Source organism: Pseudarthrobacter sp. Y6 (assembly GCF_050156205.1).
In the GTDB taxonomy this organism is placed as follows: Bacteria; Actinomycetota; Actinomycetes; order Actinomycetales; family Micrococcaceae; genus Arthrobacter.
This window is the reverse complement of the sequence record NZ_CP189574.1, coordinates 2,379,984-2,494,668: the sequence shown is the minus strand read 5'-3', so window position 1 is coordinate 2,494,668 and position 114,685 is coordinate 2,379,984. Positions and strand designations below refer to the sequence as shown.

Sequence of the window (114,685 nt, the reverse complement as noted above, 5' to 3'; positions counted from 1 at the left end):
TGACGATTCCAAGATCCAATACGATTGCAACGGAGCCGACAGCAGTCCTTTCCGTCAGCCTGCAGGAGAAGTAGTCCTGACCGCTGGATACGGCATTGGCGCAATGCGGTTGCCCACGCAAGGGGCGGAAACCAATACGAACGGTCCAGGACGTGGACTGGACATCCAAACCATGAAGGGACAGTGACCCGCTGTCGTCATTGCGGCCTCGTCGCGCTAACGCCTGGCTGCGCGCGGACTCGCCCAGAGATTCTGGGATATCCACGACGGCAAAGGCGAATCAGATTTGACAGTCAGGGTGGTTTTGGCAAACGAGCAAGGCAGCGCTCGGTCGGCGCCGGCGCTCATGGAGTGCAGTGTCTGGCCTCCTCGTGTTTGGTCATGCGTGGTCCGACTCCTTAAGGCATGACATGTTCGGAGGGAGGAGCAAGCCGCCATGCCGCTTATTCATTCCCAGCCTGCGAGTGCCCCGTATTCGGGGTGCTCGATCGCGGGCGTCGGCGGGGTATCAGCCGCGGCGATGGAACAGCGTATTCAGGACGGTATAAGCGCACCCGCACGACAGAACTGCCGCGGCCGGAGGGTCGAGGCAGTCGCCTGGAAGAGCAGCAAAGTGGGCAAAAAGGAAGTGTGGACGTTGTCCACACTTTGGGCTTCGGATCGGGTCGTACTGGGGTCGGATCGGGCCGGATTCCGCATGTTTCAGGGGGAGTCAAATGATTGCAGGGGTTGGAACGAAGTTCGAGTCCCACCTCGGGCACAGTGTTTTCGCAGCTCAGAGGCTTTTGGGCCTCTGAGTGTGCACAAATCTTCTTTTTTATGGGTCCTTCGGGGGCCATTTTTTGTTGGCCGGGTGGCTCTCCTCAGGTTCGACGAAGGGTCTGGGCTTGTTAGTTCTTCATGATCGTTCAGGGTCTGGTCAACATGACCTGATCGGGTCGGGTAGAAGGACTATTGCCTGCCCATTGCGTGAGGTTTACTCGTGGCCTTCATGACGTGGTCCGGAGGTTCCATGTTCCTTCTCCTTCTGTGACTGGCGGGCACCGGTGCCTTTCAGTTATCGGCGTCGTTCTGATAGAGGAGTCACCGCTGGGTATGAGGGGCAGGAGTGCAACTTGGGGAACCGGAAACGATGCAAAATTTCGAGAGGAAATAAGCGACGGAAGAGCGCCGAACAAAATTTTGGATCGTGAGCGTCGCGTCGCGCCCTGGTTGCGCGGAGGACCTGCGCAGCGATGACGGGGATCAGAATGACAAACAGCGAAGATACTTCTGATCATTCACGGAGCCACCGCCGGTCGGCAGCGTGACAGTGTCTTCGTAACCCTGCCCGATCATCTGGACGACGGTCTTGTTCTTCGAACCCGGGCGGCGCAGTTCGGCGAGGACTTCGACCGCGCTGAGCGGGTTGCCGAGGTTGAGGGCGGTTTCCTGGATGGAATCGGGCAGGGCCTCGTCCACCAAGCCATCGACAGAGAGGTAGCCGATGGCCTTGAGCATGGTGTCAACGTCGGCCGGGAGTCGTGCACCGATGTGCCGGTCCGCAAACGCAGTAGGGGTTGATCGAACGGTCGAGAGGAACTCCATGATTCAGGCGCCGCATGGACGGCATGATGATATGGGTTCCTGCCCGCCCTATTTTGGACCTGAGAGATTCCTGGGGAGGATTTGCTACTACGGCGCCTGACTGGATGTACCCGCAGGACTCTCCCGCCGCAGATCAAAAGCGTGTGCGCCGCTCAAGGGGTGACACGGCTCAGACCCTAGCGGGTTCCAGGACGGCGCGCAAGGCGATCAGCGCCTAATTGTGCATAGCCTCGTGGATCTGCAGCGCAAACCAAAGTTGGGCCAGTGTGGACGTTTCAGTCATATCCAGCCCCGTCAGTTCGCTGATTTTCCGGATGCGATAGATGACGGTTTGCCGGTGGGCGAAGAGCGCCGCAGCGGTCTTTTGCCACGACCTCTGCGCGTCCAAGAAGGTCCGCAGAGTCACGATGAGATCGCCCTGCTGGCTCTGCTCGTACGCGAAGATCGGGCCCAGCAAACGCTGGACCAAGGCCGTCCCTTCCTCGAAGCTCGTGAGTCCCAGCCATGAAGGACCCTCGGCATAGCGGGCCACGTTCAGGCCGTTGCCTCTGGCCGAGCCGAGCGCCCACAGCGATTCCTGGAGGGCACGCTGGATGCCGGTGGCCGACGTCGGTGAACTGATGCCTATCCGCACCTCGGGCCCGGCACAGTGGAGCAGGATGTCGTCGGCCACGTCGGCGGCGACCGCCACGTGGAAGGTGTTGAAACGCCGGAGGCAAACCGCCGAAAGGCCGTGGCGCCAGAGGTCGACGTGGACGTTAGCCAGCCGCTCGCCGTCGTCCGCAGCGATGGAAACCACCACGAAATGCTGCGCCGGAACACCAAAGGACAGCAGCCGGCTCTCCAACTCCGCGACCCCCACGCGCCCATCGACAGCCTGCAGCAAGACCTCGGCACCCAGCCGGCGCTGGCTTTCCAAAGCGAGCACCGTCCGCGATAGTTCGAGCCCCAGCACGGTTGCCGCGTGAAGAAGCACGACGGCGTCAGGGTGCGGTTCGCTTTTGGGCAACACCACCAGGAGCGCATTGGCGTGCGTGGGGATATCCATCATCAACACGTGCCGCCCCCTCGGGCGATGCCACTGGAAGTTCTTCCCGGTCAGGGACACCTGCCCGGAGAGGGGGTCCCATTCCGCCTGCAGGAAATCCGGCAGCGGGGCGCCGTCAGGATGCCACGGATGAAGGCAACGCCTGTCCACCACGAACAATTCCGCGTCGAGCTCAGCCGCGAGGCCCTGAAGAAGGCCCTGCCAGTGGTCTTCGGATGTTCCCGCTGTCCGGAGCAGATCGTAGACGCGGGCGGTCTGGCGGAGTCGCCGGGATTCCTCCAGCAAGGAAGCCTCAGCCACCGAACGGGCGATGGCGATGAAGGGCAGCGGATACGGGATGTTGATCAGCGGAAGCGGCAACTGCTCGCAAGCCGCCAGGAACTCCGGCATCAACTCCGGGGCGTGCATCTTCTCGCCGATAGCCAGCGCACTGGCGCCGGCATCCACCAGGGCCTCGGCGAGCGCAACCTGTCCGGCAGGGTCCGAGGGGATGGACAACCCGTTGGTCATCATGAGCTCACCGCCGGTGACCCATTCCCACAGCCTCGGTAAATCGGACGTGTGGGCCCACGTGATGCGGTTGCCAGTGCCTGCCACTCCGGCCAGGAGAGTGAGTCCCAGCTGGGGCTCGGCAACGAGCTCCGCCACGGTAATCGCCATGGAACCTGCTCCCGTAATGTTTGGTTCGGCCGCCATCGCGGCTATTTAGACGAATGTATAGGCGCATCGGCCATTTGTAGTCAATCTACCGCTATACGCCGTGACGCGCGTCACCAAGAATTGGATTACTTACTTCCCGCTCAACGGCGAGCACCCCTTAGCAACCGAAGGATCCCGGCATGACAACGCACAAGCCCATCGGCCCCGTCGACGCAACAAAAGTCCCCCGGTATGCGGGCCTCGGCACCTTCGCCAGGCTGCCCCAAATCGACCGCGTGCCGGACTACGACATCGCCATTGTCGGCGTACCGTTCGACGGCGGAACCTCATTCCGGCCCGGCGCCCGTTTCGGTCCTGCCGCAGTCCGCGAGGCCTCCCGGCTCCTCCGCCCCGGATACCACCCCGAACTGGACGTTGAGCCTGTCTACGAAGCCCAGGTTGTGGACGCCGGCGACATCGCCTGCACGCCCTACGACATCACCCGGGCAGTCCGCGAGATCGAAGAGCAGGCACTGCCCCTGATCAGCGAGGACAAGAAGCTCATCTCCATCGGCGGCGACCACACCATCGCCCTCCCGATGCTCAGGGCATTGAACAAGGTTCACGGACCGGTGGCGTTGCTGCACTTCGACGCCCACCTGGACACCTGGGACACATACTTCGACCAGCCGGTCACGCACGGAACCATCTTCCGGCGGGCGTTCGAGGAAGGCCTCCTGGTGGAAGACAAGTCCATGCACGTGGGCATCCGCGGGCCGGTCTATGACCGCAACGACTTCCTCCGCGACCACGAGTTTGGTTTTCAGATCATCCGCTGCTCAGACTTGGACGTCATCGGCATTCCGGCAGCCATCCAGCAGGTCAAGGACAGGCTTGGCGACACCCCTGTCTACGTGTCCATCGACATCGACGTCCTGGACCCGTCCTACGCTCCCGGCACGGGCACCCCCGAGATGGGTGGGCTCCACTCCCGCGAGCTCCTGGCGCTGCTCCGCGGACTGAACGGCATCAACATCGTGGGCGCCGACGTCGTGGAAGTCGCTCCGGCGTACGACCATGCAGACATCACCGCAGTTGCCGCGGCCACCCTCGTCTTCGACCTTCTCGCGCTGATGGTGAACCGCTGCAAGGCCGAGACCGTCCGCGAACTGCAAGCAGCTTCTTCGAGCGCATCATGAGTACCCGAACCAAGGCCGAAGTGCCTCGGCTCGAGGACAAGACCATCCAGCCCATCCCGGCAAACGAACGCCACGGAAAAGCCCGGGACCTGTTCACCATCTGGTTCGGCTCCAACATCATGATCATGACCATCGTGACCGGCGGTCTCGCCAGCACGGTGTTCGGCCTCGGCTTTGTCCCCGCGATCGTGGGAATCATCATTGGGAACGTCGTTGGCGGCATCTTCATGGCCCTGCACTCCGCCCAAGGCCCGCAACTGGGCGTGGCGCAGATGATCCAGACCCGCGGCCAGTTCGGCTCTTTCGGGGCACTGTTGATTGTGGTGATCGTAGTGATCATGTACGTCGGGTTCTTCGCGGCAAACCTCGTCTTTGGCGGCGAAGCAATGGCCGCAGTCAACCCCGGCATCAGTGTTGACGCAGGCATCATCATCATCGGCGTCGTCAGCGTCATTGCCACGATTTTCGGCTACCGGCTCATTCACGCTTACGCCCGGATCTTGAGCGTCGTGGCCGGAATGGCGTTGCTGCTGGCCTTCGCCTGGATCCTGTTGGTCCAGGGCCTGCCGGCCAGTTTCCTGGACCAGGGAAACTTCAACTGGGTAGGCTTCATGGGGACCATTTCCGTCTCCGCCCTGTGGCAGCTCGCCTACGCACCTTACGTGTCCGACTACTCCCGCTACATGCCCCAAGGCACGGGCTCTGCCCCGGCGTTCTGGGCCTCCTACTCAGGCTGTGTCCTGGGAACGCTGTTCCCGATGATCCTTGGTGCTTTGGTGGGAACGCTCGCTGTGGCCATGAGCAGCGAAGCCGGGGACGTCGAGATCGTCGGCAGCCTCGGTGCGTTGCTTCAGCCCTGGACCCTGGTGGTGGTCGGGATCTTTTGCCTGGGCGTCGCGGCCTCGAACGCCATGAACCTTTACTGCGGTGTCCTGTGCAGCCTCACCATCGGGCAGACGTTCCGGCCGAACTGGTTGCCGCACGCCAAGACCCGAAGCATCGCGGCGGTAGTCCTCTTCGCAGTCGCGCTGCTGATCGCCCTGTTCGCCCGCGACAATTTCATCGTCTTCTACACGAACTTCCTCTCCTTCCTGATGTACGTGCTGGTTCCCTGGACGGCCATCAACCTGGTGGACTACTACCTTCTCCGGCACGGCGACTACAAGGTTGAAGACTTCTTCAAGCGCGACGGCGGAGTGTACGGGCGGTTCAACTGGGTCGCCATCGGATCCTACGTAGCCGGCGCCCTGATCCAGGTTCCCTTCTCGGCAACCGCGGTCTACACCGGCCCGCTGGCAGCAGCCATGGGTGGTGTGGACATCTCCTGGATCGTCGGGCTGGTACTTGTTGCTCCCCTCTACTACTTCGCGGCCCGCGTCTTCCGAAAGTCGTCAGACGCCGAACGCCTTCCCTCTCCCGCACTCGCGAGTGACCTCAACTGAAAGCGGAAACACCATGGCTATCACCAACACTGAACAGTTCACCGTCCGGCGCTCCTCCGTGGAACAGCACCGCGGTCCCGCGGATCACAGCCTTGCAGGCGTCCTGCCGCCCACCGGACACTTCATCGGAGGATCATTCGTCCCGGGATCTTCAGCCCAGCTCATCGACGTCGTAGACCCCACCACTGAGCGGGTCATCGCGTCCGTGCAGGCCGGCACAGCCGCCGATGTCGATGTTGCAGTTGAGGCCGCCGTGGCAGCCCAGAAGTCCTGGGGCGCCACCACCCCGAAAGAACGCTCCGAGGTGCTGAACCTGATCGCCAACATCATCGAAGCCAACCGCGAGGCCTTCGAACTCATCGAGTCAGCCAACACCGGCAAGCCGCGAACCGTGGCAGAGGACGATGTCTCCAGCACCATCGACACTTTCCGATTCATGGCCGGAGCTTCCCGCACGTTGACATCCATGGCCGGCGGCGACTACGCAACCGGGCACACCTCGGTCATCCTCAGGGAACCCGTGGGCGTCGTCGGCGTCATCACCCCGTGGAACTACCCGCTGCTGATGGCCGCTTGGAAGATCGCGCCCATCCTGGCTGCAGGAAACAGCATCGTCCTCAAGCCTTCCGAGCAGACGCCGCTGTCCACACTGAAGCTCGCAGAACTCCTGGCCGGACGCATTCCCGATGGAATTCTCAACGTCGTGACGGGACAAGGCCGAACCGTCGGACAGCGGCTTTCCGAACACCCTGATATTGCCCTCGTCGCCCTGACAGGCAGCGTCCTCAGTGGACAGGCCGTGGCGGAAACCGCTGCAAAGTCGGTCAAACGCGTCCACCTGGAACTCGGCGGCAAGGCTCCCGTTGTTGTCTTTCCCGACGCCGATCTCCGCGCGGCTGCCGCTGGGGTACGGAACGCCGGGTTCTGGAATGCCGGCCAGGATTGTGGTGCTGCCTGCCGCGTGCTGGTACACGAATCCGTGGCTGAGGAGTTCACCGAGCACCTGGTGCGCGAGGTCAGCACCCTGGTGGTCGGTTCGCCAGAAGCAGGCGAGGACGTGGAAATCGGTCCCATGATTTCGCGCCCGCACTTTGAACGCGTCAAGGAATCACTCGCCGAGGCCAAGGCTGCTGGCCTTAAGGTCGCAATCGGCGGTTCGGCCCTGGAAGGCCCGGGCTACTTCATCGAGCCCACGGTGATCAGCAACGTTCCGGCCGGAGCGCACATCGCAACCCACGAAATCTTTGGCCCCGTGGTTACTGTCGAGACTTTCAGTTCCACCGACGAGGCCATCACCAGGGCAAACGAGAGCCCGTATGGCCTGTCCGCCTCCGTCTGGACCCGGGACTCGAGCCTCTCACTCCGGGTACCCAAGCAGCTTGATTTCGGCACCGTCTGGGTCAATTCCCACTTGGTGTTGGCCTGCGAGGTACCGTGGGGCGGGTTCAAGGGGTCCGGCTACGGCCGCGACCTTTCGCTCTACGCCTTGGACGATTACTCCCGCACCAAGCACGTCATGATCAACCACGGCGCATGAGCCTTCTGACCAGCAACGGAGCTGAGAAATGACCACCACCAACGTTCCCCGCGCCGCCACCGCGGCACATGCCGCTACACCGTCCGCTCCCTTCGGGACGGACGTCACGTGGACCAACTGGGGTGGAAACCAGAGCGCGACGCCGGCCTTCACCGTCCAGCCGCGGACTGAACAAGAAGCGCTCGACGCCGTTCGTTTCGCCATCCGCGATGGCCTGCCTGTGCGGGCGGTCGGTTCAGGGCACTCGTCGTCGCCGTTAGTCCAGACGGGCGGTGTCCTGATGGATATGTCCGCACTCACGGCAATCACCGGAACTGACCGCGTCCGGCGTCGCGTTCGGGCGCTGGCGGGGACCACCATCAATGCCTTTGGCGATCCGTTATGGGAGCAAGGACTTGCTCTCGGCAACCAGGGGGACATCGACAGACAACAAATCGCAGGTGCGCTTTCAACCAGCACACACGGCTCAGGGAAGGAGCTGGGTAGTTTCTCGTCAAGCCTCCGTTGGGTGAAGTTGATCAACGGCTACGGCGAAATCGTCGAAGTCGGCGAGGGGGAGCTCCGCGAGCTCAGGGCCGCCCAGGTGGCTCTGGGTACCCTCGGGATTTTCCTGGAGGTGGAGCTGGCCGTAGAGGACCGCTACTACCTTCAAGAGCAAATCACTTACCCCACGTGGGCGGAGACCCGCGCAACGTGGCAGTCTGACATCGACGCGAACAGGCATTACTCCTTCCTCTGGTGCCCGGACGACGATTCATGCGAACTTCTGGACCTCCCGGGCTCGCCCGGCCAGAGCATGGCCAACCGCAGCTATACCAAGCGGTACAACATCGCGCAGGTCCAGGATGAAAGCCAGATTTCCGGGACGGAAGGTGCCCGGCTGGACCGCTCCTACCGTATCTATCCCGGCGGATTCACCACACCGTTCCATGAACTCGAGTACTTTGTGCCTACCGAGCACGGGCTGGCAGCCACTGAGGCCGTCCAGGAGCTGATCCGCGCCAAGCACCCGGACCAGAAGTACCCAGTGGAGGTCCGCTGGGTGAAAGCCGATGAAGGGTACATGTCCCAGTTCCAGGGACGCGACACCACAGTGATCACGCTGACCACCGAACCCGGAACCGACTACTGGCAGTTCTTCCGCGACGCCGACGCGGTGCTTCAGGAGTTCGCGCCGCGCGCCCACTGGGGGAAGATCCATTTCATGACCAGGAGTCGCCTGGAACGGCTCTACCCGGAGCTGGACACTTTCATCCAGGTGCGCCGCGAGTTCGATCCCCATGGAATGTTCCTCAATGACCATACGCGTGCCCTGTTGGGCTGACCGGAAGTTACGCCCAATTCGCGCGACGAAACCTTCAAGTGGTAACTGGTTCTCTGCCTGAGCCAGACACCAATACCCAGTCGGAGAACATCCCATGCCTCACGGTTTCAAGGACCTAATACTTCGCGGCAACGTGATCGAACTGGCCGTTGCCCATTCCCAGCCGCTCCTGTCCACGGCTCCGGCGGGAACTAATACGACACGCACTGGTAACGCCTTAGCCGTGGCTAGTTGTTCCCATCCCACGCTCTAGCCCGCCGCAGCGAGACCCCGGGCCGCGGCAATGACCAGCTTTGCGGCGTAGTCTACTTCGCCTTCGTGCAGCAGACGTGACCGCTGTGGGTTATCGGGGTGGGCGTTCATGCCCTGGAAGCAGGCCTGGATCACGGACCTGGTGTGCCCTCGGCCAGCCGGGCCGACGCATAGCGAGGATTCGGAAGCTTGGGGAGTGGCGCGTGCCGTCACTCCAGGGGGACCGAGGAGGGCAGCGCATACGCTGCGCAGAGAAGAGTGTGCACATTGTCCACACCCTTGGCTCCAGACTCGGCCGTATCGGTGCCGGGCCGGGCCGGATTGGCCATGTTTTCGGGGGGAGTGGCGGATTCGCAAGGGTTGGAGTCCGGTTCGAGTCCCACCTCGGTCACAGAATGACCGCTCGTCAGATGGGCTTTTGCTTTATCGTGTGAACGTTGACCCTCCGCGGGTCCCTCTGATGCTGGCCGCGGTCGGTGCCTGGCGCCGCGGTGGCCTATGACGTTGTGCGGGTGGCGGGTTCAGGGCCCTGGCTGGTGGGCCCTCCGCCTGCTGGGATCTGGGGTCATCCGGATCTCCTTTCTAACCTTCTGGCGGCCGTGGTTGGCCTTCACCTATTCGTGTCCCGGCGTTGTGGTGATGACATGACCAGGGGAAGTTTCTTGAGGATTTTTCTCCTCGGTTCGCGTCTTTCGGTCGACGCGAAGGGAGGGCCTGCGGCCGAATGTCCGTCCAACGGGGTGTGGACTGTGCGCTCACCTGTGTCCACAGGCGGCTGTTCGCCTTACATCTCGGCTCCTTCCTGCAATTTCTGTCGACACCACTTCATGAAGTGATCTGTTTCAAACGACATGACTTCGCGGGCAGTTCTTCGACTTTGCTGGCGGATCATGGCACTGTCTGGCGATCCGACTGACGGCGTTAAGACCGCATCAAGATTCCTGGGCACCACGTTAAGGATCCGTCAGGAACGGCTTTGGGTAGCCGTCCAGGGGGTTGACTGGCATTTGTCCCCGCTAACGGGGAGCGGATGAAAGGAACGTGAAATGGCCGATTTGGCTGTCATCGGGAATCCTCGTGGTGTCCATGGGATTCGTGATGTGGGTTGGTCACCTCCTGACCGGTTTGGTCAGCGGTAACGGCGACGGAACAGGGAGCGGTCAATGAGCGCCGACGCCGTAATGTGGCTGATCCTGGTGTTAGCGGGTCTGGGTCTGCTGGGCTATCTGCTCGCTGCCCTGATCCGGCTACGGTGCCGATTCTGCCGGTGAACATCAGCGCCATCAGTACCCATTCGGCCGACGGAGGGAGGTTGTATGTGATGCCGGTGCTGACGCCGACTGTGGCGAAGGCGGAGAGGGCATCGAACAGTACTTTTCCCGGCTGTTGTCCGTGAGCATTAGCAGCAGCAGGGTGCCGCCCACCACTGCGGCGACTCCCAGCAGGGCCACCCCCACGATGATCACTGCCGGGAAGGCCAGCGGGACGGACCGGACAGGGCGCGCGAGGGCCTTCCGGATGGCGCTTTCGTTCCGCTGCTTGGGCAGCCTGCCGTTGCGGGGGACCCGGCCGTTCCGCGTCTGGGTGGCACCGCGGACCTGAACCAGGGCCTTAGCCCACGTGGATGCCGGGCCGGCGGTCCGGTTCGGGCTCGTTTTCCCTGATGATCTCGCGGACCACGGGGGCAGTGTCGCCGCGGCCCAGCAGCAGGTAACGCATGAGGTGGGCCAGCGGATTGCCTTCGGCCCATTCGAAGTAGGCGTGGGGCCGGACGCCGGTGGCGTCGCGGAGGGCCAGCAGGATGGCGGCGATGGCGTTGGGGGCGGCCGGGCTTTCCGCGCGGAGGACGCGGTGTCCATCCACTTCGATGCCGTGCACCTCGAGGACGTCGCTGAAGCCCGAGGGGTCGGTGACGTCGATTTCGAGGAAGATGACGTCGGCGGTTCCGGGCACAGGATTGTTCTCCCGTTGCACGGCTTCTTTCTCGCGGTACTCCTCGGCGTCGCGGGCCTGCGGGCGGTTGGCGATCAGGTTTATCCGCCCGTCAAAGTCGATCGTGTCGGTGATGAAGCGGCGGGCGGCGTCGTCGAATTCGATCCGGTGCACGCGCAGTTCGGTGGTGCGGCTCACCCGGGAGACCAGGGAGACGGCGATGATGCCTAGGATGAAGAAACCGGAGATGGCCAGACCGTCCGGCTTTTCGATCACGTTGGCGCCCAGTGCGTACAGCAGAATCAGGGTCAGGATGGAAAATCCGACGGCGGCGCGCCGCCTCTTGCTGCGTGCTGCGGAGATGCTGACCGCCACGGCGCCGGAGACCATCATGGCCAGGATGCCGGTGGCGTAGGCGCCTGCCTGGGCGTTGACGTCTGCCTTGAAGCCGATGGTGATCAAGACGCTGATGGCCGTGTATACGAGCACCACCGGCCGCACGGCGCGGGACCAGTCGGGGGCCATCCCGTAGGACGGCAGGTAGCGGGGCACGATATTGATGAGGCCTGCCATGGCGGAGGCCCCGGCGAACCACAGGATCAGGATGCTGCTGACGTCGTAGACCGAGCCGAAGCCGTTGCCCAGCAGTTCGTGGGCCAGGTAGGCCAGGGCGCGGCCGTTGGCCTGGCCGCCTTCCTGGAAGGCTTCGGCGGGGATCAGTACCGTGGTCACGAAGCTGCTGCCCAGCAGGTAGACGCTCATGATCAGGGCTGCTGCGGTGAGGAGCTTGCGGGTGTTGCGGACGCGGGCGGCGAGTCGTTCCTCGGCGGAGGCGCCGTTGGCCGCGACCAGGGGCATCATGCTGACTCCGGTCTCGAAGCCGGACAGGCCCAGGACCAGCAGCGGGAAGGCCAGCAGGGCCGGTCCGGCGATGTCGCCGAACCCGGTCCCGGACGAGGTGAGCGCCGCGGTCCAGTCGGTCAGGGCACCCGGCCGGGTGACGGCGTCGTAAATTCCGGCGCCGATGATCACGGCGTTCAGCACCAGGAAGATGCCCACCAGCGGGATGGCGACGGCCACGGCCTCGGAGAAGCCGAGGAGGAACACCCCGCCCAGGATCAGGAGGAGCACCACGGTGATGGCGACTGCCTGGCCTTCCAGGAACGGTGGCAGGTAGGGGTTCTCCAGCATGTGCACCGTGGCGTCGGCGGCGGAGAGGGTGATGGTGATGATCCAGGACGTGGCCACGAACCCGAGGAGGATGAGCACGAAGAACTTCCCCCGCCAGAACGGCAGGAGCTTTTCCAACATCGCCACCGATCCCTGGCCGTGCGGGCTCTCTTGGGCAACCCGGCGGTACATCGGCAGCATGCCCAGCAGCGTCAGGGCCACGATCAGCAAGGTGGCCAGGGGGGACAGTGCCCCCGCCGCGAGGGCGGCGATGCCGGGCAGGTAGGACAAGGTGGAGAAGTAGTCCACCCCGGTGAGGCACATGACTTTCCACCAGCTCTGGGCGGGTGCGTGGTCCTCGGCGGTTTCCGGGCCTACTGGCTGGTGGACCTTGTTTTCCAGCAGCCACCTGGTCAGCCTGTTTCCGGGATCGCCGTCGCGCTCCGGGTTGGGAACGCTGGCGGGAATGGAGAAGCGGGTGGGTGCAGTCAACGGGGTTACTTTCTGTGCCGCCTACAAGCCCTGGCGTGCGGGATCGGTTGGAATAACCAAAGGAGCCTAGCACCGCGCCAGATCCCGGAGTCCCGGGATTCCGGGATCTTAACGGATCCTTAACGCCTGACGGAGCCTGAGAACGAGAACTTTAGTCAGCGCACTTTTGACCTGAGCCGGGAGACCGGATTCGCGTAGTGCCGACGATATGGCCAGAAGGTTCAGCGAGTACTGCGACGAGCTCGGACTCGGGCAGGTGCTTTCCCCGCACGCGTTGAGGCGCAGCTCCGTGACGCACCTGACAGAGGACGGGTGGACCCGCTCTCATCCAACGTCAGGTTTGGCGTGGATTTCAAGCTACGAAGCCAATTCCGTCCCTGAAGGAGCGTGGAGTCCACCTGTCGTCCAGCCACATCTATCGGCCGGCTGCCGAGAAGCCGGAGCGGCTGAACCTGCAGGTGCTCGTGAGGCAGATGGGTGCTTTGGACTGCTCGGCCGCTGACCTGATCGGCAAGGTGCATGTGCACGCGACCCGGGACCGCGCCGCAGCACCGAAGACGCTCGAGGCACTGGCAAGGGATTGCCCGTCCTGCGGGAAAGGGCCTCGGCCCATGCGCACGGAAATACTTTCCGCAGAAAAGAGCTAATGCCGGCGAAGCGGCAACGCCTGGAATACGGCGGGCATCCGGTGCCGGGCGAAGCCGTCGTCTGTGGACCCGTTTGTCCAGCCTGCTGGCGGCTGCTGCCACGGCCACCCCGAGGCTTCGCTCCCCTCCCTCTCCCTGGGAGAGTGGTGGAAGGGAGCTTGTCCGATACGCCCTTAGGTGATCTTGCGCCGGTAGGCGACCATGGCGAACACGTAGGCGAGAACGAGGATGCCGACGCACCATCCGAGGGCGATCCAGATGTCGCTGCCGCTTGCCGCTGGCAACCCGAAGATTGATCTGAAGGCAATCACCACCGTTGGAGGGAACGGATATCTGAAGTACACAACACTGAACGCGCGGATCGCGGCTACGGTGGCCGGAATTGAGGGAGTTCCGATCGCCGCTGGCGCGGACAAGCCGCTAGTGCGTGAACTGCAGCCCGCGGCGCATACGCACGATTCCGTTCCACTGCTACTCAGACCCCCAACAAGCGCGGGACGTGTTTTGCCCGTCAGCGCGGGGAGATGACGTCGAGCCCGGCGAGGTATTCCTCGGCGTCGAAGCCCGGTATTAGCGCGGATTGGACGATGAAGCCCTGGCACGCCCCCAGCAGGACCGCAGCGTACTTGCCCGCCCGGGCCGAAGCCTCCGTGGGCGTGAGCCCCCGGGACTGCGTGTACCAGGTGGTGAGGTAGCCGGCGAAGAATTTCTTGAGCCCGGTGACCGTTCCGGCCGTTAAACGGCCCAGGCCGGGATCGGTCATCGCCTCGGCCCAGACCTGGATGAGAAAACCGAGGTCGACGATGTCCTCACGAATGCCCCGCAGGAATGTCCTCAGCACCTCGTGGGGTTCCGGCAACGGATCGGAGGAGCGGACCGCGTCGATCTCGCCCAGAAGGCGGTCCAGGATTTCACGGACAGACGCCTCGATGAGTTCGTCCTTGCTCTTGAAATGACCGTAGATGGCACCGGCCGACAGCCCGGACTCGGCAATGATGTCCGCCATCGAGGTTCCCTGGAACCCCTTCCTGCCAAAGCACCGCCGTGCCGCCCCGGCGATCTCCAGGCGGCGGGCCTGGCGGTAAGCGTCGGTCACTCTCGGCATGCGTCCACCTCAAAAAGAATGGTTGTTCTTGACAGGATCCCCTGCAACCATCCACTATAAAGAACAATCATTCGTTTTACTAGCAGGGAGACACCCATGTCGATCGTTCCCGCGGCCGTGCCGCACACCAAATGGTCGCGCGTCGTCCTCGTCGCGATCGCGGCCGCGTCCATTGTCGGGGTGGTGCTGCTGGCCTTCACCTGGGCGGGCATCACGTCCTCGGCGAAGAACATTCCCCTGGCCGTCACCGGTCCTCCCGCGCAGGTCCAGGCACTGGAAAAGGCGTTGGAGGACAAGGCCGGCGGAACCTTCACGATCACCACGGTGGACAGCAGGGACGCGGCGACGGCGCTCATCCGCTCCCGGGACGCCTACGGTGCGGTGGTGCTGGGACAGGCCCCCGAGGTGCTCACCGCCTCCGCGAACGGCACCGTGGTGAGCCAGATCCTCACCGGCGTCGCCCAGCAGCTCCAGCTCCAGATCAACCAGGCCACGGCGGCCGCGGCCGGGCCTGCGGCCGCCGCCGGGCACCCGGCGCCGGTTGCCCCGAAGGTCACCTTGACCGACGTCGTCCCGCTGGCCGCGGCGGACTCGAAGGGGACCGGCCTGGCGCTGGCGGCCTTCCCGCTGGCCTTTGGCGGCATGATCGGCGGCATCCTCGTCTCCCTCGTGGTGGTGGGTAACCGGCGCCGGCTGGGCACCCTGGCGCTCTACTCGATCCTGGCCGGCGGCCTCATCGTGCTGGTGATGCAGGGGCTCTACGGCGTGCTGCAGGGCAACGCCATGCTCAACGGGCTGGGCGCCGGGCTGGCGCTGCTGGGGACCAGTTCGTTCATCGTCGGCCTCAACGCCCTGATCGGCACGGCAGGAATCCCGGTCGGGGCCGTGACGACCATGCTGATCGCGAACCCGATTTCTGCCGCCACCGCACCCATGCAGTTCCTGCCCGAACCGTGGGGCGCCATCGGCCAATGGTTCGTCCCGGGCGCCTCGACCACTCTGCTGCGGGACCTGTCCTATTTTCCTGACGCGAACGCGCTGTTCCCCTGGCTGGTCCTGGCAGGATGGACCCTCATCGGGGTTATGTTCACCATGATCGGACACTTCCGCAACCAGGAAGTCGTCCACATCGGCGGTTCCCTCGACGCCGAACACACGCCGGCCCCACCGGCTTGAACTGCTGCCGGGGGTCACGACGTTACGGGACGAGGTGGCCAGCGTCCGCAAGAAGGCAGAGACCAGGCTGTACGCCGCCTTGGCGGGGGCGGTGACCGGCGAGCGGGCCCGTGAGCTGGAGAAACTGCTGCCAATGCCTGAGCGTACTGCTCCCGCGTCGGTGAGTTATCCGGTGCTGCCCGGAGGAAGACCCGGTGCTTGCGCACCGTTCTCCTCCGTCCACCAATTTCCCTCAATCGGCTCTGCTTGGAAGACGGGCCGGGGGCAACGATCTCTTTCACGGGCCACGTCGCCCAGCCGGAAACCGGCACCACCCCGGCCCCCAAGGACCCTAAACGACGACCACCCTATCCCAACAGGGGGTACTTAAGAGATACGCGCCATTAACGCGCCGCGAGATTCTCAACCCCATCGTCGGATCGAGGCTAAAACATTGCAGTTCGAATTTGCGGCTTTCTCAGGGATGTCTTGGATGACGTCCCAGTGTTCGACTACTTTCCCATTTTCTAGGCGAAAGAAGTCCGCTAGCGCCCTTCCTGGTTCCCCCGGATTCAATATTAAGTGAGAGTGGGTCGCGACTCCGCTCCAGCATCTTGCCTTGCGTGTCCATATTCTCCAGACTCCATGAGGGCTACCGATTAACCCAGCGTTCGCGGTTCAGTTCATGTATGGCATCAGCGGATGAGGTCAAACGCAGGATCAACCGCCTGACTTTTATTTGTATGGCCGGTGCCGCTGTCCTGGTATCCGTCAACTATTTGCCGACTGATCCCGAGCCCTTGCTTTGGATCAAGGTTGTTCTGATGGCTGCTGTGCTCATCTGGTGATCACCTGCTGACGCGGTTCGGCGAGCATATTTGAGGGGATCCCCTCCTCTGAGCCGGCCTGCAGCTCTCGGAAATAGCGGCGGTCCCCGAAGACGATGTCGCGGAGGACGAACAGGCTCCAGCGATCGCCGTACATCTCGATGGTGGCGTCGATCGGGCACCCCGACCGCGGCTCATACGCTTCGCCCATACTGCTAGGAATCTACTACCGCCAGGTACTACAGTCTCGACAAGCGGTTGCAAACCACAAGCGGAAGGATCCCCGTGCTGAGGCAGGTCGCGGAGGGTGTGCTGATCCACGAGAGCGAGTTCTGCCAGAGCAACGCCGTTGTGGTGCAGGGCGGGGCTGGCGTGTTGCTCATCGACGCCGGGGTGCACGGCTACGAAATGGCCTGCCTCGCGAACGACCTGTCCGATTCGGGCCATACCGTTGTGGCAGGCTTCTCGACGCATCCTCATTGGGATCACCTGCTCTGGCACGCCGGGCTCGGCGCGGCGCCCCGTTACGGCACGGCGCGCTGCGCGGCTACTGCCCGAGATCGGCTGTCGGGCGGGATCGATTCACGCCGGCTCGGCATCCCCGAGGAGGTATCCCTGGACCTGCTTGGCCTCATCACAGGCCTGCCCGCCGAGATGGCGCAGATTCCTTGGGATGGCCCTCATGTCCGGATTGTCGAGCATCAAGCGCATGCCCCGGGTCATGCGGCGCTGTTGATTGAGGAACGTGGGGTTCTCGTCGCCGGCGACATGCTTTCTGATGTCTTGATTCCGATGCTCGACTTGAACGACACCGCTGACCCGATCGAGGACTACCTCGCTGCGCTGCGGCTGCTCGAGGGCGTGGCGGGCGACGTCGATGTCCTCGTCCCCGGCCACGGGTCCATCGGCGGAGCTGATCAGGTACGCGCACGGATCGACCAGGATCGGGCGTACGTGCACGCCTTGCGTGACGCCCATGTTCCCAGCGACCCGCGGGTCGGCCCGTCGGCCATGCCCGGCTGGGACTGGGTGGGCGGCGTGCACGCACGGCAACTCCAGCTCCTCGCCCGAAGAAACGAGCGCGACGGAACGCCCGGCTAGCGATCGCATACCGGACACTGCGGGCTGTCCCGTAGAAGGTTCCCCAGACGGGACATGCCCTTAGCGCCCCGATCTCTCATGCTTGGTGTCAATTGACGGAGGCCCGTCGAGAGACAGGGTCCAACCTGGTGCTCGTTAGGCTGCAGGCATGGATCAGACCAATAGCGCGCCAACAGTTGCGAGCCACAACGCTGCCCTGCATGATGATGTTCGCCCTGCCTGGTCGGCGGACGTGGTTTCGTGGCTGTTAGGGTCACCCTCGTGCGGCCATCGGCTGGCAGTTCTGGATCTTGGAGCCGGCGCCGGACTGGGAACCCGGACCATCGCAACCCTCGGACACGTCGTCACCGCCGTCGATACAGCTGACGACATGCTGTCCGTCCTTAGAAAGGTACGTAAGGGGCTCCCGCACCGGGTCGCGGAACGCATCCCTTTAGGAAATTGGAGTGTCGACGCCATCACCTGTCTCCAGGCCTGGCACTGGGTAGACCCCGCACGGGCAATGGCTGAATGTGATCGTGTACTGAGGCCAAACGGCATGGTGGGTCTGGCCGGGCACACCTGGGACCGTGCCAGCGAGTGGTTGAAGGCACTGGCCGCCAACATGGAGCCGGGCGGAACCCCGCTGACCAAACCCGAAGCGTACCTGCAGAGTTTGGCGGACGGGGCACCTTTGAACGAAGGATTTTCCCCTTCAACTACGAACTGCAGGTCGACCAACTGCAACTTGCCAGCTCATGGACTTTCGTCTCGCGGAGATCCGACCAACGCACGGTCTTGGCGAAAATCCGTCGCCTGGGTGAACAAGCAGCGTCACCTGACACAGGCCTTGTTGGATTTCCTCACGTCACGGCCGCCTTCCGCCTGCAACGGCCGGGCGGAGTTGTCGTGGCGTAGGTTGCGACTTTTCACCGCGATGGAGGGGCTTGAGGACCAATGCTCGGGAAAGTCACGCTATGCCGATCCCGCGTGGTAACGATGGGTGCCTCGGTTCGTTGTGCCTTTATGGCTAAACATAAATATCTGACTGCGGCCGAGGAGGCCTCGTACGGGCGATTCGAGGCGCAGACGTCGACCACCGTCTAAGACGGGGAGGGAGGACCTGAATTTGGGCTGGGCGTAGGGTGGGATTTAGACGATAGGAGCACTTCATGAAGAAAATCCTCATGGTACTGACCAGCGTTTCCGAGATCGGCGATACGGGTGAGAAGACCGGCTACAACGTGGCCGAAGCTGCACATCCCTGGAAGGTCTTCAAGGATTCCGGGCATTTCGTCGACTTTGCGTCCATCCAGGGCGGCCAGCCCCCGCGCGACGGGGTGGACTCAGAAGATCCCATCCAGGTTGCCTTCACGGAGGACGAGACCACGCGCGCCGGTCTCTACAACACTGCCCGCGTCGACGTCGTTGATCCCGACCAGTACGACGGAGTCTTCCTCGTGGGCGGCCACGGCGCCATGTGGGACTTCCCGGACAGCGAAGGCTTGCAGCATCTGGTGGCCAGCGTCTACAACGCCGGCGGCTTGGTGGGCGCGGTCTGCCACGGACCGGCCGGCCTGCTGAACGTAGAACTGGCCAACGGGCTTCGCCTCGTCGAGGGCCGGAAGGTGGCCGCCTTCAGCAACGACGAGGAGGTTGCCGCAGGGAAGGACAAGGTCATCCCGTTCTTTTTGGCAGACCGACTTGAGGAACAGGGCGCGACCCACGTCTCCGCTGATGTCTTTGAGGTGAAGGTCGTGGTTGACGACCGGCTGGTGACCGGCCAGAACCCGGCTTCAGCCGCCGGCGTGGCCAAGGAGATGGAGAAGCTCTTCGCAGAGGTCATCCACCAGGAAAAAGCCGAGGAGCAGCACGAGACGGAGGCTCTGCGCGCCGAGAAGGACGCCGAGAAAAACGCCAAGAAGAAGGCTGCCGCAGAAGCGGAGCACTAACACCAACAGCGCACTGAAACTGGCGGCCACCCCGACAACGGGGTGGCCGCCAGTCGGCGTACGTGCGCCGGCAACCACACTGTCCAACGCATCGCCGACCTGCTTTCAGGTTGCGCGCTCCACGATCTACGGCCACCTCAGCAAATCAAGCATCGGACGACGGCCCACCGCCGGCGCCGGCCCGGCGTAACAGCAGCTGCGGCCCAGAATCCCTGACATCTGGCCGCCACCGGCTTAACGTGACTTTCCCGAGCATTGGTCCTCAAGCCCCATGGAATCCGCCCTCAACTAACGCCGGAAAGTGTCTCGTAGAGGGTTCCGCAAATGGAACTCGGAGAAGCCGATCATCAGCTCCAGCTTTCCGAGATCAAAGCAAAAAAATTGATCGGATGGAAACTAGAGTTCAGACTGGACCCCCTATTTTTGTGTCCCGCGTATCGGGACAATCAGGGCATGGGACGTTCGATAGAGATCCGCGGGTCCACTGCTGCATGCGTCCTGATTTTCTCCGTCACCGCCTGCGGAAGCGTTGGCAATGACGTGCAGGGAGAATGGCGCCAGGAGCCCCCACTGCCCTCTGCAGAGCCTTCCCCCGAAGTTAGTGGGGGTACTGAAATAGCCGACCCAAGCGAGTGCCGGGAGACAGTCCGGCTTCCGACCAGCTCAACGGAATCAATCGCTCCTTCCGCTGATTCTGCGACTGCATTCAGCTGCGGCACAAGATTCGTCCAGCTGACCGAGGAACAGATGTGCAACGCCACTCCTGCACCGATGCCCCTTCAACCAACCGCCAACTCCGAAGGGAACTCGGCAGATTCGCAGGTCACGACGCCGAAAGAGGGAGAGCAGCGAGAGTGGACCCCCGAGCGTATGAGAAGTGCCTCTCCGGAACCAATGCCCGGGGTCCAATAACACCTGACCCGCCGTCGTGAGGCGAGAGCGTCCCGTACAGGGATCCTCAACGGGACACCTCTGGGGCGCCGCTAACGGGGGAAGCTGCGCTCGTTAACCCGTGCCGCCGCCGGAGTTCGTCCCACGGAGGAATCTGTACGCACGACTTCGTCGGTGCAATACTGCGTTGATGATGAACATCCTCGAGTGGTGGCCTCTGGTTGATGCGGAAACACGCGACTGGCTCATTGAGCACAACGGCGAGCCGCTGCCGCCGAATGTAATCGCCGACATCATGGCGGTTGCGGGAGGCACGACCGATTCTGAGTGGTGGGCTAGCGAATCAGCAGACGGTCCCCAGCTTTCCGACGCGGCTGTGGATTGGATCGAGGCTGTCGCCAACGACGAGGAGCCGACTGCCGGCTGAAATCTTCTGCCCATGCGGGCGGGCGACTCCTTCTACTAATCCGACTTCGTGTCTCGAAACCTCTGGGCCTCGTATCCCATGGGATACGAAACCGTGGTGCGGCTCTAGATTCTCGTTCATTCGGCTCGATGCGCCATCTAGGGATCACAGAATGCCGCCAAAGAACGCCAAAAGTCACACCGCCGTTCAGCCCAATTGTCCCGATGTCGTCTGGACAATTGGAGGTGGAACGTCGGAGCGTCCAACCAGGGTGGAATCATGACCCAGCTCGAACCTGCCGGGCCATTACGGCTGGGGAGGCGCCGAGGCTTCGACTTTGTTGTCCATGGATGCCCCGGAAGGGCAGGCCGCGGCTGGGACGGAGTTCACCTCGACGGCGGAGGACGCCATATGCCGGATGCGGGACTCTTCCGTGGTCACGGAAGCGGTTCGACCTACGAGGTTGGAGCGGGTCACTGAGTCCGCAGTGGCGTCGAAGAAGAATAGGACGCCGGCGGACTGGCTCCTGGTGCACCGCTACGAAATTGAGCCGGATGGAAACCAGAGCAACGTCACCTACACATGCCGGTTGGTCCGTGCGACCGCGCTGCCCGGCCATCGTGGTGGGTGCGGTGCGCGCCCTCGGTGCCCGGGACGGGGCAGAGCCGCTGCTCTTCTTTAAGGGCGGGTACTTCGAAGGAGTGCCCTCGCGGCCCGGGCGCTGGAGAGCGTCGCATGACGGCGGTCAAGTCAGGCTCCCGAAGGCGGGGCCGTCGCCCGCTCCAGCGGGAGGCTGACACCGGGCCGGGTGTGGATCGTCACCACGACGCCGGTCCGGACCATCATGCCCAGGACGGGTCCGTCATTGCCGTGGGGGCAACTGTCAACGTCACCTCTCCGGCAGGGCTGTCGTACCTTGGCCGCGTTGATGCCAAGACGCCGGACTCCGGAATTGTCTGGGTGGTCAGCCTGGCTGGATCCGGACGCCAGATGCATGGCAACCGCGACTGCGTCAGCCTGCGCCCTTGGCCGCGACGAAGGCGAAACGGGCCGCGCCGTCGTCGGCATTGGCTTCACTAGCTATTCCTGACGGAAGTACCAGCATGATCGCGACACGCACCCGCAGGATTCAAATGATCTGTGGTGACGAGCTCTCTTGCTTCGCTGGCAGATGTACGCCGTTGCTTGGCAGGACATCCACGAAGGCGACGAAGAGTGTGCTGCCACTGCCATGGCCCGAAAGCCTTCCCGTGTTAATCACGGCGTGAGCGTGGACGTGGTGCGCTTCGCCCTGCGCCCCACCCCTGACGTCGTGACCTTCATGATTTCGGTGGCGATGCAGGTGCAGACCGACTGCCGTCCGGAGGCGGGCTTGAAAATCCCGGTGGCAGGGTAGTTTGGGCTGCGTTTCGGACACGGCAGCTTGAGTGCTGCCGCTCACTGCACCAGCACCACCGGTAACAGCACAGCGGCCAGAGTACGGCGGCGGGGATCCTCGGACGTCGTACTCTGCTGTCAGGCGCCGATGCAGCCCGGCCGCAACCTCCGGATCAGTAGCATCGGGCCAGGACGAAGACGTCCACATAGGCAGCGAGGGGTATTGAATGATGAGAATGCTGATTATTGGTCCGCCCGGATCCGGCAAGGGAACGCAGGCGGAACGGATTTCGGATCGCCTCGGCGTTGTGGCGATCTCAACCGGCGATATCTTCCGCGCCAACGTCAAAGGCGGGACGCCACTGGGTGTCGAGGCCCGGAAGTACATGGATAGCGGAGACTTCGTGCCGGACAGCGTCACGAATGAGATGGTGCGGAACCGCCTCAGCCAGGACGATGCCAAAGAGGGATTTCTGCTGGATGGCTACCCTCGCACGGTGGCGCAGGTGGACTATCTTGACGGAATCCTCGCTGCCGGCGAACAGAAACTCGGTGTGGTCCTGCAGCTGACAGCGGACGACGAGGAACTCGTCTCGCGCCTCCTGGGCCGGGCCAGGGAAACCGGCCGGAGCGACGATAACGAAAGCGTCATCCGTCACAGGCTGGACCTGTATCACCAGCAGACGGAGGCGGTGGTGGCCAAATATGCCGGCCGCGGGATCCTGACCGAGGTGGACGGGATCGGCGGGATCGAGGTCGTCACGGACAGGGTCCTGGGCAGCATAGGCGACCTGCTGGGGGTGCCCGTACGCGGACGGTAGGGCGCAACGGCAGGAGGCCGACGGCGGTTCCTCCCGCCGTCGTCCTCCCGTGGGCGACTCCGGCTGATACGTTCCGGGGTCGTCTGGACCTGACCACGGCAGATCCAGGGTGTAAACCACAAGTTGCACCAGCGTGGTGGGCTGGTGCTTTTCGCGCTCCGGCCGGCGGACGAACCCGAACCGCCGGTAGAGCACCTGGCACCGTTCGTTCTCCAGTGCCGTATCAAGCATCACCCGGCGCGCGCCGCGCTCGATGGAGAGTGTGACCGACTACGCTCGACGGCGCAGCTGTCTGCTGGACGCCCTCGCCTCCGATGGGCTGACGGCACGGGCATCGTCCGGGGGCCTGATTGCCTGGGTGGAGGTCGAAGATGAGACCCGTGCCTTGCTGGATCTGGCCGCCCACGGCATGGTGCTAGGGGAGGGGCGGCGCCCAGGTTCCGGTTGGTCGTCTTCCCGGTGATCATGGGCAGCACCGGGAGGGAACGGATCTACGACGGCTATTCGGACATCTCGCTGCTGATGGTGAGCAGCAGGACGTTCGACGGTCGGCTCCAGCTGCTCGAGTACATCCCCACCGTGCTCAGCGGCCCGCCGGGCAGCGGCCCGACCTGACTCAATCAGTGGGGAATCCCTCGTCAGTAGCTGGGGGGGGTTTGGGCAGGCTTAGCCGCCGGGCCACGGGTGATGAAATCGGCGGCTAGTGCCTCGGAGCCGCGGGCCAGGATGGCAACGTCGGCGCCTACCAGGACAAAGGCGGCGCCGGCCGCCAGGTAGCTGCGGGCGGTGGCTGGGTTGAAGGCGTTCACGCCGGCCGGTTTCCCGGCTGCCTTTGCGGCGCCAAGGCAGTGTTCGACGGCGGCACGCACCTGGGCGTGTTCCTGCTGTCCCAGCACTCCCATGGAGGCGGCCAGGTCGGAGGGTCCCAGGAAGATGGCGTCCACACCCTCCACGGCCACGATCTCCTCGACGGCCTCAACAGCCGCCGTCGATTCGATCTGCACCGTGACACTGACGGTTTCGCCGGCCCGGGCGAGATAGTCCGGGACACGGTTCCAGCGCGAAGCCCGGGCAAGGGCGGAACCCACGCCGCGGACGCCGTGCGGCGGGTATCGGGTGGCGGCGACGGCGGACTGGGCCTCGGCGGACGAGTTCACCATGGGAATCAGCAGGTTCTGCACGCCCAGGTCCAGGTATTGCTTGATCAGCACGGTGTCGTTGACCGGCGGCCGGACCAGGACCTGGACCGGGTAGCCGTTGACCGCCTGGAGCTGGGCCAGGATGGATTCGAGGCCGTTGGGGCTGTGTTCGGCGTCGATCAGGAGCCAGTCCAGCCCGGATCCGGCGCAGAGCTCGGCGATCAGCGGGCTGCCGGAGCAGACCCACATCCCCGCCAGGGGGCGGTCAGCCGTGGCGAGGGCGTCCCGGAACGTCGTCTCCGGTTCTACTCGAAGCGGCATGTGATGGCCCCCAATGGTCCGTAGTCGGCGTGGACGGTGTCGCCCTTGTACACCCACAGTGGGCGGGTGAAGGAGCCGGCGAGGATGATGTCCCCGGCTTTCATCCCGTCGCCGTGGGCGGCGATCTTGTTGGCGAGCCAGTGCACCCCGTTGGCGGGGTGATCCAGGACGCCGGCGGCCACACCGGTTTCCTCCACGGTCTGGTTCTTGTAGAGGATTGCCGCGACCCAGCGGAGGTCCACGGCGTCGGGCTTGACGGGGTTGCCGCCGATCACCATGGCGCCCATCGCGGCGTTGTCCGCGATGGTGTCCACGATGGTCCGGCCCTCCATTTCGATCCTGGAGTCCAGGATTTCGAGGGCGGGCACCACGTAGTCCGTGGCGTCCAGGACGTCGAAGATGGTGCAGCCGGGGCCGGCCAGCTCTTTCTTCAGCACGAACGCCAGCTCCACCTCCACCCGCGGATGGGTGTACTGGTCCCACTGCACCGTGCAGCCGGTTTCGAGCACCATGTCATCGAAGATGGCGCCGTAGTCCGGCTCGGTGATGCCGGTGGCGGCCTGCATGGCCTTGGACGTGAGGCCGATCTTGCGGCCCACCAGCGTGCGGCCGGCGTCCTCGTTGCGCCGCCGCCACAGCTGCTGCACGGCATAGGAGTCCTCCACTGTCATCTCCGGGTAGCGTGCCGTGAGGCGGGGGACAGGGGTTCGGGTCCGGGCGGCCTCCAGGAGTTCGTCAGCGATGGCCTCAATCGTCTTCGCGTCCAGCATGGCTACAGCTGCGCGCCGAGCTTGAAGCCCGTGCGGTCTCCATCGGGGGTCCCGTCTTTGCGGGTGTAGGAGAAGCCGTCGGCACCCACGGTGACCGCCATTTCGCTCTTTTCCTCCCGGATGATGACGGGCTGCGGGTTGCCGTCGAGGTCCAGGACCAGGGAGGCCTCGGTGTACCAGGACGGGACGACGGCGTTGCCCCACCAGTCGCGGCGCTGGTTGTCGTGCACGTCCCACGTGACCACCGGGTTGTCGGGGTCGCCGGTGTAGTAGTCCTGAGTGTAGATCTCGATGCGGTGGCCGTCGGGGTCCAGGATGTAGAGGTAGAAGGCGTTGGAGACGCCGTGCCGGCCGGGGCCGCGTTCGATCCGGTCGCTGATGCGCAGGGCGCCCATCTTGTCGCAGATCTGGATGATGTTGTGCTTCTCGTGCGTGGCGAACGCGACGTGGTGCATGCGCGGGCCGTTGCCGCCGGTCAGTGCGGTGTCGTGGACGGTCTGCTTGCGGTGCATCCAGACGGCGTACGTGACGCCGTCGGAGTCCTGGATGTCCTCGGAGACGCGGAAGCCGAGGTCCTCGAGGTATTTGCGGCCGCGGGGCACGTCGGGGGTGACCTGGTTGAAGTGGTCCAGGCGGACCAGTTCACCGGCGGAGTAGAGGTCGTAGCGCTGGGTGAGGCGTTCCACGTGCTCCACGTCGTAGAAGAATTCGTAGGGGAAGCCCAGCGGATCCTCGACGCGGACGGAATCGCCGATGCCCTTGGTGAAGCCGTCCTTGCGGCGTTCCACCCGGCACCCGAGTTCCTTGTAATAGGCCTCTGCGGCGTCCACTTCGGCGGGAGACTTCACCCGGTAGGCAAAGGCGGCGACGGCGGCGATGGGTCCCTTGCGGAGCACCAGGTTGTGGTGGATGAACTCCTCGAGGGAACGCAGGTAGATGTTGTTCTCGTCTTCCTCGGTGACATGCAGGCCCAGGACGTCCACGTAGAACTCACGCGATTTGGCGAGGTCGGTGACCACGATCTCCATGTAGGCGCAGCGGACGATGTCCGGAGCCGGGACGGAGGGGGTGCGTACAAAGTCAGTCATGGGGTTCTCTCTTCTTTGAGGAGGGTTGGGTGGGGCTTACGCGCCGAATTTGGGGGTGTGGACGGTGCCGAGGGTGATGTGCACGGCTTGCTGGTCCGTGTAGAAATCGATGGAGCGGTAGCCGCCTTCGTGGCCCAGGCCTGAGGCTTTGACGCCGCCGAACGGGGTGCGGAGGTCGCGGACGTTGTGGCTGTTCAGCCAGACCATGCCGGCTTCGACGTTCTGGGAGAAGTTGTGGGCGCGGGTCAGGTTCTGGGTCCAGATGTAGGCCGCGAGCCCGTAGCGGGTGTTGTTCGCCAGAGCCAGCGCCTCGTCGTCGTTCTCGAACGGGGTGATGGCGACGACTGGACCGAAGATCTCCTCCTGGAAGATCCGCGCGTCGGGCGCGACGTCGGCGAACACGGTGGGTGCGATGTAGTTGCCTTCGGGGAGGTGGTCGGGGCGGCCGCCGCCGGCGAGGAGCCGGCCTTCGGACTTGCCGATCTCCACGTAGGAGGCCACCTTCGCGTAGTGCTCGGGGTGGACCAGGGCACCCACTTCGGTCTTGGGATCGTGCGGGTCTCCGACGACGATCTTCTTAGCGCGGGCGGCGTATTTTTCGCAGAATTCGTCGTAGATGGCGCGTTCGACGAGGATGCGGGACCCGGCGGTGCAGCGTTCGCCATTGAGGGAAAAGACCCCGAACAGGGCGGAATCGATCGCGGCATCCAGGTCGGCGTCGGCGAACACCACGCACGGCGACTTGCCGCCGAGTTCCATGGACAGGCCCTTGAGATTGGTGGCGGCATTGCGGAAGATCGTCTGCCCGGTGGTGGTCTCGCCGGTGAACGAGATCAGCGGGACGTCCGGGTGCTTGACCAGGGCGTCGCCGGCTTCCTCGCCGAGGCCGTTGACCAGGTTGAAGACACCGTCGGGCAGCCCGGCGTCCTTGAAGATCTGCGCCCACAGCGAGGCGGAGAGCGGGGTGAATTCGGCGGGCTTCAGGACCACGGTGTTCCCCGTGGCCAGTGCCGGGGCCAGCTTCGAGACTCCAGCATGAACGGGGTGTTCCACGGTGTGATGAGGCCGGCGACCCCGATCGGCTTGCGGTTCACGTAGTTGATCTGGGCGCCGGGGACCTTCATGGCGTCGTCGAACTGGGCCACGATCAGGTCCGCGAAGAAGCGGAAGTTCTCGGCGGCGCGGAGCGCTTGGCCCTTGGCCTGGGTGATGGGCAGGCCGGTGTCGAAGGTTTCGAGTTCGGCGAGGCGCTCCTCCTGGGCCACGACAGCGTCGGCAATCCTGTTCAGGATGCGGGCACGTTCGCGCGGCTTCATCCTGGGCCACGGACCGTTGACGAAGGCTTCGCGGGCGGCGGCCACGGCGAGATCAATGTCTTCCGTCTGGCCAGCCGCAGCGGTGGCGTAATTCTGGTTGGAGACAGGATCGAGGACATCGAAGGTCTTGCCGCCCGCGGAGTCAACGAACTGACCGTTGATGTAGTGCTGGATGTGGGTGGGAAGGTCCTGCGGCACGTAATGGTTCTTGGCCCGTTCGGCGGTGAACGTCATTGTTGTCTTCCTAACTAACTGATATTGCAACGCGGGGTCACTTACGGTCCATGCGGGACGCGTTAATGGGCGCTAAGTGACCCCGCGTTGCGTGTGGGAGTGGCGGGTGCCTGGGCGAGGTAGGCGTCCAGGGTGGCGGAGCGGTGCTCGCGGGCGGACTTTTCAATCTCTTCCGCGCCGGCGCCGGCCTCGATGAGCCGGAGCAGCGCTTCGTGCTCGTCCACCGATTCGTGGGCACGCCCGGGAACGAAGCGGAACGTCGAAGACCGCAGCGAGGCGAGCCGGTTCCAGCCCCGGTGGACCAGGTCCAGGATGTGTGGGTTGGGGCAGTGCTCAAAGAGGATGCTGTGGAAGTCCTGGTTCAGATTCGTGAAGCGGACGGGGTCGAAGTGCTGGAGGCATTCCCGCATGTCCTCGTTCACGGCCCGGGCGCGGGCCACGTCCGCGGCCCCGATCAGCGGTGCCGAGAGGGCTGTCGCGGCGCCTTCGACGATGCTGAGGGTCTGCATTGTGTAGAGGTACTCCGTGGGGTCGATCCCAGAGACCGTAGCGCCGACGTTCCGCTCGAACTTCACCAGGCCTTCGGCCTCGAGGCGCCGGATCGCCTCACGGACCGGCACTACGCTGACGCCCAGATCCTTGGCGATGGCGGCCAGGACCAGCCGGTAGCCGGGGGAGTAGGTCCCGTCCACGATCCGGGCTTTGACGGCCGCGTAGGCCTGTTCGGACTTGCTGGCCGGTGCCTTAGTTCCTGGCTGAGTGCCTGCGGCGGTTGCCGTTTCAGTCATTTGCTGTGCCTGCTTCCCATGCCTCGTACTTGGTGCGCCACTGGGCGTTCAGCGGGTAGAGGCCGTCCACGCTGTGGCCCTGTGCCACCATTTCGGCGATAAACGTTTCCTCGCGTTCCTGGATGATGGAGTCGTCCGCGAGCTCTTCGGCGAGCGCCGGCGGGATCACCAGGATGCCGTCAGAGTCCGCCACGATGATGTCCCCGGGCTGCACTGTGGTGCCGCCGCAGGCGATGGTGACGTCCGTGTCCCACGGGATGTGCCGCCGCCCCAAGACGGCGGGGTGCGGGTTGGAATAGTAGGTAGGCATGTCCATCGCGCCCACCGCGGAGAAGTCCCGGACGCCGCCGTCGGTGATGATGGCCGCAGCACCCCTGACCTGCGCGCGGAGGGCCAGGATGTCGCCGATTGTGCCGGTACCCTTCTCGCCGCGGGCTTCCATGACGAGGATTTCGCCCTCGTTCACGGAATCGATGGCCCTCTTCTGGGCGTTAAAACCGCCGCCGTGGGTTTTGAAGAGGTCCTCGCGGTTGGGCACATACCGCAGGGTCCGGGCCAGGCCTACGATCCGTTTCTCCGGACGGGTGGAGGTGAGGCCGTCGATGCTGACGTTGTTCAGGCCGCGTTTCCGCAGCTGGGAGGAGAGCGTGGCGGTGCAGACACTTTCCAGCTTCGCCTTCAGAGCGGCGGTCAGCACATGCCCGACGGCGGGGCCCGCCACTGCGCCAAGCCCGGCGGCTTCGCGGGAACCGTACGCCTCTTCCCGCTGCAGGTCATCGGTCTTGGGCCGCGCACCAAAGTGCGCGAACGGCGTCGAACCTTCCTCCACCCGCGTGACCAGCCGCCCGCTGGAGATGCCGGACGAGGCGCCGCCCGCCGTCGTACTTTCAGCGCTGACTTCAACCTCGACGACGTCGCCCGGCTTGGCCACGGAGGCGCCGGCCGGGGTGCCGGTCAGGATGATGTCGCCCGCTTCGAGGGTGACGAGTTGGGAGAGGTCGGCGACGAGGCGGGCGAACGGGAAGAGCAGTTCCTCGGTGGTGTCGTCCTGGACGAGCTCGCCGTTATGCCAGGTACGGATACGCAGTCCGGCGGGGTCCACCGCGGCTGCCGGGATCAGTACGGGGCCGATCGGGGTGAAGCCGTCGCCACCCTTGGACCGCAGGTTGGAGCCCTTGTCCGCGTGTCGGAGATCGTAGACGCCAAGGTCGTTGGTGGCGGTGACCCACTCGACGTGGCTCCAGGCGTCCTCCAGCCCGACGCGTCGGGCAGGCTTGCCGATGATCAGGGCGATCTCACCCTCGTACCCCAGCAGCTCGCAGCCGTCCGGACGCTCCACAACTGAAGGGGCGCCTGCCGAGCCGAGCGTCAGCGAGGACGGCGGTTTCAGGAAGTAGGAGGGCTGTTCCGGCGTGCGGCCCCGCTGGGCTGCCCGGCTGGGGTAATTGATGTGCACCGCGATGACCTTGCGGGCCGCGGCCAGAATGTGGTCGGTGACCTGTTCCAAGAACTACTCCTCATCGAGTACGAAATCATATACGAAGTAATATTGCAGATAACTCTTGCGGCGTCAATGGGCATGTTTGCTGCAGAGGCTGTGCCGGACTGTGCCGGTGGCCCTTGACGGTGCGGGCTTGGGATGAGTCCGTGACGAGTCCGTTTCCGGCACAAGTACTTCGTCCGTGGAAACGCTCGGTTGGATCCCAGGGACGATATCAGTGTTTTGGGCGCTCACGGCGAGCCATCGATCGTTCTCTTGACGGGCGGCCGTGAAACTGATGACTCCGCGCCTTATCCCTGTAGGTTCGCCATCGGGGCCGATCTGCCCGGTCATTGTCCACCTCGCGTGAACCACGGCCACTTCAGTCCCGATGTCGCGGACCCTGACGCGCTACAGCACCATGACACGATTTGAAAGTATCAGATTCCTGTTTTCAGCCTCGGGTCTATGAGGGACACGCTGCACGGCCCCTTGGTCTGCAACGGCCTGGCGGAACGCGGTGGAGTTGCGGTAGGCCGGCGCGTTGTCGGTGATGACGCGCTCGATCCGTTGGATGCCGTATCCGGCGAAATAGCTCGCGGCGCGGATGAGGAACCCGGCGACGGTCGCGCCATTTCCGTCGGGGCGGAGCTCGGCATAGCCGAAGCGGGTGTTGTCATCGATGGCGACATGGACGTAGTCGTAACCAATCCCGCGGTCTCTGACCTACTCTGAACCTCTAACCCCCGTCGCAGTGTTCGAAGGCAAGATCGCCGCCTCCAACATGCTCAAAGGCATGACCGCCGTCCCTGACTACACAGGGGTTCAGGCGTTCCAACTACCGTCTACACCATCCCGGAACTCAACCGGGTCGGCATCCTTGAACAGGAAGCGTGAGACAGCGGCATCGATCGTGGGCAAGCACAACGACACCAGCGGCTGGTCCTCCACCTACCGGGTGGGCGAGACAAAACGTGAAGAGGGGGACCACCTCCAGCGGTCCCCCTCTTAGTTTCTTCATTCCGGCGGGGACTCAGCTCAGGCGGCGTCGCAGGAGGCAGAACTCGTTGCCCTCGGGGTCGAGCAGGACGTGCCACTGCTCCTCGCCGGTCTGGCCGATATCGGCCGGCCGCGCACCGATCTTCAGGAGGCGCTCGAGCTCGGCGTCCTGGTCGCGGTCGGTGGGGTTGATGTCGATGTGCAGCCGCAGCTTGCCGGTCCTGGGCTCGGTCGTCGGGCTGAAGATCAGGGTCGGTTGCAGTCCGCCGAACCCTTCCTCCGGTCCGATCTCGATCGCGCCGTCCTCGGTGCCGAGCACGACGAAGCCGAGCACCTCGCACCAGAACTCCGCCAGCCGTTGCGGATCCAGGCAGCCAATGACCAGTTCGGAGAAGCGAGAAGCCATGCCTCACACCCTACAAGGGCTGGCTTGTGAAAAAGTGAAATATCCAACGCTAGCGCAAGATTCCGCCAGAACCGGCCACTCCAAAGCGATAGATGGTGTCTTGCGAACGATCGTTCGCGAGACACAACCCCGGGGGAGTGGAATGGTCCGCTTCGAACAGTCCTGAATCGGGCCGCACGTATAAGTGAGCGCCGGCGGTTTAACGCCCGCGTTCCGCGGGTCGCCCCTGCTGATGTATTCCCAGGGTGTGGGTATCCAGCGGCAGAGGAGGGGTATTCGCCTGGTCGGGTTTAGAGGTAGCTGCAGATGCGCTCTGGGTCGCAGGCTGCGGGGTCCCCGGCGGCCGCGGCGTCATGAAATTCGGCGACGGTTGCACGCAGCGCCGTGAGTTCTGCGATCTGGGCGTCGAGGTCGCGGAGCTGTTTGACCAGCAGATCCCTCACGTGTAGGCAGGGGTCCTGGCCGATGTCCCGGATGGAGAGGATGTCTCCGATCTGGGCCAGGGTCAGTCCGGCGGTGCGGCCGCGGCGGATGAATTCCAGCCGGCTGACTGTCTCGTGGGGGTAGTCGCGGTATCCGTTCGGTGCCCTGTCGGCGACCGGAAGCAGACCGCGGTCCTCGTAGAACCGCAGTGTCTTGGCCGTCGTGCCGGCGGCTGCGGCGGTTTCGCCAATACGCATCATGCACCTCTTGTCCCGTGGATTTCCCACTTGACCTTCCAGTTTAGTGGAAGGTCAAGAACGGATACAGGAACCCTGGTGGGCCACCCTGGGCCGGGGGAGGCCCACTTTTTCGGAGGCGTCGGTGAGGGCTCCGCGGTTTCGTGCCGGTGACTGGTCAGCCTCTTGACCTTCCCCTGCGGTGGAAGGTGCAGGCTGGGGGCAGAACATACACGAGGCACCGTTGCGGGTATTGCGGGACGGCGCTGCTGTACGACTTGGAGGGTTTCATGTCTGAACCAACACCTGATTTTGATCTGGCCGTCATCGGCTCCGGCGGGGGAGCGTTCGCGGCGGCGATCCGGGCTACTAGCCTGGGCAAACGGGTTCTGATGATCGAGCGTTCCACCGTCGGCGGGACGTGCGTGAACACCGGCTGCGTGCCGTCCAAGGCACTCCTCGCTGCGGCGGAGGCCAGGCATGTTGCCCTGGACGCATCAGGCCGGTTCCCAGGCATCAGCACTTCAGCCGGGGCAGTGGACATGGCCGGGCTGATCGGCGGGAAGCGTTCCCTGGTGGAGACGATGCGTTCGGATAAGTATGTGGACCTGATCGCGGACTACGGCTGGGAACTGCGCCAGGGCATTGCCGTGTTTGCCGGCACCCAGGACGATCCCGTCTTGGAAATCGCCGGACAGGATGGTTCCCGGGAATCCGTCAGGGCCGCGCATTATCTGGTGGCCAGCGGCTCCGCCCCGTGGGCGCCCCCGATCGAGGGACTGGCGGACACGGGCTATCTGACCTCGACCACCGCGATGGAACTCGAGGAGGTCCCTGACTCCCTGCTGGTGATCGGTGGCGGGTACGTGGCCCTGGAACAGGCCCAGCTCTTCGCCCGGCTCGGGTCGAAGGTGACCATGCTGGTCCGCTCCCGCCTGGCCTCGGCTGAGGAGCCCGAGGCCTCGCGCGCCCTGATGGGTGTCTTCGCCGACGAGGGCATCCGCGTCGTCCGCCGGGCGGCCGTGTCCTCGGTGCGCGCGGACCCGGCCACCGGCGGGATTGTTGCGACTGCGGCCGTTTCCGGCGGTCAGGAGGACTTCCGGGCCGCCAGGGTGCTGGTCGCCACGGGACGTCGGCCGGTCACGGAAGGCCTGAACCTGGCCGCGGTCGGCGTCAAGACCGGGGACGGCGGCGAGATTCTGGTCAACAGGCGGCTGGCCAGCTCCAACGAACGGATCTGGGCCGCCGGGGACGTGACCGGGCACCGCGAATTCGTCTACGTCGCAGCCGCCCACGGCTCCCTGGTGGTGGAGAACGCCTTCAACAACGCCGGCCGTGAGGTCGACTATCGGCACCTTCCCCGGGTCACCTTTACCAGCCCGGCCCTGGCCGCCGTCGGGATGACAGACAGGGAAGCCAACGAGGCCGGCATCCGGTGCGAATGCCGGGTCCTGCCCCTGGAGTATGTGCCCAGGGCCCTGGTGAACCGGGACACCCGCGGGTTCATCAAGATCGTCGCCGTCGCCGACACTGGACGGATTGTGGGAATCACCGCCGTGGCCAAGGACGCCGGGGACCTGGCCGCCGCCGGCGTCTATATCCTGGAAGCCGGGATGACCGTGGAGCAGGTGGCAAACCTGTGGAGTCCCTACCTGACCATGGCCGAAGGAATCAAGATCGCCGCCCAGTCCTTCACCACTGACGTCGCCAAACTCTCCTGCTGCGCCTCCTGATCCCTCCCCCTCCACACGGAAGAAGACTCCCTGAACACTAATTTAATCCACCCCACCGACCGTCTCTGGGCATCCACACTTCAGCACGAGGAGAATCCATGAATACTACGCCGTCAGTTATCGTTTTTGACGTCAACGAAACCCTCTCCGATATGTCCCCCATGGGGGCGCGCTTCAGCGAGGCCGGGGCGCCGGCTGAACTGGCCAAACTCTGGTTCACTACGCTGCTGCGCGACGGGTTCGCACTCACCGCCAGCGGGGAAAATGGTTCATTTGCAAGGATCGGGGCCGAAGCACTCAGGGGGCTGCTCTCCCGGGTGGAGCTTAACCGTGACCTGGACGCGGCGGTCGAACACATTATGGAGGGCATGGCCGGCCTCGGACTGCATCCGGACGTCCCCGAGGGGATCAGGGCACTCTCCGCTGCCGGGTTCCGGCTGATCACGCTCAGCAATGGCCCGGCCCGTATCGCCGGGAAGCTGTTCACGACAGCAGGGATCCGGGACGCATTCGAGATGCTGCTTTCGGTCGAAGATGCACCCGCCTGGAAGCCTGCCCGGGCATCCTACGAATATGCCGCCGCCGCTTCCGGGGCTGACCCGGCCAGCATGCTGCTGGTCGCCGTCCATCCGTGGGACATCCACGGCGCCGCCAGTGCCGGGCTGCGTACAGCGTGGTTGAACAGGACCGGGGGAAGCTACCCGGGCTACTTTGAGGCTCCTGAATTCACCGTCACCGTCCTGACCGAACTTCCCGCGGTTCTGGTCGCAGCCGCAGCAGCTGATCGACTTTCTCCACCCGCGCCCCGGTGAAATTCTCCACCGACTCCCGGCCCAGCCAGAACGCGGCAACGGAACCCAGGATCGCGGCGGCAAAGACGACGGCGATGCCGCCGCGAAGCCAAAGACCAGCCCCGCGGCGACTGACAGGACACTTTTCGGCACCGGCACCGGCACCGGCACCGGCACCGGCGTCAGCGCGGCTAGGCGAGGATGAAGGCCGCCGGCCCCCGACATCCCGTAGTGCCGAAATAGTTCCGGATCTCCTTGACCGGCGGGAGCGGAAACATCAGTGCCGCCACGGCTGCGGCGGCCACGAGAACCACCGGTATTCCGAGCCGAATCACCGCCCGGCGCCGTCTGCCCGGAACAGAACCCGTCACGGGGCATCCCCGGCGCCGGCGGCAGGGAGCCGGTTTTCGTCCTCGGCGGTGCGGATGGCCCAGGCGGCGTTGACGAGGCCGATATGGCTGAAAGCCTGCGGGAAATTTCCGAGCAGTTCGCTGCTGTCCGGGGCAACTTCTTCGGCCAGCAGGCCCAGATCCGTGGCGAACCCCGCGGCCCGTTCGAAGACGGCCCGGGCGCGCCGGGTCTGTCCCGCCAGGGCCAGGGCGTGGGCCAGCCAGAACGTGCACAGCAGGAACGTTCCTTCCTCGCCGGAGAGCCCGTCGTCGGCCTTATACCGGTACACCAGGCCCCGGCTGTCGGTGAGCCGGTGCTCGATGGCGTCGATCGTTGCGAGCATCCTGGGATCGTCGGCGGGCACGAAACCCACGATGGAGAGCATCAGGGCCGAAGCGTCGAGGTCCGCGGAGCCGTAGGCCTGGGTATAGGCGTTGGCTGTCTCGTTCCAGCCGTTCATGTGGATCGAGTCGGCGAGCTGGGCCCGGGTCCGCATCCAGTGTGGAACCCGCTCTTCCGCGTTCAGGATCCCGGCGAGGCTGATGGCCCGGTCCACGGCTACCCAGCACATCAGCTTTGAATGAAGGTAGTGCCGGGGTGCGCCGCGGACCTCCCAGATGCCCTGATCCGTGGACTGCCAGCGCGATGCTGCAGCGTCGGCCGCATCGGCAAGGAACTGCCGCGTCCCGGGCTCCAGATCGTTGAGATATTCCGGGAGGGTGGCGGCTGCGTCGAGGAGTTCGCCATAGACGTCGAGCTGTCGCTGGTCCCAGGCGCCGTTGCCCACCCGCACCGGGGCGCTGTCGCGCCAGCCCGGAAGGTGGGCCAGTTCGCGTTCGGACAGGTCCCGTTCCCCGCCGATGCCGTACATGATCTGCAGCTCGGCGCCGGTGCTCAGCTGGCTGGCGGCTGCATTTGCGAGGAACTGGAAAAATTTGCCGGCCTCGTCCGGACAGGCGGCCACCCACAGCGCCTGCAGGGTCATGCTGGCGTCCCGGATCCAGGTGTACCGGTAGTCCCAGTTCCGGGTGCCGCCGGCGACCTCGGGCAGGGAGGTCGTCGGAGCGGCGACGATCGCACCGGTCGGATAGAACGTCAGTGCTTGCAGGACCCTGCCGCTGGAAGCGACCAGGTCCTGCCAAGGTCCGTCGTAGCTCTGATGCATCTGCGACCAGCTGTCCCAGCCCTCCAGCGTGTCGTCCAGCCGGCGGGCGATGTCCTCCTGGCTCCAGAACGCCGGCGATACCGGCCCGGCGTTCTGGTGGTGAAGGGCGAATCCCAGGGCGTTTCCGGTCCGAAGGACCGGCTTCGCACGCGCTTCACCACCATCCAGTTCGAAGGGGACCGGGGTGGAGAAGGCCAGCACGCCGGCCCCGCCCTGGACGGAAATGCCGCCGCCCGTGTCCTGCAGGAGGGGCCGGACCAGGCCGTATTCCGGCCGGGGCGCGAACGTCACCTCCATCTCGACTTCGCCTTCGATGCAGGCAACCTGCCGCAGCAACGTTCCGGGAGCCCCGGCACCGAGTTCGTGGCCCCGGTTCCCGTCTCCCAGGACCAGCGCATCGGTGACTGTCACGGTCCCGCCGGCCGTGGTGTGGACCGTCTCGAGGACCATCGTCGGGCCGAGGTACCGCCGGGTTGAGGAGTGTGGGGCCGCAGGCCGGATCGACCAGAATCCCGCGTCCTCGCCCAGGATCCGACCGAATACCGAGGGACTGTCAAAACGGGGGAAACACAACCAGTCCACGGAACCTGCGGCGCTCACCAGCGCGGCGGAGCGGCAGTCAGAGAGCATGGCGTAGCTGGCGATGGGCTCACTGGTCATCGGTACACCCTGCCGGATTCACACGTAGATCATCCGCCTCAGCATGCTGACCGGAATCCGCGCATGGACGGCAAGAGTCAGGGCCGAGAGGACCAAGCCTCCCTGGAGGGCGCTGCGGGGGCGGGGTGCTTCCGGCATCCCCGACCCGGGGATGCCGGCGCCGGGTGACCCGGCGCGCGGCTGGTGTGCTCAGGCGCAGGGAAACCATTGGGTAGCGGCGTTGGCGCGTGCGCGGTAGTCGCTGAATCGGCGGCGGACCTCGGCGATGGCCTCGGCCAGCGGGAAGATCTCGGCGGTGACGAGCTGGTCGGTGTCGTCGGCGCTGACGGGGTGCCAGTAGACGCCGTCGGCGGTGACGGTGACTTCGGGGATGAGTGATTCGATGGTCAGTTCCAGGCCGGCGTCGGCGTTGCCGCGGTGGGCGAGGGCGCGGATGACCTGGTCCTCGGGTGCGATGCCGAGAGAGTCGAGGAAGGTGTGGAACGGCTGGAGTTCGTGGCTCTGCCCGGCGGGCAGGGTCGCGGCGACCCTGACCCGGAATCCTTCCTCCTGCGCTATCCGGATGCCAGCCACTGCCCGGGCCCACGATCCGGTTCCGCGGTGGCTGTCGTGGGTGTCCGGGGTAGCGGAATCGAGGCTGATCTGCAGCACGAGCCGGTCGCGGTCCATTCGGCGCAGGCGTTCGAGCCTGTTCCCGCGGAAGAGCATCCCGTTGGTCAGCAGCGTGGTCGGCAGCGCGTCCGTGCATGCCGCCACGAGGTCATCGAGGTCCGGCAACAGGAACGGTTCGCCGCCGGTGAGTAGCAGCTCGCTGACCCCGGCCTGAACGGCCTCGCCGGCCAGCCGGCGCACACGGTCGATGCCCAGTGCCCGGCGGGCGGTCTGCGGTGAGGACCGGGCGCAGCAGTAGTCGCAGGCCAGATTGCAGTCGAAGTTGGTGTACATCCAGAGCCGGGTTCCGGGCATCTGCCCGGACGCGAGCCCGGCGAGCGGGTCGGGGGTGTGGCCGCGGCGGATGATGGCGGCCCCGTCGCGGACTTCGAGGAGTTCGTTGCCCGTCCGGGCGCACCATGCTGCCACAGTCTGCGTCAGCAGGCCCTGGTCGCCGGGTCCCAGCGGCACGGCCGCGGTGGCGCCGTCGGCCACGGTGGCGAGGCGCTCCACCAGATCCAGGACGATGCCGTGGGTTACCATCGGGGCCCGATGCCTTGTTCGTGTACGGCCTCGAACAGCGATTCGTATCCTTCCAGCCGGGGGGCCACCCAGCGGCGCAGGCCTTCCATTTCAAGGATGGGCCGGTGCCGCGGGTTATCCCAGTCCATCGCCAGCAGGTGCTCGACCCAGGGCACGGAGCGCTCCTCGGAGAGTGCGGGCAGGGCGGTGAAGTTGCAGTGACTGTAGGTCGGTGATTCCCAGAACACCTCCATCGCCCCGGGCATCAGCTCATCACGCCCTATTGCCTCCCAGGTGTTGATGCCAATCGCGGCGGCATCGGCCTTGTCATCGAGGACCGCGCGCAGGGCATCGAGCTCGCTGCGGCCGGTGTCCCCGTGTTTGCCGACGTCGCTGTCGATCCGCAGGAGGTCCACTTCGCCCTCGGCGAGCCCGGCCCGGGTCAGGAAATGGACGGGCAGGATCGCGGCCTGCGCCGAATCCCGGGACCCCAGCGCCAGGCGGCGGCCCTTCAGGTCCTCCAGGCCGCCCAGCCCGGTTCCGGCACGGGCCACGAACATTGTCTGGAACATGGTGTCGGTGTCCCGCATGGCCACCGCCCGGCAGGCGCCATTGGTCTGCGCGACTGTGCGTACCCAGGCCAGATTGGTGTTCCAGGCCAGGTCAATCGTGCCCTGAAGCAGCGAATCCACCTGGCGCCCGTAGTTGGAGAAGAGCACGAAATCCATCTCCGCGGGGGTGCCGGCGAAGTAGTCGCGGATACCCTCCCAGATGGTGACCACGTTAGGGGTGTAGGCGACCGAGCCCACGATCAGCGGGGCGCTCACGCCGGGACCTGCGCCGGTGCGGACGGCTGGCTCTCAAACAGGGGCTGTCCGGTGATGGCCCTGCCGTAGAAGTCGTAGAGCACGTCGGCGGTGGGGGCCATGACGTGGCCGGCCCGGGCGTCGCGGAAGTATCGGTCGATCTGCAGGTGTTCTGAGAACGCCGCGCCGCCGCAGACGCGCATCGCGGAGTCGGTGATGCGCAGGGCCGCGTCATTGGCTGCCGCCTTGACCCCCAGCACGTGCAGCATGGTGTCCTCACGCGGTTCGACAAGCCGGCCGGCGGCCTGTGTGAGATAGGCGGCGGTGGAGGCCAGCTCGATCGACATCCGGGCCAGCTGGGCACGGATGGTCGGCAGCGCCGAAAGGCTTTCGTCCAGATGTTCCAGCCGGGCGGCGCTCGTGTGCCGGATGGCGGCGTCCACCGCGGCCCGGGACAACCCGACCGACACGGCAGCGTTCCCCAGGTTGAACCACGGCAACACCGTCTGGAGCATCAGGTCCAACCCTGCGCCGGCCGCACCGAGGCGGTAGCTCTCGGGCACCTCGGCGTCGAAGGTCATCGGGGTCGAGGCGTTGCCGCGCAGCCCCATACCGCGCCATCTCCCGGCCACCTCGACGCCCGGTGTGGCCGCCGGGACCGCGAACAAATCAACGCCGTCGGCATCCGCCGTCAGCGTCGAGACGATATAGACGTCGGCGTGACCGGCAGAGGTCACCCAGCTCTTGACGGCGTTCAGCCGCACCCCCGCACCGTTGAGCCGTGCCCGGGACACGGGCGCCCAGAAATGCGACCTGGATCCGGCCTCCGAGAACGCCAGCGAACCCAGGGCCCTGCCACCGGCCAGATCGGCCACCAAGTCCGGCAGACCCGGGGGTGGTGCGGCCGCCACCGGCATCGCGGCACTGACATGCATCAGATAGATCATCGCGGTCGACCCGCAAACCCCGGCCAGGGAACCCAGGACGTCGACCAGTTCGTGCGGGCCGCCACCGAGACCACCCGCCTCCGCCGGCAGCGTCAGCCCGAGCAACCCGGACTCCCGCAGGGCTGCGACGGCTTCCTCGGGGAACCGGGCATCGGCGTCGACGTCGCGGGCATGGCCCCCGGCAATGGCGAGTACCGGATCAAGCCGTGCGTTCAGATTCATCATGTCTTCCTGTCTGTGGCCGTGGAGAGGGGACGCCGTGTCAGTCCGACGGCGAGCAGCCCTAACCCCAGACCGCCCATCAGCGCCAGGGTGGAGCCATTCCCGCCGAGCCAATTGACCGCCTGGCTGGCCTGCAGCAGCTGAATCACCGCGGCCGCCACGAAACCGGCACCGGCCACTATCACCAGAACACGGAGGCCCAGCACCCCGCCGAGCACCGCGATCACCCCCAAAGCCACGATCACTATCAGGCCCGCACCGCGGACATGGATGAGGTCCAACGGCGCCGGTCCGCCGGTTGAGAAGGCAAACAGGGAGCCCAGCAGTGCGGCAGCGCCCAGGACAACCGCGGCCCGGTCGAAGCGCCGCCCGGTCATGACAGCCTGGCCAAGAGCGCCCCAAGGCGTCCGGTGGATTTCTGCCAGCCGGGGCGCAGGACACCGTCGACCCCGAAGCTGCGCCCGGCGGCGGTGGCGAACACCGCGACGTGCGTCAGGATCATCAGATAGTAGGACCAGTGCCATTCGTTGGGTGCGTTCAGGACGGACAGCATGATCGCCAGCGACTGGGCCAAACCGACCGCCGCCCAGAACCGGGTGGCAAGCCCGATCAGCAGGAACGCACCGAGACCGGCCTCGATGAGCAGCGTCATCCACCCGAAAAAGGGGAAATTCGGCAGCACCACGTGTTCAACGAACCATGCATAAGGGGGGAATACCGGGCGGTCAACCGCGAAACGGGTGAAAAAATACAATCCCGTGTTCGCGTGCTCACCGAAGTCCGGTGGCACCTTCCACCCCACGTTCTGGATCCACAGCAGCGCCACACCGATCCGCAACGCGGCGACACCCCCACGGGCAAGCCGTGACTCCCCGCCCGCCTCAACGGGGGCGGCCGTCGTAGTAGCCATGAACGGTACCTTTCCCATGGCTCCTATTAAGGACCCGCGGCCGGGGACGCGCAACATCAAAGTCCTTACATATCCCGAACGGCTTCCATTTATATACGGCAGTCAGGGTGCCGGGGCGTATAGGCGTGCGGCGGCCGGATCGACCAGGGGCGGGGACCAAGGCGCGAGAAACTGGGCGCTAAAGCCGTTTGGGAGTGTCAGGTAACGATCGTTCGCAAGACACTCCAAGCGGTCTGTGCACAGTGGAGAACCACGGGGCCCATTCTTGGGGACTTTAGCGCTCCGTGGCGGTGTTCTGTGATCGCTCTCCGGGCCGAGTCTACGTCGATTCGTTTACCGCCTCAGGCGCTTGTCCATCCCGCTGAAGATACCGCGTTCATGGCGTGAACGAACTGCACGAAACCAGGAAGATGGTGAGGATGCCGGTCAAGATAACCACCCATAGCGCCGGGTTCCAGCTGCTGATTCCGGTTTCGTCTGACACGATGCCGTAGTTGTACAAGGCAATGCCGCCCGCGATTGTGATGATCGCGCCTGGTGGTCTGTCTCAGTTTTGTTTGACGGCTTCGAGCGCGACGCGGCCGCGGGCGACTTTTTCGAGGATGCTGTCGGAGTTCGCGGTCCAGACGAGGGGCTTGGGCTGGTCGTTGTTGAAAGCGAGGTAGTCCTCGATCGCGGCGATCAGATCCGGTACCGAATGGAACACCCTGCGCCGCAGGGCCTTGTCGGTCAGTTCGCGGAACCACCGTTCCACGAGGTTCAGCAAGGATGAGGACGTTGGGGTGAAACGGAGGTGGACCCGGGGATGTTTGTCCAGCCAGGCCCGCACGTTGGCGTGTTTGTGGGTGGCGTAGTAGTCCAGGATCAGGTGCACGGCCAGTTCTGCCGGGACGTTCTTCTCAACTGTATTGAGGAAGGTCAGGAACTCGCTGTGGCGGTGTTTGGGCAGGCAGGAACCGATCACCTTGCCGGTGGCGACATCCAGGGCCTCAAAGAGCGTGGTGTTGCCTCACAGCGTTTGTAGTCATGGGTCATCGTTTCCCCGCCGCCCTTCTTTCATCGGCAGCGAGGGCTGGGCCCGGTCCATGGCCCGGATGGAGGACTTCTCGTCCATGCACAGCACGATCGCCTGCTCCGGCGGGTTCAGGTACAGGCCGACCACGTCGATGCGTTCCTCCTCGAATCTCGGGTCGGTGGAGAGCTAGAAGGCCTCTACCCGGTGCGGCTTCAGCCCCGGGCCGCCCAGATCCGCTGCACCTGCGCCGGGGAGACCCCGACCTTCGCCGCCATGGTACGCACCGACCAGTGCGTGTGCCCTTCGGGCCTGGAATTCCGCGTCAGATCAACGATCTCATCAATCGTCGACTGCGGAATCACCGGCTTGCGGCCCCGCCCCTTGCGCACCTTCCCCAGCTTCGCCAGGCCCTCCTCGGTGAACCGGGCACGCCAGGCACGCACCGTTCCCGGCGCCACCCTGGCCACCCGCGCGATCCATTCATTGGCCAGTCCCTTGGCGGCCATCAGGAGCACCTGCGCACGCTGGACCTCGCGGTGGGAGGCCGTCTGCGACTTCGACAACACTTCCAACACGGCGCGCTGGTCATCGGACATCACCAAGGCCGGGGCAGGATTCGACATGCCCGCCGCCCGTACGCTGAAGTCCCCGCCGCTGCGCCAGCGGCACGCTTTTGGTCTCACAGCTTGGATCTCACAGGACCTTTGAAAGGAACTCCCGGGTCCGGGCGTGCTGGGGGTTGGCGATCAGCTGTCGCGGGTCGCCGCTTTCGACGACGACGCCGCCGTCCATGAAGGTCAGCGTGTCACCCACCTCCCGGGCGAAGCCGATCTCGTGGGTCACCACGATCATGGTCATGCCGGACTTGGCCAGGTCCTTCATCACGTTGAGGACATCGCCCACCAGCTCGGGGTCGAGGGCGGAGGTGGGCTCGTCGAAAAGCATCAGTTCCGGCTCCATGGCCAGGGCACGGGCAATGGCCACGCGCTGCTGCTGGCCGCCCGAGAGCTGGGCGGGATAATGATTGGCATGGTTTGCCAGGCCGACTCTGTCCAGCAGCTCCATGGCCCTCGTCCGGGCCTTCCCCCTGGACTGTCCCTTGACCTGGGTGGGGGCCTCGATGATGTTCTGCAGTGCGGTGCGGTGGGCGAAGAGGTTGAATTTCTGGAACACCATGCCGATGTCCCGCCGCTGCGCTGCTATCTCCTTGGTGGTGAGGTCATGGAGGCGCCCGCGGCTTTCGCGGAAGCCGATGAGGTCATCGCTGACGTGGATCCGGCCGGCGCTGATGGTCTCGAGCATGTTGATGCAGCGCAGCAGCGTGGACTTTCCGGAGCCGGACGGCCCGATCAGCACGGCGACCTCGCCCTGCCGGACCGTCATGTCGATGCCGCGGAGCACATGGTGGTCGCCAAAATACTTGTGGACCCCGTCAATGCGGACAAGGGCCTCCTTCGTCACAACGTCGCTGGTGATGGTCACAGGACTTCATCCTCTTTCCTGGGGGTGCGGGGTGCCTGGGCTGCCGTGGCCGGCAGGGCGTTGACGGGTGCCGGGCCGGCCTTGACCGGGGCGGGAACGAGGTTGTCCACGCCCTTTCCAAAGTGGCGTTCAATGTAGAACTGGCCCACCATAAGAATGCTGGTGATAACGAGGTACCAGATTGCCGCGACGATCAGCAAGGGAATGGGCAGGTAGCTCCTGTTGGCGATTCCGTTGGTGGCGAACGTGAGGTCCAATGTGAAAGGCACCGCCAGGACCAGCGAGGTGGTCTTGAGCATCCCGATGGTTTCGTTCCCTGTCGGGGGCACGATCACGCGCATGGCCTGGGGCAGGATGATGCGCCACATGATCTTGGACTTGCGCATCCCCAGGGCCTCGGCGGCCTCCATCTGGCCCGAATCGACCGATTTCAGGCCGGCCCTGAAGATCTCGGCCAGGTAGGCGGACTCGTTCAGTCCCAGCCCCAGGACAGCCGCCACGAACGCGGTGACCACGTCCTGGGTGCTCAGGCTGAACAGTTCGGGTCCGAACGGGACGCCCACGGCGAGCTTGGGATACAGCACCGAAATCAGACCCCAGAACACGAGCTGGGTGTACACCGGCGTTCCGCGGAAGAACCAGACCCAGGCCCAGCTCACGCCCCGGAACAGCGGATTGTCCGACTGGCGCATGAAAGCCAGCAACACGGCCAGCACAATGGCGATCGCCATCGAAAGCACCGTCAGGAGCAGCGTCCAGCCGATACCCTGGACCACCAGCACGTCCAGGAGGTACTTCCCCACCGTCTCCCAGCGGAAGTTCGCGTTGGTGACCACGCTCTGGGCCATGATGGCGGCAAAGAGCAGGATGATAGCGCCCGCGGCCCACCGGCCGGGGTGCCGGACCGGAACGGTGTTGATGAGTTCCGGTCCTCGGCGTCGTTGCCCGGGGTGGAGGGTCGCTGGGTCGGTCGGTGCCAGGGTGCTCAACTTCCCACCACCGGGTTCACTTCGGACTTCGTGACGGCGCCCTTGGAGTTGTTCCACGTGTCCAGGATTTTCGCGTAGCTCCCGTTGCTGATGAGCTTGTTCATCACCTTGCCCACGAGTTCTGACAGCACGGTGTCCGACTTCGCGATGGCAATTCCCTGCGGTGCTGCGTCATACACGTCGCCCAGCGTCTGGAGTTTTTCCCCGGTCTGCGACAGGGCGTAGCCGATAACTGGTGAGTCTGCGGCCATGGCGTCGATGCTGCCGTTGACCAGGCGGGTGGTGACGTCCGTCTGGTTCTTCAGCGTGATGATGTCGATGGCGGGCTTGCCCTCAGCGACGCATTTTTGGGACCGGCCGGACACATCGGGGTTCTCCTGTACCGTGCCGGTCTGGACTCCGACCTTCTTGCCGCAAATGTCCTCCAATGCGAAGTTCTTCGGGTTGCCCTTTGGCACGGCCCATAGCACGCCCGCATTGAAGTAGCTGACGAAGTTGACCGTCTCGGCCCGCTCCGGGTTAATCGTGAAGGAGGAGATTCCCAGATCGTACTTGGGACCCAGGGCAGGCAGGATGCCGGTGAACTCTGCGGTCTGGACCTTGGGGGTCAGACCGAGGGTGGCACCGATCGCCTTGGCGATGTCGACGTCGTACCCCTGCGGGGTCTGGCCGTCCGCGCCCAGGAATTCAGCAGGGGCGTAGGACGTGTCCGAGCCGACGGTCAGGACGCCTTTAGCCTTCATTGCGGCAGGAACCAGCGCCGCCAGTTCTTCATCCTTCTGGATCGCCGCGGGGTCGAAACCGGAAGGCCCCGACGAGGCGCCTGCGGCGGTTTGCGAGGCATTGGTGCACCCGGTGAGCGCCAGCGCGGCGGCGGCGAGGGCTGCAGCGAGCTTGAGCGACGGCATGGAAGAAGGCGGCATCTATATACCCTTTGAACTAGTAGTACTTAGTTAGGTCGGCGTGGCGGCTTTTAATCCCTGACCGATCCTGTTAATTTTCGAGGCATGAAACCGGATGAGCTTGCCGAGACCAAAGCGGAACTGGAAGCGTTCGTTCAGGATGTGTTGGCGTCGCTTCCGCGTAAGGATCAGCGGAACAAGGGGAACCTGTATCTGCACGGTCTGATGCTGGACGGGCGGCGGAAATCGATGCAGCCGATGGGCGGCCGGCTCGGGGTCGATTACCAGCAGCTGCAGCAGTTCGTCTCGTCCTCGCAGTGGAAGCTCGAGCCGGTACGCCGGGTCCTGGTGCGCAGGGCCGTCGAGGTGATCGGCCCCGACGCGTGGGTTGTCGACGATACCGGGTTCAAGAAGGACGGCAGCTCCTCTCCCTGTGTTGCGCGGCAGTATTCGGGTACGTTGGGCAAGATCGGCAACTGCCAGATCGCCGTCAGCATCCACGCGGCCATCGACCAGGCGTCCTGCCCGCTGGACTGGCGCCTCTATGTGCCGGAAGCCTGGGATGACACGTCCGCAGACACGAACGCCCACGCCGAAATGATCGCCGCCCGCCGGGCCAAGGCGCAGATCCCCGAGGGCCAACGCCATCGTACGAAGTGGGCGATGGCGTTGGAGATGATCGATGAACTCGGCGCCTGGGGCTACCGGCCCCCGATCATGGTCGGGGACGCCGGCTATGGGGAGATCACCGCGTTCCGGTCCGGGCTCAGCGAACGGGCGATCCCCTACATGGTCGCCGTCAAGCACTCGACGACCGCGCACCTCCAAGACACTCCCATCGGCGTGGCCGAGTACGCCGGCAAAGGCCCCCGCTCACACCAGCGCCGCTACCTGGACGCCCCCACATCACTGAAAGACCTCGTCATGGACGCCGGCCGCCGGAAGCTACATCAGGTCACCTGGAGGCACGGCACCAAGTCCACCACCAGCAACAAACACGCCTCGATGACCTCCCGGTTCATCGCACTACGGGTCCGGGCAGCCAACCGCGACATCCCCCGCGCCGAGGACGGTTCCCTCCCCGCCGAGTGGCTGCTCGCCGAATGGCCCAAAGGCGCACCCGCACCCACCGACTACTGGCTCTCCACATTGCCGGAGACGACACCGCTGAAGGAACTCGTCCGGATCGCCAAAATCCGGTGGCGCATCGAGCACGACTACCGCGAACTGAAAACCGGGCTCGGGCTCGACCACTTCGAAGGCCGCACCTGGCTCGGCTGGCACCACCACGCCACGCTCGTCACCGCGGCCCATTTATTCATCACCACACTGCGCCTGACACGCCCAAAAGCGCCTGGGGCGGCCTGAGTCTCTACGGCATCCTCGGCGAGCTCCAACACCTCGTCGCCGTCCGGACCGGATACTGCCCCTACTGCCAGCCACGATCCCCAACCTAACTAAGTACTACTAGGTGGGAGCGGAATGGCGGCTGCGTTAGTTGGCTATTTGTATTTATGTGTCCTGCATCACCGCTGTCATCACACTACGGACGGGTGATGTGCATCCTCAATTGCCAACAAACCCACATTTCGTTGGAAAACCACGCAAAATGCTGAGGTCGGGGATACATTGTGACAATGACCATCCTCACTGACCTTGATCGCCGGCTGCTCTCTGCCCTCCGGGAGGACGGCAGGGCCTCGGTGGCGAGCCTGGCCCGAAAACTCGATGTCGCGCGGGCCACCATCAACAGCAGGCTGGAACGGCTGGTCGCCTCGGGAACCATCGTCGGTTTCACCGTCCGGGTGCGCGATGAGCTCGATCCCCTGGCGATCCGCGCCATTGCCCTAGTCGCTGTGGAGGGCAGGACGACCGACAGGGTCATCCGCCAGCTCCGGGGCTTTCCGGAAATCACGGCCCTGCACACCACCAACGGCGGCTGGGATCTGGTCGCCGAGCTCCGCACCGAGAGCCTCGTCGACTTCGATCAGATCCTGGGCCGGATCCGGGGGATTGACGGCATCGTCAACAGTGAGACGAGCCTCCTGCTCAGTTCGGTGCTGCGCTAGGCGACCCCGGACAAACAAATTACACAATGTACAGAATTGTTCGTCAGTCTGCTCAGTCGTGCAACAAAAAGAATGCTATTCGGCAATTGAGACTGCATATCGTCCGTCCGTAGTGTTGTGCCATCAGTGGTTTACTACAGAATAAGGGGGCGCAGATGACGCGCTTTGTCGATGTCCACAACATGGTGTGCTGGGTGGCCGGACGCGGGCCGGAGAACATTATTTCCGGCATGGTCCAATACCTCGAAGATGATTTCCGGCGCTGGGAATCGTTCGACAAGACGCCTCGGATCGCCAGCCACACGCCGTTCGGAGTCATCGAGCTCATGCCCACCAGCGACCACGAGACGTACGGGTTCAAGTACGTCAACGGACACCCGTCCAACCCCGCGCGTGGTTTCCAGACGGTTACGGCGTTTGGTGTCCTGGCGGACGTCCACAACGGCTACCCGACGTTCCTGACCGAGATGACAGTGCTGACCGCCCTGCGGACAGCAGCGACTTCCGGCATGGTGGCGAAAAAGCTGGCCCGTGCGGACTCACGTGTCATGGCGATGATCGGATCCGGAAGCCAGTCCGAGTTTCAGGCCCTGGCGTTCCGCAGCGCCCTGGGGATCTCCACGCTCAGGGTATGGGACACCGATCCCGCAGCGCTGGAAAAGTTCGTTGCCAACATGGCGCCGCTCGGCTTCGAGATCACGGTTGCCACCTCTGCTGCCGATGCCGTCAGGGGGGCCGATGTCATCACCACGTGTACCGCGGACAAGGCAAACGCCACCGTCCTCACGGCGGATCTGATCGAACCCGGAGTTCACATCAACGCCATTGGCGGCGACTGCCCGGGGAAGACCGAGCTGGACGAAGCGATTCTCGGCCTCGGTGACGTATTCGTGGAGTACGCCCCCCAGACCCGCATCGAAGGTGAGATCCAGCACATGCCGGCCGACTTTGGCGTCACGGAGTTCTGGCAGGTCTTGACTGAGCGGGCGCCCGGGCGCACGGCGGCTGCACAGATCACCATCTTCGACTCAGTCGGCTTTGCCATCGAGGATTTCTCCGCCCTGCGGTTCGTGCGCGACGCCGTCGACGGGACCGATTTCTTTGTGGAGATCGACCTCGTGGCAAGCCCGGAGGACCCCAAGAACCTGTTCGGTCTTGTGGGCGCTCTCTCCCCGGTTGGCTCCTGAGCCTCCGATGTCCGTTCAAGCCCCGTCCGCCGTCGTCCTTGTACGGCCGCACACCTTCATGCCCAACCCGACGACGGCAGCGGACAATGCTTTTCAGCTACCGGCTCACTCCGTGGACCGGGAAACGCTTGCCGACTCAGCCCGTGATGAGGTGACCGGACTGGCCGAGGCGCTGGAAACTGCCGGTATCACGGTGCACGTGTTCGAGGACTACGACGACACCCGCCCGGACAGCGTGTTTCCCAACAACTGGCTCTCCACCCATGCGGGGGGCCACATTGCGATGTTCCCGATGTACGCCCCCAACCGCCGCCACGAGCGCCGCACCGATATCCTTGACTTCCTCAAGACCCACTACCGGGTGCAGGAAGTCATCGACTACTCCGGACTGGAGATGGACCGGGTGTTCCTGGAAGGCACCGGCGCCATGGTCCTGGACCACGGCGGCCGTGTGGCATATGCCGCGCGTTCCCGCTGGGCTGATCCTGTTGCGCTGGAGCGGTTCTGCACGAACTTCGGCTATGAGCCCATGTTGTTCGACGCGGCGGACGCGGCCGGCACAGCCGTCTACCACACGAATGTGATGATGTCCGTGGCGACGGACTTCGCAATGGTTGGACTGGACACTATCCAGTCGGCAGATCGACGACGTGAGGTGGTGCAACGCCTTTCCGGCGGGGGCCGGAAGATCATCGAGCTGAGCCACGAGCAGATCCTCAACTTCGCAGGCAACACGATCGAACTGCAGGGCACGGATGGTCGCGTGTTGGCGCTGTCCGGGCGGGCCCTGAAAAGCCTGACGGACGAACAAAAGAACATCATCGAAAGCAGCTGCACCCTGCTGCCCGTTGATGTACCCACGATCGAACTGGCCGGCGGCTCCGTGAGGTGCATGATCGCAGGAATCCACCTCGATCGGAGGCCAGTCCCCGTCGGCGTCGGAGCCTGAGGCCTCCCAAAGCTGGTCAGTCGCACGCACCGCTAGGCTGACCTGGTCCCGCGGCGGGCGCGGAGCACTGAGTTCCTCACGGTGACGGGGCTACCCTCCGTGTCCTTGGCGGGCCGCGGCCGCGCCTGGCAGACCAGATCTCCCACGCGGCGGGATCCAGCGCGGCGGCGGTTTCCTCAGGAGTGAACGGCAGCTCCGGCAGCCGGGGGCCGCCGCGCACCGGTGGCCAGGTCGGAGGGATGGTGGCCCACGATCAGCAGGGTCCCGCCCGGTGCCACGGCGGCCGCCAGCCGTTCGTACACGGCAGTCGCTCCGCACCGGCCAGTGCATGAACTGGGCGGACACCAGATCAAAGGCGCTGGCCGGCGGCGCCCAGCCGGTGAGCTCGTGATGAATCCAGGTGATGCGCTGCGCTGTGGCCGCGTCGTCGGCGGCATGCCCGGCGGCGCGCGCCAAGGCCACGGAGAAGGTGTCGACGGCGGTGACCGTCCAGCCCCGGCGCGTCAGCCAGATGGAGTCGGCGCCTTCGCCGCTGCCGGCGTCCAAGGCGGAATCCGGGGAGGCCTCGGCCACGAGCTGCGGGTTTGGGCTCCCGCTCCACACGTGCCGGGCTGGCGCTAGCGCTCGTCCCAGAAGGCTTCGCCGAACGGTACGGTCGTCATGATGAATTGCCGTCCGCCGGTGTGGGCAAGACCCCTCGACACAGTTTCGGTCATTTCGGTGTCCTTGGGGAAGACCGGCGGGCCGACGGCGGACAAGTGGGCATTTTCGTCAGCTCGTCGGGGTCAGGCGGCGGGTGTTTGGTCGTGTTTGCCCTGGCGGTGCAGGTGGTTGTTGAGGTCCGCGCGGGTGTATTTCCAGTGACGGTTCGGCGGTCGCGTTGTCTCGGTCTGGAGGCGTGAACACCTCGCGTCCCGCGGGCGCCCTGCACTGGGCAGAGACCGTCCCTGCGACTGGCTACGCGGTAGGCAGTCCAGCGACAAGGACGATTCATGAGTCCGATTCTTCGGGCGCTCGGAATACGGCATGAGCGGACGTAGCCGGTCGACCGATGGACTCAAGCCGTGATCGCGGACAATGCCCGAGGAATGTTGTGACTTGGAGTTCGACCCGCCCACGCAACGACTCACCGTCAAGACGCTCGCGGAGATACCTCGTCATCACGACGCTGGATCGGCTCGGGCGGTCCACCCAGAACATGCTCGCCTTCGCTGACGAGCTCCGCGGTCTTGGCGCGGGCCTGCGCGTCTTGAACCTCGGCGGTGGCGACGTCGACACCGTAACGCCCATGGGGTCGATGCTGTTCACGATCATGGCCGCTCTCGCGCAAATGGAGCACGAGATCAAACGCGAACGCGTCACCGATTCCATCAGCAACGCAGGAAAGCCGGAAAGGACCTGGGGGCCGACCCCGCCGGGTCACCGAGAGTCAGATTCGCAGCGCTGTCCGTGTGGTCGAAGGCGGTGAGCCCGCTGGGCAGGTTGCCCGCGATCTCGGAATGTCCCGAGCAACGTTCTATAGACGGCCGCGAGCACTCAAGGACTAGCCGCTCCGCGCGTCCTCCCTGAAGGCGACACCAAGCGATCACAGAACGCCGCCAAAGAGCGATCAAATCCACAACCCGCCTCGCAGGCCCCCGGAAACCAAGGAGTCCTGGTGTCCCCATAATGTGTCTCACTCCGCTATTCTCAGAAACACTAGAAATTGAGCTTTGGTGAGGGCAGGAAGGCGAAGGGGTCCTTGACGTTGATCTCAGGACCCGGGTCCTGCAGTGCGGTTTTCGGATGGAGATCCCGGTTTAATGCCCGGGCTCTGGTCACACACAACAGCTGCGGGTCCGAGGGCGACGGGAGAGCGATCGCGATGATGGCCGGCGCTCTGCTGGCAGGATGCCTCGCCATGGGTGCGTTGAGTGTCGGCTACCAGGCGGTCGCCACCGGGCGGGACCGGCGTCGTTTCCCTCCGCCCGGCGCACTGGTAGACATCGGCGGACGCCGTCTGCACCTGTGGCGCGACGGCAGCGGCGCTCCGGCCGTGGTGGTGGTGACCGGGCTTGGCGCGGCCGCGCTCGAGTGGGCGCCGGTGCAGCAGGCCCTGGCCCGGGACACCTCGGTCTGCCTCTACGACCGGCCCGGTCTCGGATGGAGCCAGGCCCGACCCCGGCTGGAGACCGTCACCGGAATGGCTGAGGACCTGGACCGGGTCCTACGGGCCGGGCGCGTGCCCCCGCCCTACATCGTCGTCGGGCACTCCCTCGGCGGCATGGTGGCCCGCGTCTACGCCGCACGACACCCGGACCGGATGGCCGGCCTGGTCCTGGTCGACACCCCTCATGATCGGCAGTTCGAGCGCGCCGGGCAGCTCCTGGACAGCAGGACCCGGACGCGGAGGCTGGCCAGCAGGGTGCTCTCCGGCGTCCGGCAGGCTGCGCCGCGTGGCCTCGTCCGCCTCGGGGCGGACCTCGGAATCGCCCGGAAACCCCGCGCCGAGGCACGGCAGCGGTACCCCGGCGCCCCGATCGAGCTTGGGCTGGCACTGCAACTGCGGACGCGGCACCGCTGCTCGCTCATCGGGGAGGTGCACGCCCTGCTGACCGCCGGGCCTGCCGTACGGGAACACGCCCCCGGTCTCGGCAACCTCCCGCTCACCGTGATCACCCGCGCGGCTTACCAGCCCGACCCGGCAGCCTCCGGCCGGGCCGGGGCCGGGACCGCCGCCGCGCTCACGCTGTGGGCTGAGCTCCAGGCCGACCTCGCCGGTCTGTCGACCCGCGGCACCCTCGTGATCGCCGAACACGCCGGCCACCACGTGCACCGCGACGAACCCGAACTGATCATCCGGGCCGTCCGGCAGATCATCGCGGGCTGACGCCCGGACGTACTAGTTGCAGCCCTCACAGCGGTCGGGGTCGGGGACCAATGTGCGGGCAACCGACGCTAAGGCATTCCGTGGTCTCCGATAACGATCGTTCGTTTTACAGGCTTGGGTGTTGAACGTTTCCGCAGGTCGCAAGTGTCAAGCTTGCCATGTCCGCACCAATGTATAGCTTTCTGCTTTTTGCGATACAGATGTGGGCTGTGAGGAGGGCGGGTCTCGACCCGAAGAGCTTTACGCCTCCGAGGCCAGGGTGGCAAAGGCATTGCTGGCGGCGCTCTGATAGGCGCCTGCCCTTCGAAGCAGGGCTACGGTGCGGCGTGGTAGCGGCTGGGTCATGCTGATCGGATAGAGGTTTTCCTGTTCGCGGGCGATGGCGTCGGGCAGCACTGTGGCAAACGGGCCGCGGCGGACGATTTCGATGATCGCATTGACCGAGTTGGCTTCGATGACGATCCGGGGCGCTATTCCGTGCTCGTGGAAGTATCGGTCGATATGGTGGCGGGTGGCGAATTCCCTGCTGAGCAGCGCAAGCTCCTGGTGCCCCAATTCCTGCACCGTCAACGGTGCCTGCTGCCCGACGCGCGGGTGCGATGGTCCGACGACCAGGCTGAGGGTTTCGGGAAACAACGGCTGCGCCTCGATGGGAGATGACACTGGCTCGGCGAACGCTATGCCAATGTCGAGACGGTCCTCGGCCAGCTCTGACTCGATCCGGTCCTGGGTCATTTCCTGGATGCTCAGGGTTATCCCGGGGTAGCGGGAGTTGAACCGCTGCACCAGCGGGCCGATCAGGTAGGCCGTGAATGTCGGGGTCATCGCGAGCCGGAGCGAGCCCCGGCTGAGGTCCTGCACGTCGTGGATGGCACGTTCGCCGGCGCTGAGGTCCCGCAGCGCCCGGCGAGCATAGCCCAGATAGATCTCGCCGGCGTCGGTCAGGCGCACCGTCCGGCCGCTGCGGTCCAGCAGCTGCGCGTGCAGCGAATTTTCCAGTTGTTTGATTTGCTGCGAAAGGGTCGGCTGCGAGACGTGTAGTGTCTCGGCCGCCCGGGTGAAGTTCTGGTGTTCGGCGACCGCGAGCAGGTAGCGGACATGACGTAGAAGCATGCAACCAACTATAGCGAAAAGCAATTGCTTTGATCCGAAATGAGTCTTGGACACTATGGCTGTGGGCTGTCATCGTTGAATTATCACCTCAAGCAAGGGAGACACAGCATGCAGGACATCATCGAGGGTGTACTCAAGTTTCAGCGGGACGTGGTTCCGGGGCGTGCCGAACTTTTCCAGAGGCTCGCCACCACCCAGCGTCCGGGGGCACTGTTCGTGACCTGCTCGGATGCGCGCGTGATTCCGGAACTGATGACCCAACGCGAACCCGGCGATCTGTTCGTCATCCGCAACGCGGGAAACATGGTGCCGTCCTTTGCCCCGGGGCCCTGCGGCGAGTCCGCGAGCGTCGAGTACGCGGTTGCGGTGCTCGAGGTCACCGATATCGTGATCTGTGGCCACTCCGACTGCGGAGCGATGACCGCCATCTCCACGGGTAAGTGCCTTGATGGTGTTCCGGCCGTCGCTGGCTGGCTTCATCACGCCGACGCGGCCAAAGCGGTGAACGCCGCCGGAACATACAGCTCCCCCGGCGAAAAGCTGCGGGCGCTGATCCGAGAGAATGTCATCTCCCAGCTGGCCAATATCGCCACCCACCCGTCGGTTGCGCTGGCGCTCAGGCAAGGTCGGCTGAACCTGCACGGCTGGGTCTACGACATAGAAACCGGCGGAGTCGAGACGCTCGACCCCGCCACCGGAGGGTTTGCACCGCTCATCGACAACCCGTGCCCCACTCCCACCCCCGCCCGTCTCGGACAGTTCGTCTGAGTCCGTCCACCAACCGAAGGAAATAACCGCATGTTGCACTCGCAAGCCTCCCAGGCCCCGCGGCAGGAACTCACCGCCGCCGTCATCGACGCTAAGACCCGCGCGAACCTGTCCTGGCAGGACCTCGCCGACGGCACCGGGTTGAGTGTCGCCTTTGTCACCGCCGCTCTGCTCGGCCAGCACCCCTTGCCCGCTCTGGCAGCCGCCACCGTCACTGAGAAGCTGGGTCTCGGCGACGACGCGGCGCTGCTCCTGCAGACCATCCCGATGCGCGGCAGCATCCCGGGCGGCATACCGACCGACCCCACCGTGTACCGCTTCTACGAAATGCTTCAGGTCTACGGTTCCACCCTCAAGGCACTGGTCCATGAGCAGTTCGGCGACGGCATCATCAGCGCGATCAACTTCAAGCTGGATATCAAGAAGGTCGAGGACCCGGACGGCGGGTCGCGCGCGGTGATCACCCTCGACGGCAAGTATCTGCCGACCGTGCCGTTCTAAGCCGATCGCCGGTGAGGCAGGCCCCCAGAGAGGGCTCCTGCCTCACCCGCACTGATCGTCAGAGATGGCGAGATCACCCCAGAGAGCCCGAACTTGGCGGTGCAGACAAATGACCCGCCCGCAAAGCTACCCGATGTCGGGGTCCTGACTGCGAGCGATGACGATTCAAAAGGATCGTGTTCGCTGCACGCGCCAGACCGCCGGCGTGATGTCATTTTCCTCTAAGTTACCGGACGATCGTCACAGTCGGCCGCGGTGGTACGACACGGAGCGAGTTGCCTGTGACTGTTAGCTTCGTTTGACGGTTCTGGGGCCGTTCAGGTCTGTAAGTTGGCTACCATTCGGGTTGGCCCTTCAGGAAAGACTGCGGACGGCCTGCGGGCAGCGGCAGGGCCAGACGGGGATGTCGGGAGCGGCAGGCCTGAGTATGCACGGCCAGTGTTCCTGCTGTGGGGCCTAGCTATCCTGCCTTGGTTTCGGGTGCGGTTTGGCTTGTTCCACGAGGTCGGTCATCCATGGCCGGTGCCCGCGATGAAACGTCATGTCCTTGGGCAGGCCTTGGACCGAGGCTGTGGAACCGGCGACGTCGATGGTGATGCGGCCGCGGCCCATAGGTGCGTTGGTGATGTGCAGGTGGCCGAAAGACTTCGGCAGCACCGGATCCATCCACAAGCCGCCTTGGGAAACATGCGCATCGTACTGCATCAAGCTCGTTACCAGCAGGATCGGGGCGGTTGCCGCCCATGCCTGCGGTGAACACGCCGTGGGATAGGGCACGGGCTGGGCGATCTGTTCCCGGCTGAAACCGCAGAATAGCTCCGGCAACCGGCCGTTCGAGTACTCGGCTGCCTCCAGCAATGCTGTGGCGATCCGTTGCGCCTCCGCCACGAAGCCGTAGCGCATCAGCCCGGCCGCAATCAGCGCGTTGTCATGTGGCCAGACGGACCCATTGTGGTAGCTCGCTGGGTTGTAGGCGCCCATGTCGCTGGCCAGGGTTCGCACACCCCAGCCGCTGAACATTTCCGGGGACATCAGGCGTTCGGCTACGAGCGGCGCCTTGTCCTCATCCACGAGGCCGAACCACAGGCAGTGCCCCATGTTGGATGCGCAGGCGTCGACCGGACGCTTCTTGCCATCCAGTGCGACGGCGTAATAGCCGCGCTCGGGTAGCCAGAACTGCTCGTTGAACTGTTTCTTCAGCCGTTCCGCGCGTTCCGCGAGCTCGGCCGCCAGAGACGCATCACCTTCGTCGTAGGCCATCCACGCGCGCGCCATGTACGCGCTGTAGACGTAGGCCTGCACCTCGCATAAAGCGATCGGCGGTTCCGCCAGGGTGCCGTCCGCGAAGTTGATGCCGTCCCATGAATCCTTCCAGCCTTGGTTGATCAGCCCGCGGTCATTGAGGCGCTCATACTCAACAAACCCGTCGCCGTCTTTGTCCCCGTAGTCCCGGATCCAGGCCAGTGCACGGTCGGCATGGGGCAGCAGGGCGGCGATGGTATCGGCGGCGAAGCCCCAGCGGCTGACGGCCCCGAGCACGCTCACGAACAACGGTGTCGAGTCGACACTGCCGTAATAGGCGGACTTGCCGCCCAGGGACAACCCGCTGGAGACATCGAGTCTGACCTCGTGCAGGATCTTGCCCGGTTCCTCCTCGCTCATTGGGTCCACCACTTTGCCCTGGCGGTCCGCCAGCGTCTGCAGGGTGCCCAGGGCCAGGGACGGGTCCACGGGCAGCGCCATTTCTGACGCCCACAGCGAGTCCCGCCCGAACAGGGTCATAAACCACGGCGCCCCGGCGGCAACAACGACGCGCTCCGGATGTTCCGGATCCTCGATCCTTAGGGCGCCCAGGTCGTCGTAGCTGCGTTGGAGGGTCCGCTCAATGGAGTGGTTGCCCATGTGCAGCACCGGAATCCTGGCCACCCACTCCTGTCGGCGCCGATCGCGCGGCGACAGTCCACCCGCATCCGGATGCATGAACAGTGTCACCGGACCAGGCCCCTCAACGGCCGGCACCACCGTGAGCACAGTTTGCCAATGAGCCTGCGGCGCCACCACCGCCCGGTAAGTCAGAGAATCTGCCTCGACGTCGGCGCCACCGGCCGCGATGACGACCCCCTTGCGGACATCCTCCCAGGCGGCCCGGATGATGAGCGAATCACCATCCGGCTGGCGGATTTCATCCCAGTGCCGCTGGATCCGCGCCTCCTTCACTTCGAACAGATCGGCGAAATCCGCTTCGACGCTGAGGCAGATCACGCATTCGACCGGATCCAGCGAATAATTCCGGACCGTGATCTGCTCCACGAGGCCGGCTCCCACTTCGCGCAGCCGCTCGACAATCAGCGGGCTGTCCGCATAGCCGTCCGAGCGGGGAACCCGGCCGACAAACAGTGCCCGGTACGGTTCCTTCGTCTCCGCCGCCAGCGGCTCCAGTGACTGGCCGTTGATAGTCAGTCTCCAGCATGAAAGGATGCGGGTGTCCTGAACGAAAACCCCATGCGGATGGTCTGGACGGATGTCCCCGTTCGGCAAAGAGATACAGAAGGACGATCCCTCCACCAAAGTGACCGCCCCAGTCCCCAGCGGCCCTGCGGCTGTATCGGCATTCCATCCCGCCACGTCCGGTCCCTTCAACGGGTTGGCACGGTGCGGCAACGCGGGCCCCGATCCGACGGCCGACCCCGTATTCGTTGGTTCAATCGACGCTACGCTCCTCTGCTGCCCGATGCCAGAGTCGACGCCGGCAAACGTCCCGATCCCGAGGCTACTGTATTGCCACAGCACCTCCTCGGCCACCGAGCCGTGAGGTGGTTGGCCCAGGGATGTCGAACCATTGAAAGCCGTCGACAGCAACGGCTACGGCATTCTTGATCTGTCCGGACATGTCGCCGCTGACTGGAGCTCCGGCGCCAGGTTTCAGCTGGTTTTCCGCAGGCTGTTCAGCCTTAACGTGGTTGGCAGGCACTCCGGCGACAGTAGACTGTTGCGAGGCAAACCTAGCTTTGGTTCCGGATCTCAGAACTCCCGGGTGCCTGTCCGCCCAGCCGCGCGGTGACTCGGTGCGCCGCGGCTGCGCACGATTCTCCCAGGCTTTGCAGTCTGTCCCGCGAGACTCGGAACCGGGGGGCCGGGATGAGGACGGCCGCAACGATATCGCCGCGGTGGTCATATACCGGTGCGGCCACGCCCACTTCATCGATGGAGGACTCGCCGTAGTTGATCGCCCAGCCCCGTCGGGCGCTATCTTGGAGCCGGATCAGGTAGGCCTCGACGCCGGTGTCATCCAGACCCGGATACGTGATGGCGCCGCTGCGCAGCAGGGCCACGACCCGTTCGGCGGGTTCCGCGGCGAGGAAGACCTGCACGGAGGAGCTCATGGCGTCGTTGTAGCGGGCACCTAACGGCGTTGTGTGTTTGATCTGATGGTGGCTGGCGATCTGCTCCACGCACATCGATTCAGTGCCGTTCCACACCATCAGGGCACTTGTTTCGCCGGTCTGTTCGGCGAGTTCACGCAGGACAGGATAAGCAACGCGGCGTTCTTCCAGTTCGGCCAGCAGCGGTCCGGCGACGGCGATCAGCCCCAGGCCCAAGCGGAAGCGCCGCGTCTCCGGATCACGTTCCACCAGGTGTTCCTGTTCGAAGGTGGAAAGGATCCGGGAAACGGTGCTTTTGTGCAGCCCGACTCTGTTGGCGATCTCGGTGACTCCGAGGAGCGGTTCATCCGCGGTGAAAGTCCGCAGGACGGCAATGGCGTTGACTATGACGGATGTGCCCTTGGTGTCGCCGTTTCCGTTGGTGTCAGGAGATTCTGCTGGGGTCATGGTGTTTACCATCATTCCCTATGAGGGCTGAGAAGCGGCGCCGCGTTGGACGTGGCGCCGCTTCTTTGCAGGTCATGGGACGGTCAGGCACCCACGATGTTGTATTCCGGGCCGAACGGGAACTTGGTGATGTTCTCGGCGCCGTCCTCACCGACCACCAGGATGTCGTGCTCGCGGTAGCCGCCGGCGCCCGGCTGGCCGTCAAGGACGGTAATCATGGGCTCCATGGAGACCACCATGCCCGGTTCCAGGACGGTGTCGATGTCCTCGCGCAGCTCCAGCCCGGCTTCGCGGCCGTAGTAGTGGCTCAGGACGCCGAAGGAGTGGCCGTAGCCGAAGGTGCGGTTGGCCAGCAGGCCGTGGCCGACGTAGATTTCGTTGAGCTCGGCGGCGATGTCCTTGCAGACGGCGCCGGGCTTGATGAGTTCCAGGCCGCGCCTGTGCACCTCGACATTGATGTTCCACAGCTCCAGGGAACGTGCATCCGGTTCGCCGTAGAACAGGGTGCGTTCCAGGGCGGTGTAGTAGCCGGAGGTCATGGGGAAGCAGTTCAGGGACAGGATGTCGTGTTCCTGGATCTTGCGTGTGGTGGCCCAGTTGTGGGCGCCGTCGGTGTTGATGCCGGACTGGAACCACACCCAGGTATCGCGGATCTCGGAGTCCGGGAACGTGCGCGCAATTTCGTGGACCATTGCTTCGGTGCCGATCAGGGCGACCTCGTATTCGTTGATTCCTGCGGTGATGGCGTTCCGGATGGCCTCGCCGCCGAGGTCGCCGATTCGTGCACCGTGTTTGATGACCTCGATCTCTTCAGCGGACTTGATCATGCGCTGGCGCATGGCGGCCTGGGCCACGTCCACCAGGGCGGCCCCGGCAAAAGCGGCCTGGATCTTGTTGCGGTTGTCCAGCGGCAGGGAGTCGTCCTCGACGCCGAGTCGGCGGGCGGTGATGCCGCGGGTCCGCAGGACCTCCTGGATGGCGAAGATGTAGTTGTCCCGGCGCCAGTCCGTGTAAACCAGGTTGTCGCCGTAGCTGCGGCGCCACGGCATCCCGGCGTCGATGTTGGCGGTGACGGTGACAGTGTCTTCCTTGGTGACCACCATGGCGTAGGAGCGGCCGAAATAGGTGAAGAGGAAGTCGGAGTAGTACTTGATCGAGTGATAGCTGGTCAGGACGACGGCGTCCAGTTCCTTCTCGGCCATGATCCGGCGCAGCCCTGCCAGGCGCCGCTCAAACTCGGCATCGGAAAACGTGAGGCTGACTTTCTCGCCGTTGTTCAGGATTTTGAGGCGGTCCAGCTTGGCGACGTCGTTGATGGCTTCGGCTTCGGTTTCGGTGCTGGTCATTGTGGTAATGCCTTTCTTTCGGCGGTTCTGTAGATGAAGATTTTGGAGCCGGCCCGACTATTCGTGGCTCAGCGGTTCCTTGCTGGTTTCGCGGGAGAGTGCGACGGCGACCAGGGAGATGACTGCCGCTGCGGCCAGGTACCAGGCTGGAGCCAGGACGTTGCCCGTGGTTGCGATGAGGAGCGTGGCCATGAACGGTGCGGTGCCGCCGAACAGGGCGTTGGAGAGGTTGAAGCTGACGGCGAAACCGCTATAGCGGACGCGGGTCGGGAACATCTCGGCCAGGAAGCTGGGGAGCGTGCCGTCATTGAGGGTGAGCATGGCGCCCAGCAGGATCTGGACCAGGACGATGACCAGGAAGTTCCCGGTGCCCAGGAGGGCGAAGGCGGGCACGGTCAGCACGATGAAGGTGATGGATGCGGCGATGAGCACCCTCTTGCGGCCGTAGCGGTCTGAGAGCATTCCGGTCAGGAAGATGAAGCCGATGTACGTCACCAGCGCGATCGTTGTGGCCAGGAAGGATTCGGTTGCACCGAGACCCAGCTCAGAGGACAGATAGGTTGGCATGTAGCTGAGGATCACGTAGAAGCCGACGGCGTTGAGCAGCACAGCTCCGACGGCCAGAAGCAGCTGCCGCCAGTGTTTCCGGAACAGACTGGACACGGGTGCCTTGACGGCCTCGCCCTCGGCGGCCAGTTCGCGGAACACCGGGGTGTCTTCCAGCTTGGTGCGGATGTAGCGTCCAATCAGGCCCATCGGGGCTGCCAGAAGGAACGGCAGACGCCACCCCCAGCTTTGCATCGCTTCGGAACTGAGGAGGGCTGTCAGGAGGCCGGCGAGCAGGGAGCCGAGCAGCAGGCCCGCGGCGGTGCTGGCGGGTACGACGGCGGCGTAGAGTCCGCGTTTGTTGGCAGGGGCGTATTCCACCAGGAAGGCAGAGGCGCCGGCGTATTCACCCGAGGCGGAGAAGCCCTGGGCAACGCGGATGATCAGGAGCAGGATCGGAGCCCAGATGCCGATCGTGTCATAGCCCGGGATCAGGGCGATGCAGAACGTCGCCGCGGACATGATCAGAATTGACAGGGAAAGGGCGGTCCGCCGGCCAACCTTGTCACCGATATGGCCCCAGACGAAACCGCCGAGCGGCCGCACCATGAACGAGATCGCGAACAGGGCGAAGGTCAGCAGAAGCCCTGTCTGCGGATTGGATTGGGGGAAGAAGACCGCGGCAATTGTTGCGGCCAGATAGCCGTAGACGGCGTAATCAAACCACTCGACGAAGTTGCCTATGAAGCTTGCCATGATGACCCGCCGGCGGGTGTCCTTGCTGACTCCGTCACCGTTGACGTGCAGTGGCTGGCCGTTCGTCGGCAAGGGAGGGCCTGCGGGCATCGAAGTTGTTTCGTTACTCATGTGTCCACCAATAATTTTGGGTTGCATTGAACGCAACACTGTTGCATTAGACTAGGCGTGACGTAGGCCACAGTCAAGACATTTTTCTGCACCGTCGCGTTAGTTTATCCATGAAGCATCAATTGCCGACAGTGATTGAAGCAATACCTCAGGTGGATTAGGGGTTGCAGTCAACGCAACACGGTTGCAAATCTTATCCTGTTGTTTCACTTTGACGGAAAGAGATCACCATGACGGGCACCCTCAATGAATCCCTGGCCGGAGTCGACACCGAAGTTGCGCAGGCCATCGGACAGGAACTCATCCGCCAGCAGTCAACTCTGGAGATGATTGCCTCGGAGAATTTCGCCCCGTCCGCCGTCATGGAGGCGCAGGGCTCGGTCTTGACGAACAAGTACGCCGAGGGCTACCCCGGCAAGCGCTACTACGGCGGCTGCGAGCACGTTGACGTGATCGAGCAGCTGGCCATCGACCGGGTCAAGGCCCTGTTCGGCGCGGAATTCGCCAATGTCCAGCCGCACTCGGGCGCGCAGGCGAACGCCGCCGCCATGTTCGCCCTGCTGAACCGGGCGACACCATCATGGGCCTGGACCTTGCACATGGAGGCCACCTCACCCATTCCATGCGCATCAACTTCTCCGGCAAGCTCTACAACGTGGTCCCGTACCACGTGCGTGAATCGGACCTCCGGATCGATATGGCCGAGGTCGAGGCGCTGGCCCTGGAACACCGCCCGAAGCCGATCCTCGCCGGCTGGTCCGCCTACTCCCGCCAGCTCGACTTCGCCGAGTTCCGCCGGATCGCCGACCGCCCGCAAGATCAACAGCGCCGTGTTCCCCGGCCAGCAGGGCGGCCCGCTGGAGCACGTCATCGCAGCCATGAAGTTCAGGACCTGACGTTGGACGATATTGATTGGCGGACCGGCACCATCAAGATCACCGGGAAAGGCGGCCGGATCGAACGCATCCCGCTGCCGGTGGATGCTGGTGCCGTTGTCGTGGGCTACCTCCGAAACGAGCGCCCCGCGTCAAGGTGGGTTGGTCCCGCTGCTTGAACCGTTGTAGGCGTGCTAACCCCACGGTAGCGTTCTGTCGCTGGGAAATGCTGATAGCCCGGCAGCTGGTTCCGTGTCAGGATCAGGTATGCCACGCCGCCTCATGCTGCTTGATACTGCGTCCCTGTACTTTCGCGCCTTTTATGGCTTGCCGGACACGATCCGCCGCACTGACGGAACGCCGGTGAACGCCGTTCGCGGCCTCCTGGACATGATCGCCCGCCTCATTACGGAATACGGGGCAACGCATCTGATTGCCTGCTGGGACGACGATTGGCGTCCGCAGTGGCGCGTGGACCTGATTCCGACCTACAAGTCGCACCGGGTCGCCGAACTTGTGTGGGATGCCCCCGACGTTGAGGTCGTACCGGACGGGCTCGAGGCGCAGCTTCCGATGATTCGCCGCGTCCTCGAGCTCTCCGGCATCGCCGTCGTCGGGGCTTCTGAACACGAAGCCGACGACGTCGTCGGCACGTACGCCAGCCACGCGGACCTCCCCGTCGATGTGGTTACGGGCGACCGTGATCTTTTCCAGATAGTCAACGACGACCGTCAGGTGCGGGTGATCTACACCGCGCGGGGCATGAGGAACCTCGAAGTAATGACGGACGCCGTCGTCGTCGGGAAGTACCGGGTACTGCCCGAACAGTATGCCGATTACGCGACCCTTCGCGGCGACGCCTCCGACGGGCTGCCAGGCGTGGCCGGCATCGGCGAGAAGACCGCAGCGTCGCTCCTGGGCCAGTACGGCACACTGGATAACTTGCTCGCTGCAGCCGCCGATGGGGGAGGCGGGGTGTCCGCCTCCGTGCGGTCCAAGCTCGCCGCCGCCGCCGACTACCTAACAGTCGCGCCCACCGTGGTGAAAATCGTGCGCGACCTCAAGCTTCCCACCCTCGACGAAGCGGGAGCCCAGCTGCACCCTGTCGACGGCGAATCACGCGCCGAACTGGAGCGTCTCGCCGTCGAATGGAACCTCGGCGGCTCGGTCAAAAGGCTGCTCGACGCGCTTGACCGGCAGTAACGGGGCAGAAACTCGCCTTGGCGGCACGGGCCGCCACCAGCGAATTCGCGGACGCTGACGCCACCCGTATGGGGGCGTCCCGGGCTGACTCCCCGCCAGGGGCAAGTACGTCCGACCACGGAACCACAAAACGGAACGCATATGCGTGAGTTGAATTTCATCAGGACCGGCAAGTTGGACTGGATCGAACGTGATGAACCGGTGCTGACGAGCGCACACCGGCTTTCCCAGGCCGCCACGGCTGACCGGGTGGCGGTGATGGATGGCGGCCGCATTGTCGAAATCGGGAACCATGCCGAGCTCGTCGCTGCGGGCGGCCAATATGCCATGCTGTGGAGGGCCTGGAACGGCGCCGCGCTCTGACGCGCTGGTTGCTCAGTCAGCTGCCGAGAGGAACCGTCCGTTCCTGATCCGCGACGGGCCAAAGACGACGGACAGCGGGGCAATGGTCCGCGGTCCGCGTTCCCGCGACAGTGGACGGCCGACGGCGACGTGGGGCACCCAGTGCGGATACCGGTAGCCCAGCGCCGCTGAGCTGAGGATGAAGTCGTCCACATTGTCCACGAGGAGCCGGTCCAGAAGATCATGCAGACCCTGCACCAGGGACACCTGGTAGTCGCGTACGCGACGGGGCACGTCCACTTCGAGCCCGGAGATGCCTCCGCCACCCAGCACGATCAGTTGTTCCGAGGTACCCGTAAACCCGTCCAGTACGGGCAGGCCCTGCAACCAGCCCGTTGTGTGCCGGACGGCATCACCGGCCCAAGTGATTCCCTTGGTCCAGTCCGCCACGTCCTGCGCAAAATCAGCCAGGATGCCGATATGCAGCAGCGTCAGGTGCAGCCCCTGCGGCCTGCGCAGTCCGTTGACATAGCTGCCGAGCGCCTCGTAGTCAGAGGGGCCTGATCCCACCATGAGCACGGGAACCTCCACTGTGATGCGCGGAAGCGGCTGCACGCGGACCTCCTCACAGTGGCACGGACTCCTGGGCTCTGGCTGCCATTATCCTCCGCCGCGGCCGCCTCGTCCGGGTGGACACTCTTGCCCTTGCGCCCGCCAGGGTGTCGAATCAGAGAACACGATTCGGCCCGGTTCATGGCAAAGACGCCAGGAGGTTCCCATGTCAGTGAAAGGCGCAAAGGACGCAGCGCGGACACAGGGGCGGGGAGGGCCGGAGGTCCGCCGGGCTGATGCTCCGCACGGCGTCGCGGCAACAGATCCGGAACAGGTGCGCAACGTGGCGCTCGTGGGGCATTCGGGCGCCGGGAAAACCCTGCTGATCGAAGCATTGCTGTCCGCCCACGGCATGATTTCACGCAAAGGCTCCATCGCGGACGGCACCACCGTCAGCGATTCCGACCCCTCGGCAGTGCGGCAGCAACGGTCGGTCACGCTATCCCTGGTTCCGCTGCTCGTCGACGGGATCAAGGTGAACCTGCTGGATACTCCGGGATATCCGGACTTTATCGGCGAACTTCGGGCGGGGCTCCGGGCTGCGGACGCCGCCCTCTTTGTTGTCTCCGCCGTTGACGGCATCGACGCCACCACTACGGCGCTCTGGGGCGAATGCGAAGGCCTCGGGATGCCGCGGGCTGTGGTCATCTCCCGCCTTGACCACCCCCGGGCAGATTACGACGGCGTCCTGGCCGCCTGCCAGCAGGCGTTCGGCGACGCGGTGCTGCCGTTGTACGTGCCGGTCCGGTCCGGCGGCGAAACCAGCGGGCTGCTCGGATTACTGACGGGCACAGTCTCTGACTACTCCGCCGGGGAGGCGGCCGCAGGTTCCCGGGACGTTGACGCCGGTGAGCGCGCGGCGTCGGAAGCCGCCCGGGGCCGGCTCATCGAAGGGATCATCGCCGAGAGCGAGGACGAGACCCTGATGGACCGCTATCTGGGTGGTGAGGACATCGATACCGATGTCCTCATCGCGGACCTGGAAACCGCCGTCGCCCGCGGTTCCTTTTTCCCGGTGGTGCCGGCCTCGGCTGTCACCGGACTCGGCACGGCGGAACTGCTGGAAGTCCTGACCCGGGGCTTCCCGTCGCCGGTGGAGGGCGGCCTCCCGGAGGTGACTGACCTGGCGGGCGCTCCGGCGGTGGCCTTGGCCTGTGACCCGTACGGGCCGCTGGCAGCTGAAGTGGTCCGCACCACCATTGATCCGTTCCTGGGGAGGGTCTGCCTGACGCGTGTATTTTCAGGTACTTTGCGTGCTGATACTCCCGTGCACGTCGGCGGGCACGGGCTCGCGGACCGCGGCCATCAGGACCATGATACCGACGAGCGCGTCACGCACCTGTATTCTCCGCTGGGCCCCAACCTGCGTCCTGTCGCCCACTGTGTGGCCGGTGACATCTGTGCGCTGGCGAAACTGGGAAGCGCCGAAACCGGGGACACCATTTCGGCCAAGGACCAGCCGCTGCTGCTGGCCACCTGGGAGATGCCGGAGCCGCTGATGCCGGTGGCCGTCGAGGCGGACTCGCGCAGTGACGAGGATGCACTGGCCCGGAGCCTGGCGAAGGTTGCCGCCGGCGATCCCACGCTGCGTGTGGAGCGGAACGCGGAAACGCACCAGCTGGTTCTCTGGTGCATGGGGGAGGCCCATGCCGAGGTGGTGCTGGACAGGCTGCGCGACCAGGGCGTGAAGCTGCACACCATTGGCGTGGTGACGCCGCTGCGGGAAACGTTCGCCGCCCCGGCGACGGGCCACGGCCGGCACGTCAAACAGTCCGGCGGCCACGGGCAGTATGCCGTCTGCGACATCGACGTGGAGCCGCTGGACCGTGGCGGCGGGTTTGAATTTGTCGACAAAACGGTGGGCGGGGTGATCCCCGGAACGTTTATCTCCTCCGTGGAGAAAGGGGTGCGGGCGCAGATGCAGAAAGGGCTGGCTGCCGGGTTCCCCGTGGTGGACCTGCGCGTCACCCTGGTGGGCGGCAAGGCCCACAGCGTTGACTCTTCCGACGCCGCCTTCCAGGCGGCGGGCGCGCTGGCGCTCCGGGAGGCCGCCGCGGCCGGTCGCATCCAGCTGCTCGAGCCGGTTTCCTCGGTCAGCATCACCGTGTCCGAGGCGCACGTGGGTGCCGTGATGAGTGACCTCTCGGCACGCCGCGGCAGGTTAACCGGTACGGCCACCTCCGGTAGTGAGCTGACTGAAATCAGCGCGGAAGTCCCTGACCAGGAACTGCTGAAGTACGCTGTGGAGCTGCGGGCGCTGACTGCCGGGACCGGCCGGTTCCGGCGCCGGTACCTCCGGCATGACCCGGTGCCCAGCAGCTCATGAACGCCACGTCATGAACGCCGCCGCGCGGAAGATCCAGCGCATCTACCTCACCCTCACCCTGGGCAATACCCTGGCGGCCTCTTTCATCTGGGGAATCAATACGCTCTTTCTGTTGGATGCCGGGCTGAGCAACCTCGAAGCCTTCGCGGCCAACGCCTTCTTCACGGCCGGCATGGTCCTGTTCGAAGTGCCCACCGGGGTCATCGCGGACGGTTGGGGTCGACGGGTCTCATTCCTCCTCGGTACGGTGACGCTGGCGGCCTCCACGTACTTGTACTACCTGCTCTGGCAGTTGTCCGCTCCCTTCTGGGCCTGGGCCGTGGTGTCCGTCCTGCTGGGCCTGGGCTTCACGTTCTTCTCCGGGGCCGTGGAGGCATGGCTGGTGGATGCGTTGCGTTTCTCCGGCTACGACGGTGAGCTGGAAGCAGTGTTCGGGCGGGCACTGATGGTCTCGGGTGTCGCGATGCTTGTCGGTTCGACGGCCGGCGGCGTGATTGCCCAGGCCACTGACCTCGGTGTGCCGTTCCTGTTGCGTGTGGGAGTGCTCCTGGCGATGTTCGGGGTGGCTTTTTGGCTGATGCGCGATGTGGGTTTCACCCCCGAACGTTCTCCCCATCCGTTGAGGGCGAGCCGGGACGTGCTGTCCGCCTCCATCGACAGCGGGCTGAAAAACCCGCCGGTGCGGTATATCATGCTGGCCGCGCCGTTCAGCGCCGGCGTCGGGATTTATGTTTTCTATGCCCTGCAGCCGTACCTGCTGGAGCTCTTCGGCGACCCGCACGCCTACTCCGTCGCCGGACTCGCCGCGGGCATTGTGGCCGGGGCACAGGTGGTGGGCGGCTGGCTGGCACCGATGGTCCGGCGCCAGGTCCACAAACGCACCACCGTGCTGGTGGTGAGCAGCATCATGGGCGCCTTGATCCTGGTGGCGCTCGGCATCACGCGCGTGTTCTGGGTGGCCCTGCTGCTGCTGGTGCTCTGGGCGCTCGTCTCCGCGGCGGGCACCCCCGTGCGGCAGGCCTATTTGAACGACATGATCGACTCAAAACAGCGGGCAACGGTACTCAGCTTCGATTCGCTGATGGGATCCAGCGGTGGAATCGTGGTCCAGCCGCTGATGGGCCGGGCAGCGGACGTGTACGGCTACCCCCTCTCGCTTGCCATCAGCGGTGTGATCGAACTGTTCTCCCTGCCGTTCCTGCTGGCGAGCCGGCGCCGGCGTTCGCCGGCCGACACAGCGACCACCGAAACCAGCACATCGGCCTGAGGCCATGGCCTCGGCAGAAAAAAGATTTGAGCCTTGAGAGTCCATACGCGGCGGAGTATCGTGGCGCAAACCCACCCTGCGCAACACCCTGACTTGGGAGCGATCATGCCTAGTGTGCGACGTCAATTGGCTGCTGTGACGGCTGTCCTGGCCTTGAGCGTGACCGTTGGGGCGGTGACCAGTCCCGCGTTCGCAGACCCCCGGGAGATCAAGAAGGAGGCGATGGCCACCGGGTACGGCGGGGCCGTGAGCACCGTTGACCCGGAGGCGTCCGCTGCAGCAATCCAGGTCCTCCGCGACGGGGGCAATGCGGCGGATGCCGCCGTCGCCGCGGCCGCGACCCTGGGCGTGACCGAGCCCTACAGCGCCGGCCTCGGCGGCGGCGGATACTTCGTGTTCTACGACGCGAAGACCGGCAAAGTGGGAACCATCGATGGCCGCGAAACGGCTCCGGCTACGATGCCGACCGACGCGTTCGTCAATCCGGCGTCCGGAACCTTGTACACCTTTCCCGAGCTCGTCTCCAGCGGAGTCTCCGTCGGCACGCCCGGCACACCGGCCACGTGGGAACGGGCCTTGGAACGGTGGGGAACGCTGGATCTTGGCGCGGCCCTCAAACCTGCCATCAAGGTGGCTAACCGTGGCTTCGTGGTAGACGAAACCTTCCGCCAGCAGACGCTCGACAACAAGGTCCGGTTCTCGGCCTTCCCCGCCACAGCCAGTCTCTTCCTGCCGGGCGGTGATGCTCCCGCCGTCGGCACTATTTTCCACAACCAGGACCTCGCAAAGACGTACCGGCTCCTCGCCAAGCAGGGAACCGACGCTTTCTACGAAGGTCCCCTCGCGGCGGAAATGGCCGCCACGGTGCAGGACCCGCCGAAAGACCCCGCATGGGTGCCTCCTGTGACTGACCCGCCCACCAGCCTTCCAGCACTTCGGGGCTACCTGACGACGGCGGATCTCGCCGCATACCGAACGCTGGACCAGGATCCCACGCATGTGGACTACCGCGGCTACGACGTCTACGGCATGGCGCCGTCGAGCAGCGGTGGCACCACAGTGGGCGAGGCGCTGAACATCCTGGAGCCGTTCAACCTCCGCGAGATGACCAAGCCAGCCGCGTTGCATCACTACCTCGAAGCGAGCGCACTGGCCTTCGCGGACCGTGCCAAATACCTGGGCGACCCGGCATTCGTCGATGTCCCCACCGAGGCCCTCACCGATCCGCAGTTTGGGAAGGAGCGGGCGTGCGCCATTGACCCCGGGACGGCGGCAACCAAGCCGGTACCGGCCGGGGACGTGTCAGAGTACGACGGCGTGTGCCCGGTTGCACCTTCGGCAGCCGCAGACGAGAAGGACACCGAAAACATCTCCACGACCAACCTGACTGTCGCTGACAGGTGGGGCAACGTGGCGGAATACACCCTCACGATCGAGCAGACCGGCGGGTCCGGCATCGTGGTGCCCGGCCGCGGGTTCCTGCTCAACAACGAGCTCACCGACTTCTCGTATACGTCTACCAGCCCGACAGACCCGAACCGGATCGAGCCCGGCAAGCGCCCACGGTCCTCGATGTCGCCCACCATCATCCTCAAGGACGAAAAGCCGTTCCTGGCGCTCGGTTCCCCCGGCGGATCGACCATTATCACTACCGTGCTGCAGACCATCCTCAACAGGGTGGACCTGGATATGAACATTCTGGCGGCACTCGCGGCCCCTCGTGCATCCCAGCGCAACACAACCAATGTCACGGCCGAGCCGGGCTTCATCACGGATTTCGGAGACCAGTTGGCACCATTCGGTCATAAGTTGGTGCCCGCGGGGGACGCCTTCACCTCGGCAGCAGAAATTGGTGCGGCGACAGCCATCGAGTTTGGGCCCGGCAAGAGCATGACCGCCGTTGCCGAGCCCCTGCGGCGCGGCGGCGGTTCGGCGATGGTGGTCAAACCGTCGCGGTGAGTCTGGGGGCCGGGATGGGCCGCCTGGGGCGGCGGGCCTGGTTCGCGGGGGCCGGGTTACTGTCCCATCCCGGGACGGACGGCCACAAACTCGATGCTGGTCTGAACCTTTTTCTGCGGACCACGGGAAAAGCCCTTGGCATCAAGCTGGTTCTGGGCACGGAACACCGCCAGGGCGTTGTCGTAGATCTCGTTGAGCCTGCCGCCGGAGAAGACCTCCTGGGAGCCGTCGCTGAACGTGACAGTCACTGCTGCACTGGCTGGAAAGTGCCTCTTCATGCGGACGAAACCTTCGGAGTCCTGCTGGAGGTTGATCAAGGGAAATCCTGCTTTCATGGTCGACGACCTCCAGTCTGACCTATCCCGCCCCACCTGCGCTGATGCCGGTGCGGGATTGCGGCGACAATGGACGGGTGACATCGCCAGCCAACTCCGCCGCCGTCCCTCCGGGCACCTCTGCCGCCAGCGCCTTTAACCTGGCGGCCATCGGCACCGGTCTGGCCTTTGCTGAATCACTCGGGGAGTTGTCCTCTGTGCTGCGCGCCGGCGGTGCGGCGGGTACGGCGGTGGTGCAGGCACCGCCCGGCACCGGCAAAACAACGCTTGTCCCGCCGCTGCTCGCCAACCTGACACGACATGCCAGGGAGGCCCGGCGCGTGGTGGTCACCCAGCCCCGGCGGGTGGCCGCCCGCGCAGCCGCCCGGCGACTGGCCGCCCTGGACGGCAGCCGGATCGGAGACCGCGTAGGGTACACCGTCCGCGGTGAACGCCAGGCCGGCCCTGCCACCCTGGTGGAATTTGTCACGCCGGGGATCCTGCTGCGGCGCCTGCTCGACGATCCCGGCCTGGAAAGCACCGGCGCGGTCATCCTGGACGAGGTCCACGAACGCGGCCTCGAGACCGACCTGCTGCTGGGCATGCTCACGGAAGTGCGCCAGCTGCGCGGCGACCTCACCCTGGTGGCCATGTCCGCCACACTGGACGCGCCCCGCTTCGCCGCCCTGATCGGGGGCGCAGCCGGAAACGCCGGGACAGCGGACGACGGCGGCGGGCCAGCTCCCGTCGTCGACTGCCCCTCGGCGCTGTACCCCCTGGACGTGGAGTGGGTACCCGCCGCCTTGCCGCGGCTGGACGACCGTGGGGTCACACGCGGGTTCCTGGACCACGTGGCCGATACGGCCGCGCAGGCCCACACCGCCGCGGGGGCGCTGGACGCGGGCACCGATGCGCTGGTCTTTGTCCCGGGAGCCTGGGAGGTGTCCTATGTGGCGGCCCGACTCCGCGGCCGGACGTCCCCCGGAACCGAGGTGCTGGAACTCCACGGCCAGGTCAGCCCTACCGAACAGGACCAGGCCGTGTCGGGGCGCAGGCCGGGCGGCCCTGCCCGGATCATCGTGTCCACGGACCTGGCCGAATCTTCCCTGACCGTCCCCGGTGTCCGGCTGGTGATCGATTCCGGGCTGACCCGGGAACCTCGCCGCGATGCCAGCCGCGGCATGTCCGGGCTGGTGACTGTTTCCTGCTCCCGGGCCTCAGCAGAACAGCGGGCCGGCCGGGCCGCGCGGCAGGGTCCGGGCCGGGTGGTGCGCTGCTACGACCAGAGGACCTATGGTGCCGCGCCGGCGCATGTAACCCCGGAGATTGCCGTCGCGGACCTGACCGGTGCTGCGCTGGTCCTGGCCTGCTGGGGATCCCCGGGCGGCGCCGGGCTGGCGCTTCCGGATGCACCTCCCGCAGCGGCCATGGGCGAGGCTGTGGAAGTCCTGCGCGAACTCGGAGCCGTGGCCCGCGACGGGCACGCCACAGCGCTGGGGCGGACACTGGCCAGGGTCCCGGCCGATCCCCGGCTGGCCCGCGCACTGCTCGACGGCGCAGCGGCCGTAGGTCACCACGCCGCAGCGGAAGCAGTGGCACTCGTGGCCGGGGACCAGCGGGCCCCGGGGGCCGACCTCACGCGGCTTCTGACCGCACTGCGCACCGGAAAGGAGCCAGCCGCCAGGCGCTGGGCGGAGGACGTCCGCAGGCTGGAGACCATTGCGCGGAAGGAGGGCGCCGCCGTCGGCCCGTCTGTCATCGCCGCCCTGGCATCCGACGTGCCGGTGACCGCTGCTGAAGCGGTGGGCGTCGTCGTCGCCCTGGCATTCCCGGACCGCGTGGCCCGGCGCGTCCCGGGCGATGGCCCGTCACGGTACCTGCTGTCGTCGGGTACGCGCGCGGGGTTGCAGGCGGGCAGCCCGCTGGCCGGGCAGGAGTGGCTGGCCGTGGCCGAGGTTTCGCGCGCCGCGGGCCGGGACGCCGCCGGCACGGGCGCGGTGATCCGCTCCGCCGCGCCGCTGAGCGCCGACACCGCCGAAGCGGCCGCCGGGCACCTCCTGACCGACACGGTGGAAGCGCAGTTCAGCCAGGGCCGGGTGAAGGCCAGGCGGGAACGCCGGCTGGGTGCCATCAGTCTGTCCTCCACGCCCGTCCGCCCGTCCGCCGAGGACGGCCGTGCCGCCGTGGCCCGCGCCCTCGCCAAGGAGGGACTGGGAACCATCGGATGGTCGACGGCGGCCGATGCGTTGCGCCGCCGCCTCGCCTTGCTGCGCCGCGAACTGGGCGAGCCGTGGCCCGACGTTTCCGAACCGTCGCTGCTGGCTCGGCTGGACTCCTGGCTGGGAACGGAGCTTGAGGCACTGGCCGGCGGCGCCTCCACCAACAGCATCGACCTCACCGACCCCTTGCGGCGGCTGCTGCCCTGGCCCGAGGCGGTCCGCCTGGCGGAACTGGCACCGGAGGCGCTGAAAGTGCCGAGCGGATCGATGGTGCGGATCGACTACCCCGACGTTTCGGACTATGCCGGGTCAGGCTCGGCCGCGCCGGACCAGGCAGGACCCGGGCAGGCAGGCGCGGACGACGCCGGCCGGCCGGTTGTCGCGGTCAAGCTGCAGGAATGCTTTGGCTGGGCTGAGACGCCGCGGCTGGTGGACGGCAGGGTGCCTGTCCTCTTCCACCTGCTGTCACCTGCGCGGCGGCCGCTTGCTGTGACGGATGACCTGGCGTCGTTCTGGTCCGGGCCGTACGCGCAGGTGCGGTCCGAGATGCGCGGCCGCTATCCCAGGCATCCCTGGCCGGAGGATCCCTGGACGGCGCAGCCCACTGCACGGACCAAAGCCCGCATGTAGCGACGGCCCGTCCGGGGGCCTTCTTTCGTTGGTTGCACAGGTGAGTTGTCCGATACTTGGCCGAAACGTTGCGTCGACGCGCTGAAACATGGCGCAGTTAGGCTCGTTCCTACTTGGACAACGTGGTCCAGACCATCACACGAAAGGACACAATAATGTTGCTTTTGAGTAGCCTGAACCTCCTGTTTGACGCCGGCCGCGGAGAGGGCAGCCGCCCGCACAATGGCGGGATCGGAAAGACTGATTTCCCCACCGGTCGGCTGACCTCCACCGCATGGGAAGGCTGGTGGCACGAGGACGCTGCGTAGCCGGACCGGGACGCCTGGCCGGACCGGTCAGCTGCGGCTCCGCATGAACTCCGCGACCTTCGGCGCCAGCGACGCTCCGATCTCTGCAGCGTCGCGCTTCTTTCCTGCGACGGCGAAAGAGTGGTCACCGCCGTCGATCCAGTCAAGGACAGCGGCCGGGCCGATCCGGGAGACCACACCCTCCAGCAGATCCGGCGTGGCGAAGGTGTCGCGGGTGCCCTGCAGGAACAACATGGGGAGCGTGAGCCCGTAGAGGTGCTCGTCGCGAAGCTTTTCCGGTTTACCGGGCGGGTGGAGGGGATAGCCGAGGTAGACGAGTCCGGCACTATCCATTCCCTCGGCAACGGCCATGGACGCCATCCGGCCGCCAAACGATTTGCCGGCAGCCCACACCGGTCCGGCATCACCGTGCTCGGTCCCTCGCCGCGTTGCTTCCTGCATGGCGGCACGCCAGGCGGCGATGGCTGCCGGCGGCCGGTCCGGGAATTTCCGGCCGGCCTCGCGGTAGGGGAAGTTGAAGCGCAAGGTGGCAACGCCGTCGCCGTTCAATGCCCGGGTGAACCCGGTCAGGAAGGGGTGCTCCATGCCCGACCCGGCCCCGTGCGCCACCACCAGGGTGGCGAACGCATGCTCGGGACGGGCATAGGCGGCGGAAACGCCGACGTCGCCCACGGCGATAGTCAGGGCGGACTCTGAGACAGTCATAGATCCATCATGCCGGATTCCTTCCGTACTTCTGGCGGACGGCCGGTTGGCTGCACAGGCGGTGCCACTGGTTGCCTGCACAGGTGGGGCACGGCAGGGGGGCCAGCCCGGGCCAGCCAGTGGCCGGAGAGTGGGGAGTCAACCCGACTCTGGAGGAGCCACCATGACCGCAGCCCTTTCCCTGGCCACAGCCCTGTCCACGGCAGCCGCCTCTTCATCCACGGCCGATCTCAACGGGCTCTCGGCGTGGGTGGTGGGCGTGATGGAGGCCGTCGGCGCCCCCGGGGCATGTCTGGTGGTGGCGCTGGAAAACCTGTTCCGCCGATGCCCAGCGAGGTCATCCTTCCGCTCGCCGGCTTCACGGCCAGCCGCGGTGGCTTCAGCCTGCTGGACGCCATCCTGTGGACCACGGCAGGGTCACTCCTGGGGGCGTACCTGCTCTACGTCCTCGGCGGATGGCTCGGACGGGCCGGACCCGGGCGCTGATCGGCAGGATCCCTCTCGTGGCCGTCGACGACGTCGACCGGGTGGAGGCGTGGTTCGCCCGGCATGGCAGCAAAGCGGTTTTTTGGGCCGCCGGGTTCCGGTGTTCCGGAGCCTAATTTCCATCCCCGCCGGCATTGACCGGATGCCGCTGTGGCGCTTCCTGGGCCTGACGGTCGCCGGCAGCCTCATCTGGAACTCGGTCCTGATCCTGGCCGGATATTTTCTCGGTTCGAACTGGCAGCTCGTGGCGGATGGACCGGGTGCTGACGCAGCAGACCGTGCAGGGGTAGGTTGTCCCCATGGCGAGCGAACAGACCACCCTCACTGTCCCGGGACCGCACGGCGAGCGCGAGATGCGTGTTTCCAGCCCCAGCAGGGTGCTCTGGCCGGAGCTGGGTCTGACCAAGCTGGACCTCGCACGCTACATAGTGGATGTGGGAGAGGCGTTCATTGCCGCGAACGGTGACCGGCCGGTGGCGCTGCAGAGGTTCTCGGAAAACGTCGAGGGGGACCAGTTCTTCTCCAAGAACCCGCCCAAGGGAACCCCGGACTTCATCCGGTCGGTGAAAGTGATCTTTCCGAGCGCGCGCTCGCACCCCATGCTGGTCCTTGACGAACCCGCAGCGGCAGTGTGGGCGGTCCAGATGAATACGGTGGTGTTCCATCCGTGGCCGTCACATGCAGAAAACACCGATAACCCTGATCAGCTGCGCATCGACCTTGACCCCCAGCCGGGAACTGACTTCGACGACGCTGTCCCGGCTGCCCTGGCGCTGAAGGAGGTGCTGGCGGAGGCCGGGCTGGACACGTTCATCAAGACATCGGGGAACCGCGGCCTGCACGTCTATGCGCCCATCGAGCCCAACCACGAATTCCTGGATGTCCGCCACGCGGTGATCGCCGCGGCCCGCGAGCTTGAGCGGCGGATGCCGGACAAGGTGACCACGGCCTGGTGGAAGGAGGAACGGGGCGTGAAGGTGTTCCTGGACTTCAACCAGGCGAACCGGGACCGGACCATCGCCGGCGCGTACAGCCCCCGCGCGCTGGCCCATGCGCCGGTCTCCTGCCCCATCGCCTGGGACGAACTGGGCAGCGCGGATCCCAAGAGCTTCACCATCCTGACGGTCCCCGAACGCCTCAGGACCATCGGCGATCCCTGGGCAGACATGAAGGCGCATCCGGGCAGCATCGACGTGCTGTTGGGCTGGTGGGAGCGGGACCTCAAGGCCGGTCTCGGCGAGCTGCCCTTCCCGCCGGACTACCCGAAGATGCCGGGTGAGCCCCCGCGGGTTCAGCCGAGCCGGGCCCGCAAACAGGACTAGGGCTACTCGAACCGGGACGGGTCCCCAGTGCCGCGCCGGACCACCTCGGCCACTCCGCTGGAATAGTCGATCACCGTGGTGGGCTCTGCCCCGCAGTCGCCGGAATCGATGACGGCGTCCACTTCGTGTTCGAGCCGTTCCTTGATTTCCCAGCCCTGGGTCAGCGGGTCTTCCTCGTCGGGGAGCAGCAAAGTGCTGGAGAGCAGCGGCTCGCCAAGCTCGGCCAGCAGTGCTTGGACCACCCGGTTGTCCGGGATCCGCACGCCCACCGTCTTTTTCTTCGGGTGCAGCAGCCGGCGCGGAACGTCCTTGGTGGCAGGCAGGATAAACGTGTAGCTTCCGGGCGTGACGGCCTTAATGGCGCGGAAGACATCGTTGCCGATGTTCACGAACTGGCCCAACTGGGCGAAGTCCTTGCACACCAGCGTGAAGTGGTGCTTGTCGTCGAGCTTGCGGATATTCCGGATCCGGTCCAGCGCATCCTTGTTGCCCAGCTGGGCCCCGAGGGCGTAGCAGGAGTCTGTGGGGTAGGCGATCAGCCCGCCGTCGAGCACGATCTTCACGGCCTGAGTGATCGCGCGGGGCTGGGGATCCTGGGGATGAACATCAAAGTATCTGGCCATGCTCCTGAGCCTACGACAATTGCCGCCCTGGTCAGTAGACAGGCACGGCTCCGTGCACACAACGCCGATGGCGTATAGGTTCAGGGCGTAGAGGTTCAGTCAGGCGGGTGAATCCTGTGAAGGGCGAACGAAAGGTGGCAGCATGCCGGTGTGGCTTCAGGCGTTGATGTGGGGAACCGTGGGCGGTGCCGCGCTGGTGCTGGGGGCTGCCGCGTCATGGAAATGGGCGATTCCGTCCAAACTTGTCTCCTCGATCATGGCCTTTGGGGCGGGCGTGCTGATTTCGGCCCTGGCGTTCGAGCTGGTCGGTGAGGCGGTTGATGGAGGGGGCCTGTGGCCCACCGTGACCGGATTCCTGGCCGGCTCCGTGGTCTACGTGGGAGTGAACATGCTCCTGACACGGGCCGGCGCAAAACACCGCAAACGCTCGGGCGGCCAGCAACCGTCGGAGCAGGACAGCCCGGGCAGCGGCACGGCCATCGCCTTCGGCGCCCTCCTCGACGGGATCCCGGAGTCGGTAGTGCTCGGCGTCGGACTCATCACCGCGGGATCGGTCAGTCCGGCCATGCTTGTGGCTGTGTTCATCTCCAACGTTCCCGAGGGTCTTTCCGGAACTGCGGGGATGAAGAAGGCAGGCCGCAGTACCCGCTACATTTTTGGGGTGTGGGGAGGCATTGCCGTGATGTCCGGGCTCGCCTCACTGCTCGGGTACGTGGCGCTGGAGAACGCTCCGGACGCCGTCGTCGCCTTCATTACCGCGATCGCGGCGGGCGGGATCCTGGCGATGCTCGCCGACACCATGATCCCCGAGGCGTTCGAGGAGCATCACAACCTCACGGGACTGACCGCTTCCGTAGGGTTCCTGACGGCCTTTACAGTCCACCAACTCGGGGGTTGAGCTCCCGCCGTCGCCAACGGTCAGCCCACGTGCACCCACGGCCGCTTCGCGACATCCGGTTCGGCTTCGCGCAGGATCTCGCGAGTCACGGGAGCGATCTCGCCTTCGCCCAGCACCAGGAAGCGCAGGAGGTTCACGGCAGGATTGCCCTCAGTCCAGCGGAAGTAGACGTGCGGCATCAGCCCGGTCACATCACGGATGTGCAGGAGTACCGAGGCGATGGTGTTGGGGACGCCAGGTCCGTGCACCTCCAGCACGGCAAACCCGTGCCGCACCACGCCCCGGACTACGAGGGCCGTCTCGAAGTCGGAGGAATCGTCCACCGTGACTTCAAGGAACAGCGTCTGGTAGTCCGCGGGGAAGTGGCTTGCTTCGGTGGCCGACGCCAGCTTCCGCCGGTAAGCGTCCGCTGACTGGCGAAGCGGTTCATGGGCGATGATCCCGATGGGCCCGGTCAGATTCTCCGCCAGAAACTCCAGGGCCTGGGTGTCGAGCCGGACGTGCGTGGCGTGCAGTTCGAAGGATCGCAGCACCCTCGAGAGCAGCGAGATGCTGATGATCCCCAGGATGAAGAAGCCGGCAATCCGGATTCCTTCGGGACGTTCAAAGATATTGGCGACCGTCGTGTAGACAAAAAGCACCGTGATCACGCCGAAGCCGATGGTCCGCTTACGCTGCTGAAGCCGGCGGGCGGAGAGCGTCACAGCTACTGCCGCCGAGGTCATCAGCACCAGGACGCCGGTGGCGTACGCTCCACCCTGGGCGTCGACGTCGGCTTCAAACAGCCAGGTGATCAGGAACCCGATCAGCGTGAAGACGAGCACGAGGGGCCGGACTGCCTTCGCCCACGCAGGGGCCATGCCGTACCGCGGCAGGTACCGGGGAACAAGGTTCAGCAGGCCGGCCATCGCGGACGCACCGGCGAACCACAGGATGGCGATGGTGCTCAGGTCGTACACCGTTCCGAAGCCCGGCCCAAGGTATTCGTGCGCGAGGAACGCCAGCGCCCTGCCGTTCGCTTGCCCGCCCGGCAGGAACTCGTCCGCGGGGATCAGGACCACCGTGGTGAAGCTGCTCGTGACCAGGAAGGAACTCATGATCACGGCGGCAGTGGTCAGCATCCGCCTTGTCCCCTGGATCCGTCCGGCCGGGTTCTCCTCGGTATCGCCCGCGCCGCCGCGGACCTGCGGCATCACCGCGACGCCGGTTTCAAAGCCGGACAGCCCCAGCGCCAGCTTGGGGAAGACCAGCAGGGCGATGGCCACCGCCATCAGCGGATTCCCGTGCGAGGTGTTCAGGGTTTGCCACCAGTCACCGACGGCGACCGGATGGGCGGCCGCCTCCACGAGCGACCTGGCGATGACCACCACGTTGAGCCCCAGGTACAGGACCACCAGCACCACGGCGACGCCGATGGCCTCCTTGAACCCGCGCAGGAAGACCGCAGCGAGCAAGGCAAGCAGGACCAGCGTCACGGCCACCTCCTGACCGTGCAGGACGTCCGGTGCAAACGGATTCTCGATCAGGTGTGCCGTGGCATCCGCAGCCGACAACGTCATGGTGATCATGAAGTCAGTGGCCGCGAACCCCAGCAGCACCAGCACCAGGAGTTTGCCCCGCCATTTGGGCAGCAGCCGCTCCAGCATGGCTATGGAACCCTCGCCGCGGTGGCTTTCGCCTGCAACCCGACGGTAGACCGGGAGCGCACCCAGCAGCGTGACGGCCACAAGGACCAACGTGGCCAGGGGGGAGATGGCGCCGGCCGCGAGCGCCGCGATGGCCGGCTGGTAGCCCAGCGTGGAGAAGTAGTCCACACCGGTCAGGCACATCACCTGCCACCAGTGGTGTTTCCTCTCCTGGTCGGCGAGACCGCCCGGACCCTGATGGGTGCCCTTCGCGTCCTCCAAGCCGAACATCAGCCAACTGCCGAGGGCCGCCTTCCGCGTCGCACGGAGGGCCGAGGGATCGGCGGGTGGCCTGCTCATGGTGGTCATAAAAGCCTTTCAGTCTGCGGCACAGCACCGCGGGCACAGCCGAATCTAGTACTCGCCACACGCAGTGAAGCCGGATTCCGGCGGATCTTGACGCATCCTTAACGCCTGTATGACCAAAAGCCACAATCCCCGGGGAAGGGCCGCACGGGACGTCTGGATCCGGGTGGGAGAATGGCCGCATGGCACGGGAACGGATAGTCATTGGCCTCAACGGCAGCGGCGACGCAGAACTGCTCATCCGCCGTGCCGCCAGGATTCTTGAAAGGAGCGACGGCGGCGAGCTGGTGGCCGTCCACGTCCGCACCGCCGGGGGTGCTGCGGGCGAGTCTCCACAGGTTTTGGAGGCACAACGACGGCTCATCAATGACATGGGAGGGACTTACCACACCGTCTCCGCGTCGGATCCGGCCCAGGCCCTTCTGGATTACGCACGGAAGTCCAGTGCCACCCATATTGTCGTGGGGCAGTCCCGCCGCGGGCCGCTTGACGGTGTGCTGGCAGGGTTGTTCGCCGGAGGCACCGTGGAAGCCCGAGTGGTCCGCGGTGCGGGGGACATTGATGTCCAGGTAGTTTCCCGCGTCCCGCCCCAGCGGAACGCACCGCGCAGGCGGCCTGACCTGGGCCGGACCAGGGTTGGTATTGGCTTTGCGCTCGCAGCAGCCCTGCCGGTCCTGCTGCAGCTGCTGCTCGCAGCCTTCGAGCACAGCGTTGCCACCGCCGTCCTGGTCCAGCTTGCCGGCGCCGTTGCGGTGTCGCTGGTGGGCGGGTTGTGGCCTGCCATCGTCGGCGCGATGTGGAGCAGCGTGCTGGTGAACTACTTTTCCACGCCGCCGCTGGGGGACCTGGCGATCAGTGATCCGCAGGACCTCCTGTCGCTGGCCGTTTTTGGGGGGGTCTCCGTGGCCGTCGCCGGCGTGGTGGACAGGTCTGCCCGCCGGTCCAAGGAAGCTGCCCGCGCCCAGGCGGAGGCAGCGACGCTGGGCGACCTTGCGCTGGGCGCCTCCCGTTCGGAGGACACCCTTGACGGGATCCTCGCGGAGGCCCTGGACGCTTTTGGTGCCACCGGTGCCGGTGTGTTCAGCAGCCGGGAGGGCAAGGCGGAACGTTCCGGCCCGACGTCGGGGTCTTCCGGAGTCCACGGCGCTGACGCTGACGGCCGGTTCTGGTGGCCGGTGGCGGGGGCGGGGGATACCACCGGGTGGGAGCATGGCGTCATCGGCCTGCCGGGCAGCACTGCAGAACCGGTCGACGACGACACCCGGCTGGTGCTGTTTGGCCGGGAGGTGCCGGCAGCGGACAGCCGGCTGCTGGGTGCGTTTGCGGTCCACGTGAAAGCCCAGCTGGAACGCCGCCAGCTGGCCTTCAGCCGGCGCGAGGTGCTGCGGCTGGCCGAAGGGAACACCATGCGCACGGCGATCCTGCGGGCTGTGTCCCATGACCTGAGGACCCCGCTTGCGGGGATCAAACTCGCGGCGGGCGGCCTGCTGCAGCCGGCCGTCACCTACACCCCGGCGGAAGAAAGAGAGCTGCTGGAAACCATCGATGAATGCTCGGACCGGCTGGACCAGCTGGTGGGAAACCTCCTGGACATGTCAAGGATCACCGCCGATTCCGTCCGGCCGCTGCTGGGACCCGTGCGGTGGAGCGAGGGTGTCGCCCCGGCCCTGCGCGGGCTCCCGGACGGTATTGTTCGGGTTGAACTGCCCGCCAACATGCCCACAGTGGAAGCCGATCCGGTGCTGCTGGAGCGTGTCATTGCCAACATTGTTGAAAACGCCGTCAAGTACGCATCCGGCTCCGGGATCACCATTACCGGCACGTCCGACGGCATGGGCGCAGCCACGCTTGACGGCTATCCGTCCGGCGAACTGCGGATCATTGATCACGGCGCCGGTGTACCCGCCGGGAAGGTGTTTGAGATGTTCCAGCCGTTCCAGCGGCTCCACGACCGGCCCCAGGCCACCGGCCTGGGACTGGGCCTGGCGGTCGCTGACGGGTTCGTCAAGGCTATGGGCGGCACGCTGACTGCAGAGGAAACTCCCGGCGGCGGACTCACCATGGTGATCAGGCTGGCCCTTTCCACCGGCACGCCGGGCGCGCGCCACGCGGCCGGCCAGCCGCGGCAGGAGGCCACATGAACTCGGACCAGACTGATTCTTCCGTCACGCAGGGCGGCCGCCGGACCAGTGTCCTCGTGATCGACGACGATCCCCACCTGCTGAAGGCACTCCGGATCACGCTCCAGGCCCACGGCTACGCCGTGGACACGGCGGCCGACGGCGGCACGGCCTTGCGTGCGGCATCCCACCGTCCGCCTGACGTGATGATCCTGGACCTCGGACTGCCGGACCTGGATGGAGCTGAAGTCCTGCGGGAACTCCGCCGGTGGAGCAACCTGCCGGTGCTGGTGCTGTCCGCACGCCACGGCTCATCGGACAAAGTCGACGCCCTGGACGCCGGCGCGGACGATTACATCACCAAGCCGTTCGGACTGGACGAGCTATTGGCCCGCCTGCGTGCGCTCCTTCGCCGCGTTCCGGAATCCGCATCGGTACCCACTGTGGCCGCGTCCTCCTTCACCGTGGATTTGGCCCAACGGCAGGTCACAAGGGACGGGGACGTTGTCCGGCTGACGCCGACCGAATGGAACATCCTGGAACTGCTGGTCCGGAACCCTGCCCGGTTGGTGACCCAGCAGCAACTGCTGCTGGACGTCTGGGGACCGGCCTACCAGACGGAAGCCAACTACCTCCGCGTCTACATGGCCCAGTTGCGGCGGAAGCTGGAGGCCGACCCCGGGAAGCCCCGCCACCTGCTTACCGAACCTGGTGTGGGGTACCGTTTTATGCCCTGAATCCCGCGGGAAAATCAGGGTGCCGTGAACCCTATGAACCCGGCTGGAAGTGCGGCAGGATGTTGACTGTTCCTTTCCGAATCAGTTCCGCACCACAAGGAGAACCGGCCATGCCAACGACGCTCAACCCCTATCTTGGTTTCCGCGAGAACGCCCGGGAGGCGATGACCTTCTACCAGTCCGTGTTGGGCGGCGACCTGACCCTCAGCACTTTCGGGGAGTTCCACGCCAGCGAAGATCCGGCGGAAGCCGACAAGATCATGCACGGCATGCTGACGGCCAGCAACGGACTGGTCCTGATGGGGGCGGACACGCCCAACGGCATGGACCTCGCGACCGGCAGCTCAATTTCGGTTTCGCTCAGCGGCGACGACGAAGCTGAACTGCGCGGCTACTGGGACAAGCTGTCCGCCGACGGCGGCACTGTCACCGTTCCGCTCGAACCGGCGCCCTGGGGCGACATCTTCGGCATGTGCACGGACCGGTTCGGGACTGCCTGGCTGGTTAACGTCAACAACCCCCAGACGGCTCCCGCGTCATAGACACCACTCCTCAACCACGACATAAAACGACGGAACAGCGGCGGGATATCCCGCCGCTGTTCCGTTTTCCTGACTGTTCGTGCTGCTTCGGCTACCCGAAGGTCACCGGCTCAGATCCACAGGGGGGCTGCGGGCGCTTCGCCCAGCGGTGCCCCGTTGTGTGCTGCGGTGACACCGTGGCCGTGTTCAAGTCCCGGTCCTACGAACAAGGCGTAGAGCCATATGGCGGCGTGGATGAACTTGAAGCTGCTTACAAGGACTGCATTCCCGGCAGCACAGGATGCCCTGAAGAATCTTGGCACCGCCATGCGCTGGCCCATGTACCACCGTGACCCGATCGAAAACGGGGTGGCAGGCCGGATGGTGCTGATGGGTGACGCCGCACACCCCATGCTCCAGTACCTGGCCCGGGGCGCCTGCCAGGCCCTCGAAGACGCTGCTGTTCAAGAGCCGGCCCGGAAGCCCCGCCCGCCCTGAATCCGCCTGGCGAAGACGCTCTGCGTCTAGAAGTGTCTCTTTGTCCAGGAGTCCTTGAGGAGGGGCTGCCCGCAATGCAACGATTGAAGCGTGCAGCCCTGTATTCATTTAAGGACCGGTCCGGGTCTGCCGGCGTGACGGAGAGCGGTCTTGCGGAACGTCACCCTGTACCTGGACGTCGACGGCGTGGTCTGCCCGTTCGGAGCAACGGGCAACACGCCGTGGGGTTCCGGCTGGCGCCTCGCGAACGCCGGTGTGCTCGAAGTGGCTTATGCGGGCCACCTGGTTGACGGGCTGAACCAACTTTCCCGGGTGCCCGGAGTCCGGTTTGTGTGGCTCACCAGCTGGGAGGAGATGGCCGCGGAATACTTATGCCCTGCCATCGGTCTGGCCGGCGGCCACTGGCCCTGCCTGACAGCGGAAGGTGGCGGAACGGGGGAGGGCTGGTGGAAGCTCGCCGCCCTCCAGGAAGACCTGGCGGCCAACACCCCGGATGGCATCGTGTGGATTGACGACCAGCTTCGGTATGAACAGGAAGCGCTGGCCTGGGCCGGATTCCTGGGCCCGCGCATCCTCACAGTTGCGCCCGATCCCCGCCGGGGAATCTCTCCGGCCGAACTGGACGCCGTCAGCGGGTTTGTCACGAACCAGCTGTTTTGACCTGGTGCCATGGACGCGTACGATCGATAGGGTTTCAACCCGGCTCTGTTAACATCGCAGGTCATTCCACGTGAACTGCAGGTGAATTACGCTGTGCAGGGCAGGCGGGGGCAATGGAACTGCTGAACGTCGTCTCTGCAGATTGGGAAACAGGTGGATATCACCTTTATGGTGGCGCTGGTCATCGGACTGGCACTATTTTTCGACTTCACTAACGGCTTCCACGACACCGCCAATGCGATGGCTACGCCCATCGCCACCGGCGCCATCAAACCGAAGACCGCTGTGACTCTCGCCGCAATCCTGAACCTGGTAGGTGCCTTCCTCTCAACGGAAGTGGCCAAAACAGTCTCCGGCGGCATCATCCGGGAAGGCTCCGACGGTGTCCAGATCACCCCGGACATTATTTTCGCCGGCCTCATGGGCGCCATCCTCTGGAACATGATCACCTGGCTCAAAGGCCTGCCGTCCAGCTCATCCCATGCCCTCTTCGGCGGGCTGATCGGCGCAGCCATCGCCGGAATCGGTTTCAATTCGGTGAATCTGGAAACCCTGCTCCAGAAGGTCATCCTGCCCGCCATCTTCGCCCCGCTCATTGCCGGCCTTGTGGCGTACCTCTGCACCAGGCTTGCGTATGCACTAACGGCGCGGCACGATCCGGAAACCGGCAGCAAGCTGACGCAGAAGCGCGGCGGGTTCCGCACCGGCCAGATTTTTACTTCCAGCCTCGTGGCGTTGGCCCACGGAACCAACGACGCCCAGAAGACCATGGGCATCATCACCCTGGTGTTGATTTCCGCCGGTACCCAGGCCCCGGGCTCGGGCCCGCAGTTCTGGGTCATCATGGCGTGCGCCGTGGCCATCGCCATCGGCACGTACGTAGGCGGCTGGCGCATCATCCGGACCATGGGTTCCGGACTCACCGAGGTCAAGCCCGCCCAGGGTTTCGCGGCCGAGACCAGCACCGCGTCAGCCATCCTGGCCTCATCCCACCTGGGTTTCGCCCTCTCCACCACACAGGTGGCGTCCGGCTCCGTCATCGGGTCCGGCATGGGCCGTAAGGGCACTACGGTGCGGTGGAACATGGTGGGCAAGATCGCCCTGGGCTGGCTGTTCACGCTTCCGGCCGCCGGCATTGTGGGCGCGCTGACCGCGCTGCTCGTGAAGACGGGCGTGGTGGGTGTGGTGATTGCCGCGGTCGCCGGCACCGCCGCGGTGCTGTTTATGTTCTTCTACTCCCGCAAGTCGGCGGTGGGCCACCACAATGCCGTGGAAGTCGAAGAAGCGGGCCAGGCCGTCCGCTTCGCCAAGAAGAAAGCACTCGCCCGGGCCCGCGCCAGGGCGGACCAGCAAAAGGATGCCGCCACGGCGGACCAGCAGAACGATGCCGCCAAGGCGAACCAGCAGAAGGATGCTCAGCGATGAAGTGGTTGGAACTCTTGACTGTGGCCGGCACCACCCTGGTGTCCGCGGTAACTGTTGTGGTCCTGTATTCGCTGGGCGTGCGGCTGACGGCCATCGCCGGCGACGCCGAGCAGGCCTCACCCCGCGCCAAACGCTACTTCGCCTACGCCTGCTTTGGCCTCTGTGGTGTAGCTGTGCTGTTCGGGCTGTACCTGATCATTCCTTACTTCAGCAAGTAGCCCTTCAGCCCGTCCACGCCGCAGCGCTACTCTGGTTCCATGTCCAGGATCCAGTACTTTGTCGCGGCCTCCATCGACGGGTTCATCGCCACCACCAAGGATGACCTCGCCTGGCTTTTCGAATTCGACGGCTTCGAGGGCGGCAAGGAAAGCTACGAAACCTTCATGGCCGGCGTCGGCTGCATCGTTATGGGCGGCGAGACGTTCGCCTGGCTGATGGAGCACGAACCCGGCAACTGGCCTTACCCTTCCACACCCTGTTATGTGTTTACCCGGCACGAGCACGTTGCCCCGGCCGGCACGGACATCACGTTCGTCCGCGGTCCCGTCCAGGAGTTCATCCAGGACTTCAGGGATCGCGCCGGCGGCATGAACGTCTGGGTGGTGGGTGGCGGCAACCTCGCTGCGCAATTCGTCGACGCCGGACTGCTGGACGAACTCATCCTGTCGGTCATCCCCGTGGTCCTGGGCGAGGGCAAGCGGCTGCTCCCGCTGGAGGGCCCGACGACGCCACTTGAGTTGACGGCGTCCCGCACCTTGGGGCGGGGAATCGTGGAGTTGCGCTACACCCTCACATCCCCGGATCCGGCCCGCTAGGGAACTGAATTGCCTGCGGCCTTCAGGCCGCCGCCGGCTCGTTGTCCCGCAGCATGTTGGTGATGCGTGCGGTGGAGAGGCGACGGCCTTTTTCGTCTGTCATCACGATTTCGTGCGTTGTCAGTGTCCGGCCCAGATGGATCGCCGTGCAGGTACCTGTCACGGTGCCCGCGGCGATCGCACGGTGGTGCGTGGCGCTCACTTCGATGCCCAGGGCGTGCCTGCCGGCGCCGGCGTGCATCCCGGCAGCGAAGGATCCCAAAGTCTCGGCCAGTACCACGTGGGCGCCGCCGTGGAGGATACCCGCCACCTGGGTGTTCCCTTCCACCGGCATGGTGGCCACCGTTCGTTCCGGGCTCATCTCCAGGAAGTGGATCCCCATCTTCACCACGAGGGCGCCGATGCCCAGGTGGCCGAGCCAGTCGTGGAGGTGCGCCGGGATGCCTGCTGTGACCAATTCCTCAGTGAAGGGCCCGGGCGTGAAATTGTCCATCATGGGAACTAGGCTGGCACCTGTGAGTGAAACTACCAAACCGGCCCCCTTCCCGACCGAAACTACTGCGCTTGACGCTGCTGATGCCTTACAGGACATCAGCGTCCTGCCGGTCGGAGGCCAGGTTTCCGCTACCGAAGCCCCCGTGGTTCCCATCACCGGCCAGCCGCGGCTTCTGGTGCTTGACGGCCACTCGATGGCGTTCCGCGCCTTCTTCGCCTTGCCGGCGGACAAGTTCTCCACCGCCAACGGACAGCACACCAACGCCATCCACGGCTTCACCTCCATGCTCATCAACCTGATCAAGGAACAGAAGCCCACCCACATTTGCGTCGCCTTCGACGTCTCGGATGACACCACGCACCGCAAAGCGGAGTACAGCGAGTACAAGGGTGGACGCAACGAAACTCCCCGTGAGATGAGCGGCCAGATTGACCTCATCGACAAGGTCATGGGCGCCTGGGGTATCAAGACCATCAAGCTGCCCGGCTATGAGGCCGATGACATCCTGGCAACCCTCGCCGCCATGGGGGAAAGGGCAGGCTTCGAAGTACTGCTCGTGTCGGGCGACCGTGACGCCTTCCAGCTGATTACGGACAACGTCTTTGTGCTTTACCCCAGGAAGGGCGTCAGTGACATCCCCCGGATGGACGCGGCCGCCATCCAGGAGAAGTATTTTGTGACGCCCGCCCAGTATTCGGATCTTGCCGCGTTGGTGGGGGAGACAGCGGACAACCTCCCGGGCGTTCCGGGCGTCGGCCCAAAGACTGCGGCAAAGTGGATCAACCTTTACGGCGGTCTCGAGGGGGTCCTCGAGCACCTTGATGCAATCGGTGGAAAAGTAGGGGACTCCCTGCGCGCCAACGTCGAGGACGTCAAGCGCAACCGACGGCTGAACAGGCTCCACACGGACCTCGAACTCCCGCTCACGCTGGACGATCTCGCGGAACCTCGGCCGGACGAGGCTGCCCTGGAGACGCTTTTCGACGAGCTCGAATTCAAGACCATCCGTACCCGGCTCTTTGCCCTGTACGGCAGCGAGGAAGTGGAATCTGCGGAGCGCGAAAGCATCGCCACTCCGGACTTCGTGATTCCCGCCGGGGCAGCCGAGTTGGGCGCCTTCCTGGCGGCGGGCGCTGGCAAGACGTCGGCAGTCGCCGTAGACCTGGTGCCTGGGCGCATTGGCGAAGACGCTGCCGCACTGGCCATTATCCGTGACGATGCCGCCGTCTACATCGACCTCTCCACCCAGGACGCCGCCGCTGAAAACGTCCTCTCGGACTGGCTGCTCGATGAAAACTCCCCGAAGGTCATGCACGGCTACAAGGCTGCGCTGAAGGCCCTGTCCACCCGTGGCCTGGGCCTGGAAGGCGTGGTGGATGACACCTCAATTTCCGGATACCTCATCCAGCCGGACCGCCGCACATATGAACTCGCGGAGCTGGCCCAGCACCACCTCAACGTCAGTGTCTCCTCGGAGACCTCCAAGGCGGGCCAGCTGGAGCTGGCGTTCGATGGCGACGACGCCGCCGCTGTCGGCGCCCTGGTTCAGGTGGCGGCCGTGGTCCAGGCCCTGAGCCGGCACTTCGAATCAGAACTCACCGAACGCAAGGCAGGGGACCTGCTGACCACCCTCGAGCTGCCCGTCAGCCGCGTGCTGGCCGATATGGAAACCGCGGGCATCGCCATCGACCTGCCGCGCATGGACGAGCAGCTCGCGGACTTGTCCAAGGTGATCGACAACGCGCAGGAACTGGCCTTCGCCGCGATCGGCCACGAGGTCAATCTCGGATCGCCCAAACAGCTGCAGACCGTGCTCTTTGACGAACTCGAGCTGCCGAAAACGAAAAAGATCAAGTCCGGTTACACCACCGATGCCGCGTCGCTGAAGAACCTGCTGGAAAAGACCGGGCACGAATTCCTGGTCCAGCTGATGGCGCACCGGGAGTCCTCGAAGCTGCGGCAGATGCTGGAGTCGCTCAAGAAGTCCGTGACGGAAGACGGCCGGATCCACACCACCTATGCGCAGAATGTGGCAGCGACGGGCCGCATCTCCTCCAACAACCCGAACCTGCAGAACATCCCCATCCGCAGCGAGGAAGGCCGTCGCGTCCGCGGCATCTTTGTCGTCAGCGACGGCTACGAGTGCCTGCTGTCCGCGGACTATTCGCAGATCGAAATGCGGATCATGGCGCACCTTTCGGGGGACGCAGGCCTGATCCAGGCCTACAAAGACGGCGAGGACCTCCACCGGTTTGTGGGCTCGAACATCTTCCACGTGCCCACCGAAGAAGTCACCAGCGCCATGCGCTCCAAGGTCAAGGCCATGTCCTACGGCCTCGCCTATGGCCTGACCTCGTTCGGCCTGTCCAAGCAGCTCGAAATTTCCGTGGACGAGGCGCGCACCCTGATGAAGGACTACTTCGACCGGTTCGGCGCCGTCCGCGACTACCTTCGCGGCGTGGTGGACCAGGCCCGGGTGGACGGCTATACGGCCACCATCGAGGGGCGTCGCCGCTACCTGCCGGACCTCACCAGCACGGACCGGCAGCTGCGCGAAAACGCGGAGCGCATCGCACTGAACTCACCCATCCAGGGATCGGCCGCAGACATCATTAAACGCGCCATGCTGGGCGTGCATGCTGAACTGGATGCCCAGGGTCTCAAGTCGCGCATGCTCCTGCAGGTCCACGACGAACTGGTGCTTGAAGTCGCCGCCGGCGAGCGGGAAGCGGTGGAGAAGCTCGTCACCGAGCAGATGGGCTCTGCCGCGGACCTCAGCGTCCCGCTGGATGTCCAGATCGGCGTGGGCCCCAGCTGGTACGACGCCGGCCACTAGGAAGGGACCGCTGGGAACGAGGGGGCGGGGCGCGATGGACAAGTACGACGTCAAGAAGCAGTTCAAGGATCTGTATGCGCCCCGAGCCCGGGATTTCGAGGTGGTCATCGCCCTGCCGCTGAACTACCTGATGGTGGACGGGCAGGGCAACCCGGGGACTGCCCCCGCCTATGCCGCCGCCCTGGAAACACTGTTCTCGGTGTCCTACGCCGTCAAGTTTGCCAGCAAGCACGCGGGCCGGGACTACGTCGTCGGGCCGCTTGAGGGCCTGTGGACTGCGGACGATCCTGATGCCTTCACCTGGGGCGAGAAGGACAGCTGGAAATGGACCATGATGATCCCGCAGCCGGGCTGGATCGGCGCCGCCGCGGTGCAGGACGGTATCGCGAAGGCGGCGGCCAAGAACGTTCCGGGGCTGGACCTGCTCCGACTTGACACCCTCGACGAAGGCCTATCGGTGCAGATCCTGCACATCGGCAGCTACGACGACGAGGCTCCCACTCTTCGCCGCCTGCACAGTGAATACATGCCGGCCAACGGCTTCGGATTTGCCGGCCCGCACCACGAGATCTACCTTAGCGACGCCCGTAGGGTGGCACCGGAAAAGCTCAAAACCATCCTCCGTCAACCCGTGCGGCGGCTCTGAGCCATTTCCCGTCCGGCGCGCGGGTGTGTTGCTGCTGGCCAGGCGCCGGATTCATTCGTTAGGCTCGGCGGTGTGGCTGAACTGAGTGATGACTATGAAATCCGGCGCTTCACAGCGGAATCCAAGGGCGAGACGGGTTATCCCGAAGCCGAGTCATGGGTGAAGGCGGTGGCCTTTGGCTTCCACGAATCCACGCGGACGCCCGAGCATGTTGCGAAGTCCTTGGAGACCTATGCGGTTGATCGACGGATCTTCACCGGCGCCTACCAGACGCGGGAAGTCGCGCCGGGGTCTCTCCCCGCGGAGGTGCCGGTGGCAACCTTCGGTACCCTGCGCAAAACGCTCAACATTGGCTTCGGCAGGCTGCTGGAAACGCAGCTTGTCACCGCCGTGACGGTCCGGACCTCGCATCGGCGGCGCGGCCTGCTTCGACGGATGATGTCCGAGGACCTGACCATGGCGAAGCACGATGGCCTGGCGATGGCCGCCCTGACAGCGTCCGAGGGCTCCATCTACGGACGGTTCGGCTACGGGGTGGCCAGCTTCGAACGCACGGTGAAGGTGGACACCACGTCCCGGTTCCAGCTCAAATACCAGGCAGTCGGCAGCGTGGACATCGCGGATCCCCGTGTGCTGCTGGACCTGGCGCCGGAAGTCTTCGACCGCGTGCACCGCCTGACCCCGGGATCGATCGGCCGCCAGGAGTGGTACCGGCAATTGGCTTCCGGGTCGCTGGGGCGCGACGGCAAGGAAGATCCCGCCATTAAAGTGGCCCTGCACTACAGTCCCGACGGCGCCGTGGACGGCTATGTCTCCTACAAATTCCTCGGCTGGGATACTGAGCCCCACACCGTGCAGGTGGTGGATTTCGTGGCGGCCGCGGATGAGGCGTATCTGGAGCTCTGGCAGTTCCTCGCCGCCATCGACCTGGTGGAACGTGTCACGTGGGAGGAAGCACCGCTGGATGACCCGCTCACCTGGGCACTTGCCGATCCCCGCTGCATCGACTCCTCAGACAGCCGGGACATGCTCTGGCTCCGTATTCTGGACGTGGCCCAGGCGTTGGAAGCGCGGCATTACCCGGTGGACGGCAGGCTCGTGCTTGAGGTGCAGGACCCGCTTGGACTCACCGCGGGAACGTACGCGTTGGAAGCCGCCGGCGGTGAGGCCGCCGTCGTACGTCTTGACACGGCCTCGGAACCTGACCTCACGCTCGATGTCTCGGCCCTGTCATCAATTTATCTTGGTGCGGTCTGTCCGGTTACGCTGGCGGCTGCTGGGCGGATCCGCGAACACAAGCAGGGCGCGTCGCTCCAGGCACGAGGGATGTTCGCGGTTGAACGGTCCACCCACTGCCTGACCCACTTCTAGGTGCCCCTGCCCGTTTCAAAGGACAATCCCATGGGCGCTACTGGTGTGCCCCGTCTGACAGTCCGCCGGTCCCTGCTGTTTGGAATGGCCGGCCTCGCAGCGGCCGCGCTGTCGGGGTGCATGACCTCCTCGGATGCGGCCCCGGCTGCTGAGCCATTCACGCCGGCTTCCGCGGCGCCGGTGGATCAGGCCACTCCTGCGCCCTCAAGGACAGTCGCGGCGGATACCCCCACTGAGCAGCCACCACGCCCCTTCCCGCCGACGAAGCAGCAGATCATCGCCGAATTCGGTGCACGGAAGCCACAGGAGTGGGGGTTGCAGGTCAGAGGAGTGGTCAACAAGTCCGCTGCAGGGCACATTGCGCTGACGTTTGATGCGTGCGGTGGTCCCGGCGGCGCCGGGTGCGACCAGCAGCTGCTCTCGACGCTGCGCAAGCTCAACGTCCCCGCCACACTCTTCGTCAATGAACGATGGATCCAGACCAACCCGGCCCTGACCGCTGAACTGGCCCACGATCCGCTTTTTGAACTCGCGAACCACGGATTCCTGCATCGGCCCCTTTCCGTGAACGGGAAGTCGGCTTACGGCATCGGAGGCACAGCGGATCTCGGTCAGGTCTATGACGAGGTCATGGGGAACCAGCGCGTCCTCCAGGAAATCACTGGCCACCTTCCGGGGTTTTTCCGGCCCGGCACGGCGTACTATGACGAAATTGCCGCCGCGGTCACACGCCGCCTGGGACTCCTGCCGGTGAATTTCACAATTAACGGCGACGCCGGGGCTACGTTTCCGCCGTCGACGGTCGCTGCCGAGGTGGGCAAATCACGAGGTGGGGATATCGTGATTGCTCATTTCAACAAACCTGGCAGCGGCACGGCCGGGGGATTTGCCCGGGCATTGCCGCGGCTCCTGGGCCAAGGCGCCACTTTCGCGAAACTTGGAGCGGTTCTGCCGCTTTGACCGGCATTGACTTTGACCCCTGTTGGCCGCTGCGACTAGAATAAGTGGGCGCGTACTACGTGCACGTTTCCAAAAATCCACAAATCAGGATGACCCGGAAGATCCACGCGATCGCCCGAAGACCTGCGCCTGCGTTCCATAACGCGGGCGCGGCGGTTTGCCTGACCGACTAACTATCCACAACGGAGCCCCTACTACATGACCATCACCTCCACCGAGAAGCCCGGTACCCCCGTAGTCGCCATTAACGACATCGGTACCGCTGAGGACTTCCTCGCAGCAGTCGACGCCACCATCAAGTACTTCAACGACGGAGACCTCGTCGAAGGTACCGTCGTCAAGGTCGACCGCGATGAAGTTCTGCTCGACATCGGTTACAAGACCGAAGGTGTCATCCCCTCCCGCGAGCTGTCCATCAAGCACGACGTTGATCCCGGAGACGTTGTCTCCGTTGGCGATCTCGTCGAAGCCCTGGTGCTCACCAAGGAAGACAAAGAAGGCCGCCTGATCCTCTCCAAGAAGCGTGCTCAGTACGAGCGCGCTTGGGGCGACATCGAGAAGGTCAAGGAAGAAGACGGTGTTGTCACCGGTACCGTCATCGAGGTTGTCAAGGGTGGTCTTATCCTCGACATCGGTCTGCGCGGCTTCCTGCCCGCATCCCTCGTCGAGATGCGCCGTGTGCGCGACCTCGCTCCGTACATCGGTCAGAAGATCGAAGCCAAAATCATCGAGCTGGACAAGAACCGCAACAACGTTGTGCTGTCCCGCCGTGCATGGCTCGAGCAGACCCAGTCCGAGGTTCGCTCCACGTTCCTCAACAAGCTGGAAAAGGGCCAGGTCCGTCCCGGCGTTGTTTCCTCCATCGTCAACTTCGGTGCATTCGTGGACCTGGGCGGCGTAGACGGCCTCGTTCACGTTTCCGAGCTGTCCTGGAAGCACATCGACCACCCGTCCGAGGTTGTCGAAGTTGGCCAGGAAGTCACCGTCGAGGTTCTCGAAGTCGACCTGGACCGTGAGCGCGTTTCCCTGTCGCTCAAGGCTACGCAGGAAGATCCGTGGCAGACCTTCGCCCGCACCCACGCCCTCGGCCAGGTTGTTCCGGGTAAGGTCACCAAGCTCGTTCCGTTCGGTGCGTTCGTACGCGTCGAAGACGGCATCGAAGGCCTCGTGCACATCTCCGAACTGGCAGTCCGCCACGTGGAGCTGGCTGAGCAGGTTGTCTCCGTTGGTGACGAGCTGTTCGTCAAGGTCATCGACATCGACCTCGAGCGCCGCCGTATCTCCCTCTCCCTCAAGCAGGCTAACGAGGGCGTTGACGCCGAGTCCACCGAATTCGATCCGGCTCTTTACGGCATGGCCGCTGAGTACGACGAAGAGGGCAACTACAAGTACCCGGAAGGCTTCGACCCGGAGTCCAACGAGTGGCTTGAAGGCTACGAGAACCAGCGCGCCGTCTGGGAGCAGCAGTACGCTGACGCCCAGACCCGCTGGGAAGCACACAAGAAGCAGGTTGTCCAGCACGCTGCCGACGACGCTGCAGCAGCAACGTCCGGTGACAGCGATTCCGGCACCACCAGCTACTCCTCCGAGCCTGCTGCGGCTGAGTCCAACACCGGTGGCGGCACGCTCGCTTCGGACGAGGCTCTTGCAGCTCTGCGCGAGAAGCTGACCGGCAACTAATTGCCACCGGCCCGGGGCTTCCCGGGCCTACACAGCGGGCCCCTGCGAATGCAGGGGCCCGCTGTGTTTAACAGGCAATCTAGCCAGCACTTAACGTTCCAGAACGCACGTTCCGGTGCGTCTAGTGCGAGTCAGTTGAGAGTACGACGACGGCACTCACTGCGCCGGCGTCGTCGTGCGTCAGGACCCCGCCGGCAGCCGTGAGGAGCCGCTGCGCGCCGATGTTGCCTGCCGTTGTGGACGCCACGACCTGGTGCAGCCCGGCGCGGCGGGCTTCTGCTAGGACCAGCACCAGCGCGGCGCCACCCACACCGCGGCTGCGATAGCCCCGGCCCAGCCAGATGCCTGTCTCCACCTCGCCGGATCCTAAGGTGGCCGCCTCGGGTGTGCGGGGGACTGACGCTTGGGGGCTGGTTCGCTTCAGCCTGATCGAGCCCGCCGGGCTGCCGCCGCAGAGCACCGCCCAGCTCTTTTCCGAGGCCGGGCCGTCCAGGCCCGCGGCTGCGGACCGGTGGTAGGCGCGGAACCAGTCGATGCGTTCCGCGTTCCAGCCGGTCCCGCTGCCAAGTGGCGGCGTGACGTCATCCGCGGACGCATCCAGCTGTGCCAGCTCCAGCAGCCGCTCCAACATGGGTTCGTCGACGTCAACCAGCCGGACTTCAGGGGAGCGGGACATCGATCCACTCCGTCCCGGCCGGCGTGAGATCCGTCCTCCCGGCGGTGAGCGACAACACGCGTTCGGTGGCCGCGGCGATTTCCGTGGCATCGTCAGGCACGGCCAGGCGCAGGATCGTGTCCTGCGCTCCGTAGCTGGTTTCCGCCATCACGAACCCCGCCGCCCGAAGATCGTTCTCCAGTCGGCCCGCGGCGGCATGCGGCACCGATGACGAACAGATCCGGAGCCGGCTGCTGCGGACCAGCGGGGCCCGTTCCAGGGCTGCAGATACCGACTCAGAATACGCCCGCACCAGACCACCCGCGCCCAGCAGGATTCCGCCGAAGTAGCGGACGACGACGGCACTGACGTCGCTGAGGTCCGTTACCCCCGGTGCGGTTTCCCGCTTGATGATGGCCTCGAGCATGGGGATACCGGCGGTGCCGGAGGGCTCGCCGTCGTCATTGGATCGCTGGATGTCCCGGTCCGGCCCCAGGACGAACGCCGAGCAGTGGTGGCGGGCATCGTGGAACTCGCGGCGCAGGGCGGCCACCAGGTCCCGGGCGGTTTCCTCATTGTCGGCGCGGCGCAGAACGGTAATGAACCTGGAGCGTTTGATCTCGAGCTCGTGCCGGAACTCCGGCCCCACCGCGAGCGTGGTGTACGTGGTGGCCCGGCTGTCTACGGAGTCCAGGCCTGGGGATTCCGCTGTTTGTGCCACCCGTTCAGTTTAGGGTGGTGGGATGCTGAAAATCGGATTGACGGGCGGCATCGCCTCAGGGAAGTCAGTGGTCGCGTCACGCCTGGCCGAGCTCGGCGCCGTGCTGGTGGATGCGGACGCGCTGGCCCGGGACGTCGTTGAGCCTGGCACACCAGGGCTGGCCCGGGTGGTGGAATCGTTCGGGGCTGACATGCTCGACGCCGGCGGCCGGCTTGATCGCGCCAGGCTGGGCGCCGTGGTCTTTGGCAATCCCACTCAGCTGGCCGTCCTCAATGACGTCATCCACCCCTTGGTCCGGGCGGCAGCGGCCGGCATCATTGCCTCAGCTCCGGACGGCGCGATAGTGGTCCAGGACATTCCGCTGCTGGTGGAGACGGGGCAGGGCAGCAACTTCCATTTGGTGCTGGTAGTGGACGCGCCCGACGACGTCCGGATCGCCCGCATGCTCGAACACCGCGGCATGACGCGGGAGGAAGCGGTGTCACGCATGGCAGCCCAGGCTGCGCGCGCCGACCGGCTGGCAGCCGCGGACGTGGTTCTGGACAATTCCGGCTCCCTGGATGCGCTGCTGGCCCAGGTGAACGGGCTCTGGGCCGACCGGCTGGTTCCGTTCACGGACAATCTCCGGCGCGGCGTCAGGGCGGCCAGGGCAGGCACAGCAGTCTTGTCGGTGCCGCAGATGGATTGGCCAGCCCGGGCTGCGCGGCTCGGTTCCCGAATCTTGGCCGCAGCACCCGACGAGATCCTCGCCGTTGACCATGTCGGCTCCACCGCCGTGCCCGGCCTGGCCGCCAAAGACGTGATCGACCTCCAGGTCGCAGTGTCCGATCTCAACGCGGCCGACCGGATCGCACCGCTGCTGGCGGCAGCTGGCTTCCCGGCCGTGCCCGGGGCCGGCTTCGACACCCCCAAACCGACGGATCCGGATCCGACGCAGTGGCAGAAGCGCTTCCACGCCAACGCGGACCCAGGCCGAGCCGTGAACGTGCACGTCCGGTCAGTGGGATCGTCCGGCTGGCGCTACGCGCTGCTCTTCCGCGACTGGCTCCGGAACGACCCGGAAGCCGCCGCCTTGTATGAGGATCATAAACGCGCTTTGACCGAACAGTTTGCCGGCACCAAAGGTACCCACGCCTACGCGGAGGCGAAGGAGCCGTGGTTCACGGACGTCGCCTGGCCGCGCATGGACGGCTGGGCCGCGCGCACAGGCTGGCAGCCGCCGTCGTACGCCTCTCGAATTCCCCGCCCCTGAGCGGGATTGTTCGCCGGTAACGGATCCCGGCCTGGCTGTCGGTCCCCGGTTGTAGATTAGATGCATGAGCCTTGCCCAGGAGATCAACCGCGTTGTCGCTCCGTTTGAAGTCATCAGCGAGTTCCAGCCGGCAGGTGACCAGCCTGCCGCCATCACCGATCTGACGGAGCGGATCAGGAACGGCGAGAAGGACGTTGTCCTGCTGGGTGCCACGGGTACTGGTAAGAGCGCCACCACGGCCTGGCTCATCGAACAGGTCCAGCGGCCCACTTTGGTCATGGTGCAGAACAAGACCCTGGCCGCCCAGCTCGCCAACGAATTCCGTGAACTGCTGCCCAACAACGCGGTGGAGTACTTCGTTTCGTACTACGACTACTACCAGCCTGAGGCGTACGTAGCGCAGACGGACACCTTCATTGAGAAGGACTCCTCCGTCAACGAGGAAGTGGAACGGCTCCGCCACTCCGCCACCAACGCCCTGCTGACCCGCCGGGACGTCATTGTGGTCGCCACGGTGTCCTGCATCTACGGTCTGGGCACGCCGGAGGAGTACATTGCCGGTATGGTCACGCTCCGCAAGGGGGCGCAGATGAACCGTGACGACCTGCTCCGGAAATTCGTCTCCATGCAGTACGCGCGCAACGACATGGACTTCCACCGCGGCACGTTCCGGGTCCGCGGTGACACCGTGGAAATCATCCCGATGTACGAGGAACTGGCCATCCGGATCGAATTCTTCGGTGACGAAATTGAGAACATCCATACTCTCCATCCGCTGACTGGCGAGCTGATCCGGGACGAAGAGGAAATGTACGTCTTCCCGGCCTCGCACTATGTGGCCGGGCCCGAGCGGATGGCCCGGGCCATCAAGCGGATCGAGGACGAGCTCGCCGAACGCCTGGCCGTCCTTGAAGGCCAGAACAAGCTGGTGGAAGCCCAGCGGCTCCGGATGCGCACCACCTATGACCTTGAAATGATGCAGCAGATGGGCTTCTGCAACGGCATCGAAAACTACTCGTCGCACATTGACGGCCGCGCCCGCGGGACGGCTCCGCACTGCCTCATCGACTACTTCCCGGACGACTTCCTGCTGGTGATCGACGAATCCCACGTCACCGTGCCGCAGATCGGCGCCATGTACGAGGGTGACATGTCCCGCAAGCGGAACCTTGTGGACTTCGGTTTCCGCCTGCCGTCGGCCATGGACAACCGCCCGCTGAAATGGGACGAATTCCTCCAACGCGTGGGCCAGACCGTCTACCTGTCGGCCACTCCCGGCAAGTACGAACTTGGCAAGGCTGACGGCTTTGTGCAGCAGATCATCCGGCCTACCGGGCTGATCGATCCCGAGGTGGTGGTCAAGCCCACCAAGGGCCAGATCGATGACCTCCTCGGTGAGATCAAGACCCGCACCGCAAAGAACGAACGCGTCCTGGTCACCACCCTGACCAAGCGGATGGCGGAGGACCTCACCGACTATCTGCTGGGCCACGGCATCAAGGTCGAATACCTGCACTCGGACGTGGACACACTCCGACGGGTTGAACTGCTCCGGGAACTCCGAATGGGTGTCTTCGACGTCTTGGTGGGCATCAACCTGCTCAGGGAAGGGCTGGACCTGCCCGAGGTCTCCCTTGTGAGCATCCTGGATGCGGACAAGGAAGGCTTCCTGCGCTCTGCGACGTCGCTCATCCAGACCATCGGCCGTGCTGCCCGCAACGTGTCCGGCCAGGTGCATATGTACGCGGACCGCATCACCGACTCGATGGCCAAGGCTATCGATGAGACCAACCGGCGCCGCGCCATCCAGGTGGCCTACAACACGGAGCGGGGCATCGATCCGCAGCCGCTGCGGAAGAAGATTGCCGACATTACCGACCAGCTGGCCAAGGAAGACGCCGACACCCAGGAGCTGCTCAACAACAACCGGCTGGCCAAGGGTGCCAAACGTGGCAAGTCTGCAGCAAAGGGCGCGGCACAGGTCCGCAAGGACGGCCTCGCCGCGGCACCGGCCGAAGACCTCGTGGGTCTCATAGAACAGCTGACCGAACAGATGCACGGCGCTGCCGCCGAACTTCAGTTCGAGCTGGCCGCGCGGATCCGGGACGAGGTCAGTGACCTAAAGAAGGAGCTCCGCCAGATGCAGGCGGCCGGCCACGCATAGGCCAGGCCGTGGCGGGGAGGGGACGCACTCTGTCAGGGCGTTCCCGCACGCGGGAACGCCTGCTGTACAGTTAACGTCACGTAGGGGAGTATCCCGAGCGCTACGATCGTCAACACGCCAGGCACAGTTGCCTGGCCGGGCGTAGCGGGCCGCCAATTCAGCACCAAGTGCACAGGCTGGCCGGAGAGACTTACACCATTTCTCTGTACCCTGCGAAAGGCTAACCTGTGCCCGAATTACCAGTGTGGTTCGAGGTCGGCTCACTTGTCGTCCTTGGCCTGATCCTCCTCATTGACCTTCTGCTGGTCGTCCGGCGTCCCCATGAACCTTCCATGAAGGAAGCCGGCCTGTGGGTTGCGTTCTATGTCTCCCTTGCCTTGCTGTTCGCTGGGGCCATGTTCTTCTTTACCGGTGCCGAGTTCGGCGGCCAGTTCGTGGCCGGCTGGGTCACCGAATACAGCCTCAGCATCGACAACCTGTTTGTCTTCATCATCATCATGGCCCGCTTCGCCGTACCCCGTAAGTACCAGCAGGAAGTCCTGATGGTGGGCATCATCATCGCCCTGATCCTGCGCGGCATCTTCATCCTCCTCGGCGCCATCGTCATCGAACAGTTCAGCTGGGTGTTCTACATCTTCGGCGCGTTTTTGCTCTGGACCGCCTGGAAGCAGGCCCAGGACGAAGGTGAGGACGAAGAAGACAAGGAAAACCCGCTCATCGCCCGGATCCGCAAGGTCATCCCCATGTCGGAGAAGTTCGACGAAGGCAAGCTCCGCACCACGGTGAACGGCAAGAAGGTATTCACCCCCATGCTGATCGTGTTTATCACCATCGGTCTGACCGACCTCCTCTTCGCCGTTGACTCGATTCCCGCGATCTTCGGCCTGACGCAGAGCCCGTTCATCGTCTTTACTGCCAACCTGTTCGCCCTGATGGGCCTGCGCCAGCTGTACTTCCTGCTGGGTGGGCTGATGAACCGCCTGATCTACCTGAAGCACGCATTGTCCTTCATCCTGGCGTTCATCGGCGTGAAGCTGGTGCTCCACGCCATGCACGTGAACGAACTGCCGTTCATCAACGGCGGTAACCACATCGAATGGGCCCCGGAAATTCCGACGTTCGTCTCGCTTGCCGTCATCGTGGGCACCATCATCGTCGCCGTTATTGCCAGCCTCCTGAGCTCCAAGGCAAAGTCGGCGCACCTGGACCCGCGCCTCGAAGAAGACGCCAAGAAGAGCCTCAGCGACGCCGAGTAAGCTGTCCCCGCGTTTCCTTGACGCACACTGCAGGTTCCAGCAATCCCGGCCGCCGTGCGGCCGGGATTGCTGGCTCTAACGAACCCTGCGGTTGCGGCCGCCCGAGGACTATGCTCGGAGCATGGCCCGCATCCTCCTAACGGAAAGTGGAGTGCGCCAGGTGCAACGCCGCACCGTGGTGCTGCTGAGCGCGGCCCAGGTTTTCGGTGGAATCGGCACCGGAGCCACGGTTTCCATTGGTTCCATCCTGGCCGTGGAACTTTCAGGTTCCAGCGTGTGGGCGGGTGCCGTGGCCACGGTTATGACCTTGGGGGCCGCGCTGGCAGCCCTGCCCCTGGCTTCGCTGGCGGACCGCCGGGGCCGCCGGGCCGGCCAGGTTACGGGGCTTTCCGCAGCCCTGGCAGGCACCGTGCTGATAGTTCTTTCGGTGGTGTCCGGCCTGTTCGTCCTGTTGGTACTGGGGGCGGTGGGCATCGGGGTGGGCACCGCGGCCAGCCTGCAGGCACGCTTCGCCGCCGTTGACCTTGCGGATGCTGAACACCGTGGCAGGGCGCTTTCCGCCGTTGTGTGGGCTGTGACGGTCGGCGCCGTGGCCGGACCCAACCTGATCCAACCTGGCACCGTTGTGGGCCTGGCACTCGGTCTGCCGCCCGTCGCCGGACCGTTCGTGATATCCGCAGCCGGACTCCTGCTGGCCATCGTGCTGCTCTTCGCCGGCCTCAGGCCCGACCCACTCCTGCTCGCCCGGGAAATCGCCGCCCGGGAGCTCGCCGCCCAGGAACCCACCGCCCAGCCGGCGGGCGGGGATATGCGGGGCACACCTCCAAGTACGGCCAATCAACAAGGCGCCCCCGCGCGCAACGCAGGCGGGGGCGCGCTCGTCCGCGGGCTACGGGCAATCCGTCAGTCCAGGGCGTCCTGGCTGGCGCTTGCCGCCGTCGTCGGAGCGCACGCCGTGATGGTGGGCGTGATGTCCATGACCCCGCTGCATTTGCAGGAGCTCGTGGCCGGGCCGGGTGCCTCCCACGCCGGCCACGCCGCCTCCGGCGATGTCCTGGTGATCATCGGCTTCACCATCTCCCTTCATATCGCCGGCATGTTCGCGTTGTCGCCGGTCATGGGCTGGCTGACTGACAAGGCGGGCAGGACAGAGACCATCATGATCGGCTTCGCCACGCTGATCGCTGCCGTCGCCGTCGCAGGGTTTGGCCAGACGTCCACCGTGGCGGTGGCCGTGGGACTTGTCCTGCTGGGCATGGGGTGGTCTGCAGCCACCATTTCCGGCTCCACGCTGCTGGCGGAGAGCGTCCCACAGGAGTCCCGTGTGGTGGTCCAAGGTGTGTCGGACATGCTGATGGGCGCCGCAGGTGCGGTCGGCGGGGCCACCTCTGGCCTGATCCTCAGTTGGGCCGGCTACCTGGGACTGAACATGGCGGGCGGCCTGGTGGGAGCTGCTGTGCTGACCGCCGCCGTCGTGGCCCTTGTGTCGCGCCGCCGTATCCCGGCGTCCGGCTCAGCTGCCGGCTGAGCCGGCAACCGAGCGCACCATACCCAGCAGGCGCCCGAAAATGGCCTCGCCGTCGTCGGCTATGCCGTCATGGTGGAAGTCGGCAGTCTCCCATACCTGGAGTCCGCGCACTGCAGCCGCCGTTTCCAGGGACAGACTGCGGTCCACGTAAATGTCGTCCTGGTAAACCGCGGCGGCTGCCGGCACGCTGTTCGCGGCCAGCTGCGTGTGGTCATACAGCGGCTTCCAGTCCGTCTTGGCGGCCAGGAGATGGGCCACCTGCCGCAGGGGCACCAAGGCGGCATCCTGCTCGAAGTACCACGGGTACACCATCTCGCCGGTCAGCAGCAGCGGCTCCGCATCCGGGCGGAATGCCGGATTTTCCTGCAGCACACGCCAGGCAGACCAGTCGGTCGCCTGTCCCTGCCCATAGATTGACTCATGCAGCAGGGCATAGAGCGGGTTCGCCAGGCGGGACACGATGCCCTGGACCTGCTCCAGGAAGGCATCGGAGAGCCTGTCCCCATTTGGCGTCTCAGTGAAGGCGTCCTCCAGCAGGTAGTGCAGGCCGTCCACCCGCGTGTTTCCGCCCAGGAAGGAGCCCACCATCTGGAACCGTTCCGCCGTGAGCGGGCCGCCGTCGGGAAGGAACTCCTCGGTCTGCCGCAGGTGCGATGCGATCGCATTCACTGTCCGGCGGTCCTCCGGATACCAGCTGAAGTACTCAGTGTTGCGGGCCGCAACGCGCGCGAACGTGGCGCGGTAGACGTCGTCGGCATGGCCGGCGAGCGGCGCAAGTCCGCCCGTGATGAGAGCCTCCTTCAGCCCGTCCGGGGCAAAAGACAGGTACGTCAGCGCGCAGAATCCGCCGTAGCTTTGGCCGTAGATGCTCCAGGGGCCGGAGCCGAGCGCCGCGCGGATGAGCTCCGCGTCGGCCACGATGGAATCCGCACGGAAATGCTCAAGGTACGCAACCTGGGCCTCGGCCGTTCCGCGCGCCGGCAGCGTGTTCCGGTCAATGGGAGTCGAAAGCCCGGTGCCGCGCTGGTCCAGCATCAGGATCCGGAAGTCCCGGGCCGCCGCCTTGCTCCAGCCGCTCAGCGAAGCCAGCCGGTTGCCGCGGCCGCCCGGCCCGCCCTGGAGGAACAGCAGCCAGGGAAGCTTTTCGGCTTCAGCCTGGGTGTGGGCCGACGAGACGTACTCGCGGGCGAAGACGGTGATGGTTTGCGCGGCGCCGTCGCCGCTCGCTGGCGCGAAGTGGTCCAAGGGAACGGTGAAGTAGTGCTCGGCGGTGCGCATGCCCCGAAATTCGTGCCGGGCCTTCACAAAATGCGGGACAGGGGTCCGCGTTTGCGTGGTTTGAGAGGAAGCGTCCCGCTCAGCCACGGATGGACGCTGCCGATCGGGTGCCAAAGCTCTCCAGGGCGTCGCCGGTCAGCCGGAATGTGGACCAGCCATCCAGGGTGCGGGCGCCGATGCTGCGGTAGAAGTTGATGGACGGCTCGTTCCAGTCCAGGACGCTCCACTCAACCCGGGCGTAGCCGTTGTCGACGGCGGTGGCGGCCAGGTGCTTCAGGAGCGCCTTGCCGTGGCCCTCGCCGCGGGCGTGCGGGCTGACGTAGAGGTCTTCCAGATAGATGCCGTGGACGCCTTCCCAAGTGGAGTAGTTCAGGAACCAGAGTGCGAATCCCTGGACCTCGCCCGCACTGTTCTCAGCCATCGTGGCAAACACGCGCGGGTTCTCGCCGAACAGGACCTCAGCCAGCATTTCCGGGGTGTTGCGGACAGCGTCCGGCTCCTTCTCGTAGATGGCCAGTTCGTGGATCATCTGCAGGATGGCGGGGACGTCTTGCCGGGAGGCCGGGCGGATTACACTCATGGTCCGAGTTTACTAGCGGGGCCGTGATCCCTACTGCCAGCGAAGCTGCGATGTCCCGTAGCGGACTGGTCCCTTGCTGTACTCCAGCGGCACGCCGTCCGCCATAATGGGCGGCCCAACATATCGCAGGCGGCCGTATGGGCTGTCGATCACGCGGAAGTCCGGTTCAGGCAGGGAACCACCGTGGCTGGCCACCGCGGGCAGCTGGAACAATTCTTCAGCGGTGCGGGCTAAGGAAAGCCGGGCCGCTCCGCCACGTCCGCTTCGGAGCCGTTCGGCCAGCAAGGCAATTGCTGCCGCCGCCAGGCCATATCCCGTGGCATGATCCAGTGCCTGCACAGGCAGCGCCCCAGGCATCCACCCATCTTCAGTCGTACAGCCATACCGTTCGGCAACGCCGCAAGCGGCCTGAACCAGGCTGTCGAAACCGCGCCGTCCCTTCCATGGGCCGCCGCTGCCCCAGGCACTGAGGGTGACTATGACGAGGTCGGGCCGGTCCAGCAACAGCGTTTCGGGCGCCAGCCCGAAACGGTCCAGCCCGCCGTCCCGGTAACCCGTGACCACCACGTCGGCAGACTCAATGAGCCGCCTGATTCCTTCCATAACCGCGGGCTCCCGGAGGTCCGCCTCCGCACTGCGCTTGTCAAAGCCCGAGTCAATGAACACATCGCTCAACTCCGGAAGCTGGGGCGGGTCGATGCGCAGGACGTCCGCGCCCAGGGCACCCAGGAGGCGCGTGGCCGTGGGACCGGCGATGACGCGGGTCAGGTCCAGCACCTTGAGCCCGGCCAAGGGGCGGCGGGGAACTGCCGATGGAACCCACCGGGACGGCTGCGAAGTTTCACCGGCTCCCGTCGGTGGACGGGACATTCTGATCCAAGGCCCGGCGCTGGCCGTCCCATGCATTGGGGTCGCGACCCAGTCGTCCCGCGTACGGACGGCAGCAGCGACGCCGTTGTTTGCCGTGATGGCTTCCTCGGCTGTCAGGGACGTCATTCTTAGCAGGGCGTGTTCCACGTCCTGCGGTGTGCTGACGGAGAGTGCCGCCATCAGCCGGGCTGCGTGGTGGGGATAGTTGGCGTGCAGGCGGATCCAGCCGTCCGACGTGCGCCGAAAGCCGGACATCGGGGCGAACCCTTCGGGTTTCACCCCCGCGATCCGCAGGTGTCCAAGCGAATCGAAGGACGCGGCGGTGGACCCGGATGCCAGGGTGTACCTCCCCGGAACACCAACAAGTGCGTTCAGCGACGTGGCTGCTGCCTGGACCGCCCCCAAAGCCAGCCCCTCGACGTCCAGCAGGCCATTCCACCATTGCCGTGGACCGTCGGAAGGTGCCACGGGCTGGGCCTTCAGGGCTTCCAAAACCCTAAGGCTGCCGGTCAGGTCGGGGACGGAGTCCATGGGGTCGGAGCCTAGAGCCGGTTGACGTCGGTGACCCGGACCACTGCCGTTCCGGATTCGTCGGAGGCCGCCAAGTCCACGTCGGCGGAGATACCCCAGTCATGGTTGCGCGCCGGATCGTCGAAAATCTGCCGGACCTTCCAAAGCCCTGGCTCTTCGGTCATCATGAGCAGTCCGGGGCCGCGGGCATCCGGGCCGGTGCCGATGTCGTTGTGTTCGTCGAAGTAGTCGTCCAGGACGTCTTCCCAGCGGTCGGCATCCCAGCCCGCGCCGCTGTCGAGCTCGCCTAAGGCTGCTGCGTTTTCGTCCGCGAACAGTTCCACACGGCGGAACATCTCGTTGCGGACCATCACGCGGAAGGCACGGATGTTGGACGTCAGCGACGGCGGCGGGGGAGGGGGAGCGTCGTGCCGGGTGGGCATCGCGCCGGACGTCAGCTCCTCCCATTCGTCCAGGAGGCTGGAGTCGACCTGCCGCACCAGTTCGCCAAGCCAGGCGATGAGGTCCTCAAGGTCCTCCCGAAGCATGTCCTGCGGCACGGTCTGGCGCAACGCCTTGAAGCAGTCGGCGAGGTAGCGCAGCACAATCCCCTCGGAGCGGGCCAACCCATAGAACTGGACGAACTCGCCGAAGTTCATGGCACGCTCGTACATGTCGCGGACCACGGATTTCGGTGCCAGTTCAAAGTCGCCCACCCAAGGTGCGGCCTTGCGGTAGACCTCGAAGGCTTCGCCCAGCAGTTCGGCGAGCGGCTGCGGATAGGTGACCTCCTCCAGCATGGCCATGCGCTGGTCATACTCGATGCCGTCAGCCTTCATCGCGGCAATCGCTTCCCCGCGGGCCTTCTTCTGCTGGGCGGAGAGGATCTGGCGGGGCTTTTCGAGGGTCGCCTCGATCACGGACACCACATCCAGGGCGTACGACGGCGAATCCGGGTCAAGCAGCTCCAGCGCCGCCAGTGCAAACGGCGAGAGCGGCTGGTTCAGGGCAAAATTGGCCTGCAGATGGACGGTGAGCCGGACTGTCCTGCCGTCATGGCCCTGCTCTACTGCCGGGATGCGCTCCACCACCTCAGCTGCGAGGAGCTCGCGGTAGATTCCCAGGGCTTTTTTCATCAGCCGCAGCTGTGCGGACCGGGTCTCGTGGTTTTCGGTCAGCAGCCGGCGTGCAGCCGTGAACGGGTCGCCGGGCCGTTCCATCAGGTTCATCAGCATCGAATGCGTCACGCTGAAGCTTGAGGTCAAAGGATCGGGCACGGATTCCACGAGGCGCTTGAAGGTGGGTTCACCCCAGGACACGAAGCCCTCCGGCGGCTTCTTCTTGACCACCTGGCGGAGTTTCTTCTGGTCATCACCAAATTTGGCGGTGGCCTTGGCCATGGCCTTCACGTTTTCGATCACGTGCTCCGGCGCCTGGACCACCACAGTCCCCGCCGTGTCATACCCGGCGCGGCCTGCCCGTCCGGCAATCTGGTGGAACTCCCGGGAGTTAAGCGGGCGGGTGCGGACGCCGTCGTACTTGCTCAGCGCGGTGAGCAAGACGGTGCGGATGGGCACATTGATCCCCACGCCCAGCGTGTCGGTACCGCAGATCACCTTGAGCAGGCCCGCCTGGGCAAGCTGTTCCACCAGCCTCCGGTACTTCGGCAGCATGCCGGCGTGATGGACGCCGATACCGTGCCGGACCAGCCTGTTGAGCGTCTTGCCGAAGCCTGCCGCGAAACGGAAATTCGCGATCAGCTCAGCGATCTTGTCCTTTTCCTCGCGGGTGCACACGTTGATGCTCATGAGCGTCTGGGCCCGGTCAATGGCCTCGATCTGACTGAAGTGCACCACATAGACGGGCACCTGGCGCGTGGAGAGGAGTTCCTCGAGCGTTTCATGGACCGGGGTCTGGTGATAGTAGTAATGCAGCGGAATGGGACGCTCGGCTGAACTCACTGTGGTGGTGGGCCGGCCCGTGAGCTCGGTGATGCCGGCCTCGAACCGGCTGACATCGCCCAGAGTGGCGGACATCAGCAGGAACTGGGCCTGGGGCAGCTCCAGCAGCGGGACCTGCCAGGCCCAACCGCGCTGGGGGTCGGAGTAGAAATGGAATTCGTCCATGATGACCGCACCCAGTTCGGCGGCGGCCCCTTCGCGGAGGGCGATGTTCGCGAGGATTTCTGCCGTGCAGCAGATGATCGGCGCGTTCTGGTTGACGCCGGAGTCACCGGTGATCATGCCAACGTTTTCTGCACCGAATATGTCGCACAGGGCAAAGAACTTCTCCGAGACCAGCGCCTTGATGGGGGCGGTGTAGTAACTGCGCTGGCCCCGTGCCATGGCCTGGAAGTGCGCCGCGATGGCCACCAGCGATTTGCCGGAGCCGGTCGGGGTGGCGAGGATGACGTTGGCACCGGTGGCGAGCTCCATGATGGCCTCGTCCTGGGCCGCGTACAGTTCCAGGCCCCGACTTTCGGTCCACTCAAGGAATTGCGTGTACAGGGCGTCCGGGTCGATGCCTGCGCCGGATGGGTTTGAGGCGGGCAGGACAGGCAGCTGGTCAACGAGTTTCATTGATTTCCAGCTTAGTGCCCAGCCGGTGCCGGATATCCGGGAGGGCCCGGGTTAGGCTCGCGGTACTGCCAGACAGCACCAGGCGATGGAGGTAACTGTGAAGTGGGACCCCGTAAAGTACGTCCAGTTCGGCGACTACCGCGACCGGCCCTTTTTTGACCTTACAGGGCGGATCCAGGCCGACCGGCCACAGCACGTTGTGGACCTGGGATGTGGTCCGGGGAACCTCACGGCCACCCTCGCCCGGAGATGGTCGGAAGCGAAAGTGGTCGGGCTCGATTCGTCCGCGGAGATGCTGGACAAGGCCGCCGCGCAGGCCGGCAGGCATGCGGGCCTCAGCTTCGGGCTGGCGGATATCGCAGACTGGACACCCCCGGCTGAAACCGACGTGGTGGTCACCAACGCCGCGCTTCAGTGGGTGCCGGGGCATCAGGAGATGCTGGCGGGTTGGCTGGCGGCGCTCAAACCTGGTGCCTGGTTCGCCATGCAGGTGCCGGGGAACTTCAACGCCCCGTCTCATGCCCTGATGCGGGAACTTGCAGGCTCGGCACACTGGTCTCCCCAGCTTGACGGCGTACTTCGCGGTGGAGAATCCGTGGGGGAGCCCGCAGGCTACCTCAGCATCATGCTGGACGCGGGCTGCACGGCAGACGCCTGGGAAACCACATACCAGCAGGTCCTCACTGGGGCGGATCCGGTGCTGAACTGGGTGCGCGGCACGGCGTTGCGCCCGGTCGTGGCGGCCCTTTCAGCCGAGGACGGGCACGCCTTTGAAGCTGAGTATGCTGCAGCCCTGCGGGCCGCGTACCCGGGAACGGTCCATGGCACGGTGTTTCCCTTCCGGCGGATCTTTGCCGTAGCGCAAAAGCCGCCAAGCGCATAAACTCCATTCGCTTGAAGTTCTCTACATGGTCGGTAAAACCATATGACTAAAAAGAGAATGTGATGCTGGTTACAATGACGAAAGCGGCTTCTGGGGATGGCAAATGGCCGGACCCTCATCAGCCTCCCAAATCCCGTCCTGGAGGTGAGATGATTTTCGGCTTGATGACCCGGCTTCTGGCTGGCCACAAGGGCGCCGTGGCCGCGATTGTTGCTCTCCAGCTTGTTCAGACGGCAGGCAACCTGCTGCTCCCCACCATTAACGCTGCCATCATCGACGACGGCATCGTGGCCGGGAACACGCCGGAAATCTTCCGCTTGGGCACTGTTATGTCCCTGATAGCTGCGGTCCAGGCGGCGGCGGCCATAGCCGCGGGCTACTTCGGGGCAGTGGTGGCCATGAAGATCGGGCACCAGCTGCGCGGCGAGGTCTTCACCAGGATCCAGTCGCTTTCTTCCCAGGAAGTGGCAGCCTTCGGCACGCAAACCCTCGTCACCAGGGCCACCAACGACACCCAGCAGATCCAGTCGTTCGCCGTCCTGGTCTTCACCATGCTTGTGGCGGCGCCAGTCATGGCGGCCGGGGGCGTCTTACTGGCGTGGCAGCAGGACATGGTGCTTTCAAGCGTCGTGATCGTCATCATGCCCATACTTCTGCTCATCATGTATCTGATAGTCCGGCGTCTGGTGCCCCTATACCGGCAGGGGCAGGAACTCCTGGACCGAACGGGGGAGCTCCTTCGTGAGCAGATCATCGGCGCGAATGTGATCCAGGCCTTCGTCAGGCAGGGACACGAAACACGACGGTTTGCGACGACCAACAGCAGCCTCACCGGAAACAATCTTCAGTCGTCGCTGCTCGTTGCCGGCATGCTGCCGCTGATCATGATTGTGGTCAACGTGTCGTCGGTGGCTGTGGTGTGGTTCGGTGGCCACCGGGTTTACGACGGCGGGATGAAGATCGGCGCCCTCACGGCCTTTATCGCCTACATCCTGCAGATTCTCCTGGCAATCATGATGGCCATGTACGTGTTCATGACGGCTCCGCGGGCCGCCGCTTGCGCAGAACGGCTGGGTGCCGTGCTCGACGCAAAACCGTCAGTCCAGGACTGCAAGGCGCCCCAACGGACCAGCCTTGGGGGCACGTTAGAGGGCGCCAGCGTCACATTCAGGAACGTCAGTTTTTCCTACCCCGGTGCCGAAAATCCAGTACTTGAAGACATCAGCTTCACGGCCGGGCCAGGAACCACTGTTGCCATCGTCGGCTCAACAGGGAGCGGCAAATCGACACTCCTGAGCCTGGTGCCCCGGTTCCTGGACGCCACGGCCGGAACCATCAGCATCGGCGGCCGGAACATTTGTTCGATGCCCTTGGATGTCCTCCGCCGGACCATGGCGGCGGTGCCGCAAAAGTCCCACCTTTTCTCCGGAACCATCTCCGACAACCTGCGCGTCGCAGCTCCGGAGGCAACCGACGGCCAGCTGTGGGAAGCCATGGAGACAGCCCAGGCCGCCAGCTTCGTTCGTGCGCTGCCACTCGGGATGGATACGGAGGTCGGGCAAGGCGGAACCAATCTCTCCGGCGGCCAGCGGCAGCGACTCTGCATATCGCGGGCCCTCCTGCGGCGAGTCCCCGTCTACCTCTTTGACGACAGCTTTTCCGCGCTGGACTTCGCCACCGAGGCCCGGGTCCGGGATGCCCTGGAGGTAGCCCTTGACAGTGCAGTGGTCATTGTCGTGGCGGAACGGATCTCCACCGTTGCCGGAGCCGGACAGATCCTGGTGCTCGACGACGGCCGGCTCGTTGCACAGGGGACGCACCTGCAACTGCTGGAGACATCTGCCACCTACCGGGAAATCGCCGAGTCCCAACTTGCGTTGGACGACGCGCCATGAAAGCTTCGCCCGGCACCGGGGCATCCGAAGGGTTCTGGCCCACAGCGCGCCGTGTCCTTGCATTGCTGCGCCCGTCCAGGGGCCGGATGCTGGGTGCAGTTGCGGCCACCTGCGCTTTTGTTGTCCTCAACGTCGCGGCGCCCAACTACCTCGGTGATGCCACCGATGTTGTGGTGGATGGGGTCTACAGCGGAGTGCTCGACGGGCAGCGGCTGGGAAGCCTGCTGGCCGCCGTTGCCGCGATGTACGTCGGCGCTTCCCTGTTCAACTGGATCCAGGGAGCGCTGACGGCCAGCGCCGTACATGGCCTGATGTATAGCCTCCGGGCATCGGTTCAAGACAAGCTGCACCGGCTTCCGTCCACGTACTTCCAGAAGCAGTCCAGGGGTGACGTCCTGAGCCGCGTCACCAACGACATCGACAATATTTCGCAAGCGCTCAGCCAGGTCCTCACGCAGTTGATCATGTCTGTCCTGATGCTGTGCGGTGCCCTGGCCATGATGCTGTGGATCTCGCCGCTCCTGGCACTGATCGCTCTTGCTTCAGTGCCGTTGTCCACCCTCATCACCGTTATGGTGGCCCGGAAATCCCAAGCACATTTCGCCCGCCAGTGGACCGAAACGGGTGAATTGAACGCCCATGTGGAGGAGTTTGTCACCGGGCACGAGGTCGTTAAGGCCTTCGGGTACCATGACCAGGCAGCGGCAGTCTTCAAGGCAAGCAACGACCGCCTTGCCCGGGCATCCGCACGGGCCCAGTATTCATCGGGCATTGTCCAGCCGTTGATGGTCCTTATCGCCAATGTCAATTACATCGCAGTGGCGGTGGTGGGGGCGCTCCAGGTCACCACGGGGGCCATGACCATCGGCGGGATCCAGGCGTTCATCCAGTTCAGCCGGCTTTTCACCCAACCTGTAGGCCAGATCGGCGGCATGCTCAACGTCATCCAATCCTGCGTGGCTTCGGCGCGCCGCGTGTTCGACCTGCTCGATGCCGCGGAAATACCTGCTGAGCGTGAACGTAACGGGCACAAAGCGGGCCAGGACGGGCGGATTGTGTTCAGCGATGTCACCTTCGGCTATGCCCGGGCTGACCCTGTGGTCCGTGGACTGTCGTTCACGGTGGAACCGGGCCGGACGGTGGCGATTGTCGGCCATACGGGCGCTGGCAAGACCACCATTGTCAACCTCCTCATGCGGTTCTATGAAGTCGACGCCGGCAGGATCACCATCGGCGGTACCGACATCGCAGACATTCCGCGGGACGTCCTGCGCGAGGGATTCGGGGTGGTGCTCCAGGATGCCTGGCTGTTTTCCGGCACCATCAGGGAGAACATCGAATACGGTCGGCCGGGAGCCACAGATGCGGAGATCACTACGGCGGCAGAGGCGAGCCATGTGGACCACCTCATCAGGTCGCTGCCCGCGGGCTACGACACGGTGCTGGGAAACGGGGGAGAGCCTCTCAGCCAGGGCCAGCGCCAGCTGATCTCCATCGCCCGGGCACAGTTGGCGGACCGCACTGTGCTGGTCCTGGACGAGGCCACCAGTTCAGTGGATTCCCGGACCGAGGTCCTGATCCGCCAGGCCATGCAGAGGTTGCGCCGTGGAAAAACAAGCTTTGTGATCGCCCACCGTTTGTCCACGGTCCGGGACGCTGATCTAATTCTGGTCATGGACCACGGACGCATTGCAGAGCAGGGAACCCATCGAAGCCTCCTGGCAGCCAACGGCCGCTATGCCCGGCTGTACAACGCGCAGTTCGCCGGACGTGCGGGCCGCGCCGGCACCTTGGAGGCCGGACGATGACCACAGGCGGTCCGTTCCCCGGAACCTGGAAGCCGAACCAGTCCAGCACGGTGGCACTGTTTGAACAGCTGCGCCTGCACGTGATCCGCCTCGCGGACAGCGGTGCGCTTCCGCCGGGAACCAAGCTGCCGGCGGTGCGGAACTTGGCGGGGCTGCTCGACGTCGCGCCCCACACCGTGGCAAGGGCGTACAAGGAGCTGGAGGCAGCCGGGGTGGTGGCCACGAAGGGCAGGAACGGCACCGTCGTGTGCGCGCGTGATGAGCGGGAGGATGCGCTCGCCCTTGCCGCCAACTCCTATGCGTCAGTGGCCAAGGCCCAAGGTGCCACCTTTGCGGAAGCAGTCCAGTTGCTGGCAGCAGCCTACGACGCCGACTAGCCAGCCCCACATGGATATTCGAAGAAGTTTTCGATTAGCATTAGTGGGTGCCTAAAGCCGTAGCTGAAGAAACAGCAGTCGAATCCGTTCCCGTCGCCGTTGCCCAGGACCCAGCCACGCCTGCCCGGCCAGACCTCTCCCGCCTTGTGGTCAAGGGTGCGCGCGAGCATAACCTGCGCAATGTGGACCTGGATCTGCCCCGTGATGCCATGATCGTTTTCACCGGGCTGTCCGGCTCCGGGAAGTCATCGCTGGCATTCGACACCATCTTCGCCGAGGGCCAGCGGCGCTACGTTGAATCCCTGTCGGCCTATGCCCGTCAGTTCCTTGGCCAGGTGGACAAGCCGGATGTCGATTTCATCGAGGGGCTCTCGCCGGCGGTATCGATTGACCAGAAGTCCACCAGCAAGAACCCCCGCTCCACGGTTGGCACCATCACCGAAATCTATGACTACATGCGTTTGCTGTGGGCACGCGTGGGACGGCCGCATTGCCCGGCCTGTGGCGAGGTTGTGGCCCGGCAGACTCCGCAGCAGATCGTGGATCAGTTGCTTGAGCTTGAGGAAGGCACACGCTTCCAGGTCCTGGCGCCGGTGGTGAGGGGACGCAAGGGCGAGTTCGTGGACCTCTTCAAGGAGCTGACTGCAAAGGGCTATTCGCGTGCCCGGGTGGACGGCGAGCTGATCCAGCTGAGCGAGCCCCCCAAACTCGGCAAGCAGTTCAAGCACACCATTGAGGTGGTGGTGGACCGCCTGGTGGTCAAGGAAGGCATCAGCCAGCGCCTCACGGATTCCGTTGAAACGGCGCTTGGCCTGGCCGAAGGCCGGGTACTGGCTGAGTTCGTCGATCTGGACACAGACGCTCCGGGACGGCTGCGGGCATTTTCCGAGAACCTCGCCTGCCCCAACGAGCATCCCCTGGCCATCGACGAAATCGAGCCGCGCTCCTTCTCCTTCAACAATCCTTTCGGCGCCTGTTCCGCGTGCAGCGGCATCGGTACACGGCTCGAGGTCGACGAAGAACTGATCATTCCGAATCCTGAGCTGTCGTTGTCCGAGGGCGCCATCGCGCCATGGTCACTGGGCACCGCAACAACCGAGTATTGGAACCGCCTGCTCGAAGGGCTGGCCAAGGAGCTTGGCTTCTCCATGGACACGCCCTGGGAGAAGCTCGGCAACGATGTCCGCCAGACCGTCCTGCACGGCAAGGACCACAAGGTGGTTGTCCAGTACAAGAACCGCTTCGGACGGGAACGCAAATACAGCACCGGCTTCGAAGGCGCCATCCAGTACGTCCACCGCAAGCACGGTGAGACGGACTCCGCGTGGGCCCGCGACCGCTATGAAGAGTACATGCGGCAGATCGCTTGCCCCGCCTGCAATGGCGCCCGGCTCAACCCCGCCTCGCTGTCCGTCCTGATCAACGGCAAGTCCATCGCCGATGTCGCGGCCATGCCCATGCGGGTGTGCGCGGACTTCCTGAACAACCTGGTCCTCACCGGCCGCGAGGCCCAGATCGCCCACCAGGTGCTCAAGGAAATCCAGGCCCGGCTGACCTTCCTGCTGGACGTGGGCCTGGAATACCTGAATCTCGAGCGCCCCTCAGCCACCTTGTCCGGCGGCGAAGCGCAGCGAATTCGCCTCGCCACGCAGATCGGTTCCGGCCTCGTGGGCGTCCTTTACGTCCTGGATGAGCCCTCCATCGGCCTCCACCAGCGCGACAACCGCCGGCTTATTGAGACCCTGACGCGGCTCCGGGACATGGGAAACACGCTGATCGTTGTGGAGCACGACGAGGACACCATCCAGGTGGCGGATTGGATCGTGGACATCGGTCCCGGCGCAGGCGAGCACGGCGGCCAGGTAGTGCACTCGGGTTCGTACCAGGAGCTCCTGGCCAACACCAACTCACTGACCGGCGATTACCTGTCCGGACGCAAGAAGATCGAAATCCCCAAGAAGCGGCGCAAATACGACAAGAAGCGTGAGCTGAAGGTCGTCGGGGCGCGTGAAAACAACCTTGTCAACGTTGATGCGGCCTTCCCCCTGGGCCTGTTCACCGCCGTGACCGGCGTCAGCGGCTCCGGCAAGTCCACCCTGGTCAACGAGATCCTTTACAAGGTGCTGGCCAACAAGCTCAACGGTGCTAAGCAGGTTGCCGGGCGCCACAAG

At 65.0% G+C, this 114,685-nt stretch carries 96 protein-coding genes and 9 pseudogenes (1 of these 105 running past the window's edge); 60 read left to right on the top strand and 45 right to left on the bottom strand.

The window, feature by feature from the left end; genetic code table 11:
• Positions 1-1,299 precede the first annotated feature (1,299 nt).
• Together ACQCSW_RS11955 and ACQCSW_RS11950 are read right to left on the bottom strand one after the other, a co-directional pair.
• Positions 1,300-1,587, bottom strand: a pseudogene (locus tag ACQCSW_RS11955) (glycine dehydrogenase (aminomethyl-transferring)); the annotation flags it as partial.
• 214 nt (positions 1,588-1,801) lie between these two features.
• Positions 1,802-3,295 carry a PucR family transcriptional regulator gene (locus tag ACQCSW_RS11950; RefSeq protein WP_426990684.1) on the bottom strand — a complete coding sequence of 498 codons (1,494 nt, stop codon included), beginning with the start codon at positions 3,293-3,295 and terminating at the stop codon, positions 1,802-1,804.
• 179 nt (positions 3,296-3,474) lie between these two features.
• On the opposite strand from ACQCSW_RS11950, the gene speB reads away from it, so the two are divergent.
• From speB to ACQCSW_RS11930, 4 genes are read left to right on the top strand one after another with little or no spacing between them, the layout of a single operon-like run.
• Complete coding sequence (speB, locus tag ACQCSW_RS11945) at positions 3,475-4,473, top strand: agmatinase (protein WP_426986152.1); 999 nt, start codon at positions 3,475-3,477, stop codon at positions 4,471-4,473.
• Complete coding sequence (locus ACQCSW_RS11940) at positions 4,470-5,915, top strand: purine-cytosine permease family protein (RefSeq protein ID WP_426986150.1); 1,446 nt, start codon at positions 4,470-4,472, stop codon at positions 5,913-5,915. Before speB ends, ACQCSW_RS11940 begins: the two co-directional genes overlap by 4 nt.
• A 13-nt stretch (positions 5,916-5,928) precedes the next feature.
• A complete protein-coding gene (locus ACQCSW_RS11935) occupies positions 5,929-7,452 on the top strand; it encodes an aminobutyraldehyde dehydrogenase (protein WP_426986148.1) in 1,524 nt (507 codons plus the stop codon).
• Positions 7,453-7,480: 28 nt separating this feature from the next.
• A complete protein-coding gene (locus tag ACQCSW_RS11930) occupies positions 7,481-8,776 on the top strand; it encodes a D-arabinono-1,4-lactone oxidase (RefSeq protein WP_426986146.1) in 1,296 nt (431 codons plus the stop codon).
• Between the two features lie 249 nt (positions 8,777-9,025).
• Here ACQCSW_RS11930 and ACQCSW_RS11925 read toward each other — a convergent pair whose 3' ends face one another.
• From ACQCSW_RS11925 to ACQCSW_RS11915, 3 genes are all read right to left on the bottom strand, one after another.
• Complete coding sequence (locus ACQCSW_RS11925; protein WP_426986144.1) at positions 9,026-9,163, bottom strand: hypothetical protein; 138 nt, start codon at positions 9,161-9,163, stop codon at positions 9,026-9,028.
• A gap of 927 nt (positions 9,164-10,090) precedes the next feature.
• Positions 10,091-10,351, bottom strand: coding sequence for a hypothetical protein (locus tag ACQCSW_RS11920; RefSeq protein WP_426990683.1), 261 nt, complete (start codon positions 10,349-10,351; stop codon positions 10,091-10,093).
• Between the two features lie 288 nt (positions 10,352-10,639).
• Positions 10,640-12,622 (bottom strand): amino acid transporter, encoded by a 1,983-nt coding sequence (locus ACQCSW_RS11915; protein ID WP_426986142.1) that lies wholly within the window; start codon positions 12,620-12,622, stop codon positions 10,640-10,642.
• Positions 12,623-13,497: 875 nt separating this feature from the next.
• Between ACQCSW_RS11915 and ACQCSW_RS11910 the strand changes: the two genes are divergently transcribed.
• Complete coding sequence (locus ACQCSW_RS11910; protein WP_426986140.1) at positions 13,498-13,797, top strand: nucleoside hydrolase; 300 nt, start codon at positions 13,498-13,500, stop codon at positions 13,795-13,797.
• Here ACQCSW_RS11910 and ACQCSW_RS11905 read toward each other — a convergent pair.
• The gene (locus tag ACQCSW_RS11905) at positions 13,781-14,374 is read right to left on the bottom strand and encodes a TetR/AcrR family transcriptional regulator (protein ID WP_426986138.1); all 594 of its coding nucleotides are present in this window, start codon (positions 14,372-14,374) and stop codon (positions 13,781-13,783) included. The two genes, ACQCSW_RS11910 and ACQCSW_RS11905, sit on opposite strands and share 17 nt — an antisense overlap.
• Before the next feature lie 96 nt (positions 14,375-14,470).
• Between ACQCSW_RS11905 and ACQCSW_RS11900 the strand changes: the two genes are divergently transcribed.
• Complete coding sequence (locus tag ACQCSW_RS11900) at positions 14,471-15,550, top strand: hypothetical protein (protein WP_426986136.1); 1,080 nt, start codon at positions 14,471-14,473, stop codon at positions 15,548-15,550.
• A gap of 816 nt (positions 15,551-16,366) precedes the next feature.
• Here ACQCSW_RS11900 and ACQCSW_RS11895 read toward each other — a convergent pair.
• Complete coding sequence (locus ACQCSW_RS11895; protein WP_426986134.1) at positions 16,367-16,567, bottom strand: winged helix-turn-helix transcriptional regulator; 201 nt, start codon at positions 16,565-16,567, stop codon at positions 16,367-16,369.
• Between the two features lie 74 nt (positions 16,568-16,641).
• Here ACQCSW_RS11895 and ACQCSW_RS11890 point away from each other — a divergent pair, with 74 nt between their 5' ends.
• From ACQCSW_RS11890 to ACQCSW_RS11855, 8 genes and pseudogenes are all read left to right on the top strand, one after another.
• Positions 16,642-17,457 (top strand): MBL fold metallo-hydrolase, encoded by an 816-nt coding sequence (locus ACQCSW_RS11890; RefSeq protein WP_426986132.1) that lies wholly within the window; start codon positions 16,642-16,644, stop codon positions 17,455-17,457.
• Between the two features lie 148 nt (positions 17,458-17,605).
• Positions 17,606-18,433 carry a class I SAM-dependent methyltransferase gene (locus ACQCSW_RS11885; protein WP_426986130.1) on the top strand — a complete coding sequence of 276 codons (828 nt, stop codon included), beginning with the start codon at positions 17,606-17,608 and terminating at the stop codon, positions 18,431-18,433.
• A gap of 175 nt (positions 18,434-18,608) precedes the next feature.
• Entirely contained in the window at positions 18,609-19,388 is a 780-nt protein-coding gene (locus tag ACQCSW_RS11880; RefSeq protein WP_426986128.1) for a type 1 glutamine amidotransferase domain-containing protein, read from the top strand.
• 1,081 nt (positions 19,389-20,469) lie between these two features.
• Positions 20,470-20,706 carry a hypothetical protein gene (locus ACQCSW_RS11875; RefSeq protein WP_426986126.1) on the top strand — a complete coding sequence of 79 codons (237 nt, stop codon included), beginning with the start codon at positions 20,470-20,472 and terminating at the stop codon, positions 20,704-20,706.
• 1,150 nt (positions 20,707-21,856) lie between these two features.
• Positions 21,857-22,081 (top strand): hypothetical protein, encoded by a 225-nt coding sequence (locus ACQCSW_RS11870; protein ID WP_426986124.1) that lies wholly within the window; start codon positions 21,857-21,859, stop codon positions 22,079-22,081.
• 217 nt (positions 22,082-22,298) lie between these two features.
• Complete coding sequence (locus ACQCSW_RS11865) at positions 22,299-22,883, top strand: adenylate kinase (protein WP_426986122.1); 585 nt, start codon at positions 22,299-22,301, stop codon at positions 22,881-22,883.
• A 262-nt stretch (positions 22,884-23,145) separates the two neighbouring features.
• Positions 23,146-23,346, top strand: coding sequence for a hypothetical protein (locus tag ACQCSW_RS11860; protein ID WP_426986120.1), 201 nt, complete (start codon positions 23,146-23,148; stop codon positions 23,344-23,346).
• Positions 23,307-23,498 (top strand): annotated as a pseudogene (locus ACQCSW_RS11855) (dihydrofolate reductase family protein); the annotation flags it as partial. The gene ACQCSW_RS11860 and the pseudogene ACQCSW_RS11855, both read left to right, overlap by 40 nt.
• 23 nt (positions 23,499-23,521) lie before the next feature.
• Here ACQCSW_RS11855 and ACQCSW_RS11850 read toward each other — a convergent pair.
• The 7 genes and pseudogenes from ACQCSW_RS11850 to ACQCSW_RS11820 all read right to left on the bottom strand — a co-directional run.
• Complete coding sequence (locus ACQCSW_RS11850; RefSeq protein ID WP_426986118.1) at positions 23,522-24,343, bottom strand: HpcH/HpaI aldolase family protein; 822 nt, start codon at positions 24,341-24,343, stop codon at positions 23,522-23,524.
• Complete coding sequence (gene hpaH, locus ACQCSW_RS11845) at positions 24,328-25,113, bottom strand: 2-oxo-hept-4-ene-1,7-dioate hydratase (protein WP_426986116.1); 786 nt, start codon at positions 25,111-25,113, stop codon at positions 24,328-24,330. Before hpaH ends, ACQCSW_RS11850 begins: the two co-directional genes overlap by 16 nt.
• A gap of 2 nt (positions 25,114-25,115) precedes the next feature.
• On the bottom strand, positions 25,116-26,201 hold the full coding sequence (gene hpaD / locus ACQCSW_RS11840; protein ID WP_426986114.1) for a 3,4-dihydroxyphenylacetate 2,3-dioxygenase: 1,086 nt from the start codon (positions 26,199-26,201) through the stop codon (positions 25,116-25,118).
• Between the two features lie 141 nt (positions 26,202-26,342).
• Positions 26,343-27,751 (bottom strand): annotated as a pseudogene (locus ACQCSW_RS11835) (aldehyde dehydrogenase); the annotation flags it as partial.
• A gap of 62 nt (positions 27,752-27,813) precedes the next feature.
• Entirely contained in the window at positions 27,814-28,539 is a 726-nt protein-coding gene (locus tag ACQCSW_RS11830) for a GntR family transcriptional regulator (protein WP_426986112.1), read from the bottom strand.
• Positions 28,532-30,046 (bottom strand): fumarylacetoacetate hydrolase family protein, encoded by a 1,515-nt coding sequence (locus ACQCSW_RS11825; protein WP_426986110.1) that lies wholly within the window; start codon positions 30,044-30,046, stop codon positions 28,532-28,534. Before ACQCSW_RS11825 ends, ACQCSW_RS11830 begins: the two co-directional genes overlap by 8 nt.
• Before the next feature lie 435 nt (positions 30,047-30,481).
• Positions 30,482-30,745 (bottom strand): annotated as a pseudogene (locus ACQCSW_RS11820) (IS481 family transposase); the annotation flags it as partial.
• A gap of 28 nt (positions 30,746-30,773) precedes the next feature.
• Between ACQCSW_RS11820 and ACQCSW_RS11815 the strand changes: the two are divergent.
• The gene (locus ACQCSW_RS11815) at positions 30,774-31,031 is read left to right on the top strand and encodes a hypothetical protein (protein ID WP_426986108.1); all 258 of its coding nucleotides are present in this window, start codon (positions 30,774-30,776) and stop codon (positions 31,029-31,031) included.
• Positions 31,032-31,052: 21 nt separating this feature from the next.
• Here the strand turns inward: ACQCSW_RS11815 and ACQCSW_RS11810 are convergent, their stop codons facing one another.
• Together ACQCSW_RS11810 and ACQCSW_RS11805 are read right to left on the bottom strand one after the other, a co-directional pair.
• Positions 31,053-31,424 (bottom strand): VOC family protein, encoded by a 372-nt coding sequence (locus ACQCSW_RS11810; protein ID WP_426986106.1) that lies wholly within the window; start codon positions 31,422-31,424, stop codon positions 31,053-31,055.
• 290 nt (positions 31,425-31,714) lie between these two features.
• On the bottom strand, positions 31,715-32,104 hold the full coding sequence (locus ACQCSW_RS11805) for a MerR family transcriptional regulator (protein WP_426990682.1): 390 nt from the start codon (positions 32,102-32,104) through the stop codon (positions 31,715-31,717).
• 269 nt (positions 32,105-32,373) lie between these two features.
• On the opposite strand from ACQCSW_RS11805, the gene merA reads away from it, so the two are divergent.
• A complete protein-coding gene (gene merA, locus ACQCSW_RS11800) occupies positions 32,374-33,816 on the top strand; it encodes a mercury(II) reductase (RefSeq protein ID WP_426986104.1) in 1,443 nt (480 codons plus the stop codon).
• A 98-nt stretch (positions 33,817-33,914) separates the two neighbouring features.
• Complete coding sequence (locus tag ACQCSW_RS11795; protein WP_426986102.1) at positions 33,915-34,628, top strand: haloacid dehalogenase type II; 714 nt, start codon at positions 33,915-33,917, stop codon at positions 34,626-34,628.
• Positions 34,629-34,974: 346 nt separating this feature from the next.
• Here ACQCSW_RS11795 and ACQCSW_RS11790 read toward each other — a convergent pair whose 3' ends face one another.
• The 10 genes and pseudogenes from ACQCSW_RS11790 to ACQCSW_RS11745 form a co-directional block, all read right to left on the bottom strand.
• On the bottom strand, positions 34,975-36,822 hold the full coding sequence (locus tag ACQCSW_RS11790; protein WP_426986100.1) for a glycoside hydrolase family 15 protein: 1,848 nt from the start codon (positions 36,820-36,822) through the stop codon (positions 34,975-34,977).
• Positions 36,823-37,011: 189 nt separating this feature from the next.
• Positions 37,012-38,016 (bottom strand): Rv1681 family radical SAM protein, encoded by a 1,005-nt coding sequence (locus ACQCSW_RS11785; protein ID WP_426986098.1) that lies wholly within the window; start codon positions 38,014-38,016, stop codon positions 37,012-37,014.
• On the bottom strand, positions 38,010-38,822 hold the full coding sequence (locus ACQCSW_RS11780; protein ID WP_426986096.1) for an Rv1680 family SBP-like protein: 813 nt from the start codon (positions 38,820-38,822) through the stop codon (positions 38,010-38,012). Before ACQCSW_RS11780 ends, ACQCSW_RS11785 begins: the two co-directional genes overlap by 7 nt.
• Complete coding sequence (gene fadE16, locus ACQCSW_RS11775) at positions 38,819-39,973, bottom strand: Rv1679 family acyl-CoA dehydrogenase (RefSeq protein WP_426986094.1); 1,155 nt, start codon at positions 39,971-39,973, stop codon at positions 38,819-38,821. Before fadE16 ends, ACQCSW_RS11780 begins: the two co-directional genes overlap by 4 nt.
• Positions 39,970-40,347: an Rv1678 family membrane protein gene (locus ACQCSW_RS11770; RefSeq protein WP_426986092.1), complete on the bottom strand. Its 378-nt coding sequence runs from the start codon at positions 40,345-40,347 to the stop codon at positions 39,970-39,972. Before ACQCSW_RS11770 ends, fadE16 begins: the two co-directional genes overlap by 4 nt.
• Complete coding sequence (locus tag ACQCSW_RS11765; RefSeq protein ID WP_426986090.1) at positions 40,344-40,880, bottom strand: TQO small subunit DoxD; 537 nt, start codon at positions 40,878-40,880, stop codon at positions 40,344-40,346. Before ACQCSW_RS11765 ends, ACQCSW_RS11770 begins: the two co-directional genes overlap by 4 nt.
• Before the next feature lie 547 nt (positions 40,881-41,427).
• A pseudogene (locus tag ACQCSW_RS11760) lies at positions 41,428-42,518 on the bottom strand (IS630 family transposase).
• Between the two features lie 70 nt (positions 42,519-42,588).
• The gene (locus tag ACQCSW_RS11755; protein WP_354253215.1) at positions 42,589-43,377 is read right to left on the bottom strand and encodes an amino acid ABC transporter ATP-binding protein; all 789 of its coding nucleotides are present in this window, start codon (positions 43,375-43,377) and stop codon (positions 42,589-42,591) included.
• Positions 43,374-44,357 carry an amino acid ABC transporter permease gene (locus ACQCSW_RS11750; RefSeq protein ID WP_426990681.1) on the bottom strand — a complete coding sequence of 328 codons (984 nt, stop codon included), beginning with the start codon at positions 44,355-44,357 and terminating at the stop codon, positions 43,374-43,376. Before ACQCSW_RS11750 ends, ACQCSW_RS11755 begins: the two co-directional genes overlap by 4 nt.
• A gap of 5 nt (positions 44,358-44,362) precedes the next feature.
• Positions 44,363-45,289, bottom strand: coding sequence for an ABC transporter substrate-binding protein (locus ACQCSW_RS11745; protein WP_426986088.1), 927 nt, complete (start codon positions 45,287-45,289; stop codon positions 44,363-44,365).
• 84 nt (positions 45,290-45,373) lie between these two features.
• Here ACQCSW_RS11745 and ACQCSW_RS11740 point away from each other — a divergent pair, with 84 nt between their 5' ends.
• From ACQCSW_RS11740 to ctlX, 4 genes are all read left to right on the top strand, one after another.
• On the top strand, positions 45,374-46,636 hold the full coding sequence (locus ACQCSW_RS11740) for an IS701 family transposase (protein ID WP_426986086.1): 1,263 nt from the start codon (positions 45,374-45,376) through the stop codon (positions 46,634-46,636).
• A gap of 269 nt (positions 46,637-46,905) precedes the next feature.
• Entirely contained in the window at positions 46,906-47,337 is a 432-nt protein-coding gene (locus ACQCSW_RS11735; RefSeq protein WP_426986084.1) for an Lrp/AsnC family transcriptional regulator, read from the top strand.
• Positions 47,338-47,492: 155 nt separating this feature from the next.
• Positions 47,493-48,524, top strand: a complete 1,032-nt coding sequence (locus ACQCSW_RS11730; RefSeq protein ID WP_426986082.1) for an ornithine cyclodeaminase — start codon at positions 47,493-47,495, stop codon at positions 48,522-48,524.
• 7 nt (positions 48,525-48,531) lie between these two features.
• Positions 48,532-49,473, top strand: coding sequence for a citrulline utilization hydrolase CtlX (ctlX, locus tag ACQCSW_RS11725; protein WP_426986080.1), 942 nt, complete (start codon positions 48,532-48,534; stop codon positions 49,471-49,473).
• A gap of 176 nt (positions 49,474-49,649) precedes the next feature.
• Here ctlX and ACQCSW_RS11720 read toward each other — a convergent pair whose 3' ends face one another.
• Together ACQCSW_RS11720 and ACQCSW_RS11715 are read right to left on the bottom strand one after the other, a co-directional pair.
• On the bottom strand, positions 49,650-49,775 hold the full coding sequence (locus tag ACQCSW_RS11720; protein ID WP_426990742.1) for a hypothetical protein: 126 nt from the start codon (positions 49,773-49,775) through the stop codon (positions 49,650-49,652).
• A 76-nt stretch (positions 49,776-49,851) separates the two neighbouring features.
• Positions 49,852-50,046, bottom strand: a pseudogene (locus ACQCSW_RS11715) (methyltransferase domain-containing protein); the annotation flags it as partial.
• Positions 50,047-50,626: 580 nt separating this feature from the next.
• Between ACQCSW_RS11715 and ACQCSW_RS11710 the strand changes: the two are divergent.
• Both ACQCSW_RS11710 and ACQCSW_RS11705 read left to right on the top strand, forming a co-directional pair.
• Positions 50,627-51,020 (top strand): annotated as a pseudogene (locus ACQCSW_RS11710) (recombinase family protein); the annotation flags it as partial.
• A 317-nt stretch (positions 51,021-51,337) separates the two neighbouring features.
• Complete coding sequence (locus ACQCSW_RS11705; RefSeq protein WP_426986078.1) at positions 51,338-52,342, top strand: alpha/beta fold hydrolase; 1,005 nt, start codon at positions 51,338-51,340, stop codon at positions 52,340-52,342.
• 240 nt (positions 52,343-52,582) lie between these two features.
• Here ACQCSW_RS11705 and cynR read toward each other — a convergent pair whose 3' ends face one another.
• Positions 52,583-53,455, bottom strand: coding sequence for a transcriptional regulator CynR (cynR, locus tag ACQCSW_RS11700; protein ID WP_426986076.1), 873 nt, complete (start codon positions 53,453-53,455; stop codon positions 52,583-52,585).
• Positions 53,456-53,563: 108 nt separating this feature from the next.
• Between cynR and ACQCSW_RS11695 the strand changes: the two genes are divergently transcribed.
• Together ACQCSW_RS11695 and cynS are read left to right on the top strand one after the other, a co-directional pair.
• Positions 53,564-54,223, top strand: coding sequence for a carbonic anhydrase (locus tag ACQCSW_RS11695; protein WP_426986074.1), 660 nt, complete (start codon positions 53,564-53,566; stop codon positions 54,221-54,223).
• A 30-nt stretch (positions 54,224-54,253) separates the two neighbouring features.
• Positions 54,254-54,724: a cyanase gene (gene cynS / locus ACQCSW_RS11690; protein ID WP_426986072.1), complete on the top strand. Its 471-nt coding sequence runs from the start codon at positions 54,254-54,256 to the stop codon at positions 54,722-54,724.
• A 456-nt stretch (positions 54,725-55,180) separates the two neighbouring features.
• Here cynS and ACQCSW_RS11685 read toward each other — a convergent pair whose 3' ends face one another.
• The 4 genes from ACQCSW_RS11685 to ACQCSW_RS11670 all read right to left on the bottom strand — a co-directional run bounded on the left by ACQCSW_RS11685 (position 55,181) and on the right by ACQCSW_RS11670 (position 61,292).
• Positions 55,181-57,349 carry a glycogen debranching N-terminal domain-containing protein gene (locus ACQCSW_RS11685; RefSeq protein ID WP_426986070.1) on the bottom strand — a complete coding sequence of 723 codons (2,169 nt, stop codon included), beginning with the start codon at positions 57,347-57,349 and terminating at the stop codon, positions 55,181-55,183.
• Positions 57,350-57,726: 377 nt separating this feature from the next.
• Positions 57,727-58,554, bottom strand: coding sequence for an IclR family transcriptional regulator (locus ACQCSW_RS11680; protein WP_426986068.1), 828 nt, complete (start codon positions 58,552-58,554; stop codon positions 57,727-57,729).
• Positions 58,555-58,637: 83 nt separating this feature from the next.
• Positions 58,638-59,900, bottom strand: coding sequence for an aminopeptidase P family protein (locus tag ACQCSW_RS11675; protein ID WP_426986066.1), 1,263 nt, complete (start codon positions 59,898-59,900; stop codon positions 58,638-58,640).
• 57 nt (positions 59,901-59,957) lie between these two features.
• Positions 59,958-61,292, bottom strand: a complete 1,335-nt coding sequence (locus ACQCSW_RS11670) for an MFS transporter (RefSeq protein ID WP_426990679.1) — start codon at positions 61,290-61,292, stop codon at positions 59,958-59,960.
• A gap of 251 nt (positions 61,293-61,543) precedes the next feature.
• On the opposite strand from ACQCSW_RS11670, the pseudogene ACQCSW_RS11665 reads away from it, so the two are divergent.
• From ACQCSW_RS11665 to ACQCSW_RS11650, 4 genes and pseudogenes are all read left to right on the top strand, one after another.
• Positions 61,544-62,191 (top strand): annotated as a pseudogene (locus ACQCSW_RS11665) (serine hydroxymethyltransferase); the annotation flags it as partial.
• A 20-nt stretch (positions 62,192-62,211) separates the two neighbouring features.
• Positions 62,212-62,367 (top strand): hypothetical protein, encoded by a 156-nt coding sequence (locus ACQCSW_RS11660; RefSeq protein ID WP_426986064.1) that lies wholly within the window; start codon positions 62,212-62,214, stop codon positions 62,365-62,367.
• 88 nt (positions 62,368-62,455) lie between these two features.
• Positions 62,456-63,391 (top strand): 5'-3' exonuclease, encoded by a 936-nt coding sequence (locus ACQCSW_RS11655; protein WP_426986062.1) that lies wholly within the window; start codon positions 62,456-62,458, stop codon positions 63,389-63,391.
• A 141-nt stretch (positions 63,392-63,532) separates the two neighbouring features.
• Positions 63,533-63,754, top strand: coding sequence for a hypothetical protein (locus ACQCSW_RS11650; protein ID WP_426986060.1), 222 nt, complete (start codon positions 63,533-63,535; stop codon positions 63,752-63,754).
• Positions 63,755-63,766: 12 nt separating this feature from the next.
• Here ACQCSW_RS11650 and ACQCSW_RS11645 read toward each other — a convergent pair whose 3' ends face one another.
• The gene (locus tag ACQCSW_RS11645; protein WP_426986058.1) at positions 63,767-64,348 is read right to left on the bottom strand and encodes a hypothetical protein; all 582 of its coding nucleotides are present in this window, start codon (positions 64,346-64,348) and stop codon (positions 63,767-63,769) included.
• Positions 64,349-64,511: 163 nt separating this feature from the next.
• On the opposite strand from ACQCSW_RS11645, the gene ACQCSW_RS11640 reads away from it, so the two are divergent.
• From ACQCSW_RS11640 to ACQCSW_RS11630, 3 genes are all read left to right on the top strand, one after another.
• The gene (locus ACQCSW_RS11640) at positions 64,512-66,671 is read left to right on the top strand and encodes an elongation factor G-like protein EF-G2 (protein WP_426986056.1); all 2,160 of its coding nucleotides are present in this window, start codon (positions 64,512-64,514) and stop codon (positions 66,669-66,671) included.
• Positions 66,672-66,681: 10 nt separating this feature from the next.
• Positions 66,682-67,938: an MFS transporter gene (locus ACQCSW_RS11635; RefSeq protein WP_426986054.1), complete on the top strand. Its 1,257-nt coding sequence runs from the start codon at positions 66,682-66,684 to the stop codon at positions 67,936-67,938.
• 105 nt (positions 67,939-68,043) lie between these two features.
• A complete protein-coding gene (locus ACQCSW_RS11630) occupies positions 68,044-69,897 on the top strand; it encodes a gamma-glutamyltransferase family protein (protein WP_426986052.1) in 1,854 nt (617 codons plus the stop codon).
• Between the two features lie 56 nt (positions 69,898-69,953).
• Here ACQCSW_RS11630 and ACQCSW_RS11625 read toward each other — a convergent pair whose 3' ends face one another.
• Positions 69,954-70,214, bottom strand: coding sequence for a hypothetical protein (locus tag ACQCSW_RS11625; RefSeq protein ID WP_426990678.1), 261 nt, complete (start codon positions 70,212-70,214; stop codon positions 69,954-69,956).
• 95 nt (positions 70,215-70,309) lie between these two features.
• Here ACQCSW_RS11625 and hrpB point away from each other — a divergent pair, with 95 nt between their 5' ends.
• Entirely contained in the window at positions 70,310-73,060 is a 2,751-nt protein-coding gene (gene hrpB, locus ACQCSW_RS11620; RefSeq protein WP_426986050.1) for an ATP-dependent helicase HrpB, read from the top strand.
• A gap of 155 nt (positions 73,061-73,215) precedes the next feature.
• Complete coding sequence (locus ACQCSW_RS11615; protein ID WP_426986048.1) at positions 73,216-73,368, top strand: hypothetical protein; 153 nt, start codon at positions 73,216-73,218, stop codon at positions 73,366-73,368.
• Positions 73,369-73,395: 27 nt separating this feature from the next.
• Here ACQCSW_RS11615 and ACQCSW_RS11610 read toward each other — a convergent pair whose 3' ends face one another.
• Positions 73,396-74,073: an alpha/beta family hydrolase gene (locus ACQCSW_RS11610; protein WP_426986046.1), complete on the bottom strand. Its 678-nt coding sequence runs from the start codon at positions 74,071-74,073 to the stop codon at positions 73,396-73,398.
• 324 nt (positions 74,074-74,397) lie between these two features.
• Between ACQCSW_RS11610 and ACQCSW_RS11605 the strand changes: the two genes are divergently transcribed.
• From ACQCSW_RS11605 to ligD, 3 genes are read left to right on the top strand one after another with little or no spacing between them, the layout of a single operon-like run.
• Complete coding sequence (locus ACQCSW_RS11605; protein ID WP_426986044.1) at positions 74,398-74,559, top strand: hypothetical protein; 162 nt, start codon at positions 74,398-74,400, stop codon at positions 74,557-74,559.
• Positions 74,560-74,608: 49 nt separating this feature from the next.
• Positions 74,609-75,025 carry a DedA family protein gene (locus ACQCSW_RS11600; RefSeq protein WP_426986042.1) on the top strand — a complete coding sequence of 139 codons (417 nt, stop codon included), beginning with the start codon at positions 74,609-74,611 and terminating at the stop codon, positions 75,023-75,025.
• The gene (ligD, locus tag ACQCSW_RS11595) at positions 74,913-75,881 is read left to right on the top strand and encodes a non-homologous end-joining DNA ligase (RefSeq protein WP_426990677.1); all 969 of its coding nucleotides are present in this window, start codon (positions 74,913-74,915) and stop codon (positions 75,879-75,881) included. Before ACQCSW_RS11600 ends, ligD begins: the two co-directional genes overlap by 113 nt.
• A gap of 2 nt (positions 75,882-75,883) precedes the next feature.
• On the opposite strand, the gene ACQCSW_RS11590 is transcribed toward ligD, so the two are convergent.
• Positions 75,884-76,504, bottom strand: a complete 621-nt coding sequence (locus tag ACQCSW_RS11590; protein WP_111908010.1) for an L-threonylcarbamoyladenylate synthase — start codon at positions 76,502-76,504, stop codon at positions 75,884-75,886.
• Positions 76,505-76,646: 142 nt separating this feature from the next.
• Between ACQCSW_RS11590 and ACQCSW_RS11585 the strand changes: the two genes are divergently transcribed.
• Positions 76,647-77,402 (top strand): ZIP family metal transporter, encoded by a 756-nt coding sequence (locus tag ACQCSW_RS11585; protein ID WP_426986039.1) that lies wholly within the window; start codon positions 76,647-76,649, stop codon positions 77,400-77,402.
• A gap of 20 nt (positions 77,403-77,422) precedes the next feature.
• Here the strand turns inward: ACQCSW_RS11585 and ACQCSW_RS11580 are convergent, their stop codons facing one another.
• On the bottom strand, positions 77,423-79,396 hold the full coding sequence (locus ACQCSW_RS11580; protein WP_426986037.1) for an amino acid transporter: 1,974 nt from the start codon (positions 79,394-79,396) through the stop codon (positions 77,423-77,425).
• Positions 79,397-79,575: 179 nt separating this feature from the next.
• Between ACQCSW_RS11580 and ACQCSW_RS11575 the strand changes: the two genes are divergently transcribed.
• From ACQCSW_RS11575 to ACQCSW_RS11540, 8 genes and pseudogenes are all read left to right on the top strand, one after another.
• Positions 79,576-81,534, top strand: a complete 1,959-nt coding sequence (locus tag ACQCSW_RS11575; RefSeq protein WP_426986035.1) for a DUF4118 domain-containing protein — start codon at positions 79,576-79,578, stop codon at positions 81,532-81,534.
• Positions 81,531-82,250: a response regulator gene (locus ACQCSW_RS11570; RefSeq protein ID WP_426986033.1), complete on the top strand. Its 720-nt coding sequence runs from the start codon at positions 81,531-81,533 to the stop codon at positions 82,248-82,250. The genes ACQCSW_RS11575 and ACQCSW_RS11570 overlap by 4 nt, the downstream gene beginning before the upstream one ends.
• Positions 82,251-82,360: 110 nt before the next feature.
• Entirely contained in the window at positions 82,361-82,792 is a 432-nt protein-coding gene (locus tag ACQCSW_RS11565) for a VOC family protein (protein ID WP_426986031.1), read from the top strand.
• A 170-nt stretch (positions 82,793-82,962) separates the two neighbouring features.
• Positions 82,963-83,236 (top strand): annotated as a pseudogene (locus ACQCSW_RS11560) (3-hydroxybenzoate 6-hydroxylase); the annotation flags it as partial.
• A gap of 183 nt (positions 83,237-83,419) precedes the next feature.
• Complete coding sequence (locus ACQCSW_RS11555) at positions 83,420-83,929, top strand: HAD domain-containing protein (protein ID WP_426986029.1); 510 nt, start codon at positions 83,420-83,422, stop codon at positions 83,927-83,929.
• Positions 83,930-84,082: 153 nt separating this feature from the next.
• A complete protein-coding gene (locus tag ACQCSW_RS11550) occupies positions 84,083-85,354 on the top strand; it encodes an inorganic phosphate transporter (RefSeq protein WP_426986027.1) in 1,272 nt (423 codons plus the stop codon).
• Entirely contained in the window at positions 85,351-85,572 is a 222-nt protein-coding gene (locus ACQCSW_RS11545) for a hypothetical protein (protein WP_426986025.1), read from the top strand. The genes ACQCSW_RS11550 and ACQCSW_RS11545 overlap by 4 nt, the downstream gene beginning before the upstream one ends.
• 39 nt (positions 85,573-85,611) lie before the next feature.
• A complete protein-coding gene (locus tag ACQCSW_RS11540; RefSeq protein WP_426986023.1) occupies positions 85,612-86,169 on the top strand; it encodes a dihydrofolate reductase family protein in 558 nt (185 codons plus the stop codon).
• A 22-nt stretch (positions 86,170-86,191) separates the two neighbouring features.
• On the opposite strand, the gene ACQCSW_RS11535 is transcribed toward ACQCSW_RS11540, so the two are convergent.
• Positions 86,192-86,665: a hotdog fold thioesterase gene (locus ACQCSW_RS11535; RefSeq protein WP_426986021.1), complete on the bottom strand. Its 474-nt coding sequence runs from the start codon at positions 86,663-86,665 to the stop codon at positions 86,192-86,194.
• A gap of 193 nt (positions 86,666-86,858) precedes the next feature.
• Between ACQCSW_RS11535 and polA the strand changes: the two genes are divergently transcribed.
• From polA to rpsA, 5 genes are all read left to right on the top strand, one after another.
• A complete protein-coding gene (gene polA / locus ACQCSW_RS11530) occupies positions 86,859-89,501 on the top strand; it encodes a DNA polymerase I (protein WP_426990676.1) in 2,643 nt (880 codons plus the stop codon).
• Between the two features lie 34 nt (positions 89,502-89,535).
• On the top strand, positions 89,536-90,147 hold the full coding sequence (locus tag ACQCSW_RS11525; protein WP_426986019.1) for a GyrI-like domain-containing protein: 612 nt from the start codon (positions 89,536-89,538) through the stop codon (positions 90,145-90,147).
• Between the two features lie 81 nt (positions 90,148-90,228).
• Positions 90,229-91,518, top strand: coding sequence for a GNAT family N-acetyltransferase (locus ACQCSW_RS11520; protein WP_426990675.1), 1,290 nt, complete (start codon positions 90,229-90,231; stop codon positions 91,516-91,518).
• 30 nt (positions 91,519-91,548) lie between these two features.
• On the top strand, positions 91,549-92,478 hold the full coding sequence (locus ACQCSW_RS11515; protein WP_426986017.1) for a polysaccharide deacetylase family protein: 930 nt from the start codon (positions 91,549-91,551) through the stop codon (positions 92,476-92,478).
• A 198-nt stretch (positions 92,479-92,676) separates the two neighbouring features.
• A complete protein-coding gene (gene rpsA / locus ACQCSW_RS11510; RefSeq protein ID WP_426986015.1) occupies positions 92,677-94,158 on the top strand; it encodes a 30S ribosomal protein S1 in 1,482 nt (493 codons plus the stop codon).
• A gap of 121 nt (positions 94,159-94,279) precedes the next feature.
• Here the strand turns inward: rpsA and ACQCSW_RS11505 are convergent, their stop codons facing one another.
• Complete coding sequence (locus ACQCSW_RS11505; RefSeq protein WP_426986013.1) at positions 94,280-94,834, bottom strand: GNAT family N-acetyltransferase; 555 nt, start codon at positions 94,832-94,834, stop codon at positions 94,280-94,282.
• Positions 94,818-95,507: an IMPACT family protein gene (locus ACQCSW_RS11500; protein WP_426990674.1), complete on the bottom strand. Its 690-nt coding sequence runs from the start codon at positions 95,505-95,507 to the stop codon at positions 94,818-94,820. The genes ACQCSW_RS11505 and ACQCSW_RS11500 overlap by 17 nt, the downstream gene beginning before the upstream one ends.
• Positions 95,508-95,556: 49 nt before the next feature.
• Here ACQCSW_RS11500 and coaE point away from each other — a divergent pair, with 49 nt between their 5' ends.
• The 4 genes from coaE (at position 95,557) to ACQCSW_RS11480 (ending at position 101,734) form a co-directional block, all read left to right on the top strand.
• Complete coding sequence (coaE, locus tag ACQCSW_RS11495; protein ID WP_426986011.1) at positions 95,557-96,786, top strand: dephospho-CoA kinase; 1,230 nt, start codon at positions 95,557-95,559, stop codon at positions 96,784-96,786.
• Between the two features lie 64 nt (positions 96,787-96,850).
• Positions 96,851-98,950, top strand: coding sequence for an excinuclease ABC subunit UvrB (gene uvrB / locus ACQCSW_RS11490; protein ID WP_426986009.1), 2,100 nt, complete (start codon positions 96,851-96,853; stop codon positions 98,948-98,950).
• Between the two features lie 227 nt (positions 98,951-99,177).
• Complete coding sequence (locus ACQCSW_RS11485) at positions 99,178-100,206, top strand: TerC family protein (protein ID WP_426986007.1); 1,029 nt, start codon at positions 99,178-99,180, stop codon at positions 100,204-100,206.
• A 121-nt stretch (positions 100,207-100,327) separates the two neighbouring features.
• A complete protein-coding gene (locus ACQCSW_RS11480; protein WP_426986005.1) occupies positions 100,328-101,734 on the top strand; it encodes an MFS transporter in 1,407 nt (468 codons plus the stop codon).
• Here the strand turns inward: ACQCSW_RS11480 and ACQCSW_RS11475 are convergent.
• The 4 genes from ACQCSW_RS11475 to ACQCSW_RS11460 form a co-directional block, all read right to left on the bottom strand.
• Positions 101,720-103,012, bottom strand: a complete 1,293-nt coding sequence (locus tag ACQCSW_RS11475) for an alpha/beta fold hydrolase (protein WP_426986003.1) — start codon at positions 103,010-103,012, stop codon at positions 101,720-101,722. The two genes, ACQCSW_RS11480 and ACQCSW_RS11475, sit on opposite strands and share 15 nt — an antisense overlap.
• 79 nt (positions 103,013-103,091) lie before the next feature.
• Positions 103,092-103,592: an N-acetyltransferase family protein gene (locus tag ACQCSW_RS11470; RefSeq protein WP_426986001.1), complete on the bottom strand. Its 501-nt coding sequence runs from the start codon at positions 103,590-103,592 to the stop codon at positions 103,092-103,094.
• 30 nt (positions 103,593-103,622) lie between these two features.
• A complete protein-coding gene (locus tag ACQCSW_RS11465; RefSeq protein WP_426985999.1) occupies positions 103,623-104,993 on the bottom strand; it encodes a CoA transferase in 1,371 nt (456 codons plus the stop codon).
• Positions 104,994-105,004: 11 nt separating this feature from the next.
• Positions 105,005-107,551, bottom strand: coding sequence for a DEAD/DEAH box helicase (locus ACQCSW_RS11460; protein ID WP_426985997.1), 2,547 nt, complete (start codon positions 107,549-107,551; stop codon positions 105,005-105,007).
• 97 nt (positions 107,552-107,648) lie between these two features.
• On the opposite strand from ACQCSW_RS11460, the gene ACQCSW_RS11455 reads away from it, so the two are divergent.
• From ACQCSW_RS11455 to uvrA, 5 genes are all read left to right on the top strand, one after another.
• Positions 107,649-108,434 carry a trans-aconitate 2-methyltransferase gene (locus ACQCSW_RS11455; protein WP_426985995.1) on the top strand — a complete coding sequence of 262 codons (786 nt, stop codon included), beginning with the start codon at positions 107,649-107,651 and terminating at the stop codon, positions 108,432-108,434.
• 149 nt (positions 108,435-108,583) lie between these two features.
• A complete protein-coding gene (locus ACQCSW_RS11450) occupies positions 108,584-110,329 on the top strand; it encodes an ABC transporter ATP-binding protein (RefSeq protein ID WP_426985993.1) in 1,746 nt (581 codons plus the stop codon).
• Positions 110,326-112,137, top strand: coding sequence for an ABC transporter ATP-binding protein (locus ACQCSW_RS11445; protein ID WP_426985991.1), 1,812 nt, complete (start codon positions 110,326-110,328; stop codon positions 112,135-112,137). The genes ACQCSW_RS11450 and ACQCSW_RS11445 overlap by 4 nt, the downstream gene beginning before the upstream one ends.
• Positions 112,134-112,514 (top strand): GntR family transcriptional regulator, encoded by a 381-nt coding sequence (locus ACQCSW_RS11440; protein ID WP_426985989.1) that lies wholly within the window; start codon positions 112,134-112,136, stop codon positions 112,512-112,514. The genes ACQCSW_RS11445 and ACQCSW_RS11440 overlap by 4 nt, the downstream gene beginning before the upstream one ends.
• A 47-nt stretch (positions 112,515-112,561) precedes the next feature.
• Positions 112,562-114,685, top strand: the 5' portion of a protein-coding gene (gene uvrA, locus ACQCSW_RS11435; protein WP_426985987.1) for an excinuclease ABC subunit UvrA. Its footprint extends 804 nt past the window's final position; 2,124 of the gene's 2,928 nt are visible here — the first part of the coding sequence; its start codon is at positions 112,562-112,564; its stop codon lies beyond the right edge, outside the window.

Coding starts and splice junctions, on each gene's coding strand:
- ACQCSW_RS11950 (WP_426990684.1), bottom strand. CDS start 3,295: ATGGCGATTACCGTGGCGGAGCTCGTTGCCGAGCCCCAGCTGGGACTC.
- speB (WP_426986152.1), top strand. CDS start 3,475: ATGACAACGCACAAGCCCATCGGCCCCGTCGACGCAACAAAAGTCCCC.
- ACQCSW_RS11940 (WP_426986150.1), top strand. CDS start 4,470: ATGAGTACCCGAACCAAGGCCGAAGTGCCTCGGCTCGAGGACAAGACC.
- ACQCSW_RS11935 (WP_426986148.1), top strand. CDS start 5,929: ATGGCTATCACCAACACTGAACAGTTCACCGTCCGGCGCTCCTCCGTG.
- ACQCSW_RS11930 (WP_426986146.1), top strand. CDS start 7,481: ATGACCACCACCAACGTTCCCCGCGCCGCCACCGCGGCACATGCCGCT.
- ACQCSW_RS11910 (WP_426986140.1), top strand. CDS start 13,498: ATGCCGACGCACCATCCGAGGGCGATCCAGATGTCGCTGCCGCTTGCC.
- ACQCSW_RS11905 (WP_426986138.1), bottom strand. CDS start 14,374: ATGCCGAGAGTGACCGACGCTTACCGCCAGGCCCGCCGCCTGGAGATC.
- ACQCSW_RS11900 (WP_426986136.1), top strand. CDS start 14,471: ATGTCGATCGTTCCCGCGGCCGTGCCGCACACCAAATGGTCGCGCGTC.
- ACQCSW_RS11895 (WP_426986134.1), bottom strand. CDS start 16,567: ATGGGCGAAGCGTATGAGCCGCGGTCGGGGTGCCCGATCGACGCCACC.
- ACQCSW_RS11885 (WP_426986130.1), top strand. CDS start 17,606: ATGGATCAGACCAATAGCGCGCCAACAGTTGCGAGCCACAACGCTGCC.
- ACQCSW_RS11880 (WP_426986128.1), top strand. CDS start 18,609: ATGAAGAAAATCCTCATGGTACTGACCAGCGTTTCCGAGATCGGCGAT.
- ACQCSW_RS11875 (WP_426986126.1), top strand. CDS start 20,470: ATGATGAACATCCTCGAGTGGTGGCCTCTGGTTGATGCGGAAACACGC.
- ACQCSW_RS11870 (WP_426986124.1), top strand. CDS start 21,857: ATGTACGCCGTTGCTTGGCAGGACATCCACGAAGGCGACGAAGAGTGT.
- ACQCSW_RS11865 (WP_426986122.1), top strand. CDS start 22,299: ATGCTGATTATTGGTCCGCCCGGATCCGGCAAGGGAACGCAGGCGGAA.
- ACQCSW_RS11850 (WP_426986118.1), bottom strand. CDS start 24,343: ATGCCGCTTCGAGTAGAACCGGAGACGACGTTCCGGGACGCCCTCGCC.
- hpaH (WP_426986116.1), bottom strand. CDS start 25,113: ATGCTGGACGCGAAGACGATTGAGGCCATCGCTGACGAACTCCTGGAG.
- hpaD (WP_426986114.1), bottom strand. CDS start 26,201: ATGACTGACTTTGTACGCACCCCCTCCGTCCCGGCTCCGGACATCGTC.
- ACQCSW_RS11830 (WP_426986112.1), bottom strand. CDS start 28,539: ATGACTGAAACGGCAACCGCCGCAGGCACTCAGCCAGGAACTAAGGCA.
- ACQCSW_RS11810 (WP_426986106.1), bottom strand. CDS start 31,424: ATGGCTTCTCGCTTCTCCGAACTGGTCATTGGCTGCCTGGATCCGCAA.
- ACQCSW_RS11805 (WP_426990682.1), bottom strand. CDS start 32,104: ATGCGTATTGGCGAAACCGCCGCAGCCGCCGGCACGACGGCCAAGACA.
- merA (WP_426986104.1), top strand. CDS start 32,374: ATGTCTGAACCAACACCTGATTTTGATCTGGCCGTCATCGGCTCCGGC.
- ACQCSW_RS11795 (WP_426986102.1), top strand. CDS start 33,915: ATGAATACTACGCCGTCAGTTATCGTTTTTGACGTCAACGAAACCCTC.
- ACQCSW_RS11790 (WP_426986100.1), bottom strand. CDS start 36,822: ATGACCAGTGAGCCCATCGCCAGCTACGCCATGCTCTCTGACTGCCGC.
- ACQCSW_RS11785 (WP_426986098.1), bottom strand. CDS start 38,016: ATGGTAACCCACGGCATCGTCCTGGATCTGGTGGAGCGCCTCGCCACC.
- fadE16 (WP_426986094.1), bottom strand. CDS start 39,973: ATGATGAATCTGAACGCACGGCTTGATCCGGTACTCGCCATTGCCGGG.
- ACQCSW_RS11770 (WP_426986092.1), bottom strand. CDS start 40,347: ATGACCGGGCGGCGCTTCGACCGGGCCGCGGTTGTCCTGGGCGCTGCC.
- ACQCSW_RS11765 (WP_426986090.1), bottom strand. CDS start 40,880: ATGGCTACTACGACGGCCGCCCCCGTTGAGGCGGGCGGGGAGTCACGG.
- ACQCSW_RS11745 (WP_426986088.1), bottom strand. CDS start 45,289: ATGCCGCCTTCTTCCATGCCGTCGCTCAAGCTCGCTGCAGCCCTCGCC.
- ACQCSW_RS11740 (WP_426986086.1), top strand. CDS start 45,374: ATGAAACCGGATGAGCTTGCCGAGACCAAAGCGGAACTGGAAGCGTTC.
- ACQCSW_RS11735 (WP_426986084.1), top strand. CDS start 46,906: ATGACCATCCTCACTGACCTTGATCGCCGGCTGCTCTCTGCCCTCCGG.
- ACQCSW_RS11730 (WP_426986082.1), top strand. CDS start 47,493: ATGACGCGCTTTGTCGATGTCCACAACATGGTGTGCTGGGTGGCCGGA.
- ctlX (WP_426986080.1), top strand. CDS start 48,532: ATGTCCGTTCAAGCCCCGTCCGCCGTCGTCCTTGTACGGCCGCACACC.
- ACQCSW_RS11705 (WP_426986078.1), top strand. CDS start 51,338: ATGATGGCCGGCGCTCTGCTGGCAGGATGCCTCGCCATGGGTGCGTTG.
- cynR (WP_426986076.1), bottom strand. CDS start 53,455: ATGCTTCTACGTCATGTCCGCTACCTGCTCGCGGTCGCCGAACACCAG.
- ACQCSW_RS11695 (WP_426986074.1), top strand. CDS start 53,564: ATGCAGGACATCATCGAGGGTGTACTCAAGTTTCAGCGGGACGTGGTT.
- cynS (WP_426986072.1), top strand. CDS start 54,254: ATGTTGCACTCGCAAGCCTCCCAGGCCCCGCGGCAGGAACTCACCGCC.
- ACQCSW_RS11680 (WP_426986068.1), bottom strand. CDS start 58,554: ATGACCCCAGCAGAATCTCCTGACACCAACGGAAACGGCGACACCAAG.
- ACQCSW_RS11675 (WP_426986066.1), bottom strand. CDS start 59,900: ATGACCAGCACCGAAACCGAAGCCGAAGCCATCAACGACGTCGCCAAG.
- ACQCSW_RS11670 (WP_426990679.1), bottom strand. CDS start 61,292: ATGCCCGCAGGCCCTCCCTTGCCGACGAACGGCCAGCCACTGCACGTC.
- ACQCSW_RS11655 (WP_426986062.1), top strand. CDS start 62,456: ATGCCACGCCGCCTCATGCTGCTTGATACTGCGTCCCTGTACTTTCGC.
- ACQCSW_RS11650 (WP_426986060.1), top strand. CDS start 63,533: ATGCGTGAGTTGAATTTCATCAGGACCGGCAAGTTGGACTGGATCGAA.
- ACQCSW_RS11640 (WP_426986056.1), top strand. CDS start 64,512: ATGTCAGTGAAAGGCGCAAAGGACGCAGCGCGGACACAGGGGCGGGGA.
- ACQCSW_RS11635 (WP_426986054.1), top strand. CDS start 66,682: ATGAACGCCGCCGCGCGGAAGATCCAGCGCATCTACCTCACCCTCACC.
- ACQCSW_RS11630 (WP_426986052.1), top strand. CDS start 68,044: ATGCCTAGTGTGCGACGTCAATTGGCTGCTGTGACGGCTGTCCTGGCC.
- ACQCSW_RS11615 (WP_426986048.1), top strand. CDS start 73,216: ATGTTGCTTTTGAGTAGCCTGAACCTCCTGTTTGACGCCGGCCGCGGA.
- ACQCSW_RS11610 (WP_426986046.1), bottom strand. CDS start 74,073: ATGACTGTCTCAGAGTCCGCCCTGACTATCGCCGTGGGCGACGTCGGC.
- ACQCSW_RS11605 (WP_426986044.1), top strand. CDS start 74,398: ATGCCCAGCGAGGTCATCCTTCCGCTCGCCGGCTTCACGGCCAGCCGC.
- ligD (WP_426990677.1), top strand. CDS start 74,913: ATGCGTGTTTCCAGCCCCAGCAGGGTGCTCTGGCCGGAGCTGGGTCTG.
- ACQCSW_RS11590 (WP_111908010.1), bottom strand. CDS start 76,504: ATGGCCAGATACTTTGATGTTCATCCCCAGGATCCCCAGCCCCGCGCG.
- ACQCSW_RS11585 (WP_426986039.1), top strand. CDS start 76,647: ATGCCGGTGTGGCTTCAGGCGTTGATGTGGGGAACCGTGGGCGGTGCC.
- ACQCSW_RS11580 (WP_426986037.1), bottom strand. CDS start 79,396: ATGACCACCATGAGCAGGCCACCCGCCGATCCCTCGGCCCTCCGTGCG.
- ACQCSW_RS11575 (WP_426986035.1), top strand. CDS start 79,576: ATGGCACGGGAACGGATAGTCATTGGCCTCAACGGCAGCGGCGACGCA.
- ACQCSW_RS11570 (WP_426986033.1), top strand. CDS start 81,531: ATGAACTCGGACCAGACTGATTCTTCCGTCACGCAGGGCGGCCGCCGG.
- ACQCSW_RS11565 (WP_426986031.1), top strand. CDS start 82,361: ATGCCAACGACGCTCAACCCCTATCTTGGTTTCCGCGAGAACGCCCGG.
- ACQCSW_RS11545 (WP_426986025.1), top strand. CDS start 85,351: ATGAAGTGGTTGGAACTCTTGACTGTGGCCGGCACCACCCTGGTGTCC.
- ACQCSW_RS11540 (WP_426986023.1), top strand. CDS start 85,612: ATGTCCAGGATCCAGTACTTTGTCGCGGCCTCCATCGACGGGTTCATC.
- ACQCSW_RS11535 (WP_426986021.1), bottom strand. CDS start 86,665: ATGATGGACAATTTCACGCCCGGGCCCTTCACTGAGGAATTGGTCACA.
- polA (WP_426990676.1), top strand. CDS start 86,859: ATGGCGTTCCGCGCCTTCTTCGCCTTGCCGGCGGACAAGTTCTCCACC.
- ACQCSW_RS11525 (WP_426986019.1), top strand. CDS start 89,536: ATGGACAAGTACGACGTCAAGAAGCAGTTCAAGGATCTGTATGCGCCC.
- ACQCSW_RS11515 (WP_426986017.1), top strand. CDS start 91,549: ATGGGCGCTACTGGTGTGCCCCGTCTGACAGTCCGCCGGTCCCTGCTG.
- rpsA (WP_426986015.1), top strand. CDS start 92,677: ATGACCATCACCTCCACCGAGAAGCCCGGTACCCCCGTAGTCGCCATT.
- ACQCSW_RS11505 (WP_426986013.1), bottom strand. CDS start 94,834: ATGTCCCGCTCCCCTGAAGTCCGGCTGGTTGACGTCGACGAACCCATG.
- coaE (WP_426986011.1), top strand. CDS start 95,557: ATGCTGAAAATCGGATTGACGGGCGGCATCGCCTCAGGGAAGTCAGTG.
- uvrB (WP_426986009.1), top strand. CDS start 96,851: ATGAGCCTTGCCCAGGAGATCAACCGCGTTGTCGCTCCGTTTGAAGTC.
- ACQCSW_RS11480 (WP_426986005.1), top strand. CDS start 100,328: ATGGCCCGCATCCTCCTAACGGAAAGTGGAGTGCGCCAGGTGCAACGC.
- ACQCSW_RS11475 (WP_426986003.1), bottom strand. CDS start 103,012: ATGCGCACCGCCGAGCACTACTTCACCGTTCCCTTGGACCACTTCGCG.
- ACQCSW_RS11470 (WP_426986001.1), bottom strand. CDS start 103,592: ATGAGTGTAATCCGCCCGGCCTCCCGGCAAGACGTCCCCGCCATCCTG.
- ACQCSW_RS11465 (WP_426985999.1), bottom strand. CDS start 104,993: ATGGACTCCGTCCCCGACCTGACCGGCAGCCTTAGGGTTTTGGAAGCC.
- ACQCSW_RS11460 (WP_426985997.1), bottom strand. CDS start 107,551: ATGAAACTCGTTGACCAGCTGCCTGTCCTGCCCGCCTCAAACCCATCC.
- ACQCSW_RS11450 (WP_426985993.1), top strand. CDS start 108,584: ATGATTTTCGGCTTGATGACCCGGCTTCTGGCTGGCCACAAGGGCGCC.
- ACQCSW_RS11445 (WP_426985991.1), top strand. CDS start 110,326: ATGAAAGCTTCGCCCGGCACCGGGGCATCCGAAGGGTTCTGGCCCACA.
- ACQCSW_RS11440 (WP_426985989.1), top strand. CDS start 112,134: ATGACCACAGGCGGTCCGTTCCCCGGAACCTGGAAGCCGAACCAGTCC.